Origin of the sequence: Legionella israelensis (assembly GCF_004571175.1) — a bacterium.
Lineage (GTDB): Bacteria > Pseudomonadota > Gammaproteobacteria > Legionellales > Legionellaceae > Legionella_D > Legionella_D israelensis.
The window spans coordinates 692,057-807,399 of the sequence record NZ_CP038273.1 but is presented as its reverse complement, the minus strand read 5'-3'; the positions used below and the strand labels follow the sequence as shown (position 1 = coordinate 807,399).

The window sequence follows — 115,343 nt, the reverse complement described above, 5'->3', positions numbered from 1 at the left end:
GTGAATGCAGAAGGGGAAAAATTCTGGGTGAAATATCATTTTAAAACTGATCAGGGTATTGAGTTTTTGACCCAGGAAGAAGCCGATAAGCTTGCAGGCACCGATGGTGACTATCACAACCGGGACTTATTCGAAGCCATTGATCGAGGTGATTACCCAGCTTGGACGCTGTACATGCAGATTATGCCATTCAAAGAGGCCGAGACATACCGTTTCAACCCATTTGACCTTACCAAAGTATGGCCACATAAAGACTACCCCCTCATTAAAGTGGGTCAATTGACCCTAAACCGCAATCCAAGGGATTTTCACACCGAAATTGAGCAGGCGGCATTTGAACCTAACAACATGGTGCCGGGGACAGGGATCAGCCCGGATAAAATGCTGCTTGCCAGGGTGTTCTCCTACGCGGATGCACATCGGGCAAGGTTGGGTGTGAATTACAAGCAGATACCCGTTAACAAAGCCAAATGCTCTGTTCACAGCTATAGCAAAGATGGCTTAATGCGTGTTGAAAATATCTCTGATCCGGTTTATGCGCCTAACTCCAAAGGGGGCCCGCAGGCAGACAGCTCGCGAAATCCGGAGGTCGCAACCTGGGAGGCGCATGGCGATTTCGTGCGCGAAGCCTATACATTGCGTAAAGATGATGATGATTTTGGGCAGGCAAACACCCTGGTACGTCAAGTGCTGGACGATGCGGCCCGTGACAGGCTGGTTAGCAACGTGGTAGCCCACCTCAAAAACGCTGTCAGTCAACCCGTACTAAAGAGAGCTTTCGAATACTGGAAAAACATCGATCAGGAGATTGGACAAAGAATCGAAAAAGGTGTTAAAGAAAGCTGATATTTTACTTTCTTCTCCCTAACCTAAAAAAGGGTTAAGTATCATTGCCACATGATACCTAACCCTCGATTGCCTTCTTCACTTTCTACTCAAAATCCATTTATTTGCGGAACATTCAGTCGCTGGAATACAGTGTTCCAAAAATTTAATCGCCTCAACCATGCCAATATTTTTTAAAGAACACCATCGCTCGGGTTTAGAAATTGTATTCAAGGCATTGCTTATCCAGTAGCGCCTGACTTCCACACGACCATGCCCTTTATGGTTTTCTTCAAAATAGTCATGACTGACAGCATAAAAATCGTATTTTCGTGCCGTTACAAAAAAATCTTGTATTTCTTCATGCAGTTGTTTTTTGGTTATCTTTAACCGCAAGAACATAGTCTGTGCCTTGCTGGATGATTTTCTCAGCTATTTTTTCTTGGCAGCCCATTGCATCAATCGTGACAATACAACCTTTAAATATGGAGAAGCTCCAGTAAAGCCGGTATAGCAGTAATTTCATTCGATTTATCGTCTACTCTTATTTGACCTAAGACAACACCATTTTCAGCTGCAAATGCGCTAACCATATGTATGGCCGCTTTACGTTTTTTCTTGTCATACGAGCGGCGCAATGTTTTTCCATCTAATGCGACAACCTGACCATTCGTCGCTTCTTCCACTGCTTTCATCCAATTAATAAAGCAATTCTGAAGCTCCTCTGGCTTAATGACTGAGATAATCCTTGCGATTGTGTCATCGACTGGTATGCCTTTCTTAAAAAAGCCACGTTCTTGTAACCAGCCTAACCGAGCATGACCAACTTCCTCGATATCTTGCCAACCTTCAGCGCCACATATAACGCCCAATACGCATAATACAAGTACATCAATTAATTCATGGTCAATTTTACTTTCTTGTCTTGGATCTCTAAGTACAGGAAAGCATTCAACTAACGACTGTCCTGACATCTCATATCCTCTTTATTTTCAAAGTAGATATGAGATCACATAATTAGATTAATTTAAAGACACTCATGATCTTGCCCTGAGCCATGTACCTTCCTTCTTACGGCCAACAATGGAAAGATTTAAGTGCTTATATCCGTGTGCAATCCACACGGCATTTACCCACAGGCGAGATTGAAACGGCTACTCGTTATTATATTACATCCCTGCCTTATAAAAAACACAGCTTAATGTGCCAGGCAATTCGCAACCATTGGAAAATAGAAAATGGCTTGCACTATAAATTGGATGTCGGTATGAACGAAGATCAATGCCCCATATATCGCGGCTATGCAAATAGAAATTTAAGCATTATGCGTAATAGTCCTTAAGCTATTAACCCAGGATACTTCAAACCAAGTGGGCATTGCTTTAAAAAGAATGAAAGCCGCTCTTTCTACACAATATTTAAAAAAAGTGATCGGACTTTGAGCTTTGATGAAATCGCCCGTGCGCCAAGAAAGGCGCACTTATCTGATGAGTGAAAGTCTCTTCTTGGAAGGAGGAGTCAGCTCCACCATGTAGCGAGTCTTGCGTCCCTGAAGGTAACGAAAGGTACGAAGCGTAGACAGCGAAATCGACGAGCCGAAATGGAGTGAACGGTAGTAAGCCCCGAAATGCATCATGTTGTGAGAGGGCCGATGTCTTGGGCGAGGCAGCAGGCAATAGATAATTATTGGTTCAACCTGACGAAACTCCAATAATTATCCCCCACCGGGGTCACCGACGTTGGCGAGGCGATAGAGATAAGTGACGCAACTTGGGAAGTCCTTATGGTTCTTCTAGGATGGAAGTATCGAAAGCACAAATGAGGCACTACCTCATGAGGCAAAAGAGATGGCTGTAAGGATGGCTGAGTCGGCCGTAGTAGTGATGAAGCGAGTAATGATCGTGGAGCAAAGGGCAGACGGAGATAAATCGAGCGTAAGAGAGAAACCATGACCATACACAGATACGATGGAGAATCAGGGCAAACGAAACTTGAACGCATAAGCGCGCTATCAGCAAAAGACAAAGGTATTGTATTCAATAATATTGGACACATTATTAATATTGCGATGCTGAAAGAAATATACTATGACCTGAATGGAAAGAAGGCCATAGGTGTGGATGGGGTGACGAAAGAACGATATGGGGAGGATCTTGATAAAAATCTAGAAGCACTCCTCGTTAAGATTCGTCGCGGACAATACAGACCAAAACCAGCGAGGCTTGTCGAAATCCCAAAAGAGGATGGAAGTACAAGACCATTGGCTATCAGTTGCCTGGAGGATAAATTGGTACAAAGTGCCGTAAACAAAATCCTAGTAAGCATCTATGAACCGATGTTCTACTCCACATCTTATGGATTTCGACCTGGAAAGAACTGTCATCAGGCACTCAAATCGCTGATGAGTCATACGTACCGGTTCTACGATGGTGCGGTGGTTGAAATCGATCTTCAGAAATGCTTCAACACATTGCCACATGGCAAGGTATTGGAATGCTTGCAGAAGAAAATCAGCGATAAGCGATTTCTCAAACTGGTATCACAGCCGATGAAGACTCCCATGATAACTGAGTTCAATCAGGTGGCACCGAATGAAATCGGGTGCCCACAAGGGTCTATTATTTCACCGACAATTTCGAATATATACCTCCACGATGTCATTGATGATTGGTTTGAGAAAATCAAACAAGGACATCTGACGGGCAAAGCCGAAATGGTGAGATATTGTGACGATATGGTATTTCTCTTCCAGAAGCAAACAGATGCAGAACGATTCTATCGTGTGTTACCGAAACGATTAAACAAATTTGGATTACTGCTCCACATGGAGAAATCCCAATTATTGCGATCGGGCCAGATAGCAGCGAAAGAGGCTGCGGCAAACAAATCACGTTTGCCTACTTACAAATTTCTAGGATTTACGTGCTACTGGGGAACAACTAGAAACGGCTTTTGGCGGTTGAAATATACCAGTCGACGAGATCGTTTTTCAGCGAAGCTCAAGAGCTTACGGAAATATCTCCGAGAAAACCTTAATACATCGGATACGTGGGGTTTGCTCGAGAAAATTGTAAGAGTGGTAAAGGGATGGCTGCACTATCACGGGATCTCCGATAACAAGAGACGCGTGAGTGCATTCCTAAACTATGTAAAACACATCATGTTTGCATGGGTAAATCGACGTGGGAGAAAGAATCCAATCAACTGGACAACTTTTGAAAAGATTATTTAAATGGAGAGAAGAGATAGTAAGGATGTGGCGATTTACAAAGAACAATGGAATTACAGAAGGCTTTCATCGAAAGATGAAACTGATTCAAAGAAGAGCTTATGGGTTTAGAAATTTTGAAAATTACAGGTTAAGGGTTAGAGTATTGTGCGGATGATTGGAGTGCCCCCTAAAATGGGGAAGAGCCGGAAGAGCCCTAAATGGCGCGCTCGGAGGAACTCGAACCCCCGACACCTTGGTTCGAAGCCTTATGCTCTAATTTTAAATTCGTTATAAATCAATGCCTTGTGAAGCGTCACATTCACAAAAAACAGTCTAAAACTGCCTGGAACAGCGGAGAACCGCCACAGTTGGGACACGTTTTGGTCACAGTAAAACTTTGCTCACTTTGATTTATTCACTAACATTCGAGAGTGCATAGCACTTGTCATGAATTATCTGTATTATAATGTGGCGTCACTTTTTGACCCTCGGCCGGGACCCTGGTAAAAAAGGGTCATGTTCAAATTGGGCACACAATTTAGTTTAATCTGTGATCAATCATAGATCTAATGCTTTAAACATTTTCAAAACAAGTTGATTATAGTTTTGTGTGTACAGCATTAGCACCGATCAAAATAATCTAAACAAAAAAGCTCATGAAATTTATCTATCACTAACTTGAAGTGGGTTGATGCCTGATAGGAATGAATTGAATTAGTTTCGACTTAATCTGACATAACCACTTGAAAAGGTGAGAGTTTCCGGTTTTGATAGAAGTGCAAACTTTAACAAAACCAAAAGGAAAACTCTCATGATAGATAATAACGTTAAAATTATTAAACACAAAGTTGGCTTACTAAATTTAGCTGAAGAATTAGGCAATGTATCGAAAGCCTGTAAGGTAATGGGTTTATCACGAGACACCTTCTATCGTTATAAATCAGCGGTAGAATCTGGTGGGGTAGATGCCTTATTTGATAAGTCACGAAGGCAACCTAATCACAAGAACCGTGTTGACGATTCTATAGAGCAAGCGGTAAAAGAGTACGCCATAGAATATCCAGCTCATGGTCAACTACGCACCAGTAATGAGTTGCGTAAGAAAGGGATTTTTGTATCCCCTAGTGGCGTTCGCAGCGTCTGGCTTAGGCATAATTTAGCTAACTTTAAAGACCGTTTGAAGGCACTTGAAGCCAAAGTAGCATCAGAGGGCATTATTCTCACAGAAGCACAAATTGCAGCTTTGGAGAAGAAGAAGTTTGATGATGAGGCTTGCGGCGAAATTGAAACAGCACATCCTGGCTATCTTGGTTCCCAAGATACATTCTATGTGGGAACTATCAAAGGAGTTGGCCGCATTTATCAGCAGACTTTTGTTGATACTTATAGCAAAGTGGCATTTGCCAAGCTCTATACAACAAAAACGCCTATTACATCAGCAGATCTCCTTAACGACAAGGTCTTGCCGTTCTTTGAGCAGCAGCAGTTACCTATGCTGCGTGTTTTAACTGACCGGGGTACAGAGTATTGTGGGAAAGTAGAACAGCATGACTATCAGCTTTATTTAGCTATTAACAACATTGATCACACGAAAACTAAAGCACAATCACCGCAAACAAACGGTATTTGTGAGCGTTTCCACAAAACGATTTTGCAGGAGTTTTATCAAATCACATTCCGTAAGAAAGTTTACGATGACATGGATGAACTGCAAAAAGATCTGGACGTATGGCTTCATTATTATAATAATGAGCGCACCCATCAAGGCAAAATGTGCTGTGGACGTACTCCAATGCAAACATTGATTGATGGCAAACAAATCTGGAAGGAAAAATTGATAGGCTGAATTTGACCTGACAGACACTTCTGAAAAACCGGTAACTGTCAGATCAAGTTTGAACTACTACAAATGAATAACTCTTCTTCCGAATCAGGGTGCTCTCCTATATATTTATCGCCCATTATCGCAAAGTGTGGTCTTTCATCAAGTTCAAAACCAGACTCTTTTAGCCATTGATAATATATATAATAAAAGGTTTTTTCAGCTTCACTAGGTTTACCGATATAAGTGAATATTGCATAAAGGCCAGCAGGTATAGTTAACACTTCAAGTTTTTCTGGAAGATTTTCGCTGATATCAGCTTCTATGGCGGCATATTTCTGAAATGTAGTTGTTGGATCAAAGTCTTTAAAAAAATTTGTATCAGGGAAAATCTGAACTGAATATTTAAAGTTATTTTTTTTATTTGGAATATTTTTTATAGTTGGGCTAAAACTCCGCCACAGTTTATCCGTTTTATTCTCTGAAAATGACATATCGCACTTAGATGCAATAAGTTTAATTTCAGCCATTGTGCTTATCTTTGGTTCTAATCTTTTTAAGTTTATATTTTTCACGTTTCATTATCCTATAATCTGGATCTCGAATCCATCAAGCAAATGAATCGCATCAGGCAAACTGAACTTTGCTTTTTTAATATCATTTTGAGTTGGATCAATGGAATAGCTGTGAGCTTCTGTAAAATCAGCCCCATACAAGTTTGTGTGGACAAATTGGCTTTTCTCAAAATCAGTTTGCTTAAAGTTAGCACGCCTTAGATCTGCTTCTCTAAAATCAACATCATGTGCAATACAAGCTTCAATTATCAGTTCTTGTAGTTCCAAACCATAAAAACTCGAATGCGATATAATGGAATTGTAAAACTGAAAGGGACTGGATAACCGAATGTGTGGCCAGTTCAGCGTAGTCCAATTAATACCTGTGGCTTTTGACGTGGTCAAGCAAATTGCGACACACCAGTTAAGCAACCATTTTTAACGACCTCATTTCCTTTTCGAATTGATTTGGGCTTATATAACCAATTGTTGAGTGAAGCCGAAAATCATTATAAAAAACGGTGATGTAATTTAATACATCCCGGTGTGCCTCAGAACGCGTCTGATAATGTTTCCATTGCACTCGTTCTTGCTTCAAGCTACCAAAAAAGCTCTCTGCAACCGCATTATCCCAACAATCACCTTTTCTGCTCATGCTACCAGTACACTTCCAGTCGTTGAGTAATTTACGGTACTCATTGCTGGCATATTGAGAGCCTCTATCTGAATGCACAATTAAGCCAGGTTTTGGTTTACGTTGCCATAAAGCCATTTTCAGGGCATCACAAACTAAATCTGCCTTCATCCTTGAACTCATACTCCAGCCAACAACTTTCCTGGAGAACAAATCAATAACCACTGTCAGATATAACCAACCCTCTTGTGTTGACAGGTAAGTAATATCCGATACATAAGCTCGGTCTGGCGCACTGGGCGAAAAATCACGGCTCAGAACATTTTCAAAAACCGGTTTTTTATGTCTGCTATTGGTCGTTATCTTATATTTTTTTCTGTACCGAACCATAACGCCCGCTTCTTTCATCAGGCTCTGAGTTTTACGCCGACCAACCGGATATCCTAGAGCATTTAGCGCTTTTCTCATGCGTCTACTGCCAAATGTATAAGTACTTTTCTCCGCGATGTCTTTCACAAAATCAATCATCTCCTGATGTAATGGATCGCTCGGTTTACCGTGTCGATTTCGACGGTATCGATAATATCCTGAACGCAAAACGCCCAGTAATAGACACATCTTGTCTATTGGCCAGACCTTCTCATGTTGGGCGATAAACGAATATTTCACTTCGTTTCCTGAGCAAAGAAGGCCGCCGCCTTTTTTAAAATCTCCTTTTCCATCTTCAGCCGACGGTTTTCTTCTCGTAGCTGGCGAATCTCAAGCTGTTCAGCCGTTAATTTCCCATTACCCCTGAATGCATTCCCTTGATCTGATTCATGTTCTTTTATCCAGCGACTAAGCATATTGGGATGAATTGATAAACTGCGAGAGGCCTCAGCTCGACTGTAACCTTGATCTTTTACAAGGCTTATCGCATCAAGTTTAAATTCTTGTGAAAATTTTCTTCTAATTGTCATCTTTTTTACTCCAGTTAAGCTTATTATCTCTTAACTGGTGTGTCCGAATCCATTAAACCACGCCACATGTCCACTTCTAGGACATATACGTAACCCCCATTTGATGTTTGTTTGGTGAAATTGTTGGTTTCGATGGCTCTATAGGTGTTATGCAAACTAAATTGAGGAGAAGATTTGCCATCAAAGCCTCCAATAATTTGCAGATTAAATCTTCCATCTTTAGGAAGAATATTATTTTCATGAAAATTTGAATCAGTTGTTGGTATTTCTACCCAAGCTTGAATTAATGGCATGTTTACTTCCTCAACTTATATCTGCAAATGGATACTTAATGTAATACTCAAGATGTGATGTGGTTAATGATAAACTATTAAACTTAAGATTTTATTAAATCTTTGTTTGATTTTTAATCATCCACACGGCCTACGCACTTCAATTTTTGACCAAACTGAGTAAACATTCTAAAAAAGAGTTGTCCCATCCAGCGATTTTTCGTTTACCTTTAATACTATCTTTTCTGGAATTATCCTTTTTTAGCAAATTTAAGGCAATCTGACGAAGTACGGCAAAATTTTCTGCGCTATGGCCTATTCTGGCTCTTGCATAGTCATCATTAAAACTCATGTCCAAACACCAATGTAAGCTATTTTCTACAGCCCAATGTTGTCGAATCGCATGAGCACAAATAGCAGCATCTGGTGGAAGTGAACTAATATAGTAGCGCGTTTGAATGGTCGTTTGCCCTTGTTTAAACACTTCACTTTTAATCTTTATTAAACTGTTTAGTCCCACCCACTTTTCTTTAAATCGGGTGCATACATTACATGGAATACTGTGCAATCTCTTTGTTCAACCCGACCATGTCCTTTATCTACTTGGGTATCATGGGTATAAGTCATTGCGTTAAATTGCATTTGTTCGGTTTTTTCAAAAATCATCTTAATTTTGTCATGGAGCATTCCTTGATTCCCCTTAGCTGCTAACATGTAATGGCCACCTTTTTGAATAATTTGAGCAGCTAATTTTTTTTGGCAACCCATTGCATCCATTGTTACTGTAACGTTTTTTAAATCGAGTACGTTCAATAAAGTCTCCATTGCCGCAATTTCACCGCCTTTATCACGACACTTTACTTGACCTAAAACAAGTCCATTCTCACTGGCCCAGGCACTGACTAAATGCAGCGCTTTTAATCCTCGATTCCCATCGACACTCCTTCGCGATGTTTTTCCATCAATTGCAATAATCTCACCCTGATGTTTCTCAACTAATGTTGCTATCCATGACATAAAACATAATTCAAATTCTTTAGCATCCAGTATTGAATAAAAGCGTCTAAACGTATCATGCGAGGGAATGCCATTTGGAAGATTTAAAAATGTTTCTAACCAGTCTTTTTTGCATTTTCCAAATAGCTCAATATCAACCCAACTATCTGCTCTGCATATCACCGCCAATAAGGAAATAATTAAAATATCCTTCATTTCATGGCGTGTATTATGGTTTACAACTCGTGGGTCAATTAATGTAGAAAAATGAGAAAACAATGCATCTGATGACAATTTAAAATACCCCATGCTCTTCATGTGAGCATGAAGTATCGTTTATTTCATTTTAATGGGTATACCAACATCTTCTCCTGGAACCTTGATCTTTTTCTTACAGTGACATGATCTTTTTCTTACGTTATTTTAAAAATCAGACGCGTTAGCCCTGCAATCATCCAGGGCGATTTCATCAAAGTTCAAAGTCCGATCACTTTTTTTAAATATTGAGTAGAAAGGGCAGCTTTCATTCGTTTTAAAGCGATGCCATCTTGGTTTGATGTATCTTGGGTTAATAATTTAAGGACTATTTTACGCATAATACTTAAATTTCTATCAGCGTATCCACGATATATCGGACAAGTTTTAAGCTGGAATACCAAGCGTCCATAACAACAGCTTCAGGTACTATGCCTCGTTGCTTTGCTATTGAGAGCATCTCACAAAAATGGGTGTTTTTTGTTTTACCATCCGTATCTTTATCGTATATTCGATAATCAATAGGCACAACCTGCCCTGATTCAAGCTCGTACCAAAGCATATTTACTAAGCCAATCCCGGCAATAACATTATGCGTGTTACCTGAATACTGATAATTAACCAGCTCTATTTTACTGCTGTGCTGTTTCGACAGAACGGTGTAATCCGCAATTAACAAGCAAGGTGTTGTCTTATCAACGTAATGTTGAGCTGTCTGTGCATTTATGACGAGACATCCTGATAAAAAATAATGCTGTGAAATTACGCGAGATTATAAATCAATTCTGGATAAGTGCGAAACTCCTGTTGGTATATCATATAAGCCCCTATCAACTCGTCTTAAAAGCTCTAATTGAGAATGGTGCTATTTTAAGAGAGAGTCACAATAATGTTGAGAAAATACAATCACTTATTTAAAAAGTTAGACCGTTTCGAACTTCTATTTATTTGATCATTAAATATCATTATATTAATATTATTTGCATTCCTCGTGTAACCCTCCCTTAAAATAGCACCATTTTCAATTAGAGTTTCTCCGGCATAATAAGCAAAAAAGAGGAGGAACGATGAAACGCAGTCGCTTTACAGAAAATCAAATTTTAAACATATTAAAATCAGTTGAAGTAGGACGATTGGTAAAGGATGTATGCCGGGAACATGGGATATCCGATGCCACCTATTACAACTGGAAAGCAAAATACGGTGGGATGGAAGCCTCAGATATTAAACGCATGAAGCAACTTGAGGAAGAAAATGCAAAGCTGAAACGGATGTTTGCTGATTTGTCTCTGGAAAACCGTGCACTGAAGGATGTTATAGAAAAAAAGCTTTGAAGCCGGCTGAAAAGAGGGAAATGGCTGATTATCTGGTGCAGGAACATGGTCTGAGTCTCAGGCGAAGCTGCTCGGTATTACGCTTAAGTCGTACAGCTTACTACTATCAGCCGGCGATGGATAAGGATGAAGCGGTGATAAAAGAATTGGTGACCATAACCGAACACTATCCGCGTTATGGTTTCAGGAAGTTGTTTATCAAATTGCGGCAGGCAGGTTTCTCCTGGAATCATAAAAGAGTATACCGTGTTTATTGTGAGTTGAAGTTAAATATAAGGCGAAAAGGAAAACGCAGATTAGCTTCCCGTCACCCGGAACCTCTTGCTGTGCCTGATTCCCTTAACCATACATGGTCAGCTGATTTTATGAGTGATGCCCTCAATTGCGGCAGAAGATTCAGGACTTTTAATGTGGTAGATGATTTTAATCGGGAAGCTTTGGCAATTGAAATTGATTTGAGCTTGCCTGCTCTAAGGGTTATTCGGGTACTTGACCATATTGCCGCCAATCGAGGATATCCTGCAAGGTTGCGACTTGATAATGGACCTGAGTTTATTTCCCTTGCGTTAGCGGATTGGGCAGAAAAGCATGGTGTTATTCTTGAGTTTATTCAGCCGGGAAAGCCAACTCAAAATTCATTTGTGGAGCGGTTCAATAGAACTTATCGGAATGAAATATTGGATTTTTATCTATTTAGAAGTCTCAATGAGGTACGTGATATTACCACAAATTGGATGAAAGAATATAACGAAGAAAGACCACATGAATCACTCGGTGATATGTCACCTTTGGATTACAGATTGATTAAAAACAGGTCGGAAAACTCTAATTATAACTGGCACTAAAAAAGGGAGGTTTACACGTCGATACAATGAAACTTCTAATTGCTGTTGAAAACAAAACAACTCTTGTACAGAAATGGTTTGCTTGGGAAAACAAAATGTAAATCAATTATATTTTGCAATATATTCTAATTATATTGGAAAAGGACTCACGAACCCAGCACGAACAATCTTCAGGGAGGACTAATTGACTAGCAAAAAGGTAATTATATGTCCTATAACTCATCTTGTGAAATATCAAAAGCAATAAAAACGCTCTTAGAAAAAAATAAACTTATTTCGGATAGCTTCAAATTACAAGTAGCTGGAATAGCAAAACACCATGTCGATAAAAAGGCATTTAATATTAATGCTGCAGAAATGCTCTGGAATTTAGTTCATAAATATACTCCTGACTCCAGTAATTTTAGCATTCCAAACAAAAGAAAGCACACAAAGAAATTGCCTTCTCTTAAAAAAGTAGAAAATGCTGATGATGCCATTAACTTTGATGAAAAAAGCTTGTCTTTTTTTCGAAATAAAATAAAGCTGTTATCTACGGATAATGCGAGCAGGCGTAATTTACTATCGGAACTCTGGGATTTTAGAAAATTATTATTAAAATCACTTATTATTGATGGGCACAACGTGAAATTAACATTGAGTTTATTAGATAGGGTTCTTGCCAAAGAATTAGATATTGATGATAAGAATATTTCTATCTGGCACCATCATATGAATCAAGTTTTTTTTAAAAACTGTCTAAATGATAACAATATTTCATTAAGAAAAATACAAATAAAAGCATTGAATCGGAAAGACCCTTTTACTGTATTAATGGAATTTCGTTTAGATGAGCTGGGTCGAGCTTATAAACCAGCCGAAAACGACTCAGAAAATATCGATGAAGAAGATCCTTTTTCAGGTATAGAGGATTTATCTTTTGAGCCAGAAGAAAGAATTTTAATCGAACGAGCAAATGAAACCCAAAATGATAAACTGAATTTAAAGTGAAAAGTTGAAAATTATTAAGTATGATCGTCTTTAAATGGGAAGGAAGAAAAAGAAGATAAGTTCATAAAAACCGATCACATATCAATAAATTAAACTTCTCTAATAGATGATGTAATGACAAAAATCATAGACCTGCCAACTGACACAATTTTAGATATATTCCAATGGCTGGAGCCAAAAGAAATTCTCCAGTTGCATCGGTAGTTTATGAGGCGATAAAAGATGGCCTTATTTTATTGATATATGCTAGTATGCCGTACCTTATGTTTAAAACCATAATTAGTGGTAACAATGAGCTTTATGATACTAGCATTCAATCAGTTCGAAAAAATTAATGCGTTACCCCCTGAACTAAAGGAGGAAATAGCTGGAATTTTGTCATCACGGGATTTGGCTGCATTATCCCGGTCCTCAACAAATCACTATCGCCTGTTTCAACCGATAGTGAATGCCCGTAAATTCGTACATCTTGTGGCCCGTGGAGAAGAAAACGCTGCCAAAGCCATGCTAAAAACAGACATTGATTTACTCTTAAAAAAAGAACGCATCACGGATTACTCCGGACGCACCTTTGACAAGGTAAGTGCCTTTCAATATGCCCTATGGGCCATGGATTCCCATATGTGGCAGATGATGCTTGAGTGTCTTCAGGAAGCCGCTAATGAAGGAAATGATGACCGGGCGGAAGAAATAAGAGCCAAATTACTTGCCCAGTACAAAGAAGTGCAGGAAAAAGGATTAAATTACACCCTGAATGATGAGGCTCACACCCATGTTGAAGGAGAGCATCATTTTAATTTTCAGCCCCTCCTTGATGCCTTAGATACCTATGTTAAAAATTATCACCAATGGGGAAGGGAGCAACGAGAAGATTACTGGTGTCGTAAAGTTGGCGACGCGCAACGTCAGGTCCCTGCCCACGTCGCACAGGAATATTGCCGCAGTGATCTTCTATTAGATCAATCCCGCTCATTTAAGGAAGTGAACTTCCCTCGTGGCCTGAAGTTCTATCATTGGGGGGCTGATCAAGAGAAATCCTGGTTTCCGTTGTCTGGGGACGATGGGTTGGGCTTTAATTTTGCAATTTATAATGGCACGGCGGGATTACCTGGTTGTGTCGGGGCCGGGTCACGAGTCACGTTAGGCAGGTCTGTCCATTGGTCAGACATTAATTCAAAAGCTCTATCCACCTTGCATGCAGTGAGAACCCAAGAGGTTGCCGAGCTTGGAGAATCACTCTTAGCTTCGTTGCAAAAGCAGGACAAGAACGAAGGTTTGTGTCTAAATGTCTTACGCGCTTGATAATATAAACAATGCCGAGCTAAGGCATAAGGCATAAGGCATAAGTAACTTTATTACAAAAAATATGATTTCAGGCCTTTAGAAATGATTAGCCATAGCGGTTTTTTACTCAGTCTGAAAAATCGTACAGATTAGTATCAAATACTATTCCTCTTCCTATAAATAATCAAATGAGTAAATTTTCAAACTATGATTAGTGATAATAAAGAGGTTATGATGCCAATAAGCAATCAGTTCGTAAAAAAATTAAAGTTACCCCCTGAGCTAACAGTGGAAATAGCTGGAAATTTGTCATCACGAGATTTGGCAGCGCTTTCCAAGACCGTAAAATATCATTGGCATCTCTTTCAACCGATACTGAATGCCCGTAAATTGGTGCGTCTTGTGGCCCGTGGAGAAGAAAACGCTGCCAAAGCCATGCTAAAAACAGACATTGATTTGCTCTTAAAAAGAGAACACGTCACGGATTACTCCGGACGCACTTTTGAAAAGGTAAGCGCATTTCAATATGCCCTATGGGCCATGGATTCTCACATGTGGCAGATGATGCTTGAGTGTCTTCAGGAAGCCGCCAATGAAGGAAAAGATGACCGGGTGGAAGAAATAAGGGCCAAATTACTTGCCCAGTACAAAGAGGTGCAGGACAAAGGATTAAATTACACCCTGAATGATGAGGCTCACACTCGCGTTGAAGGAGAACGTCATTTTAATTTTCAGCCTCTCCTCGATGCCTTAGATACCTATGCTCAAGATTTTGATCAGTGGACATGGCCGCAACGGGAAGATCATTGGAACCATAAAGTCGGCGGCGCACAACGCCTGGTCCCTGCCCATATCGCACAGGAATATTGTCATCCTGACTTTCCATTCAATTCGTTTCGCTCATTTAAGGAAGCGGATTTTCCTCGTGAACTGACGTTCTATAATCAGATATCGGATAAGATGGAATCCTGGTTTCCTCTGTCTGAGGACAATGGGTTAGGCTTTGATTTTGCAATTTATAATGGTCACTCGGAGTCTAGTGCGGAAGCTCGGGTGTGGAAAAATACGGGCTGGTCAAGTCAGGTGATGGCACGCTTTAATTGCACAGCTTTATCCGACCTGTACGAAGTGAGAACTCAAGAGGTTGTCGAGCTTGAAAAGTCACTTTCAGCTCCGTCGAAAAAAGAGGATAAGAGCGAGTTACCCCCTGAACTAAAGGTGGAAATAGCTGGAAATTTGTCATCACGGGATTTGGCTGCATTTTCCCAGTCCTCAACAAATCACTATCGCCTGTTTCAACCGATAGTGAATGCCCGTAAATCTGTACATTTCGTACATCTTGTGGTCCGTGGAGAAGAAAACGCTGCCAAAGCCATGCTAAAAACAGACATTGATTTGCTCTTAAAAAAAGAACGTATCACGGATTACTCCGGACGCACCTTTGACAAGGTAAGTGCCTTTCAATATGCCCTATGGGCCATGGATTCTCATATGTGGCAGATGATGCTTGAGTGTCTTCAGGAAGCCGCCAATGAAGGAAATGATGACCGGGCGGAAGAAATAAGAGCCAAATTACTTGCCCAGTACAAAGAAGTGCAGGAAAAAGGATTAAATTACACCCTGAATGATGAGGCTCACACCCATGTTGAAGGAGAGCATCATTTTAATTTTCAGCCCCTCCTCGATGCCTTAGCCACCTATGTTCAACATTTTAGCCAGTGGAAACGGCCGCAGCGGGAAGAACACTGGTGTCGTAAAATCGGCAGCGCACAACGTCTGGTCCCTGCCCATGTCGCACAGGAATATTGCCGCAGTGATCGTCAATTGGATAAATCCCGTTCATTTAAGGAAGATGATTTTCCTCGTGAGCTGGAGTTTTTTAATAAAATATCCAAGAAAATAGAACCTTGGTTTCCACTGTCCAGGGGGCATGGCTTAGGTATTAATTTTGCAATCTATAATGTCGTCTCGACTCGAAAAGGAGCGACTCCCAAGGGAGCCATGACCACCCCTGAGGCAGGAAAAAGTGGAGTGATATACTGTGTGGCACGTTGTAATTTAACGGCCTTATTCACCCTGTGCGAAGTGAGAACCCAAGAGATTGCCGAGCTTGGAGAATCACTTTTAACCCCGTTGCAAAAAAAGGACAAGAACGAGAGCTTGTGTCTTTAAACCAAGTGGAATGTGGTTCGTGGTTTATGCATCCTTAATCCTTACAAGCTTCTTGACCCTACCCACAGCCCAATAATAATCATTATTTACTCATGTTACGCACAATCGACTTTAACGAGCCATATTTTTTAACTCCTGCATAGCAATTTGGTTAGCCCTGAGTATTAATTTGTACTTGATGGCAAAGTGATTCAATTTTGTCTTTATTTTCATCATTTCCAGTTTGCAGTATGCAATGATTGCGGCAAAGATATGGTTGGATTGTGTTTTAACCGTACGGGTTGGAGACTTGTTCAGGCTTGCATTTTGTTTAATTGACTTGTGATACTCTTCAATCCGCCACCGTTTCTGGTACACTTCATAAAGACGTTCGGCACTGCTGGTCATGTCATTAGAAACGAGATAGAGAACCCCTGTAGAACCATTTTCGTTTTTGAAAATTTTCTTCAAAAGCCTCACTGGGAAGTCTAATCCCTTGAGATAGACTGTGTGGGCTATGTCCTCTTCAAGCTCTAATTCTCTGACTTTTGTGTACCGTCCGTTGTTGGCGTCGTTTTTGGATAAAGCTAAGGTTCGATTAGATTTAATCCCAATAATAAACGATTTTTGAAGGTCATTATGGATGTAAGCCATATTGGCCTTCGAGCCAAACCAATTGTCCGCAAGTACAAAGTCAAACAACACATGATTACTAACCGCTTGTGCGATAAGCTTGCGAAAAAGTTCATTTTTAGTCGTGGATGACTTTCTGCGAGCTTGCCTTGTTTCAATGTCACAAAAAGCAACGTCTTTTTTGATAACTTCATAACCAACAGGAACACTGAAGTCACCATACCGAACCATGCAGGTCAGGATATTAATCCCTTTGACCACATCACCTTTAGCATGGGAATAATGCCAACAATTAATTTCATTCTCATCCGTGTAAGGCTTCTCCTCAATCGAGTCATCCAATAAAAGAACACCGTCTGATGCTTCACTCTCCCTGACTGACTTCTTGACATAATTCCAGAGCGCTTTGGAACCAAAATCTTGTAGTCGTAAAAATCGTGTCACCTTGTCGTGAGCAAATTCACCATCCAACATCTCCGATAAACCTGTAGCTGTTGCATATTTATTCTGGCAAATCAAATAGTCACTATAAATATCAAGCATATCCATTAAATCTTCCTCCCTAAAAATCAGGGATGAAATTTTAATTAAATTTCAGGGAGCAGCAAGGTTTAGTGCGTAACATGAGTTATTTAAACAAAAAAGAGTTTTTATAACTCGCCGGGAGCATAACCATTCGATATAGTAACTGTTTACGCCAGTTTTATGATCGAATTAAAGCTAGTACCTCATCCTGTAAATAATCTGATCGTTAGGCTAGGTGATATTGGTGTCTGACAAGGCGCGAGGAAGGCGAATATTGAGCATATTCAACTAATAGTATGGACCCTGCCACCCTTTAATCAGGCTTCATTGTGAGCCAGAATGAGATTGTGAAATTCATTCAAAAAGCGGAGGATCCATGAATAAGAATATTAAAGTAGTAGGGATAGATTTGGCAAAAAATGTTTTTCAATTACATGGAACAGATTCAAAAGGAAAATGTATTTTAAAGAAAAGGCTTAGTTGAGAAAAATTGATTGAGTTCATGGCACAGCTACCACCTTGTCTTGTTGGTATTGAGGCTTGTGGAGGTTCTAATTATTGGGGAAGAACTTTTCAAGGATTAGGACATAACGTAAAAATGATGTCTCCTCAGTTTGTTAAGCCCTATATCAAATCAAATAAAAATGATTGTAACGATGCAGAGGGTATCAATGAAGCAGTTACAAGACCCACGATGAAATTTGTGCCAATAAAAACGATTGAACAACAAGACATGCTGCTATTACACCGGTGTAGAGAATTAGCGATTAAACAGAGAACCGCTTTATCAAATCATATTAGAGGCTTATTATCCGAATACGGCGTGGACAAAAGGACTGTGCCATATGAGAAATTTACCGGTAATGCTGGAGTTAAACAAAAACAAGCTGACTCCGCATGCTGAGGCTGTTTTTATAAGACTATATGAGCAGTTTAAAATGTACGATACACAAGTTGATGTACATGAAAAAGAAATCAAACAGGTGGGCCCATCGCTGCTTCAGCAATGATAGCCACTCTCGGTAATGCGAAATATTTTAAAAATAGGCGAGAGGTTTCTGCCTGGCTCGGACTGGTTCCAAAACAGCATTCCAGTTGGAATAAAATACGTTTAGGTAGTATTAGTAAACGAAGCGACCGGTACATAAGAACTTTATTAATACATGGTGCTCGCACAGTTATTAATAGATGCAATAATAAAACTGATAAAAAAGTATATGGGCTGCAGATAAAAAAGAGCGCTGTGGCTATAACAAAGCAACCGTCGCTCTGGCCAATAAAAATGCGCGTGTAATTTGGGCTTTATTAGCCACTAGCGAATGCTACCGTCAGTCTTTGGCTGTTGCATAGTGAAAAAATGAGTTCATTATATTTTGTTTAATGTAAAAAACACATTAAACAAAATATAATGATGTAAAAAAGTTTTCCTAAAGATTGCTTAAGGTAAATCAGAATTGATAGCAAAATAGGTAAGACCGGCTCTTGCAAAACCTAGGCTCGTCGATGGCCATTAACAGGCCGTTCAACTGATAAGGAGCAAGAGCGCAGATACTATCAGAGCTCGAGTGAACGTATATCACTCAATATAGAAGCCGTATATATGACTGCATCTTTATCTTTATTTTGCTGGATAAATTGAATTGCCTCTTGCAAGCCGGCAGGGTCCATATATGACGAGCAACGCAGTTCAGACACCAATAGCATCAATTGGGGATGGTTTAGTGTTCTTTGGTATGACGAAATGAAATCCATCTAGCTGCGTCGATAAAATGGGCATTCACTTTTCGTTGAATGCGATAATGGCATTGCTTGCAGAACTTCTTTGCCATAAGGCGCTAAAACATCTTTAAACATAGCCCTTTCATCGCTTAAAAGTGAATCAGCAACCTTCTTGTTCGCTTCATGTGGAGCAAGGAAGTCATGAATTACTTCATCCGTGGTTACCTTTGAAATTTGGCGAGGCAGCATTTCAATATAAACAAGTAAATCATCCGCTTTTGATGTTAATTGATTATCGGACAATAATTTTTTGAAAAATTGCATTTCAATCAGATTTTTTCGAGGCCCGTGTGTACCTACAATCAAGATTCGGCTTGTATTCAAATGAAACGATTCCATGTTAAGCCACTTTTGCATGATGTCGCGAAGTGAATTTAATTGCAAGGCCGCTGCTTCTTTCGCATGTTGCTCATTAAGACCTTTAATTTTCCCGAGGTAATTTTTTAGTGAGCACAAAAGAGCTTCATCTGTTGGAAAATCCGCTTGGCAATTGAGCACTTTAGATAAAAATTCACGAGTAAGTTGAAGAGATTTTTGGTCTATTGTTTTGTTTTTTTTATCTAAAAAAGAATGAATATTGGATGCATCTTTGGATAACGAGCGCAAGAGATCCATTAATTTATCTCGTCCTATCTTCTTTTCGAGATACATGTTAACCATTTCAACGATAGAAACAGACAAGTGTGATATCGCTTTAACCAGTTTATAGCGTTCTTGTAATGCAGCCGTTGCGAAAGACTGCTCTTCTTTATAATTATTGTCTTTATTACGCGTTAATAAAGTTAAATAACCATTTTTATAAAGGATGATATGTTCAATGTGTTCCAGACGATATTGAGCTAGCTTGGCATGGTTATCCATAAAATGTGCTGATAATGCATCGCATACTTTAGACATGGTAAGTTGCGACTCTTGAGGAAAGAAATGGTTGGGGTTTGATGAAGTAGTAAAGTGTGCTTGTTTCATGAATACCTCAATTAAGGAGTTTCATACAAGCTTATGCTTGTAACGCGGGGCATTGTATGAATAAAAACAGCAGATTGTCAAAATAATTCCACTAAATGAGTGCCTTGCCGTTATTCGTTAGGAGTACATTTTTTGTGGAAAGGATAGTCATTTTTAAAATGACTCTCTAAGTCTCGCTGGCTCTGATGTTTTTGAAATGGTCTCGGCAAATCAGTGAAAATCAGGGTGATTAATAAATAAACTTATCCACAAGAGTTAAAGATTTTAGTTCTGCAGGAAGCAGAAATACTATATCAGAAATATTGGAGAAAAACAGACTTGATTTCATTTTTTATTCCCATTGGGGTAGCCAAGCAACAGGATTTAATATACTCACCCTTCTTACCCGGCCAATCTTCCCAAATCGCGGCTACTGCCAATAATTCATCACTTTGTCGTTTAATGTAAAACGAACACAGGAACGATACAGCGATGATTTTTGAGTAAAAGCACTCCCTAATATCTCTGCAGGGGTTTATATAAAAAAATCGTTCTTTTGGCTAGCTTCTTTGCCTTCTTTCAGAAGTTCGATAAGTTCGGCTTCAAGTTTGGCTTCTGATTTTTCTAATTCACCTTCTCTTGCCCTCAACTGCTCAAGTGCCATGAAGCATCCAGCCCTGTCAGCACTATCACCCGAGTTGCTTTCTTGTGAGTAAAGCATTCTTTCTTCTTTTGTGCATTTCATTTGCTTTCTAACGGCTTCAAGCTCTTTCTCTACCCTTTTTCTAACGACTTCATATCCTTCTTCAGTGGGCCTGTGAGAAAAGAATGTTTTTGGCATGATACCTCCTGAACACTAGATTATAAAAGATTCTTCCCTGCCAAGTAGTGCAAAACAAATCATTTGTCTAAGTTACATTGCAAAAAAACTTACTAAAAATATTGCCTTCATCGTTAAAATAATTTTTTAGTATAGAATTTTGAGCTAATAAAACTGTCCTTTTCTTTGCTTTACTTTTTCCTTTGGAAGCAAGCTTGTTGAAAGACGGGGGACAGGGTAAACCAATTCTTGATAATTATCAAATATTTGTTTTTGATTTTAACGGTGGAATCGATATAACGGCTCAAACAACAGCCATGATTGTTCTGTCAATATTCGATGATAGTTTCTTGGGTTTTAACTTAAGGCGAGACGCTTGCGATATAATGAGTGGCTTCTTCTTGTTTCACAGCAGGCGATTTACCCATCCACGCCAGCAAACCTTTGGATTGATTGAGATTTTCTTTTGATACGGTGAGCAGGTTTTCCCCGAGCAGTGTATTGAGTCCATCAGCAGAAAGACCTGGTTTTGCCTGATAAGCAAATACTAGGGCATGCATCAGAGCATCAGTGATGTGGGCGTCAAGCGTCAAGCTGTACTCACCGTTTGTAAAATAGCGTTTAATTACAATGCTCGCAAACAGTTTGTTCAAGCCGAAATCCGATATCGGGACTTTAAGAGCTTGCGCTCGATGCCATAGAGTGATTAGAGACTCAAGGATATCTTGTGTATTATCTTCATAATAAAAGTCACATAACAGATGCATCAATGGTTTAATTTGACCTGCGTCAGCATCAGCAAAGCTGGTGATTTGAAGCAAGTCTGTCATTAGTACAGCTATGTTTTCATTGCGTTCGATAAGGCCTTTCTCAATGTTCTTGCTCAGAGCAAGAAGGGCATTGATAAGGAGCAAATTAGGATTTTTGTTGAGCGGCCTGACTGTTTCCTGCAAGGCGATGAGTGTAGAGCTCATTGCTTTTTGATCTTCCTCCCGACTCACAATACCCACAAAATCTTTTTCAAAAAGTTGGAAATGAAGTTCATCGTGTTTCAGGGCTAAATGTATGATTTCAGTGCTATTTTTCTCAACCAGAGCGCTGGTATATAAAGCCAGAGGGGTTCCTATTCTTTTAAGGTTATCAAGCGCGGTAGCATTTCCTTGTTCTGCCGCCATTCTATACCAGCGCACTGCTTCTTTCTCGTCTTTGTCAATACCTTCACCATATTCATAGGCAAACCCCAGATTGTTTTGTGCGGTAGCATTTCCTTGTTCTGCCGCCATTCTGTACCAGCGTACGGCTTCTTCTGCATCTTGCTTGACTCCTATGCCATGGTCATAGAAGTGCCCCAGATTGTTTTGGGCAGAGACATCTCCTTGTTTTGCCGCCCTCCTGTACCAGCGCACGGCTTCTTCTGCATCTTGCTTGACACCCATGCCATAACTATAGGCAAACCCCAGATTGTTTTGTGCATTGGCATTTCCTTGTGCCGCCGCCATTCTGTACCAACGTACCGCTTCTTTCTCGTCTTTGTCGACACCTATGCCATGTTCATAGGAATACCCAAGATTGTTTTGTGCATCGGCATTTCCTTGCGCCGCCGCCATTCTATACCAGCGTACCGCTTCTTTCTCGTTTTTGTCGACACCTATGCCATGTTCATAGGAATACCCCAGATCATTTTGAGCAGCAGCATTTCCTTGCTTTGCCGCCATTTTGTACCAGCGTACCGCTTCTTTTGTATCTTGCTTGACGCCAATGCCATGGTCATAGACTAACCCCAGATGGTTTTGCGCGAAAGCATTTCCTTGTTCTGCAGCTATCCTGTACCAGCGCACGGCTTCTTCATGATTTTTAGGCAGACCCAAGCCCAGCTGATAGCGCAGCCCCGTATAAAAATTCTCGGCGGAATAAGGGGAAGGAATTAATTTTTCTTCCAATGGTGTGTGTGTGCTGTTTTTTTTCTTATATAAGTCAAAGGCTTTCTCAAAGCCCATTGCAAAAGCCAGCGCAAAATTTTCAGCTGCAGTCTTATAGTCTCCACCCTCTCTTGCGCATTCAAAGCAGTCCCAATAGCTTCCCATGAGCGCTTTATTCAACCGGCAGAATTGGAATTGTTCATCAGGCTTCAGTCCTGAAAAAATCCTACCTTGCATCAGTGTGTCTCTTTCCTGTCGGATTTGTTCGGACTTGTGTTGCTTTACTGTGTAAGTTTCACTTAAATGGTTTGCGACTTCTTCTTTTCCGTAGCTTGGCATCTCGAGGGACTCCTGATGGTTGTATGAAAAGAGTGGTTTTTAGACGGCTCTGATAATAAAAAGCAAACTATAACATGAACAGGTTTGTTTTTTTAACAATATGCATTACTGAATCCGTTTATACCGCGATTCAATCAATGCCGATGAGGACGCAAAAGCTGAAATCGCTTTAAAATGAATGATCCGTGCCAGCAAAAAACAACCAGTCGGAAACCGAGTGGCAAAAAAGTAGGTTGACATTTAACGTTTCTATTAACGCTATAAGGGGTTTTATCCAGATAGCACTGGTTTGTCCTGATTTACCCCTTTAGCCCTTATAAAATAAGGGTTTTAGGCATCGGAGCCGTCTTTAAAATTCGTTAGCAACTTCTTAGTAATTTTCGGTGATATCAATGGGCGAATAATTTGGGTTTTCAGCCAAAAGTTTGACCTGGCCTTCTTTTTTAAAGAGCCGTTTAACGGTCAGCTCTCCATCAATGGCGGCAATGACGATTTTACCGTGTATGGCCTCTAAGCTTCGGTCAACCACGAGCATGTCACCGGATTGAATGCCCGCATGGTTCATGGAATCACCAGAGGCTCTCACAAAAAAGGTGGCGGCCGGATGTTTGATTAAATGCTGGTTTAAATCGAGCCTGCATTCAATGTAATCGTCCGCAGGAGAGGGGAAGCCGGCACGAACGGTGCTTGAATAAAGCGGTAACTCCATACCTTGCCCCGATGCGAGAAAAGCCTTAACGTCGTCAAGACGGGATACAGGAATACGAAGGGGCTTGGTGGGCTCACCATAGACGTTACTTCCTCTGGGCCTGCCCGCACCCTCTCGTTTACCGCCATGAGCTTTGCTTTGATGGGTCATGTGATGCCTCATTTGATAATCGTACATTTATCAAATCATAGTCAGCGTTGCTTTTTTTGTAAACAGGGATTTTGCGCAAAAAAGGGCAGGGCATCATTAAGTGCATGTAAAATCAAACTATCTTGAATAAAAAAATTTTTTTTAAGACACCATGCATTGGAGTAGCGCTTGTCGTTTGGTTTAACGGTTGATTGTTTTTTGAAAAATATGTGATACCGTTAGCACCCCTTAATGAAAATGAATAAAAAATGAGCTTTACTTCAAGACTTCTCATTATCCTTTGCATGGTCACAGTGGCTTACGCTAAGGCTCCTGCTAATTTCCCGCAAGCCAAAAAAATAGCCGCTCAAATCTTCAATGATAAACGCGAAACCTTATATTGCGGCTGTAAGTACAATGCTAAAAAGCAGGTGGATTTGGCGGGCTGTCATATGCAAAAAGCATCCATTATCAAAAGGGCACACCGTATGGAATGGGAACACATGATGCCCGCTGAACATTTTGGACGGCATTTTAAATGCTGGCGTGAGCCGATATGCAGCAAACACGGCAAACCATATAAAGGGCGTCCATGCTGTGAGAAGGTGGATGCTGACTTTCGAAAAGCCGAAGCTGAACTTTATAACCTTTGGCCAGCTGTAGGAGTGATTAATCAGCTGCGCTCTAATTATCGCTATTCACCTTTAAGCCATAAACACTTAACCTATGGTTGTGATTTCACTGCCGATCGAAGTTTAAGGAAAGCAGAGCCGCCTGCGCGCGTGAAGGGGCTTGTAGCCAGAGCCAATTTGTTTATGGCAGAAAAATACCACGTACGATTAAGCAAGGCGCAAAGAAAGCTTTTTGAGGTATGGAACAAAGAGCACCCGCCAGGCGATTGGGAAAAAGAATGGGCGCGGAGAGTCGCTAAAATTGAAGGCTATCCGAACCCTTATATTCTTTCACATGCTCGATAATGTCTGTAACTTTATAAAAAAGGGAGGGTTGATGTCCTCGCCCATAGATGGTCAATGCTTATGTAAAAAAGTTCAGTACAAGTTGCATGCTGAACCAAAAGCTGTTGGATGTTGTTACTGTAAGTCCTGTCAAATTAAATCAGGGTCGGATCACATTGTGTATCTCGCCTTTGAACATGATGCGGTTACACTGGAAGGTGAGATAAAATGGTATACATCCATAGGGGATAGCGGACTTCTTAAACAACATGGTTTTTGCCCGGAATGCGGCGCCAATTTATTTGCAAAACCTGAACACTGGTCGCATTTGCTCATTGTGTATGCAGGCTCGTTAATTGATTCATCCAATTATGCGCCTAAAACTAACTTATGTGTAAAAGATGCACCCAAATGGTCGTGTATGAATGAATCATTGATCTCTTTCGAAGGTAATCCTGGGTAGGTATATAGTGGCAGTTCTTTTGATGCTTTTCTTGAAGAAGGAAATATTTTTACCGAATCCAGTGCTGAAGTATTAAAACGAGTTCTCGCATGGCAGATCAAAAACTACCTTGACGAAAAAGGCATTAAGAAAGTTGATTTTGCCAAAAAATGCAACCAGTCGCTCTCAGCTTGTCAAGGACGCACGAAGTGCGCCGAATGTTTATCCTTGATAAATTTGGAGTGTCCTGACTTGGATAACGGGTGCGAATCGCATAGCGCTTCGTACCCCTGCCTTGCGGCGAGCAATTATCCTTGTGGTAAGTGGGAGAGCAAAGAGAATCAGTCTATTGAAAAAGAGGATATGGTTAATCCTATAATACTGACCATTAACACGATTTGAAAAAACAAAACTGGAATGGTGAAACAACATTTGGTTTTTTCCTATGTGCGAAAATGCTGTAATTGAAATAACAAGGACAGTCATTGGAAGAAGCAGGCTTCTGCTCGCTGATTTTTGAATTCCAATTGCAGCCTGGCAAATACGCATAAATTAACATTACAGTACCGCTCCTGAAGAAGGATGGATGATTATTGAACGTGCTATACCTGGTATCCCCCCCTACTTAATCTCAAAGACGAACAGCAAAGTATTCCAATAACCGTTTCTCTCATGCTTATTTTTTAGAGAATCCTTGGGGATGTGGATGGCTAATTGTATGTTGGGGCTCAAATTGATGGACTGAATAGTCTATTAAGATTTCATTTGCGCGGTTCCGGGTGACGATTAATCTCGTGCTTTCTCCAGGATTTTTACTTAGATCACATATTGCATTTTCAAGTGTTCCATCTTCTACCAATTCATTAATTTCTTTTGTTACATCTGGACTTTTTGTATGCCCACCGATTGCGAAGCATTTAAAGCTAGAATTTTGAGCACCTCTTGCAATTAATCCCGTTTTTAATTTTGAGACTTGGTCTGCAGCTCGCACCTCATCTCCAATCCAATGGTTAATGCCTGCAATCTTCGTTCCATCTTCTCGTTCACCTATAACTATAATTCCGTAACAAGAAGCTAGATAATAAGTGTGCAGTATATCATCATCATTTTGGAGGTAAACAGAAGCCCCCATATTTGCGGTCAAAACGTTTTTTTTCTCTACTCCATCAGTTGAGATATTTTCTTTTTTTGTAATTTTTACTTGATAATCTTGTCTTTGACCTTGACTTTGATGGTAAGAAGACGATGAATTAAGACTCTCAAGTATTACAGAAGTAGATGAGTTTCTTCCTACCAATTTTTGAAAAAATTTCTTTAATTTATTTGAACTTGTTTCTCTATCTGATGAGTGCATACTTTCGATAACTGTAGCCAGGTCGTTCTTATTCTAAGTATAGTAAAGTGAATCAGAGAGCATGAGATAAATTTTGGCGAATTGTACACATTACCAGAAAAATTCAGTGCAGAGCCTTAGGCTTGTTAATTAATCTGGCAAGTTGAGGCACATTATTAGAAAGCCAATAAATACCATAAATATATATATCATAATACAGCAGCATATCTTATCTCTTTAGACACCTTTGAGAAAATGATGAAGTTAATTAATTACTGCCCCAAATGTAATGAATAAAATTATTGAAATTTTGGTTACAGTGCATTATATTCGTATGGTCTTTGGATGTAGTAAATGGAAGTAAAGTAATGGATGTTGTAAAGTTTTATCAGCTTATTAAAGAAGCTTTTCAGGATTTTAATGATCGTACTGTCGTTGAATCAAAAACCAACCAAACTTTTCTTAATATATTAGATGAAATTGTCTTAAAGGAAGAAATAGACCCATCGCTTCGTATGACAAGCGCATCTATTTTATTTGAAGGGTATTATCAGCATTTAGATCATTCTTCTTCCTTCAAACAAGTATTAAGTGAAATCAAAGCGCAAAGATGGCAACAACATTTTGGGTCTCCCACACTTACTTTTCTTCTTTCTTATAAGAAAAAAATTGATCAAACAAAGCAATATTTTGAGCAACTCCAAGAAGAAAAATCAGAATTTATTGCACCCTGGTTTATTGGGAAAGAGCAGGAAACTGTATTGGATAGGGAAAATAATGTATTCGTTGATCCCAAAAGTATTTCAAGGGTAGAAACACCAAAAAATAGAGAAACCACGGGTTTTTTTACTAAAACGTATAATCCTTTTGGCGGGTTTACCACTACTGCATGTGACCCTTTTTCTCAAGAATTTATTCACCATGCAGAACGCTCAGCAAAAAACGGAGGTCAAGTACTTGAAATTGGTGCAGCCTTTGGTAGTGCGACTTTAGAAGCCATTGCAAAAGAAGCTACGGTTTATTGTAATGATATTCGTCCAGAAAATCTTGCAGTAGTTCGAAATCGTTTCCTAGAAGAAAGTAATGAGAAACAAACTGAATCTATCACAGGTGATACTAACCAGCTTGTCTTGATTCCAGGCGAGCTCCCTCATGAATTGATTGGGCTTCCTGAAAGCTTTTTCGATGCTATTTTGATTTGTCGAGTACTTCATTTTTTTACAGGAACGAAAATTAATGAATCATTGGCATTGTTGGGAAAATTATTATCTCCTGGTGGAAAAATATACATTGTGTGCGAGACGCCTTATTTAAAAAACTGGCAGAAATTTATTCCTGAATTTCATAAAAGAATTGAAAAAGGGATGGAATGGCCTGGTGAAATTACTAATCCTAGTGAGTATGAAAGTAGTGGAAGGTCATCTTCATTACCTAAATTTGTTCATTGGATAACCAAGGAAGTGCTTGAGCGCAGTTTAGAAAAAGCAGGGTTTAAAATTGAACGTGCTGAATACATCAATCGATTAGGGCAATTCCCTGAAGATTTATTATTACCTGAATACGGTAAAGAAAGCGTTGGTGCAATTGGACTAAAGTGAGACAAGGATGATAAGCGAAAAATTGAATTGGTTTAATTGGATTTTTTTAATGTTTAAGGAATTCATGGTTGAGATGTCAACAAAACCTCACTATGAAGTGGTCGATATTTATGAATGCAAAAAAACAGGATTTACGAAAGCAGTCGTTAAGCTAGCTGAAAGGCATATCATAGAAAAAAACATTAGTGAAATTGTAGTAGATAATACATTTATTGAAGCGTTGGACAAGAAAACAGTCCGAACTTTAACTTATATTGCGACAGTCGAACGTTTAAAACCAGATTACTCAATCGTTGTCCAAAAGATGACCAATCAGGTTGATGAGTACCTTCTTGAAATTAAATCAAGAAAAAACAGGGATACTTTTAAAAAATCTCCCACTGAACTTTCAATGAATAAAGATTTAATTGCAAAATTTGACCCAGTAGAAGCCAATAGAATTGGATATATGGCCGGAATTCGAGAAACAACCAGGGAATATCAGATGATCCACCACAGGGATTAAGAGGAATCTTGTTTTGGGTACTCCTGTTTTAGAGACTATATCGCGCCAGAAACAATATAAATATCCTTATTTTTTCTTAGGCTTATATTTAACTTTTTTGTTGTCCACAGTATGTCTGGCAAATAGGATCATGCAGATTGGGCCTATGCTAGAACCTGGAGGAATATTTGTTTTTCCAATCACTTTTTGTATTTGTGATATTGTCGGCGAAGTATATGGCTATGCCTATCCTAGATTATTTATATGGATAGGGGTATTGGCAGAGTTTATTTTTTCACTTATTGTGATTGCTGTATCACATTTACCAGCCCCACAATTTTTTAATCATGTTGAAGCTTATCAGATAGTGTTTGATCCCACTATTCGATATGTTGGAGCAGGGCTTGCTGGTTTGCTGGTCGGAGAACTGGCGAATGTATATCTGCTTGCCAAATGGAAAATATTTTTGAAAGGAAAGTTTTTTATTTTGAGAAGCCTGTTTTCAACAGCTTTCGGCCAGGCTTTACTGACTATTATCGTGGACATATTAAATTACTCTGGAAAAATGACCGGGCATCATCTTGGATGGATGATGTTTTGTGGTTATTTTTGGAAAATGTGTTCTGCCCTCATCATGGTTTTTCCTGCCTGGCTACTGGTGAAATATTTAAAGAAAGTTGAAAATGTCGATCATTACGATATACATACTAATTTTAATCCATTTATGCTCAGCTTAAATGAGAATAAAACCGACAAGAAATTTTCAATCAATACTGAATTCTCGCCTCGATAAGCGTGCCAATGATTCTGTCAGTATTCTCATCAAGCTTAGTCAGCTTAACATCACCATTCTCTAAATTTTGCTTAAGATAAAGCACATTATTTTCAGTAAATAGTCGATTAAATAAGACACTATCACTTTTATTGATATAGACAATTACAAAATCCCTATCCTGTGGTTTTTTTTCTATATCAAAAATTAAAAGTGCATTGGAAGGAAATAACGGCTCCATAGATGCGTCTTGTATAACTAACGCAAAAGAATCAGGGGCTAATATTTTATCTAGGAATATTTCTCTGGTAGGGTGATATGAGGTTTTTATCTGAGGCCAATGTCTTAATATCTCCCATTCTATAATAGGGATTGTTCGTAGTTGTAAATCTTCTTTGATATTTTCGGGAATTACCTTAGGTAATTGAACCTCTCCAATTAATTGTTCAATTGAGACAGAGAAAAAATTCGATAAAGCCTCCAACGCTTTTTTTCTAGGATTTTTGGTCGCTCCTGACAGCAAATGATGGACGGTAGGCTGGGGTATGTTAGTTAACCTCGCTAACTCACTAACAGATAAATTGCCGTGAATTCGCATGAGTTGTTGTAAGTTATGGCTTAATGTTGATTGAGTCATTGGCAATCCGTATTTAGAATAAATTTATTCAATAAAACTTGACATTCATCCTATGTTCGAGGATATTTTACATTTAATCGAATAATTTTATTCTTTATATTAGATAATCACTTTATAAAACGAATAATTTTGCTCAATATATCATGAGGTAATTGTTATTACAAAATAAAAAATTCTTATTCAGAGTAATAGAGAATGTTGATTAATCAGGAAAAAATAATGGATCAAGGAGCTTACAAATGACCAGTCGTTCTAAACTACAAATTTACCAAGGAATTATTCAATATATTGTTGACTCTACAGGCTACGACTTAAAAAACATAGCGGTCTTATCAAATGCAACTATCAAGAATATTCGCACCATTTATCTCGGTGATGAAATACCACCAAATTTTTCCTCATCCGAAAAGCATCTTGTGCAGTTATATCAAATGATTCTTGAATTGAATGCCAAACAAGGAACTGATTTGAGACATTTTGCAAAAGGAATTAAGCATGAAAACACTCAACATTCAACAAGCTGCTGAATTTCTTGGTGCACATAAAGAAACTGTTCGCCGAATGGCAGCAAGTAAACAAATCCCTGGAGTTAAGATTGGTCGTAGTTGGGTTTTTCTTGAGCAAGATCTTGTGATGCACATCAGAAGCAAGTACTCTAGCCACGACGCTTCGCAGGGTGACCATGGGAGAATAAAATGGCACTCTACAAAAGAGATGGAGTATGGTGGATTGATATCCGTCACCAAGGAAAAAGAGTACGCAAAAGTACTGGGACTGAAATAAAGGAGGATGCACACCGGTTGCATGATCAACTGAAACATGAATTATGGCAAGCGGATAAAATGAAATCTTTGCCTAGCAAAACTTGGATGGATGCCGTGTTGCGGTGGATAGATGAATCAACCCACAAGCGCAGTCTTGTAACAGATAAATATCACTTAGCATGGCTAGATTCATATTTGCGGTCAAAAAAACTTTCTGACATCGACAGAGATTTAATTGAGTTCATTGCCAAAAAAAAGGAAGCAGAGAATGTTTCTCTGACGACTGTTAACCGAATTTTGGAACTTATCCGAGCTATTTTAAACCGTGCTCATAAGGAGTGGGGCTGGCTGGATAAAACGCCCATTATTCGAATGCGAAAAATTGAGAACAAACGGATCCGTTGGTTGTCCAAACAAGAAGCAAACCGGCTTTTGAAAGAATTGCCGCCCCATTTAAAGGACATGGCTTCTTTCACTTTAGCCACCGGTCTTCGCGAGTCCAATGTAACAAAATTAAAATGGAGCGAAATAGACTTAGATAAAAAGCATGCGCTCATTCATGCTGACGAATCCAAATCTAAACGCCCCATCCCTGTTCCATTGAACAAACAAGCGATCTCAATTTTAAAAGCCCAGATCGGGAAAAATCCGACCTATGTATTTACATATAATGGTAATCCCGTAACTCGCTGTAATAATCATGCATGGCAAAAGCATTGAAACGCGCAGGAATCGATAATTTTCGCTGGCATGACTTACGCCATACCTGGGCAAGCTGGCATGTGCAAAATGGTACACCCTTACATGAGTTACAGCAACTCGGCGGGTGGTCTAATTATGAAATGGTGTTGCGTTATGCACATCTTTCAAGTGCACACCTGCGAGCTGCGGCTGAACGTGTTTAGACACGTTTTGGTCACAGTAACTTGGTTTTTTGGTCACAAACTAGAGCTAAGTGCTTGATTTAAATGGCGCGCTCGGAGGGACTCGAACCCCCGACACCTTGGTTCGAAGCCAAGTACTCTATCCAGCTGAGCTACGAGCGCGTTTGTTGATCATATCATTTAAAGAGTTTTTTGGAGCGTCTAATGGTGGGCCGTATAGGATTCGAACCTATGACACAGAGGTTAAAAGCCTCCTGCTCTACCACCTGAGCTAACGGCCCAAGAAATTAATATTCAAAATTTTATTTTAGAGAGGATCATCTCTAAATGGTGGGCCGTATAGGATTCGAACCTATGACACAGAGGTTAAAAGCCTCCTGCTCTACCACCTGAGCTAACGGCCCCAAAGAGGCTGAAATCATACCTTATTAAGCTAATTTTTCAAGTGTTTTTTGTGATTATTTTTCATAAATATTCAATTTGTTTTAAATTAAAACGTCTCAAAAATGCCACTTTGTTGATATAAATCAAGATGACAAGCAAAGGGGGTTAATCCCAAAGTCGTGACGTATTCTGAAATGGATTGTAAATCAAAGATATGACTTATGATCAAAAGAACATCGGCTCCCATAGCGCCACAGCCTTTTACAGCTAATACACGTTTTTCCTGTTTGATGGTGTTGATCAACGTAAGGCTGTGGGGAGTGATAAAATCAAATACAGACAGTTGTTGATGATAACTGTTAACTGCATGGATTAATAGTTGACTGTCTTCATGGTCAAACGCTGTTTTGCCTTCTTCTACAATCTCAGACAAAATGGAGAGATTTTCTGGAAGGGTATTTTTTTTCTGTAAATGATGGTGAGTGGCTAATTTATATCCTGTATGAACCAGCAAAAAGCCAATATCTCTAAAAGGCCAGGGCATGATCTCCATGTGCTTTTTGTTTTGGTGAATGTAAACACATTTTTGCTGACTTTGTGCTATCACATCATAACCGCTTGGCCGTAAGCCTTGGCCATTCCAGGCCATTTGATGATATGACTTTAGCAGATTATCAATATGAGGTTTGTATTGTTGTAGGAAGCAAGTGGCCAGATAGCCAGCCACAAATTGGGCACTGGAGGCGCCTAAACCACCTTTTAAGGAGTATGGATCATTCCAGTGTAAATGGTTTTTTTTATCTGAAAGTGTTTTTTGCAGCCAAAGTCCTGCGGGAGACTGTGGGTGAATGTTATCGGATGGATAGGGATCTTGCTTGAGGATGAGTTCAAAACAGGGCGAGGTGGTCAGAAGAATGGCAGACTCACCGGCAATGGCTGCGTATTCCCCCAATAAAAAAGTCTTGGCCGGAATCTGCCATTTCATAAGGTGGATTGAACTCGGCGAATTTCAGCCAGCAAGTCTTGAGCATGATTGACACTGACTCTTTTATTGATGGTCAGACAGTCCTGTAGATGTTGTTTTAATAAAGGCATTTCCTGCTCATTCGCTCCTGCAACCAATAGCAAATTGTCAATATGAAGTTTCATATGGCCTTGAATAATTCCTTCTGTACATAGAGCCCTTAGTGCTCCAAGATTCTGAACAAGTCCTACAGCGGCAACCACACGGGAAAGCTGATTGGCGGATTCAACACCCATCATTCTCAAAGCCATTTTTGCGGTAGGGTGTAAAGAAGTTACTCCTCCAACTGTACCCACAATAAGTGGGGCTGTTAATTCACCTGTCAGAACATGATTCTCATAGCGCCAGCGTGTGATGGCTTTATAGTGACCTTCGTGAGCAGCGTAGGCATGTACCCCGGCTTCGACTGCCCGCCAGTCATTTCCTGTGGCAATCAAGACCGGATCAATACCATTCATGACCCCTTTGTTGTGAGTTGCTGCACGATAAGGATCTGTCTCGGCAAAAATTGAGGCATCTTCGATGCGCTTACCTAACTCTGGTTCTACATGGTGAAGAGTAACTTTTGCTGTTGTTAATTTTTGATCATTCAGGTTTGAAAGAATACACATGGTGACTTTTTCACCACTTAAATGTTCAATGGGATTTTTTAAGTATTCCAGCACTTGATTGATGATATTTGCCCCCATGGCATCACAACTGTTCATGATAAGATGGATAACTGCCATGTTTGAGCCATCCGGTTTTTTAACCTGACGAAGCTGCAAATCCATGACACCACCTCCGCGTTTAACCATATTAAATGCAACGTCTTCATTGGCTTTTTCAATAAGGAAGGTTTTATTTTGGGCAAAGATAGCGGAGAATGTTTCAAAGTCCTTAACTTCGGAAAGCTGTATTTGGCCAAGAATTCCTTCTCCTGTGATCCAGGTGCAAATTTCACCTTTTTGACGAATCCATTTGGCACTTTTGGATAGGGCGGCAATGATGGAGGTTTCTTCCACCGCAAGTGGAATCACATAATCCTCGCCGTCAATGCGAAAATTGGTGGCAACGCCTAAAGGGAGTTGAAAATATCCAATGACATTTTCAATGAGTTTTTCAGCAAGATTCATGTCTTTTATGCCATTGGATGATAGGTAATTCACATCATCTAGGCTTAGAGCTCCCATGTTGATTAAACGCTCAAAACGTTCTTCTCTGGATAATCGGGAAAAACCATGAAAAAGCTCAGAGGCATTATGAATCATAAACAGACTTTCTCCTTTAAATGATTTAAGGTCAGACTACCGGTGCAAAACATGGCGACTTTTAGTTCATATTCAATGGAAGTCATTAATTTGATGACATCTTCTGAGCTTTTTAAAGCCGCTTCCAGCATGGGTTTCGCAAATCCGATTGTGGAAGCTCCTAAACCTATTAACTTTGCAGCATCCAGTCCATTTCTCACACCGCCGGAGCCCCAAATTTCAAAGGTTGGAGTAATTTCGGAAGCGTATATGACACTTGAGACGGTATCAATGCCCCAGTTCGCAAAGGAAATAGCTGCTTTTCGTCTTTTATCATCTTCACCTGCGCGATGACCTTCAATACGTCCCCAATGTGTCCCACCAAGCCCGCTGATATCTACCGCAGATACACCGATATCATTAAGTCGCTGAAGTGTTTTTTGCGAAAACCCACATCCTGTTTCCTTGATGATCACCGGCAGGTGAAGCTTGCTGACCAGTTGTTCCAGAGCTTTCCAGGAACCGCGGAATTGAGGTGTGCCTTCCGGCTGAATACATTCCTGTAAAGCATTGCAATGAATAATTAAACCTTGTGCGTGCAGAGCATCCGTTAAACGATGAATATCTGCCAAAGGAGTAGTGATCAACTGGGCGATACCTAAGTTACTGAATAAACAGACATCAGGGTAGTCGAGACGAAGATTCATCCATTCTGAGGCAGCTTGCTTATCGGTAATTTCCCGCCGCTGCGAGCCCACACCCATCACCCAACCAGATTGTGCACAAGCATTTATCAGATTACGGTTAATATTAACGGCATGTTGATGGCCCGCTGTCATAGAGCTTACAAGAAAAGGAGTCAATACAACTTGACCAAAACGTTTCGTTGAGATATCAATGTCATCAAAATTCAAATCGGGCAGAGCCTCATGCTGTAAGGAAACTTGATCGAGGAAATTGAATTCACTGGATTGATTCGCCTGCATTAAAGCAAGAGTGATATGATCCTGTTTGCGTTGTTCAAATTGATGGTAATTTTTTTGCATGCCAGGCGTTTTCATGTGTAAAATTTGATATTTTAACACCAATGTTTTTTAGCCGCCAGGCTATTTTTCTATCCTTGATGCTGTCTCTATCTGCCGTATTGATATTCGATATTATTTTGAATGCGCCCATTTTTTTTGTTTTTTATTTGATCTATCTGGTTTGATATTGTGCTTTTTGCCATATAGTATCTTTAAGTATATGTTATTTCCACTTTTGCAAAGCTTATTTGGATGTTAAAGCCATATAGGTTTGATATAAATCCTCATTCAATTGAATGATAAAATACATTAAATTAAAAAATCCTAATGCTGTACTGTCTAGAGAGGCAAATTTTTCCGGATGCTCAAGAATCGTTCGATGAACCACTTCCCGTAGACTATCAGGCGGCGATATCTTTTCATGCCCTTCGTTTTTCAAATATTTAATAAGAGCATCTAGGTTGTGATGAGTCGTATTGATGGCCGTGAGAATCCGCTTTTTTTCTTGCTCCGACAAATAAAAGGATAACCATTGGTAGGATTCGATAAGAGCAATTGTGCATTGGGTGCAGCTTGCTGTCTGCTTCAATAAGGTTAAAAATTTTTTTTGATTTCCTCCTCTTAACATGAGCTCATAATATATGGCACGCGCATTTTTTTTAATGCTGTGAAAATCCAGTATCAAACGCTGACTGCCTGCTATTTGTCTATTTTTTTCTTCTGTGTATTTAAAGACGATGATTAAAGTGTTTTTTATTTTTTCATAAAACCGGAGAAATAAATTCGGCACATCGGTTTTTACTGGCAGAATGCAGGCACTTACAAATAAAGCAATAAGCACGCCTAATAAGGTATCAAAAATGCGGGCAATCAATAACTGAAACGTCCAGTTTCCAATAAATGCAAAAAGAAACACGACAAAACAGGTCAAAGAAAATATTCCCAAAAGATGATAAATCTGAATTAAATAGACGGTGAAGAAAACAAAGACCAAGAGCATACTGATGATCAATGTTTCATTAGGAGGAAGAATTAAATATAGAGCTGTACCGACCACTCCACCAAATATAGTCATAATAACACGTTCATAAGAACGCTTGACGTTTTCAGCCCATGTCTGGGTGGTCACCGCCATGGCGGTCAGTGTTGTCCAGTATCCACGTTCCATATGAAAAGAGAGGCTGATGATTTCACTGATAAGGATGGCCAGTGCTGCCTGCAACGCCATTTTGGTGGTGCTTCTAAGTTTCATGTTTTTGCAATAATAATTTAGTTAATTGCTTGTTCAATAAATGAAACCCCAGTTTCAGATGTAATAGTAACATAATGAGATTCGGATCTTTTAATGGCGATATATTGACTTTGTCTGTCCATTTTTCAAGAGAGAACAAAGGATGTTTGATATGAATGCAATAATCCTTCTTCATCCTGGTCGATTGACATACTTTGGCAAAATTTTTATTAATGATCGAGAAAGCAATAAGTAGATAGCGCGGCAATGCTTTTTTTTCAGACCAAATGCTTTGATATGCATCAAGAATAATTTCGTAAGCACTTATTAAAGTGTATTGATGCAGGAATGATTGATTCATTGGAGATTTATCGTCAACGTTCAAATTATCAATGATGGCCTGATTGGATTCCAAAAGATGTGTAAGTAGTTCTTTCTGTTGAAATGCCAGCGTGTTTTCAAAATTCCTTGGGGCTGTTTTCCGTATTAACTGCTCCCTCAAATCAGATAAACCGATGGCCAGACTTTCAAAAATACGATTGGCATTGAGAATAAAAAGACGACAATAGTTTTCAGGAAAAACCAGTAAAAAAACCAGTGCTGATACAGCCAATCCAATGATTAGACCCTGTAGAACTTCCCAATGCTGCATCGAATGGGAAAAGGGTAGAATGGTGGCAAAAAAACACAGTAACCAGAACATCATAGGGGCAATGCTTTTTTGAAGGTTGAACTTTCGAATGTAATTGACGGTGAATCCTAAAAACACTAACGTCAAGGCTGTTAAATGCGGTGAGTTTTTAACTAAAAGACCTAAAATAAATGCAAAAAAATAACAGACATCAAAGAGTATTAGCTGTCCAATTCTTTGCCAGAAGGCTTTGGCTATAATACCCTGCATAGAAATGCCGCTGCCAATAGCGGCAACAAGCATCGCATTTCTGGAATGATCAGAGGTAATCCATAAACTGATTATAATGGCAACGACAGTTTTTGTGGCTCGCTTTAATTGAATATATCCGGGATCCATATTCCATAATAGAGCGAGAAAACGATGAAGTTTGTTCAAATCCAGCCTCAGTTAGATAAGTTGCTCAAGGCAGCAGAATAGATTAAACAACGTGAGTTCGACCTAAAAAATATTCATATTTTTTAGGTCGCTGAACGCTCGATTTTGTGGAAAATTTACGAATCCTCATGTTTGACCACGGGATTGTAAGTTACAAAAAATTATATAATGGCCATTAAGAGAGTAGCCCCTTATTGTAAAAATAAAGGGCACGGGCGTGAGCGACCGTCGCGGAATAGGTTTTAACAACCGTCTGGATCAAGGTACTCTAGCCCTGCTCTCGAAACGTTTGAATAGTTGAAAGGACTCTGATTAAAGAACGTCCGCTTACAATCCTAAACAATAAAATTTCGAGGCGCGCATGTCATTATACAGTAATTATATTGGTATCGATATTGGAAAAATTTCTTTTGTTGTAGCGATGTATGGCTCAAAAAAGATATACGAATATGAAAATAATCCGACAGGTATTAAAGCGTTTATAAACGATTTCAAGAGTAAATTAAAATATGCTTTAACTGTATTAGAAACGACAGGCGGTTATGAGATGCAATTATTGCTCACTTTGTGTGAGTCAGGGTTTGCAGTACATCGAGCTAATACACGTAAGGTCAAACGATTTATTCAATCTTATGGCAATGAGGCAAAGACGGATAAACTGGATGCCCTCTCATTGGCTTTATATGGGTATGAGCGAGCACAACGACTAGAACTATTTACTCCTCAATCAACAAAAGCCCTTGCCTTATTTGAGTTGGTGCAGCGTCGTAATGATTTAAAACAAATGCTTGTTGCAGAAAAGAATAGATTAAAAGCTCCTCGCGCGGACATCATCAAAGCGAGCTGTAATGCAATGCTCGAGGTGCTTAATAATCAAATCAAGACCATTACAGATGAAATAAATACCTTGATAGAGGCTGACTCTGTGTTAAGAGAAAAAAAAGCTATTCTAAAAACTATTCCCGGCATAGGGGATATCATTGCTAATGAGCTTCTTGTCTTATTACCAGAATTAGGTTCCTTAACGCGACGTAAAATTGCTTCGCTTGCTGGCCTTGCACCAAAGGCAAATGATAGCGGGCAGTTTAGCGGTTATCGGTGTATTGGTTATGGCAGATGTGGAATTAAGCCCATATTATTCTTAGCTGCCATGGCTGCAAGAAATTCAAATTCTAGCTTAAAATCTTTCTACAATCAGTTAATTTCTTCCGGAAAGAAAAAGATGGTAGCTTTAACTGCTTTAATGCGAAAAATCATTGTTATTGCAAATGCCAGAATAAGAGATTTTAATTCGGGATTATTTTGTGCATGATGATAGATTAATTAAATTTAAAAAACGGTTAAGACATAGTTGATCCATAAAAAAGCCAATCCTATTTATCAAAGTCTTGGATAACATTGGATTTTGATAAATATACTGGTGGTGGACATCGCGGTCAAGCCGCGGTGATTCGTACTCGGGAAAAATTCACACTGTCAAGTAAACGAATATTATCCCACAAAAGCAAACTTTTATACAAGATCTCGTAAAATACACAGGTCAAAATCATACCACTTAAAGCATAAACAATAAGACGTCATTGCGAACGAAGTGAAGCAATGACGGCAATTTGGTTTTATTTGGGCAAAGTATGATTTTACCCTGCGTAAAATACATCAGTACGACATAATAAAGCAATTATTCAAAATGCTCTGTTTTAGCCAGGAAACGTGATGAATTGAATCAATTCACTCGAATATTAATAAATTGCCACGGGTCCGTTGAGTCTAATCTTTCCTTAAATAATCGTTCTCTCTCCTTAAGCGGCGTCCAGTCAGTGTAGTAGCCTCCGACTTCCCCAAGATAAGGAAGAGCAATGTCTAAAATAAATTGGTAATCCATCTCCTCTGGTTCAACAATACCTTGATTCGGATTTTTTATGGCCCAAATCAGTCCTGCCAGAATACCAGCAGCCACCTGTAGACTTGTGGCATTATTGTAAGGAACTAATTCGCGAGCTTCATGAACAGATAAGGTTGAACCATACCAATAGGCACCTTTTGCATGCCCCATTAGCAAAACACCAAGTTCATCAACTCCTTCTGTAATCTCGTCAAAAAGAAGGCGTTTATTTTTTTGTTCATACCACTCGCTACCTTGGAACTCGTCTAATGATAAAATGGCATCGGGGCAGGGAGAATAAGCATAATGTACTGTGGGTCGATAGTATTCTTTATCGTTCAGGGTTAAATAACTTCCGATAGAAATCGCTTCTGCATGGGTTATCAAAAATCCATGATAAGGACCATATGTAGGAGTCCAGGATCGTACTTTTACACTCGCACCAGGACGTTCTAAATAAATTGCGCTCTGAGAACCTGTGGTATGGTGGGAAGCATCTTCAGGCCAGTGACGTTCATGACTTCCCCAACTCAACTCAGCCGGTTGTCCAGCTTCGGAGATAAATCCTTCTACGGACCATGTATTTACAAATTCGCCAAAAGATTTGTTTTTATGGCTTATCTGAGTGTCACGCTCGGCAATATGAATAGCTTTAATATCGAGTGATTTGGCAAGTTTTGCCCATTCTGAAGAAGTTTCAGGATGTTCTATATTCAGTTGATTATCTTTTGCTATGTTCCATAGAGCTTGTTTGACGAAATGAGAAACCAGACCAGGATTCGCCCCATGCGTTAAAACGGCTGTAGGAGAATGATGTGGTTTGAGCTTAAGAACTTCTTCTCGCAATGCATAATTTGAGCGTGATGCGCTGGGTAAGGTTCTATCCACATATCCACCTTCCCATGGCTCAGTACTCGCATCTAAATACAAAGCGCCTTTTCTTTGGCAAAATTTAATTAAATCTACACTTGAAATATCAACGGATAAATTTAATAAAAAATCTTCCTTGTCCAATTTATTTTCAAGAACATCCATGTAATTTTCTTTCGTGATATAGACTTCTTCTATATTTATTCCGTATTGAGAAACATCGGGTTCTTCAGTGAACTCTTTAGTCATGATCAGGATTTGTGAAGCCGATAACTCCAAATGTCTCAACAATAAAGGCAAGACAGCCTGTCCAATGCTACCAAACCCTAACAGGATAATTTTGTTAGGAAAATGGATGTATTTTTTATGGTTATTTTTCATCTTTTTAAACGTCCTTTTAGGATTAGGGTACCAATAAACTAAAAATATCCCCCACTGTGGAAGGTGGGTTAAAAGGAAGTTAAACAAGATAACAATATATAAAAAATTTTGCTACCTGATTCTTCAATGATTCTCCGTGTCGATTTTAGCCATTTTTTAGGGGGCGAATCCCCCGCTACTTGATAGCGGGATCCATATGGAGTTTCGCGTGGATAACGAGGTCGATGCCGCGGTAATTCGCACCATTCTATTTTTCTCAAGTCATCGATTTACAGCGACTTTGATAAATATAACGGTGCGCTTCTATGGTCTTTGATCTATTGTATTTCTTTACTTGAAAAATGACTAAAGTCCAGTCCGTATATGACAAATTTTTTGTCATGTCAGCGTCAATGATTAATAAAATGATAATGATGGCTACTCATTTTGTTCAAATTTAGGATTTTGATGGATTTGGTTAAATCGTTCTCTATCCAGTTCCTTTTCACTGTTACTGACAACACAGGCCACTGTTGCATCACCGCAAATATTTACGACGGTTCTTAGCATATCCAAAAGACGGTCAATTCCAATAATCATGGCAATGCCCTCCACCGGCAGGCCGACTTGTGTTAATACCATTGTCAAAGTTATCAGGCCAACACCCGGTATGCCGGCTGTACCGATAGAAGCCAAAGTTGCTAATAAAATAATAGTTAAATAGCTGGATACACTTAGCGGGATGTGATAACTATTGGCGATGAAAATAGTGGCCACTCCTTGCATGATGGTGGTGCCATCCATGTTAATAGTAGCTCCCAGCGGAATCACGAAAGCCGCAATGGATTCTTTGACCCCCAGCTTCTGTTCAGCAGTTTCCATCACGACAGGGATAGAGGCATTGCTGCTTGACGTTGAAAAGGCGAACAACATGGCCGTCCACATCTTGCGAAAAAATAAAATGGGCGATAAACCGGCGAGTACTTTTAACAATAATGAATAAATCACAGCCGCATGGATCAACAAAACAATAATGACAGTTATGAAATATCCAGCCAAATGGGCAAGCAAATCAAATCCCAGGCGAGCAAACAGTACAGAAATCAGACAAAAAACTCCATAAGGGGCAATCCAAAAAACAAGATGGACAAGGTTCATGATAACGACATCGGCTTCACGAAACAGTTGGCGAATTTTCTCTCCTTTTTCTGCAGAAAGAGCAATGGCGATGCCTAAAAGCAGAGCGAAAAAAATGATTTGCAACATATTGCCCTCGGCCATTGCTCTGACCGGGTTGCTGGGAAAAATATTCAGTAAAGTTTGCTTGATGCTGGGCATTTCAGGTACGTTTTGTATATTATTTGCTAAGTTAATATCCGTGACCCCTATATTAGCTATGCCGGCTATAAAAAGAGCCAACATAATGGCCATTACAGTGGTGAATAGATATAAAGCGATCGTTTTCAGTGCAATTAAACCGAATCGGCCAGTATGATCCATGCTGAATGTTCCGCAGACCAGCGAGACGAATACCACGGGAACGACAAGCATTTTTAAAGCGTTGATAAAAGCTTTACCTCCCCAGTCAAGGATACCTTCTATAAGATATTCCTGAATAAAATTTTTATCTGAAAGTTGATTTAAAATGAGTCCGGCGACAGCTCCTGCAATAATGGCGATTAAAATGTGCAGACTTAAACGATTAAAAAAAATTTTATTCATTTTCTGCTTTGCCGTGAGGGGGTATTTCATATTATCCTAGGCTATTTAGTGTAATTTTAGCAATGGCGTCCATGACAGAAAGTAAAAAAGTAAAAGCAGAATTGACATTCGACGATACAGAACATAGCTTTCAATGCAAAGGTGACTGGACGATATTGGAATTGGATGGTTTCATTGCAAAATTTCGTCGGTCCCGTCTTCCAGAAGCTCAGAAATTGAAAATCAGCGGTAAAGATTTAAGCGCTTTTGACAGTGCCGGAGCGGTGGCTCTGTGGCTTTGTGTCTCAGATTTGGAAAAACGTCGTAACGAGATTGAATTCGTTCATTTTTCGCAAACCCAGAAAGAATTATTGGAGTTAGTGAAATCCAAGGAAGATGCACTGGGTTATCAAATACCTCCTGAAAAAAAAGAAAGCTTATTATATTCTCTCGGTAAGGAAACCATTCATAAAATCAATCAATTTGATGGACTGATCATTTTAATCGGTGATCTCAGCACCCGTCTTTTTGAGGCTTTTGGTAACTGGCGCCGTTTCCAATTGCCCAGCATCATTTCCGTTGTTCATTCAGCAGGAATACAGGCACTCCCTATTGTGGGACTCTTATCCTTTCTTATCGGAATCGTTCTGGCGTATCAAATGGGTTTACAGCTTGAGACATACGGCGCCAATATCTTTATAGCCTATTTATCAGGCATGGCGATTTTTCGCGAATTTGCTCCCCTTATTACTGCCATCATTGTTGCTGGGCGAACAAGCTCGGCTTTTACAGCGCAACTGGGAAGTATGAAAATTAATGAGGAAATCGATGCCTTATTGACCATGGGTCTTTCACCCACGGAATTGTTGGTCATGCCAAAGGTTTTAGGATTATTGCTGGCCTTTCCACTGCTGATTTTCTGGTCTGATGTGTTTAGTATTTTAGGGGCAATGATCATGTCCAAATACATGCTTGGCATAAGTTATATTGATTTTTTAACTCGGTTAAGAGATTCCGTGGGTTTAAAACAAATGATGCTGGGTTTATACAAGGCGCCGACTTTTGCCATTCTCATCGCATTAGTTGGGTGTTTCCAGGGCTTTAGAGTAAAATCAAGTGCTGACAGTGTGGGTACTCATACCACAAAAAGTGTGGTACAGGCTTTATTTTTAATCATTGTGGCGGATGCTGTTTATTCCATTATTTACAGTTGGATGAACTTGTAATGACCGATACGATCATCGAAATTGAAGGATTAAAAAATTATCTCGGTGGACAATGGGTTCATAAGGACATCAATCTTAAGGTTAGAAAAGGGGAGATATTGGCCATTATTGGCGGAAGTGGCAGCGGCAAAACCACTGTACTACGCAGCCTGTTAATGCTGCTCAAGCCCACGGCAGGCAAAATTCATATTTTTGGAGAAGATATTTTAAGTTTGAGCGGAGCTGAAGCTGACGCCTTAAGAAGACGGTGGGGAATGTTGTTTCAACACAGCGCTTTATTTTCAGCTTTAAATGTTTTGGAAAATATTATGTTTCCCATGCAGGAATTTACTTCACTCAGTGATGATTTTATGCGCGAGCTTGCGATGTTGAAAATTGCTTTGGTGGGGTTGTCGAAGGAAACGGCTGGAAAACTGCCTTCCGAACTCAGTGGTGGAATGCAGAAAAGGGCGGCTGCCGCTCGTGCTATCGCGATGGATCCCGAGCTGTTATTTCTCGATGAACCGACCACAGGACTCGATCCGCGAAGCGCCAGGCAGTTCGATGATCTCATCGTGTTTCTTAGAGATGCCTTGAATTTGACCATAGTTATGGTCAGTCACGACGTGGAGTCTTTGAAGAGGGCATCAGATCGTGTAGCCTTTATAGGTGATGGTCGAATTTTAAGTGTCGAGCCCATTCATGAATTAATGAAAAATGAACAACCACTCATTGCTGAATACTTCAGTAAAATTTAAACTGTAAAAGATTTAATAATAAACAGGAGCAGATTCTGTTGGAATCGAAAGCCAATTATACCCTCGTAGGTTTAATCGTACTCATTCTTACCGCAGCCTTATTGGCGACGGCGCTTTGGCTTTCTGTTGGCTTTGACAAAAAGAAATACAACACCTATGTGGTCTGCTTACAGGAAGCGGCTTCAGGTCTTAGTGAAGATTCTGAGGTCAGTTACAACGGGGTCAAAGTCGGTTATGTGAAAAAAATTGATCTTGATCGCACGGACCCGCAACAAGTTGTTCTTTTATTAGCGATAGAAGAAGGTACGCCAATTACTACAAGTACCTATGCAACGCTGATTTCTAAAGGCATCACTGGTGTCACTTATGTGGGATTATCAGCCGATGACTCGGATTTGACGCCCTTGAAAAGACAACCAGGACAGCCTTATCCAATTATACCTTCCAAACCTTCTTTATTTACTCAACTGGATAAAGTATTAAAAAACGTTTCTGAAAACATCAATAAAGTGAGCATTGAAATTCAACGGGTTTTTGATCGGGAAAATGCTGAAAGTATGAAAAAAACATTGACTCACGTGGAGAAATTCTCAAACATACTTGCTCAAAACAGTGAAAATATTGATCAAATAATTTCAAGAACCGACGTGGTCATGAAAAACATGGCGAATATAAGCAATGATTTGCCGGAATTAGTCAAAAATTTAAAAGTTGCAATACATCAGATTAACGGTATGGCCTCGGATGTGAGTGAGGCTGGAAAGAGTGTCAGCTCCACCATGAAAGCAGGTAAACTGACCATTGATCAGATTTCTCAATCCACCGTTCCATCGGCTGTCAGCCTTTTACGCCGTCTTGATAATATTGCTGCAAATCTCGAGATCGTAAGCGTACAAATGCGTCAGAATCCCGCAATTATCCTGAGAGGCACCACCACTCCTAAACCTGGACCGGGAGAAAAATAATGAGACTACCATTAAAGGCTGTAAGTTGCTTCTTATTCAGCTTATTGGTTGCCTGCTCACCGGTTAAAGTGCCAGTGGTCAATCAATATCAACTGACTAAATACAGTACCCGACATTTTATGAAAGCAAGGAAAAAAATTTCCATACTTGTTGCCTTGCCCGAGGCTGTAGCCGGTTATAAGACAGAACAAATGCTTTATATGATAAAACCCTTTAAATTATCTGCTTTTGCACATAATGCGTGGGTCAGCCCTCCGGCAGACATGATTTATCCTTTGATTTTACAAAGCCTGCAGCACAGCAATTATTTTTATGCCGTGGCATCCAGCCCATATGCTGAACAGGCTGATTATAGACTCGACACCCAGTTATTAAAACTGCATCAAAACTTTTTGCAAAGACCCAGTGTGATTGAACTGAGTGTGAAAGTTGTGTTAACCGATATTACAAACGGTCAGGTGATTGCCTCAAGAATCATCAACCAACGGGTATGTAGTCCTATGGAATCGCCATATGGGGGGGTACTGGCGGCAAACAAAGCAACAGAGGCAATGACAGCGGCCATCGCTGAGTTTGTGATTAAGTATACAGGAGGAAGTCATTTCAAATCAGGCAGACCAACTTATAAATAAAACATGTTACAAAATTCATAGCATAAGCCTGTAAAAAATTGTACAATAAGCGGCAAAACTGTAAGGCCAGTACATTGGTTCTGCGCACTTCTCTTTTACCTGTTGTAATCGGCAATGCAATGAAAATAACAAACAATAATATAAGGAGTTTAGCAATGAAAGCCGGGTTGTTTTTTAAATGGGGAATGGCTGCTGCAAGTGTACTATTACTCGTGTCATGTTCTAAGGCGCCGAGCAGTACTGATGCAGCAGAATTGTCTGATGCTGAAATCACGGCGCAGGGTTTAGGGAAATTGAACCGGTTTGGAGGACAGGTGCAAGGAGAATCTTATACAACACAGGCTCCTCACAATCAGGTCTATTTGTTTGCTTACGATGACAGCACCCTTGATAGAAAGTACATGCCTTCTTTAAATGCTCAGTCTGAATATCTGAAATCACATCCAGGCGCACGAGTGTTACTTGCTGGCCATACGGATGAACGTGGAAGCCGAGAGTATAATGTGGCACTGGGCGAGCGAAGAGCAAATGCCGTGGCGCAGCTTATGCGTATGTCAGGGGTAAACAGGAATCAGATTCGCATCGTAAGTTATGGTAAGGAACGTCCGGTTAGTTTTGGTCATGATCAAGCGTCTCATCGGCAGAATCGAAGAGTTGAATTTATTTATGAGGCGACACGATGAATGGTGGAAAAAAGATAATTGCTGTACTGTTTTTCGTGCTACTTCCAATGTCTGTCTGGGCAGAAGTACCAGTGATTGATGAAAGCGATAATTTTGCCGTTATGGAAGAACAGTCAGATATGGATGCTCCTCTTGCCAAGGCACAGCTTGATGAAGTTGAGGATAATGAGGAAAACGCCCTTGCTATGGATGATGCGTTGCCGTCAACAAGTACTTTGCCGACGGCAAGCGATAATGCCAAGCTTTTAGAAAAGATTCAGCAATTGCAGCAGGAAATTCAGGAGTTACGCGGTCAACTGGAAGTTCAGGCCCACGATTTAAAATTATTACAGCAACAGCAGGTTGCTTTTTATAAAGATCTGGATGCACGTTTATCCGTAAATGGACATTCAAGCGTTAATGAGAAGTCTCCCTCCGATGAAATGACGATAGAATCATCAAGGAAAGTCCATGAAACAAAGCCAGAATTAACAAAGAAAACCGCTAGGCCAGTGAACCATAATGGCTCAAGAGTGAATCCTGCCGATGAGCAAATCAGTTATCTCGCAGCTTATGATTTAGTCAAGCAGAAACGCTTTGATGAAGCGATAAAGGCCATGGAGAATTTTGTACGTCAATATCCCCAGGGGGGCTATGCAGCAAATGCCCAATATTGGTTAGGCGAGCTTTATCTGGTTAAAAATGATTATTCTCAGGCCATTGCTCATTTTGACACAGTCATAAACCAGTATCCGTCTTCCAGCAAATCGGCGGCAAGTTTGTTAAAAATGGGTTACGCCCTTGCAGCGTCGGGCAAGACAGATGAAGCAAAACAACGTTTGCATGAAGTTGTAAAAAACTATCCAGATACTTCAACGGCGCGATTAGCAAGGTCGAAACTGGAGATGCTTGACGGTTTATGAAGCGACTTCACCATCAATTAAGAATTACGGAAATTTTTTATTCTTTACAGGGAGAGTCGACGACAACGGGATTACCTACGGTTTTTATCCGTTTGACCGGTTGTCCATTACGTTGTCAATATTGCGATACCGCTTATGCTTTTTCCGGCGGTATTCTGCAGGATATAGAAGATGTCTTAAATCATGTTGCTTCATTTGATTGTCTTTACGTTTGCGTGACAGGTGGAGAGCCTCTGGCTCAACCCGGTTGTCTTGAGCTGCTGAAGCAATTATGTGACAGTGGTTATAGAGTTTCTCTGGAGACCAGCGGTGCACGCGATATCTCCAAGGTGGACAAACGGGTGATGATCGTAATGGATTTAAAAACACCTGACTCAAAGGAACATGAAAAAAATCAAATGAGTAATCTTGATTACTTAAAACCGGATGATCAAATTAAATTTGTTTTATGCAGTCGGGCAGATTATGAATGGGCATGCACACTCATCAAGACATTCAAGTTAAATGAGCGTGCACACCTGCTTTTTTCACCCAGCTGGAATCAGCTCAATGCAACATCACTTGCTGAATGGATCATCGAAGATCACTTACCGGTTCGTTTTCAAATACAGATCCATAAAATTCTTTGGAATGATGCCCCTGGCCATTAATGATAGGAGATGAAATTCATGCAATGGTTTGCGCAAGCACCGGCAAATATCGCCCTGATTAAATATATGGGAAAAATAGATGAGGAAAAAAATATTCCTGAAAATCCCTCATTGTCTTATACGCTGAATAATTTGATCACCAGCGTGAAGATGGAATTGTTGCCGACGAAAAAAGATTTTTGGGAACCCTTAGTGATTCCTGGTGTAAATCCGGTTAAGTTATCCAGCTCCGCTCAACAACGTTTTCTTGCTCATCTGCAACGATTAAAGGAACATTTTAATTACAAAGGTGGTTTTATTGTACGATCTTCCAATAATTTTCCCATGAGCAGCGGGCTTGCCAGTTCTGCTTCCAGCTTTGCCGCCTTGACCAAATGTGCCGTACTGGCCTTGTGTGAACTCACCAATACTGCCATTCCCTCCGTTGAAGAGCAGGCTAAATTAAGTCGTTTAGGTTCTGGTTCATCCTGCCGATCTTTCTTTTCTCCTTGGGCATTATGGGATGGGGAAGAGGTTAAAGCCATGGATTTTCCATATCAAAAATTATTACATCAAGTCATTGTGATAAGCCATGATGAAAAGTCCGTTCCATCCAGCGAAGCTCATCAAAGAATTCGTACCAGTCCACAATATGCCACTCGCAGGGCACGCGCAGAAGAGAACCTTAAGTCCTTAATGAATGCCCTGAACATTCAGGATTGGCCGGCGGCTTATCATATCTGCTGGCGTGAATTTCAGGATATGCATCATTTATTTTCCAGTTGCGAACGTCCTTTCAGTTATATAACGGATAATGTGAAAACAGCCCTGCGTGATATACGAGGTTTATGGGAGCGCGAGGGAGACGGCCCCCTTGTAACAATGGATGCCGGACCGAATATTCATTTGTTATATAGACCTGAACAAAATGAAATGGCTCTTCGTTTTAAACAGGATTATTTAATTGGCAATTATGATGTCTTGTAACTTTGAGACCGTGACTCACGGTAAATGGATTCTTGCAGGGGAGCATGCCGTTATTCGAGGACATGGAGCACTAGTTTTTCCTGTCAAAGACAAGCGGTTAATTTTAAGATATTCTCCTTCACCATCAACCCTTAGTGCAGATTATGAGGGTGAAACAGGTGCAGATATGCATTTGTTATTTTGGAGTGTGCTGGAGCAGGGAATCCAGCAGTTGGGACGCTCTCTGAATAGCCTCAAAGGAAAGTTTCATTTAATCAGCGATATCCCTCTGGGAGTGGGTATGGGTGCCTCGGCTGCACTTTGTGTGGCAATGAGTCGCTGGTTTATTTCTCAGGATTTATTGCCCAAAGACCAGCTTTATTTCTTTGCCAAATCGCTTGAGAATTTATTTCATGGTCAGAGCAGTGGATTGGATATTGCCGGAGTAGTGGCTGAAGAAGGGGTGTATTTTCAACAAGGTACTTTTGTACCCATTAAACTCGCCTGGAAACCCAAATGGTACTTATCATCCTGTTCTCAAATTGGGATAACGTCCCATTGTATCCAACAAGTTGAATCGGTATGGAAAAGCCATTACGAACTTGCTGTAAATATTGATGCTAAGATGATAAACAGTGTTAAAGAAGCAAAAGAAGCCTTGGAAAAAGGCAGTGAAGAATCCATAAAAAAGCTGTCCAATGCCATCAATGAATCCAGTTTATGTTTTAAACAATGGGGACTTGTGAGTGAAAGTCTCAATCAGCACATGCAAACGTTAAGGCGGCAAGGCGCGTTAGCTGTAAAGCCTACTGGCTCAGGAAGTGGGGGATATGTAGTGAGTTTATGGGACAGGGTCCCCTCTGATTCCATACGCGCTCATTTAATTGCCGTATAATCCACATTGTAATAGATCACCCTATATTGAAGATTTATCTAACGGTAGGATTTTAGTTCAGGTTGAACGAAAATAAGGCTAAAAAGGCGCAGTATAGATAGCCTCGACTTTAGCTTTTTTTAGGGATCGAATCCCCGCTACTTGATAGCGGGGCCCAAATAGAGCTCCGTGTAGATACCGCCATTGATGCCGCGGTAATTCGCACCATTCTATTTTCTCAATTCATCGATTTACAGCGATTTTGATAAATATGACGATGTGCTTCTATGGTCTTTAATCTATTGCTTTCCTTTACTTGAAAAATGGCCAAAGTCCAGAGAAAGCTATGAGCATTTTGAAGGTTTATTTTCGTTCAAGATGGTTCAACGGCTGTTTAAAGCAGGAAGTTGATTTCTTAATTTTGAATGTGGAGGTAATCGCCTTAACATAAGGCTTGAGTTGCTACATGTGAGTGAATCAATCAACAAACTGATAATAATTCTCATTGTTTTTAATCATTCCAAGCTCATAGCGGGCCTTTTCTTCAAGAGCCTGTTCGCCATGTTTTAATTCGTAAATTTCAGCTTCCATGGTCCTGTTTCTTGCTGCCAGTTTTTCATTCTCACGCTCGTGATCAGATAGTTTTTTTTCCAGGCTGAACCATTGCAAAACATTTCCATCGCCAAGCCACAATTTATATTGCAGCATCACAAGAGCAAGAATGAGAACGGCCAGCAAAGGACGCATATGGTTTACCAATGGATGAGTTTAATTATATTTTAAGCTGCAATAGGAATTTGAGCAAATTAAATCCTTTACTGAGCACTTACATAAATTCCCGCCTTTCGCGGGAATGACAACGTCAAAACGAAGTGGAGAAACAGAATCAGATTAACGCACTATGGCACGTATTCCTTTATAAGGCAGCGCAGCTATTTCATTAATACGCAAAAGCTGGTTGTATTTTGCAATACGTTCACTTCGACACAGGGATCCGGTTTTTATTTGTCCGCAACCCGTAGCTACAGCGAGATCGGCAATAAAACTGTCTTCTGTTTCTCCGGAACGATGTGACATGATGCAGCGGTAATGATGCTGATGAGCCAGGCGAATGGTTTCGCGAGTCTCACTCAGTGTACCAATCTGATTTACTTTAATGAGTACGGCATTTGCAGTGTGTTGCTCAATTCCTTCTTTAAGTATGCGGGAGTTGGTTACAAACAAATCATCACCGACCAGTTGTATTTTTTGTCCTAACTGTTGAGTGAGTTCCTGCCATCCTTGCCAATCATTTTCATCGAGGCCATCTTCAATACTCATAATAGGGTAAGACCGCTGTAATTCGCTATAGTAATCAATCAGTTGTTGAGAGGAAAATTGCTTTTTTTCAGAGGCTAAATGGTATTCTCCTTCATGAAATAATTCGGAAGCCGCCACATCCAGAGCAAAAACGATATCTACACCTAAATGAAAACCTGCTTGATGTACTGTCTCAGAAAGAATATCAAGAGCCTGACGATTGGACTGCAAATCAGGCGCAAATCCGCCTTCATCGCCGACCGCGGTGTTAAGTCCTTGTTTTTTTAGCACTGATTTCAAGACGTGGAAAATCTCCGTTCCCATTTGCAGCGCCATACTGAAATCACGGGCGCCAACAGGCATGATCATAAATTCCTGGATATCCACATTGTTATCCGCATGCGCCCCGCCATTTAATATGTTCATCATCGGTACAGGCATGCACATTTCTTCATTGAGGTTTAAAGAAACAAATAAAGGTTTTTGCTGAGCAAAGGCGGTGGCTCTGGCATAGGCTAAAGAAACAGCAAGAATGGCATTTGCTCCAAGACGTGATTTGTTTTCCGTACCATCCAGCTCACAAAGACGTGAATCAAGTTTTTCTTGTTCATTGACAGGAAAATCTTTTAAAGCCTGATCAATCTCATGATTTATATGATAAACAGCTTTTTTGACGCCTTTGCCAAAATAGCGCCCATTTTCCTTATCGCGTAACTCACAGGCTTCACGACTGCCGGTGGATGCGCCGGAAGGTACACTTGCACGTCCAATTTTTCCATTAGATAGTATTACATCGGCTTCAACCGTAGGTTGCCCACGTGAATCAAGTATCTCTCGACCAAGAATTTTGCTAATTCGCATAAAAGATCCTGAAGAGTTAAATATTAAAGAAGGTATTTTCCCTGTTTCCATGGTTGAGTGCAAGAAATCCATTAAAATAGAGGACGGCTGAAGAAGGGAAAGGAGGGGTTAGTGTGCAAACCAGACAATGTTCAAAGACAGTAAGGCTTTCATCAGAAGCATTAAGGGCATACCCAATATCGTATCCTCTTTGCCTGAGATGTCATTGAAAAGCCATTTACCCAAGGTCTCGTACTGGTAGGCGCCACAACTATGATATGGTTTTTCTTTCTTCAAATATAATTCAATGGCACGATCATTTAGTGTACGCATCCTAAGTGTGGATATGTCATGGCTTTGCCAAAGCACTTTGCCTTTTTGAACAATACAAAGACAGGCAATTTGCTGGTGGGTTTTTCCCTGTAATTGCTTAAGATGATTTACAGCTGTGAAATGATCAAGCGGTTTGTCGAATAAAAGATTATCCATGACGCACAACTGATCGGCGGCGATAATATAATGCTCTGGAAATCTTTGACTGACTTCAAAAGCTTTATGGCTGGCCAACAGGTAGCCAAGGTCTGTCCAGTTTCTTGAGGTAAAGTCTTGCTTGATAAGCGCTTCGTTGCAATTCGAAGGTATAATTTCAAATTTCAAACCGGTGCTTTGTAAAAGTTTACTACGAATCTTTGAACCTGAGGCTAGTATTAAAGGTTTTTGTTGCAGAAAATCAGACATAGACTGCCACCGAAGCCATGAGCAAAAATCCAATGATAACATAACTGAAATCTTTTAAATTACAACAGCGCTCTACCATTACACAACGCTCAAGACCATGTAAGGTTCCCAAATAAAGAAATGTTCCTGCAGAAGCTGCGATAAGAATAGGGTCAAATAAAGAATCAGTTTGCAAATCCCGACCGGAATACCAGCCAAGAAAGATACCGGCGGGCGTCATCAAAGTAAAAATCAGGAAAAGAAAGAATCGCTTGTTTTGATTTAGTGAACTTTTGTTCAGTTGCACGGCAATGGCAAAACTTTCTGCCCACTTGTGAGCAATGATGGCAAGGAAAATCATGATGACCAGTGAGTGATGTTGTGATAAACCAAGAGCAGCGCCGACCATCACGGAATGAACCGATAACATGATCCAGGCCAGTATGGCAAAGGAGGGATGTTGATGGTTTTGCTGGTGATAAAGCTCTTCTCCCAAGTGTTCAAACCAGAGAAAAAAGAGAAAAACAGAACCTGTAATAATATAAGCCAAAGGATAATCGTAACCCATGGTCTGGAAAATATGGTTTGATTCAGGAAGCATGTGTAGTAGAGCTGCCCCCAAAAAAACACCAGTAGCCAATGTTTCACCTATGGGGAAATCGACATGCTCTTTATATTTCAGGCGTTTTTTAAATGGATACCAGCCAGCGATAGCACTAATCAAGAAAATGGTTAAGGCAAATATAAATTTCAAGGTGGCGGCGGTAACCATAGATTAATTCCCATTGTCAAAGCAATATACTGAGAAGAAAAAGCCAAGGAAGGAATAGTATTTATAGCTGGTTCTTTTGGCAAGTTTTTTATGCATTACCTGGCCTTTTTTCGTAGTTCGTTTGTGTTAGCCTCATAAAGATATGGTGAAATCATTGGAGCTTAAAATCTGTTGCTGGCTCAGTAAGCGAAAATGATCAATGTATGGATAAGATTTAAGTGTTTTTTGTAGATGCTTATCGAGATCTTGCCATTGAGTAAATTTGTTGGGAAACACCAAGTCAATAATTATTTTCCCATCCTGATAATGCAGTGTCCAGAAAATAAGCTCAGGATATACATCCGATAACTCTGTCAGGAATTGTTTTTTTAATTCTGAGCGGTTAGGAAGATGCATGGAAGGACAGACAATCTCATCGTCTTCTGGATCAACATGTACTGTAACATCTTTAACACGCGGAATATAATTCATCAGATTTTGATGCACATGTTGTGCAATATAATGACCCTCAGAGACAGAAATGCGTGGAGCCACAAGGATATGCACATCAATAAAAATATCGCCGCCCATTAACCGGCTGCGCAGCTGATGAATTTTATCCACACCATTAACCTCATTGATGATGTGCTTAATCTGAACCAGTGTATCTGGGTCAACAGCCGTATCAACCAATTCTTTAATACTGCTCCAACCGTAACTCCAACCCATCTTTATGATAAACAAACCAACGATGATGGCTGCAATGCCATCAAAATAGAAAAAACCGGCCAAACTGCCAATAACGCCTGCAAGCACTATCAGAGAAGAAGCGGCATCTGAGCGGTGATGCCAGGCATTGGCAATGAGTAAATCGGATTGTATGCGTCTGCCAATAAAATGGGTGTAATGGAATAACAGTTCATTGGCAAGGATTGAACCGATAATCACAGGTAAAGAAAGCCAGTCAGGTTGGTCAAAATTAGCGTTCAGAATGGAATCCATGGCATCCCAGGCAATGCCTGCACCAGCCAGGATAAGGAGGATAGCAAGAAAGACTGTGGCGGCGGTTTCTATGCGCTGATGACCATAAGGATGATTTTTATCTGCATCCAGGCTACCGTATTTAGATGCAAACAAAACCATGCCATCGGTTAAAAGATCAGAAAAAGAATGAATTCCGTCTGCAACCAGTGCATGTGAATTGAATAGAAAACCACCCACTAATTTTGACAGGCCAAGTAAAAAATTCACAATGACACTGATTAAGGTGATTTTTTTGACTTGCTGGTAACGGTTGATTTGCGGCATTATCCATCCTTGACAATTTCAATGGTGATATGAATTTCATCGCCTGTGTTTTCGCAGTTAATTATTTTATGCCCATTGATTCTACACCAGCTGGGTAAATCGTACATAGCTCCTGGATCTGTGGCAATGATGGTTAGCTGATCCCCATGCTGTAATTCACGAGTTTTATTTTGTGCCTTAATAATGGGCATGGGACAAAGCAGGCGACGTGCATCCAATTCAAAATATGTCATTTTTGTGCCCTCACAAATACCAGTTTTGTGAAATGTCTTCCGGTTTCATCGGATGGATAAGGAGTTGTTCGGTTTCACCGTTTTTTCGGTGAAGATTAAAGCGCACGGATTCTTCATTTCGACCTGAACTGAAACGTGCTGTAATACTCGCACTTTTTATCAAGTCTTCCCGTGTCGGTTCTCCTTCAATCAAGGTGATGGGGCCACGATGTTCAAGAATTTCCAGATGATCAAACTGCTTTCTGTATCCTGATAAAAAATGATGCTCAGACTCATCGCGGGCAATGATAATTTTATAATGGGGGTCAATACGCAAATGGCGTCCCGCTTTAAGAAGAATGATGTCTTCCATGTTGTAATCTCGTGTGTTTGTATGGTCCCACATATCTCGTAGGCGGCGACTGTAGTTTTCATCCGTGAGCACGCAACAGCCGCCGGCAGGTTGTGCGTATTCCTTAATACCCAGAGAGGAGGCAAGAGATAATTGAGGCTTGCGATTACGTCCATGAAAGTCCAATAGAAGTTCCCTGTCTACCCATCCCTCTCGCTCGGGAAGTGTAGGAGGGAGATGTTTGGCGCACAATGGTCTTAAGAGCCTGTCTTCTGCACCTGATTCTTTAGCGACAAGAGGCATAGCTTGCTTGCGTTGTGAATTGGGTCTTTGGCCAATGACCTCCCCGGTAATGATAAAATCAAAGCCATGTTTTTGCATCCATCGATAAGCTTCTCCAACCATGAAAATTTTGCAGTCAAGACAAGGATTAACATGTTTGCCGTAACCGTGTTTTGGATTGAGCAAAACCTCTTTATAAGGTTCAACAATATCTTCGATGTGGAGTTGAATACCTAATTGTTCAGCTACCCATAGAGCATCATTACGGACGGGCTTGTTTTTTTTACGGTTACGAATCGCTGAAGTATGGCCTGAATGGCAGAATCCTGTATAAAAATTCAGACCTTCTATATGAATTCCTTGTTGTTGTATAACTTTAACGGCAAGCATGGAGTCCAGGCCACCCGAAATAAGGGCGACGGCTTTTCGTTTTTGAGACATTACACAAACCTGTTAATAAAATGCTCATATTGTAACCTTTTACCTTGAATGGTCAAGCTGAAATATAAAAGCAGGACTGACAAGCAAATACCCTCTCAACAAAAGCGTTTATTATCAAACAGGTTTATAGGATGCACACAGAGTTATCCACAGTTTTTGTGGATAAAAAATAAAAGGGCTCAGTAGCAAATGCCTTTTTGGCAAGAAAAATAAGAGGAAAAAATTGAATGCAATTATCCACAATTTATAGTGGGAAAAAGATAAAAAATACTGTACTGCTGGTCTGAGGCCACAATAGCTAAAATGTCATTGAGAAAGATTCTTGTTTTTCATTGAAATTGGTTAATTGCTGCGTTAAGAGTGCATGACCTTCCATGCATTTTTCAAGGATAGATTTTCCAGAATAACTTTTGCTTAAATGCTCTAAATATTCTGCAAAAGTAATTTGATCTTTTTTCGGTAAAACTTCATTGACAAAAATAGTCGATAAAGATTTCCTCTTATTATTTGCAATACTCTTGGCCAATTTTAGTAGTTCATCAAAGGTGGCTGAAGTGTTATCACCAATAAAGGTAGACCATTTGGCCGGATGTCCTTTAATGTACTTAATCAAGACAGGCTCACTCTTTCTGACTCTGTCAATGACATCTTTTCGCTGTGTTAAATAAGTCCCTTGTAACATTAGGGGATGGCCATCATGGTCAGAAAGTGTGTTACTTGGGGCACGCGTGTCTCGAGAAGGCTCGATATCAATCATTTTTAATGTAGAGCAAATAATTTTATGAGAACAGTTCAGATAATCAAAGGCCGTATGACCATGATTATCATAAATATTTAAAGATGCACCCAGTTCAATAAGACGATTAACCACCTTGACTCGACCAAGTATAATTGCATAATGGATCGCTGTTCTGCCGTTTGAATCCTGATAATCAAAATTGAGCTTCTCATGAAAGAGATCAATAAAATGAAGCATTAAATCATCCGTGTTAGGTAATAAGGAGAACAAAATTAATAATGATTTTTTGCCAAAGTAATCACCATCACATAGATTAGGATTAATGCGTTCATGAATTAAATTAAACAGACGGCGTATGTCAGAATACATCTCGTTAACCAGAAAAAAATGTAAGGCCGGATTACCCGGTGCCCACTCAGCATTGGGGCTAAAAGAGTTTGAGCGTATGAAAGTCAGTAGCTCATCATCTGGAAGGGTAAGAAATTCTAAAGTATTAAATCGCTCATCTAAATAATAAGATGACATGACAAGTTCTACAAATCAAATTTGTGTTTATTTTAAACACTTTTTATTAAGAAAAAATTAACTCGACTTTGTGAAAAATTTACGAATCCCCGTTGACCATGGAGTCATAAAAAGACCAATCCTATTTATCTCGACTTTAGCCATTTTTAAGGATCGAATCCCTGCTACTTGATAGCGGGGTCCATATGGAGCTTCGCATGGGTACTGCGGTCGATGCCACGGTAATTCGTAAGCGGAAAAAATTCACAAAATCGAGAATTAAGAGATACCATAAAATTTATATGGTTAAATTTTTTTAAGCTTGCAAAAATTGTTCAAACTGACCCAACCAGCGTTTTGTAATGCTTCTTGCTAAAACTGGATTCTGACTCAGCAAGGGTTTTGCAAAAACTGGCAATAAAGCCAGTAAATCCTTATCACGTTGCAAATCAGCAATTTTAAATTGCCGATATCCGGTCTGCCGGATTCCCAGTATTTCTCCCGCACCGCGTAATTTGAGATCTTTTTCTGAGATCAAAAAACCATCGTTTGTTGCTCTCATTATTTTCAGACGCTCACTGCCTTGTAGTGACAAAGGGGATTGATAAAGGAGCAAGCAATGGGATTGAGCATGGCCGCGTCCAACACGACCTCTTAACTGATGTAACTGCGATAAGCCCAGGCGTTCTGCATTTTCAATGATCATCAGACTGGCATTGGGAACATCAACTCCAACTTCAATCACGGTCGTGGCAACCAATAAATCGATATCACCGTTTTTAAATGCGGCCATCGTGGTTTCCTTTTCATTAGCTTTCATTCGGCCATGGATAAGTCCTACTCGTACACCGTTTAACTCTTGTGAAAGCTCTTTTGCTGTCTTTGTTGCAGCCATGCATTGCAGTTTTTCAGACTCTTCAATTAATGTACAAACCCAGTAAGCTTGGCGGCCTTGAGAGATGGCGGCCTGTAGGCGCTCAATGACCGGCTGTCGTTTTTCCTGCGGGAGAACGGCGGTTATGACAGGTGTTCGGCCCGGTGGTAGTTCATCAATAACGGATAAGTCGAGATGAGCGAAATGAGTCATGGAAAGTGTTCTGGGAATGGGAGTCGCTGTCATCAGCAATTGATGAGGGATTTGATGTTCTTTCTGCCCTTTTTGCTGCAGCTGAAGTCGTTGCTCGACGCCAAAACGATGCTGCTCGTCAATGATGATAAGTCCCAGATTGGCAAAATTGACCTTCTCCTGAAACAGGGCGTGGGTTCCAATAAATAGTTGGCAGTCATTGGAGGCAATCGCCGACAAAACATGTTTGCGTTCAGCAGTTTTCATTTTTCCACTTAGACGATTCATCTGAATACCAAGCGGCTTTAGCCATTGATAAAGATTATTGGCATGTTGCTCACTGAGAAGATCCGTTGGGGCCATGAAGGCAACCTGATACCCGTTAGCAATGGCTTTCAGAGCGGCAAGAGCTGCCAGAATGGTTTTACCGGAGCCTACATCGCCCTGAACTAAGCGTAGCATAGGTTTGTGCTGTTGAAGATCTTCTTCAATTTCCGACCATACCCGTTGTTGAGCGCGGGTAAGATGAAACGGAAGTGAAGTAAGAAATCGATTGAGTAAATCATCCGTTTTCGATAATGCCGGAGCTTTTAGGGCATGGCGCGTCTGTCGTGCAAATTGCAGGCTTAAATGTTGCGCCAGCAATTCATCGAAGGCCAGGCGTTTCAACGCAGGATGCTGACCGTCTTCGATGGCTTTTAAGGAAATATCTGGAGGAGGATTATGTAAAAAATGAATGGCTTCTGGTATAGCCATGAAAAATTGTGCCTGCAATTGTTCTTCTGTCATCCACTCAAGCTCATGCAATTGAGCTTCACAAAGTTTTAAGGCTTGTTGAACCAGCTGTCTCAGGCGAGTTTGAGTCAATCCTTGCGTGGTTGAATAAATCGGAGTTAATGTTTCCTCTACCGGACATTCTTTTTCATGATTTAAGATTTGATATTCTGGATGGATCATTTCAAACATGCCGGAAAAGCCTCTTACCTCACCGAAAGCGCGGATCATTTTGCTGTTTGAGAGTGCTTTGATTTGCGGTTGATTAAAATGAAAAAAGCGAAGCTTTATGATTCCTGTTTTATCTTCAAGATAGCAATTAAGCATTCGCCGTTTGCCATATTTGATTTCTGTTTTGCAGACAGAACCTGCTACAACGCACCAACTGTGAGATTGAAGATCCTGAATGGGGGTTATCCGCGTTCTGTCTTGATAGCGGAATGGCAAATGCCATAACAAATCCTGCAAACTATAAATGCCACATTTGGCTAATTTTTTAACAATCGCCGCTCCGACACCGGATAATGTTTCACAAGAGTTGGACAACACAGTTTAAATTCGTTGAAAAAAAATGAATAATAACAGGAAAATAACTTGATGCGTAGGTTTAAAAATGAATCGCACGGTTACCTTTGCTGCAAGCCTCATTTTGGTATGGATTATCGGTTATTTACTGATTGCCGGGCGAGGATTATTGATTCCCATTATCATCGCTATTTTTATCTGGCATTTGTTAAATACCATGAACAATGCTATGCAAAAGCTGCCTTATCTTGGCGAACGCTTCCCCTATTGGTTGAGTATGCTGTTGGCATTATTGGTCACAGGGTTATTCGTGAAGCTTTTGATTGACATCATCGCTAATAATGTTAATGAGGTCATTGTTGCCTCATCACGTTATCAGGATAACTTATTGCGTATTCTTAATGCACTGGATCAGCATTTTAATATCAAAGTCATGTCCTATTTTGACGCCATAGTGAAAAATTTAAGTGTGCAACGAATGCTGGTGAATATTTACGGTGTTTTCACTACCATCACCAGCTCAGCGGTATTGATTGCGCTTTATGTGGTTTTTCTCTTTGTAGAGCAGCATTTTTTCTGGCAAAAAATAGATGCTTTATTCCCTCAGCAAAATCATCGGCAATTAGTTAATAACATCATCACCCATATTGTAAAAGATACGCAGACTTATCTGGGATTGAAAACATTAATGAGTCTATTGACCTCAACATTCAGCTGGTTGATTATGAAATGGGTGGGACTTGATTTCGCTGAATTCTGGGCATTGCTGATATTCTTCTTAAATTATATTCCGAACATTGGCGCCATCCTTGCGACCATGTTTCCAGCCATGTTGGCATTGGTTCAGTTTGATAAATGGCTACCTTTTTTTATTGTTACTTTTGGTATCACCCTTGTGCAATTTATCGTAGGGAATATTATTGAACCAAGATTTTTAGGGAAATCTCTCAATTTGAGTCCACTGGTTATTTTAATTGCTTTAGGTGTTTGGGGCGGAATATGGGGTATATTAGGGATGTTTCTTTCTGTGCCTATTACGGTAATGATGATGATTATTTTTGCCCATTTTGAAGCAACGAGACCTATTGCTGTTTTATTATCGCAAGATGGATACATCAAACCGGCTTATGAGATTCTGGAAAGAAATTTTTAGGTTCTGTGAATCTAAAGCATCGAAAAGATACACAGCTAAATTAGACAAACAAAAATCATGACCGAACTCCTGTGGCTTGACGGGCGGCTCCTGACAGGCAGCGGGAATTCGAGGTAAGGAAGATTTGCAAATTATTAAGGACAATATGTATAAGTACAAATTTCTGCTCTCATCCGTATTAATAGCTTTCCTCATACTGCTGGCGGGATATTTTTATTTTGCCAATGGGCTTTCGGATAAAGATGGAAAAGCACCCTCTCCTATAGTGGTTCATGCCGTTCCTGTAAAAACCCGTACGGTTGAAAATTTTATTGAGGCTATTGGCACGACCAGGGCATTTGAGTCAGTGACAATCACTGTCAATGTAACCGAATATATTAAACAATTGTTTTTTGAAGACGGTGATATAGTAAAGAAGGGTGATGTATTGGTTGAGCTTGAAACCAGTGAAGAGAAAGCGCAAATGATGGAAGCTCAAGCACGACTTGAGGAGGCTCGGGTACAATTTGAGCGCTTTGGAAAATTATCAAAGCGAGATTTTCTCTCAAAATCTGAACATGACGCTCAGAAAGCGACGTTGGATAGTGCAGCGGCGCGAGTAGAACAGATAAAAAGCATGATGGCAGACAGGACATTGAAAGCTCCTTTTGATGGTTTGCTTGGCTTTAGAAGGGTCAGTAAGGGAACGCTTGTGGAACCTGGAGATGAAATTGTAACGCTTGATAAGATTCAACCACTGAAAATTGATTTCAGCCTGCCTGAGCGTTATTTGGCGAACCTGCACAAGGGACAAGGTTTTACTGCTCGCTCCATTGCATACAAGGGTAAACTGTTTACAGGCACAATCAGTACCATCAACCCAAGAATTGATGAGCAGGCAAGAGCAGTGCTTTTACGCGGCTTGCTTAATAATGAGCAATTGCTGTTGAAACCAGGAATGTTGCTGCATATTAAATTGCCTTTGGGCCATGAAAAGGTATTAACGGTTCCTGAAGAAGCATTACTGGCACAAGGCATGGAGCGTTATATTTTCATTGTGGATAAAAATGACAATAAGGCTCGGAAAATCAATGTCAAATTGTTAAAACGTCATGAGCGATGGTTGGATATAGAAGCGCAGGTGCCGACCGACAGCTGGATCATTACCGACGGTGCTTTCAAATTACGTGAGGGCCAATTAGTGGATGTTAAATATGTGGATCACTGATCAGGCGGTGAAAAAACCGGTGCTGGCTGTAGTGCTTAATCTATTATTGATAGCCTTTGGCTTGATTGCTCTTGACCGTCTGGCTTTAAGAGAATTACCCGATGTTGATCCGCCCGTAATATCCATAGAAACCCAGTACACAGGGGCGGCAGCACAAACTGTCGAAAATCGCATTACCAAAGTCCTGGAAAGGCGAATCAGCGGTATTGAGGGAATTCGCTTTATTGACGCTAAAAGCATCGATGGTTTATCTACCATTAATATTGAATTTAATATTAATCGGGATATTGATAATGCGGCCAATGATGTCCGTGAGAGAGTATTTAGCGCCCTGAGCGATTTACCTGACGGTGCAGATACACCAGAAGTGTTTAAAGTGGATTCCAATAACAATGTTATCATGTGGCTGAATTTGGATAGTGTACACATGAATGCCATGGAGCTGACCGATTATGCCGAGCGATATATTGTCGATCGATTGTCAGTGGTCAATGGTGTGGCTCGTGTTCGCATTGGCGGTGAAAAGCGGTTTGCCATGCGGATCTGGCTTGACAGACAGGCGATGATCGGTAAGAAGGTCAGTGTTCAGGACATCGAAAATGCATTACGACAAAATAATCTGGAACTGCCTGCCGGTCGTATTGAGTCTGTTGAACGTGAATTTCCAGTCTGGGTGGAAAGGCAATTTAAAACACCGGAGGACTTTTCCAGATTAGTCATTCGTAAAGAAGCAAATGGACACTTACTTCGTCTGTATGAAGTGGCCGAAGTGGAACTGGGACCGGAAGACAGGCGTTCTGAATTGCGTGGGAATGGTCGCAATATGATAGGTCTTGGCATTATTAAGCAATCAAAAGCAAATACTCTGGATGTTGCGCGCGAAATAAAAAAGACCATCAAAGAGATAAAGCTTCCTGAAGGAATGCAGCTTCATGAAAGTTATGATACCTCGGTTTTTATTGAACAGGCGATCATTGAAGTTCTCAAAGCCTTTATTGTGGCTTTGCTGTTAGTTACGTTGGTCATTTTTGCTTTTCTGGGCAATTTCCGCTCCATGCTTATACCTTTTTTTACTATTCCGGTTTCCATTATTTCAACCTTCATTGTGCTGTACATCTCTGGGTTTTCTATCAATCTGCTTACCTTATTAGGCTTGGTGTTGGCGATTGGGCTTGTTGTTGATGATGCCATTGTTGTTCTTGAAAACATTATTCGTCGAATCAATCTGAATGAGCCGCCTTTATTGGCCAGTTACCGTGGGTCAAGACAGGTCGGATTTGCCGTTATCGCCACAACAACCGTATTATTGGCTGTTTTTTTGCCCATTTCCTTATTACAAGGTAATGTCGGACGCTTATTCAGCGAATTTGCCTTTACCCTTGCCGCAGCTGTTTCCTTTTCAACCTTAGTCGCTTTAACTTTAACACCGGTGATGTGTGCTTACATTCTTCATCGAAAAGAAAAGCAATCGTTATGGGCTGAAAAAATCAATCGTTTTCTTGCTATGACTACAAAGCATTATCAACGGAGCCTTAAGTTTTGTCTTCGCCACAGTTATGGGATATTAGCCTTGTTTATTCTGCTCATCATAAGCGGCATCGTTTTTTATCAAAAAATACCAGATGAGTTGGTGCCGCAGGAGGATAGAGGGGCATTTTTTGTCTTGGTTAAGGCTCCAGAAGGAGCAAGCTTTTCCTATACGCAAAAATATATGCATAAGATAGAAAAAATATTGATGAAGTACGTTAAGAGCGGCAGCGGTGCCCGTGTGATTACTCTGTTTCCTCAGGGATTAGGCAGTGGGGATCCGGTAAATTCAGGTTTTGCCATTTTGGTGATGGAAGATTGGTCTGAAAGAAAACAATCCACTTTTGATGTGATGGCGGATGTTCAACGAGCATTGTCGCAATTGCCTGGTGTTATTGCTGTACCGGTGATGCGCAGCGGTATAGGTGCACAGAACCTGACTCAGCCTGTTCAATTCGTCCTTGGTGGCGCAGATTACGATGAGCTTCTCAAATGGCGGGATATTCTGTTAAATGAAGCCGCTAAAAATCCAGGCTTAACCAATCTCGATAGCGATTATGATCCCAGCAAAATCCAGATTAATCTGGTTGTGAATTACAATAGGGCTGCAGAAATGGGAGTACCTGTGGAAGCGATTGGGCGAGCACTTGAAACTTTTCTTGGCTCAAGAGAAGTCACGACCTTTATAGACAAGGATGAAGAATATGAAGTGATTCTTGAAGCCTCACTTGACAAAAAAGCAAAGCTTAATGATTTAAAAAACATTTATGTTCGCTCTGATAGAACCAGACAACTTATACCGATAGCGAATCTTGCGCATTATAAAGAAGCCACGGTTCCAAATGCCTTGTATCGCTTTAATCGTATGAAAACGATTACCGTAACCGCCAGTCTGGCTGAAGGTTATTCTTTAGGGGAAGCGTTGAATTTTTTAGATGAGACGGCTAAGAAGCATTTACCAGCAACAGCCCGTATCGATTATAAGGATCAATCGCGTGATTTTAAGGAATCACAGTCAGGGATTTATTTTACGTTTTCTCTGGCGCTTTTGGTCATGTTTCTGGTTATGGCAGCACAGTTTGGCAGCTTTATTCATCCTTTGGTTATTTTTATAACGGCACCCATTGCCGTGGTGGGGGCTTTGTTTGGACTGTATATCACCGGCAATTCATTTAATATTTATAGCCAGATAGGCTTGATTATGCTCATTGGTCTGGCAGCCAAAAATGGCATATTAATGATAGAATTCATTAATCAGCTACGTGAACAGAAGGTTAAATTTTTACAGGCCGTGATTGAAGGCAGTGTAGTTCGTCTTCGACCTGTACTAATGACAGCCATTTCCACCATTTTCGGCAGTTTGCCTCTGGTTTTCGCGGTAGGGGCCGGGGCTGAAAGTCGCGTAAGCATAGGCGTTGTGATCTTTTTTGGTGTGAGCATTGCTACCTTTCTCAGTTTATTTGCGGTTCCGGTTGTATATGCCAAACTTGCCAGACGCACCAAACCAAGAAACTATACCGAACAACAGCTTAGTGAGATGGATAAAGATATTGCGATAAAATATTAGAGTCTGTTGATAATTGGACTCAATACTTTTGATTATCTGCTACACGTCTTCAATCATCAAATTTTGATCTTACTGTATAATAATTATACAGTTATTCTTAACTGTACGCCTATATTTAGTGGTGATGTACCATGGGAATTATTAATGCTTATGATGCTTATGGATTACTTGAAAAATCTAAATTATATCAAAATCAACTTCATGATGTACTTAAAGATGAACTTGGCGCAAAAAAAGTTTTATGTATCTCAGACACTACCGATGTGCATTTAACATCAGATGAGGATACAAGTTCAATTGCCTATACTATAGAAAAAGCAGGATTCGGCTCAGAACTTGAAGTAATACAAACGGATTTTATTGAATTTTCATATACTGATCCTGATCATAAGTTTGGTGCTCATTTACCTCAAAACCATGATGAAACACGCCGTGAATATCTAAAAGTTGATTCAACGAGATTAGACGATGACTTATCCCAGGTTGAAAATTCTGATGTTATTTTAGGAAGAAATTGTATCTGTGCATGCGACGGCAATGGAAAACCATGTGGAGGCATTGATATTTCAGTAGAAGCCCAACAAAATTACTTGGAAACATTAATAAAACAGCAACCTAGTTTAATCGTTTTAAGTGCAACTGAAGCTGTGTTTCAAACTTATCCGGACAGCTTGGAATATAATGAACAAAGAAGGAGGGCTCAGAATTTATATAAAGAAGCTAAAAACAATTTAATTCAAGTTTGTGAAAACTTAAATGCAACACAAAATAACTATGTATTTCAAGTGATTGAAATGGACGAAAATCTTAATGAGTATATAGAAAATAATTCCGAAATTGAAAATGGATACATGCTCGTTGCTTATAATACTGACAAAATTAATTTTCAGCCATCAACAGTCAGTCTCGAAAATGAACGAGAAAAAGCGAAGAAGGAAGTAATAAAGATGGATGTGAGTAGGCAAGCTTTAATTCAAGAACATAAGAAAATTTTAGAAGGACAAGATAAAACATCTCAGGATTCTGAGATAGAGCATGACCATAATTTATTATCTTCAAATAATAAATGAAGTCAGAGTGACTTTTTGTTTATATTTCAATGCTATTTATCATCTGTAATGGTTAAATGATCTTTACCAGAATGTTGTAATGCATTCATAGATCATCCAACGTACTAGAACGCCGCGCTAAATGAGTTTGATATGAGCCGGCATTTTGTCCCACGCGCTTTTTTGCTAAAAATACTATAGTGTATGAAATACATGTTGGATGAAATCATACCTCATGTTGATTCTTCCCATGCGCTTTTAATCTGGAAGAAAAAAGCGCATAATATTTGTATTTTTTGACGGTAGATTTAGCGAAATGAAACACATATTAGAGCAGATGTTGCAACATGCCTTAACTATCCTGAAACAGTCCGGTGAGATACCGGAAGATGTGTACCCGGACATTAAAATTGAGCGGACCAAAGAGGCAAAACACGGTGACTATGCTTCTAATCTGGCATTGGTGTTGGCAAAGCCCTGCCGCCAACCGCCAAGAAAACTGGCAGAAATTTTACTAAAAGCATTGCCCGAAGAGTCAGCGGTTGCCAAAGTAGAAATAGCAGGTGCCGGTTTTATTAATTTTTTTCTTAAAGAGGATGCTTCTCTTCAGATCATAGAGCGAATATTGAGAGAAGCACATCAATATGGGCGCAGTCATGTGGGCCAGGGACAAAAAGTGTTGCTGGAATTCGTTTCAGCAAACCCAACAGGTCCTTTACATGTAGGGCATGGCAGGGGAGCTGCCTTTGGTGCAACATTGGCTAATTTGTTGGCAGAAGCCGGCTATACTGTCAGTCGTGAGTATTATGTGAATGATGCTGGCAGGCAGATGAACATTCTGGCAGTCAGTGTCTGGTTGCGTTATTTGGGCCTTGCCGGTCAGTCGGTTATTTTTCCCGCCAATGGATATCGTGGTGATTATGTTTTTGACATTGCACAGGCAATGTTCTCTGCATACGGCAATCAATATGTATTTGACTGGTTTGCTATCAGTGAAGGATTACCTCTTGATGCTCCGGAAGGTGGCGATAAAGAACAGTATATCGATGCCATGATCCATCGTGCGCAGGCTTTATTAGGCGAGGATGGATTTGACTTATTTCACCAGCACGCACTGACATCCGTTTTAGAAGACATTAAAGAGGATTTGGCCGAGTTTGGTGTTGAATATGATTGCTGGTTTTCTGAGCGAAATCTGTTTCATGATGGCTCTATTCAAAAAGGCATAAAAGCACTGATTGATTTGGGTCATACCTATGAAAAAGAAGGTGCGCTTTGGTTTAAATCCACCGATTTTGGTGATGAAAAAGATCGTGTTCTGATACGTGCCAATGGCCAAATGACTTATTTCGCCTCCGATGTAGCTTACCATTGGAATAAATATGATCGTGGATTTGATCGTGTTATTGATATTTTAGGCGCTGATCACCATGGTTATATCAGTCGCGTTAAAGCTGCAGTTAAAGCTTTAGGGCACAATGAGGAGGCTCTCGATGTTTTACTGGTTCAGTTTGCCATTTTATATCGAGGTGGTGAAAGAGTGCAGATGTCAACACGGAGTGGATCTTTCGTAACCTTGCGTGATCTTCGTGTAGAAGTCGGTAAAGATGCGGCACGCTTTTTTTATGTCATGCGAAAACCTGAGCAGCATATGGATTTTGATCTGGATATTGCCAAATCTCAATCCAGCGATAATCCTGTCTATTATATTCAATATGCTCATGCCAGAATTTGCAGTATTCTTAGACAGCTTAAAGAAAGAGGCTTAAGTTGGGATGTGGAAAAAGGGCTGGAAAATCTGCAACTGCTTTCAGAACCCTATGAACTGTCGCTGATTTCTACGCTTGAACAATATCCGGAGGTGATTGAGTCATCGGCACTCAACTGCCAGCCTCATCAATTGGCCTATTATTTACGTGAATTGGCCAATGGATTACACAGCTATTACAATGCCGTGATATTATTATGCGAACAGGAAGATGTACGCTGTGCTCGACTATGTTTATTAAAGGCAGTACGCCAGGTTATTTATAATGGCCTAAACATTTTAGGTGTATCAGCTCCTGAGAGTATGTAATGGCGAGAGATTATAATAGAAAAAATATATCCCGCAATAAACCCTCATCTTCCCGGCCTTTTTTGCTGATGATATTGTTTTTTATTGCCGGATATCTGACAGCCCTGTTGTTTGATCCTGAAAGTCTTGGACAATGGGTCTCCAGACAAACAGCTTCTCTGGAAAACAAAAAAGTAGCAAAAAAGAAAAATTTGCCCCAACCACAGGAAGAACGGCCAAAGCCTAAGTTTGAGTTTTATACTTTGCTAACGAATGAACATCATGCATCAAAGGCATTGCCAACGCCGCCTGTAGTCAACCCTGCACCAGCAAAACCTGCTTCCATACCACAAACTGTGGAACATAAAGAAAGTAAAACGGTGGTTTCTACAAAATCCGAGTCTAAAGAGCACTATGTGATTCAAGTGGCTTCATTCAAGTCCCGTCAGGATGCTGAGCGATTGAAAGCAACCTTAATCCTTCAGGGATTTGATGTGCATCTGAAAGAAGTTATACAAGCGAATAGCCATTGGTATCGCGTACTGATTGGTCCATATCCGGATCGTAAAAAAGCGGAAAACGCTAAAGCTGTGATCGCTCGCACAGAGCATGTCATGGGAATTATCCGTAAGCAAGATACTTGATAAGCTCATGAGTTGATAATGTATTTGAGCTCTGCTTAAGGGACATCTCACCTGCGTTTTTTTGTTAAAAAACAGAGTAACAGCCCAACCCCTATTTTTATTTAAAATTAGCTAAGTTATAAAGCAGTCGATTCTTTTAATGCACTTCCTCGTTTGTATTCTATAATATCAATATGAGCTATTAATTGCCATATTGTGGGTGCCAAATGTCAGAAGAGAAAAAAGAAAATACGCTTGAGCATTTTCAAAAAAGCATTCAACAAAGCACCCTCAGACGCACTTTCAGCTTTACTCAACTTACATCTGAAGAATTAAAAGATTATACTGCCTTTTTAATCGGTAATGACAGGCCTCTCACTGAAGAAGAAGTTGAACTTTTTCAAATGGAAACCAATTTTGTATTGGTGGGAACTTCGGTATTTCGTTCTATCGACTTTGCCTGCAAGTTATCAGCAAAATATAACGTCACCCCAAAAGTTTTTATTATTGATAACAGCAGGCAAGTCCATGAAACTTGGGAAAAACTGAAAAACTTTTTTGCTGAATCCACAGAAACGGATATTAAATCATTTTTACATGGGAAAACGGGTTTATTTGAATTTATCCTGAATGAATTATTGGATGTAACCCACGGAATGAATCCTGTGCGTTATTTTAGCGAATTCTTTAGATCATTTAATATTGAATACGTTAAGAATATCGTATTAGCAACAGAGGTATTGCGACAAGACTGGGCAAATTCCAATACATTCAGAGATATCCGCAACCTTTATTCAGATAGACCCATCGTAGCCTATCCCTCTAATATCATAAGTTGTTGCGAAGAAACAGATCAATGCAGGGTTCTGCAATCCATAGAATCTTTAAAACCATCGGTATGCATTTTCTCAAATTTAGATCCGATACAAAGAATACCGACTAAGACGCATATACTTCCTGAACCTACGGCATTAGGGATAATAGAAAAATTGGGATTAGAAATAAGGCTCATCGAAGACAGCAAGGAAGAAGATGAAAATATATTCGGTAGAGGTTATTAAAACTGACATTTTATAGACAGAAGAGGATTCGATAACTATGAAATCATCCTATAAGGTATTTGACACGATCCCTAAAAGCCCTAAGGGAACCTATGAATGTTGTTGGAGGAATTTGCCAGATGATCCCCAGCAACGTGAGGAATGTATCAATATTTTGGCAAATATTAGCGATAGAACCATTGATTCACTGGATATCAGCGGAAACAAACTTGGTGAATGTTCATTGGATTTTATTTATCAAGTACTCGATTTGATTGGAAAAACGTCTATTAAACTTTCTTCTATAAATCTTAGCTTTAACAAATTTGGCCATATGAAGGCTAAAGAATTGTGTAATTTGATTAAAAAAATACCAATCTCAGTTCATAGTGTAAATTTTACTCATAATGAACTTCATCGTTTTACACATGATGAGTTGATGGCGCTGGCTAAAGCCTTTCCGAAAACCATAAAAGTTGACTTTTCCTATAATTCCCTTCCAGAAAATACCAACATGCTGTGATATGCGGACAAACAGGCTAGTACCGAATGTCGGTTAGAAACGACTTTATTAGGGGACTAAAAAACTTTATTTACTCCCTATTCTGTGTTAATATTAACCAATTTAATTAAATTAAATGCAATAAGGTGATATTATGCAAGAAAAAATTGAAACAATCCGGCCACATGCTTTGCAAAACCTGAAAATTAATGAAATGGAAATCGTAGCAAAGATACGAGAAATTGTCGGTACCCCAGCAGATCCTAAGGTAAGAGTCTCAAGAAAAGACTTAAATCTAGATAATGATTACTTCATTCATCTTGATATCGGAGGTGAAGGATATAACGAGCACATGGGATATTTCTCAGGATTTACTACATCTATTAATGTCAATGCAACCGAATATCAAAGTAATGCTTATGGGATGCGCATCCCAAATTTAGTAAGGCTTAAGAGCTGGTTTACCAATCCCTCTTATCCTTTTTCAGATGGATTTGCTGATTATATTACCATGCAGAATGCCCCGCTGACCTCTAAAAATATCGATGAGATTGCTCGTTGTATACGGCCGGGCGGGGTAGTGGAATTATGGATTTCGGAAGATTGGAAAAAGGAGATTGAACGCTTGGCAAGGAAACTTCATTCTGAACCTGAGTTTGGAATTGAAGATGAATTCAAAGGCAGTACTGGGTCAATAAAAGTGAGAATCAGATCGCAAATCTCATTAGATTTGGAAATGTCCGCTGAAGACGTTATAAGTTCATCTAAAGCCAATAATGAACCGAATTCACACCAGCAACAATTAAAATTGCAATATTCAGCATTAACAGTCACATTTTTTAATTCAATATATCGAAATTTACATCAGAAAAAAATTACATATCCAACATCTGAAACTGAAACCCCAGGATTAAGTGAGAGGACATTGTAGGGAAGCGTGACCGTCAATATAGAATGTTGAGCTACTACAATTGCACGATGTCAGAATTTTAGATTAATCTGACATCGACCTGTAGCATATAAAACATCATCAGTCAATTTTCCCTGTACGTTAAAAGCTTCAGCTATCTTTCGAATATGATGGTTAAAATCAAGATATTCAATAAGCGCACCTGCTGTTTTTTCATCTTGAGGAAAGTGGACTGACTGCTGATAAGTTCTGTCTAACGACTGCTGTAGTATAGCAATCTCTGATTCAATATCTTCAACTTCCTCTAGTGATTGCGCATCTTCTAATCGATTTTTGAAATCCTCTACTTTGTCTGCTATCAGATCTGCGACGGGTTTGAGTGCGACAATGTTACGTATACAGCTTACCAGAACTCTAAATTCTTCAGGCGAAAGTTGTTCTTCTAATTCTTCTTTGCTGAGACGTTCTTTATTTCCAACCGTATCCGCATAAAACGTTTCAACGTAGTTGATAGAATCTAAAATCGAGTGTAAATCTTTATCCTTCTCAACTTCCTTGTAAACGGCATGCATGATGTGAGGACCCGGACGTATAAAAATGAGGAAGTGGAAGAATATATGTATTCCAATGAAGAAAGATACATGTCGCGTCCGGAAAATAAATTAAATAAAGTTGATGTGATAGAATTTTATCTTTTTGGGGAGCAACAAGAACCCTGCCGAATTAGCGTAGATGAGCTTACACATGACTATGAGGAGGCCAGAAAACTTATCGAAGAGCAACTACTTGTTGTGGAATCGAAAGAAGAAAAATCGAGTGATGATGAAGAATTGATGCGGGAACTTAAAAAACTTGAAAAAGAATATAATGCCGTTTTAGAGTTTCGTAAGATAGGCGGAAGCCGAGGATTGTCTTCCGAGCTTGCAATGACCCGCCAGGTTCCTCATTCTCAATTACCTATTGTGGAACAGGTGGCCGATAAGGACGATAGTCTAGGTGGAGTGCCTCCGATTCCAAAATGGGCTAAAAATGCAAGAGAAAATATGAGGCGAACTCTGGAAATCATAGAGAAATCAGCCGATATGAAACATCTGGATGAGGAAGAGCTGGAAAGCTTTAGACGAGTTGCAAAAAATGTTGGAAAAGATGAAAAGCTCAGCAAAGTAGAATACAAACTGGAGTCAAGAAGAGGCACGCTGTTTGACGCACCTTCTTCAAGTGGGAGAGATTCTGCTTCTGCCAGGGAAGAGCTTGTTAAAGAGAAAGGGGAGAAGAAGGTGAAAAAGAAAGAAACTGAAACTGGTGAAAAAAAACCTTTCTCAAACTTTTAGGTTATTTGCGTTGCTGTTGTGCTTGAAAATTGATGATTTTGTGAGCAATAACAATACGATTTTTGAATATTTTAGGCAAATTTGGGAAGAATTTTTTGATGTTGAACGGTTTGCATTTGTTTAACGCGCCACGGTAACTTTAACGTTCATCGCAAATTTCACCGCATGAGGTTTACTGACACTTACAGTGACTTCATTCACCTTGAAATTTTCTTTAATTAAACGAGCGACTTCATTGGCTACGGTTTCAATCAACTGAAAAGTTCTGGATTGCACAAACTCCATGACTTGCTTACATATTTCACTGTAATCAAGCATGTCGGTAATGGCATCTTTACAGTTTTTATAATTTGCCGGAATTTTGATGTCAATCAACAAGCGTTGGGAAATGCGTTGTTCCCATGTATAGACACCAATGCAGGTGGTAACGCTTAATCCTGTGATTTCAAGATGATCCATGGTGATTTATTTTTATCAATAGCACTCTTTTCTTATTTTATCGACCTTTATAACACTAAACCAGCAAAAGATTTATTTTTTACATATTTTTAAATCATTCAGTGCTCTGGTAAATGAATATCTACGTTTTTTAATCAAAACCCGAGCCAAGTTTTACAGTGTCAGCCTCTAAGGTATCAGCCATTTCAAATAACATTTTCATGTCCAAAACCTTGTTTCCATAAACCCTTTCCATGATACCCCGACGGTAAAAGAATCTTATATCTTCTGAGGCTGTAGAATAACTTCCTGATGGTTTAATAAGATTTGACAAAAGTACTTCCAGGTTATTGTCTTTAAAATTTTCTTTTATCTGCTCGTATTCATCAGCAAGTGCAAAAACCAATTGTTCAATTTTATATTTAGTGTCGGCCTTGATAAGCAGTGAGCGATATTTCCCAATGAGGGCGTTGATTTGATAATGGTCAGTTTTGCCGACGATATCGCTTAGAAGTAATTCCAGCGCTTCATGATAAGCCTTAACGGAGTAGGATTTTCGATCCGATATTGCTGAGAAAAACATGAGCGTGGGAAGGCTTCCTTGTGGAAAATAACGCATTTTGCTTTTTTCCGCTTTTAAATAACCTCTCCAGTCATCTCTGGTTTTGGGATCTAACCAGGGTGCTTCTGCTTTTACCAATTTTCCAGAGGCTTTATCGGTACGCCAAAATTGTACTGTGTCTTTTAAATTATCATAAAAACGTGCGATGAATTTTATCTCGGCCTCTGTGACGGAAACATCGGCTCGATTACGGTTGCCTGCAGAAAATAATTCCATCCGCAGATCATCGAGTATATAGTGAATTTTTTTATTGTTGTTTTTTGCCCATAAAATTCCAAGCTTACAAATGATTTTATGTTCTGACCATCCTTTAATAAAAGGTTCGTCCTCCTTTGGATAAAGTGATGGAGTCAAGCGGTGGGCAAAGTCGTCAAATAATATCAGTTCCTTTTTATAAGCCCGTTCAAAATTATTTCTATTGATTACCCAATCTGAAAAAGGATTGATAATTAATAATTGATGACGAAGTTGGGGTTTAATGGCTTTTTTTACTGCCTCGTGAACTGGGTTTCTACCTTTGTCTTCCGCAACGCCTGCATGTAAACCATAGAGCAGGTCGCCAGTTTGGAACTCATCGGCTAATTCACCAAGATATTTATGAGCTTTTTGCTGTTCTTCCTCATTAAGGTTTTTTTGGGAAAGAAAAACTTCATCAGGATTATGATTGTCAGCAAGATTTATACTTACTGTGCTAAATGAAGCGATTTGTTTGGAAATGAAATCACACACAGGATAGCCAATATCATTATCGCTTAAATCAACCGTCTCGATTTCCTCTAAGTGCTGCAAAATATAATCTAGTAATAACAAGGCACCTTCATTGGAAATATAATTATTGCTCAAGTTGATTTTTTTTAAATGACTACATTCTCGAAAAATAACTAAAATAGGCGGAACATCGGCATCACGTAGCTCACAATGACTGAAATCAATTTCTTCAATTGTGGGATACTTCTGAGCAATAATGCCAATAAATAATGCTTGATAATGAATATCCCAGATATCTGATTTGACACTTACAATGCTATCTTCACCTTTTTCGGCAATAAAATCTTTGCATTCTGCAAACATTTTAGGCTTATAAAACATGAAATCTTCACTGTATTGTTCTTCCAGACTCAAGTGAGTTGCTAATGTACGTCTAGGCCGAGCATCACTGACGATGGTTAATTTACCTTTTTCGAGGACAAATTTAGGCATAATACGATCATTCAGTATTAATAATATACATTATAGATTAAAATTGATCTAAATGAGGTATGTGCTCTAAATACCGTTAAAATTAAAATTTATAAAATGATGAAAAAAAATTGCGCTGAATTTTTTGTGTACCTAAATAAAATGCACTCACATCAGTGGTCAGCGTTTTGTGATGTATAGAGCTAAAAAAATGAAAAATAAAATCAGGAACAGAAAAAATAAAAATTTGACAACGCTTACGATGGCGTCAGGAACAATGGCAAAACCGAGTATGCCTGCAATGAGAGCGGCGATGAGAAATATAATAATCCAGGGCAACATGCCAACCTCCCTGTCAAAAATACATGGTATTCACTTTTTATTATAGTATATTGTGCCTACTTCTTAGTGATAAACAGGACTCATTAAAATGACAGATGTGAATCAATCCATATTTATTCGTGCTTTAAGACGTCAGCCTGTTGAGAGGACACCCCTTTGGATTATGCGTCAGGCTGGTCGTTATTTACCAGAGTATCGCCAATTAAGACAAAAAGCAGGCGATTTTTTAAATTTATGTAAAAATCCTGAACTGGCTTGTGAGGCTACCTTGCAGCCACTTCGCCGTTATTCACTGGATGCTGCAATCTTATTTTCTGATATTTTAACCATTCCTGATGCTATGGGCCTTGGCCTTTTTTTTGTTGAGGGAGAAGGACCTGTTTTCTCTCAGCCGGTACGTGATTTGAATGCGATAAAAAAACTGGCTAAGCCGGATGTAAGAAATGAGCTAAGCTATGTCATGGATGCAGTACGTCTTATCAGAAAAGAAATGCCTGAAGAATTACCATTGATTGGTTTTTCCGGCAGTCCCTGGACTTTAGCCTGCTATATGGTGGAAGGACAGAGCTCTCGTGATTTCAAGAATATTCTGACCCTGCTGTACAGCGAACCGCAAACAGTGCATGAGTTGCTCCTTAAACTGGCTGACTCTGTGTATGATTATTTGGTTGCACAGATTGAAGCCGGAGTAAATGCTGTCATGTTATTCGACACCTGGGGAGGCATCCTGACACCGGAAAATTATCGCAAATTTTCCTTAAGTTATATGGCGAAAATCGTTGAGCAATTGAAGGTAAAATATTCAGAATGGCCTATAATAATATTCACAAAGGGTGGCGGACAATGGTTGTCAGATATGGCATTCACCGGCTGCGATGCTTTGGGAGTTGATTGGACTTGTGATTTAGCAGCAGCAAGGAAGTTGGTGGGTTCAAAAGTGGCCTTGCAGGGAAATCTGGATCCGGCTGTCCTGTTGACCCATCCGCACTGCATTCGAAAAGAGGTTCAGAACGTTCTGGCCGCCTTTGGTTACGGCTCAGGCCATATCTTTAACTTAGGCCATGGTATTACGCCGGATGTTCCGCCGGAAAATGTGACTGCTCTTGTTGAAGCCGTGCAAGAATTCAGTCCTCATTTTCATAAGGAGCGTGATGATCATTGAAAGTTCTTTCAGGGCTCCATGGTGGTTATCTAATCCCCATAGCCAGACCTTATATCCGTTTTTAATGCGTTCCATTAAAGCTCCGGTTGATAAAACGGAGCGTCTTGAGTTAGCAGATGGAGATTTCATCGATTTGTTCTGGGCTATCAATGGATTGAGAGCCGATACGCCCCTGGTGCTACTGTTGCATGGATTGGGAGGCTCTATTCATTCTAAATACGTGGCAGGATTCATGCAGGCCTTTAATGAGCATGGCTGGCGTGTTGTTCTTATGCATTTCAGAGGTGCCAGTGAAGAGCCAAATCGCCTATTACGTGCTTATCATTCCGGAGAAACCAGCGATTTATCGGAGGTTTTATCTCTCCTTTCGCAAAGAGAGCCAAAGACAGCAAAGGCTGTTGTAGGTGTTTCATTGGGCGGAAACGTGTTGCTTAAATGGCTGGGTGAACATAGTAAACAGAAATTTATCCATGCAGCAGTTGCGGTATCTGTTCCTTTTCAATTGGTTAAAGTGGCTAATCGAATGGGTTATGGATTTGCAAGAATTTACCAGGCCTATTTGTTAAAGAGCATACGTTCCGTTTTTGAACGAAAACGACTTTTGTACAAAGATCATGTGCCTGAACCTTTGCAAAATCTCAATAAATGGCATTGCTTCTGGACCTTTGATGATAAGGTTACTGCTCCATTGCATGGCTTTAAACATGCTCATCAATATTATCGGGAAGCCAGTTCATTACCCTATTTATGCCAGATATCTACACCTACACTTATCATCCATTCGCTGGATGATCCTTTTATGACACCAGATGTTGTTCCAAAGGAAGATGAAATATCCAAAGATGTTCTTTTTGAATTGAGTCAAAAAGGAGGACATGTCGGTTTTATTGGCAGTAATCATTCCGGTACACCGTTTTATTGGCTGGATCAAAGGATACCGGAATTTTTAGCTGATTTTTTCTAGCTCGACTTTAGCATTTTTCAGGGATCGAATCCCCGCTACTTGATAACGGGATCCATACGGAGCTTCTCATAGACCGCGGTCGGTGCCACGGTAATTCGTACCATTCTATTTTCTCAAGTCATCGATTTACAGCGACTTTGATAAATGTAACGGTGCGTTTCTATAGTCTTTAATCTTTACAAAGTGCTATAAAGAAAATGATCAAAAATTAGATACGTTTATTCTGTAAGGTTTGCGATGCAATTGCAATATTTTGATTCTGCGTTATGATGAAAATTCCTTGCCAAGTTGAATCGCCATTTCCAGTGATTGCTCATAATTTAAGCGTGGGTCAACGAGGCTATGATAGGCATTTTTCAGGTCACTTGCTGACAATCCGCGCGCCCCTCCAATGCATTCCGTTACGTTATCGCCAGTTAGCTCAAAATGAACACCACCGAGATGGCTGTTCATGGTCTTGTGTGTAGCTACAACCTGCTGTAACTCGGAGAGAATATTATCAAAATGACGGGTTTTAATGCCATCTGCCGTTGTTTCGGTATTGCCGTGCATGGGATCGCAAGACCAGGTGACCGGGATTTTCGTGGCTTGCACGGTTTCGATGAGCGGCGGTAATAGTTCAGAAGCTTTTTGAGCGCCAAGTCGGGTAATCAATAATAATCGCCCTTCCTCACGTTGAGGATTGGCTATCTTCAAAATATCTGATAACCACTCCTTTGTCGCACCAGGTCCTACTTTAATGCCTATGGGATTGGTAACGCCGCGTAGAAACTCCAAATGTGCGCTGTCTGTTTGAGCTGTTCTCATGCCAATCCAGGGCAAATGAGTGGACAGATCATACCATTGGTCATTTTTTAAACGTCTTGTTAGTGCTTGCTCATAATGCAAATGAAGCGCTTCATGAGAAGTGAAAAAATCCACTTTGTTCAAACTGCTGTTTTGCAGACCATCAATGGATTCAAGGAAATCCAGAGAGTCGGCAATGGCTCGTACAATCTTGTGATATTCTTCGGCCTGCTTTGAATGCTCGACAAAACGAAGATCCCATTGTTGGGGATGATGCAGGCTGGCAAATCCGCTGTTTAACAAGGCGCGTATAAAATTTAATGTGATTGCTGCGTAACTGTATCCTTGAAGCAATAGTTTTGGGTCAGGCTCACGCGCTTCTTTAGTGAATTCCGGTGAATTCACCAAGTCACCTCGATAACTTGGTAAAGTTAAACCGTTTATGGTTTCGTGATCAGAGGAACGCGGTTTTGCATACTGCCCGGCAATGCGTCCTATACGAATAATAGGTTTGCGCATGCTATGCAATAGAATCAGGCTCATTTGCAACATGATTTTTAATTTATTGCTGATCCTGTCTGAGCGACAGTCATTAAAGGATTCAGCACAGTCACCGCCTTGCAGGATAAAAGCCTCCCCTCGGCCAGCCTTGGCAATGGCTGCTTTCAGAGTTTGTATTTCACCACTGGTGACAAGGGGGGGCATTTGACTTAATTGCTTAACAACCTGCGCAAGTTGTTTCTCATCATTGTATTTTGCGGCTTGTAAATAGGAAAAACGCTGCCAGGATGTCGGCGACCAACTTTGCATCTTTAAAAATTCCACCCTCATGTATTTATGTCCAAGTATGAAACAATAATGTGTTTTGAGCAAGCCGCATTCATTCTACTTAATGTCATACTGCTCGACTTAGAGATCGAATCCCCGCTACTTGATAGCGGGGTCCATACGGAGTTTCGTATAGATACCGCGATCAATGCCGCGGTAATTCCTGCCATTCTATTTTCTCAAGTCGAATGCAGATAATCATTTTTAATTTTTATGAAAAGACTTGAATTTTTTTAGCTTAACCCCATTTATACCCGTCAATTCACCTGGAGTTTCAACATGAGTAAAAAAGACTGGGAAAAAATAAAAAAAGAAAGTGAAACAAAAGACACTGAAAGCACGTCTTCCTCAAAGGATATTCATGATTCTGAAGAGGTAAAAGCTTCTTTGGAGCATCCAGACTATGAAGCCTTGGAGGAACAGTTAACCCTTGCAGAACAGAAAGCGCATGAAAACTGGGAAAAAGCTGTTCGAGCCCAGGCAGAATTAGACAATGTTAGAAAACGTGCTGAACGTGATATTGAGAATGCCCACCGATACGGCATGGAAAAGCTGATAACTTCTTTATTGCCTGTGCTGGACAGCCTGGAACAGGCTTTACAGATGGCAGAACAAGATACATCGATGAGGGAAGGGCTTGAATTGACCATGAAACTGTTTCTTGATGTCCTGGAAAAAACAGAAGTCAAACAACTAAACCCTGAAGGTGATGTCTTCGATCCTCAATTGCATGAAGCCATGTCGATCCAGGAGTCAGCCGAGGTTCCTGCCAATACTGTTCTGGCAGTGTTTCAGAAAGGTTACAAATTAAGCGATCGTGTGATTCGACCTGCACGGGTTATTGTTTCGAAGAACAAAGCTGAAAAAGACTAATCATTTGTTAATGATGAACATCCAGATAATATGATTTAAATATTAACAAAATCGATAAAATTAGCTAATATTTTCAGCTAATTAAATCAATAGCCGGTATGAAACAAAGAAATATTACCTCTTGCTGAAATACCGACTGACTCAGACCTTGAAATTACAATCATTTACCCCATATGTGAGGTAATGCTTAAGAACATTCATTTGGAGCAAAAAAAATGGCTAAAATTATTGGAATAGATTTAGGAACAACCAACTCTTGTGTTGCCATAATGGAAGGCGATAAAACAAGAGTAATTGAAAACAGTGAGGGGCACCGTACCACCCCCTCCATTGTGGCTTTTACTGACGACAATGAAATTCTGGTGGGCCAGTCTGCCAAACGTCAGGCTGTGACTAATCCTGACAACACGCTTTTTGCCATCAAGCGCTTGATTGGACGCCGTTTTGATGATCCGGTGGTACAGAAAGACATTAAAATGGTTCCTTACAAAATCATCAAGGCAGACAATGGTGACGCTTGGGTCAGAGTTAAGGGGCAAGATAAAGCACCGCCACAAATTTCAGCGGAAGTTTTAAGAAAAATGAAAAAAACCGCAGAAGATTATTTGGGTGAAGAAGTGAAAGAGGCGGTCATTACGGTTCCCGCCTATTTCAACGATTCACAACGCCAGGCTACCAAAGATGCTGGCAAGATTGCCGGACTGGATGTCAAACGGATCATTAATGAGCCCACTGCCGCAGCACTTGCTTATGGTATGGATAAAAAGCGCGGTGATTCTATCATTGCCGTTTATGACCTCGGAGGCGGGACTTTTGATATTTCCATTATTGAGATAGCTGAAGTGGATGGTGAGCATCAGTTTGAAGTATTGGCAACAAACGGCGACACTTTCCTTGGCGGTGAGGATTTTGATTTGGCGCTTATCGAATATCTTGCCGCTGAATTTAAAAAAGACAGCGGTATTGATTTACATAGTGACCCTCTGGCTTTACAACGTTTAAAAGAGGCTGCCGAGAAAGCTAAGATTGAATTATCTTCTGCTCAGCAAACCGATGTGAATCTGCCCTATATTACGGCTGATTCCTCTGGTCCCAAACACTTAAATATCCGCTTAACGCGCGCTAAACTGGAATCATTAGTGGAAAAACTGGTACAACGTTCCATTGAGCCTTGTAAGATTGCATTGAAAGATGCAGGCCTGGAAATATCCAAAATCGATGATGTGATTTTAGTCGGTGGACAAACCCGTATGCCCTTGGTACAAAAAACCGTACAAGATTTTTTTGGCAAGGAGCCTCGTAAAGATGTTAACCCAGATGAGGCGGTGGCGATTGGCGCTGCAATCCAGGCTGCTGTGCTGTCTGGAGAAGTGAAAGATATTCTTTTGCTGGATGTGACTCCTCTTTCTCTTGGAATTGAAACCATGGGTGGAGTTATGACTAAATTGATCGAAAAAAACACCACCATTCCAACCAAAGCCACACAGGTGTTTTCAACGGCAGATGATAATCAAACTGCAGTAACTGTACATGTTTTGCAAGGTGAGCGTGAGCAGGCTTCCGCCAATAAATCTCTGGGCCGCTTTGACTTACAGGATATTCCTCCTGCTCCCCGAGGTGTGCCGCAAATCGAGGTCACCTTCGATATCGATGCCAATGGTATTTTGAATGTTTCTGCAAAAGATAAAGCCACCGGCAAGGCGCAATCTATTGTGATTAAGGCATCAAGCGGCTTAAGTGATGAAGAAGTTGAAGCGATGATCAAAGATGCTAAATCACATGCCGAGGAAGACAAAAAATTCAAAGAGCTGGTAGAGGTTCGTAATCAGGCCGACAGTTTAATCCATAGCTCTGAGAAATCCTTAAAAGAGCTGGAAGGGGAATTGTCTGCAGAAGAAAAGAGCAGCATCGAAACAGCCATATCTCAGTTGAAAGAGGCTTTGAAAGGTAAGGACAAGGTAGAGATTGAGGATAAACTTAAAGCACTTACCGAAGCCTCATCTAAAATGGCTGAGCGTATCTATGCTAAAAAATCAGAGGAAAGTCAGGCATCTCAGGCAGAAGCTGAGTCAAAATCAAAAGAAAAAGCTTCTTCCAGCGCAGAAGAAGGTGTTGTTGATGCCGAATTTGAAGAAGTAAATGATGAGGAAAAGAAAAAATAAGTTAATGAGATGCTCAATTTTTCGAGTCCCTGGTACTCGAACTTCCGGGAGCCAGGCAGAGCAGTAAGAGGTCAGCCCTGCTCGGAAAAGAATCCAACTTGCGAGAAAATTTTATTAAAAAGTGCTCAGGTAGGTTGCTCTTTGACTTTGACCATTTTTACAAAAATGGTCAATAATCTGTCTTCTCGAACGCTAGCGAAGCAATCCGGATCAGAATATCCATTGAAAATCAGTCTGGATTGGTTCACCCCGTTCGCAAAGAGGTATTTTTTAGCGAACTTTTAGAAATGGTAAAAGCCCAGAGGTCACTATGGCGCATTTTTTTTAGAAAAATTTTCTCGCAAACTGAATTTAATATTAGGTGTTTTGTTCTGCCGTCAATATGAGAAATATGAGGTTGGGTCATTAGCAGAACCTAAATGCAGTGATATGAAGTATAATTATAAGTAGGGTGTTTTGCTGCCCTTTTTTTGTGTAGTCTTTATTGTTTTTGCGCTTTATTGGGCGTTTATGTCATACTATACAGATTTAGGGTACGCAATACAGAAAACAACGGTACTATAGAAAACTTAATCTTATTTTATAAATAACCATCCGAATGGCGTTATAAATAGAAGTTTTTGTAGAGGTAACATTTACCGCAGAGTGTGAGCAGTCATGGAACATCAGGATTATTATGAACTTTTGGGCGTCAGCCGTAGCGCTGACGATAGTGAAATAAAAAAAGCCTATCGTAAGTTGGCTATGAAGTACCATCCGGATCGCAATCCAAATGACAAGACTGCTGAAGATCGGTTCAAAGAAATTCAAAGAGCATATGATGTATTATCCGATCCGCAAAAACGCGCTGCTTATGACCAATTTGGGCATGCAGGCGTTGACTCCTCTATGGGCGGAGGCTTCGGAGGAGGACATGGCGGTTTTGGTGGTTTCGGTGACGTCTTTGAAGATATTTTTGAAAATATTTTTTCCGGAGGCCGCAGTGGCACACGACAATCAAGAGGTCAGCGAGGGGCTGATCTACAATATAATGTGCAATTGACCCTTGAAGAAGCTGCAACCGGTAAAGAAATTGAAATTAACATTCCTCGGCATGGAACTTGTAAAACTTGTAATGGAAGTGGCGCTAAGAAAGGAACCAAACCTGTGGAGTGCGATACCTGTAATGGGATAGGTCAGGTGCGCATTCAACAAGGCTTTTTTTCTATACAGCAAACTTGTCCAAGTTGTCATGGAGAAGGAAAAATCATTGTTGATCGATGTCCCGATTGCCATGGTCAGGGAAGGGTGCGTGAGTCAAAAAATCTTACCGTCAAGATTCCGGCAGGAGTTGATAATGGTGATCGTGTTCGCCTGAGCGGTGAAGGTGAGGCGGGTGTTCATGGTGGTGGAGCTGGAGATTTGTATATACAGGTCACAGTTAAGCCTCATCCCATTTTTGAGAGACAAGATAACCATTTACATTGTGAGGTTCCTATCAGTTTTGCTACAGCTACCTTGGGAGGCACGATCGAAGTTCCGACCCTTCAAGGCAGAGTTTCATTAAAAATACCTCCAGAGACGCAAACAGGAAAAACATTTCGTTTACGTGGTAAAGGTATGGCTTCTGTACGCGGTTATACTTCCGGTGATTTGTTGTGTAAGGTGGTTGTTGAAACGCCAGTTAATTTATCCAAAGAGCAAAAGGAACTGTTAAATAAATTTCAGGAAACCCTTGAAAAAGGTAAAAAAAAGCATTCACCTCGTAGTAGTTCATGGTTTGATGGAGTGAAAAAATTTTTTGAGGACATGAAATTTTAATTCTTCTGCGATATAATCGCACGCAATGAAATTTATTGCCAATTTCCAGGCTGATGCAGTTCACTCTGGAAATTAGTTTTCCTGTTATATAGTGATGAGCATTTCCATGATGAATAAGCCTGCCTTGCTGGTTCTTGCCGACGGTTCAATCTATAAAGGTATTTCTGTTGGCGCTGAAGGTGAACGCGTTGGGGAGCTGGTGTTTAATACAGCTATGACTGGATATCAGGAAATTCTTACCGATCCTTCTTATGCCCAACAAATTGTGACTTTAACAACAACTCATGTTGGAAATACCGGTTGCAATTCTGAAGACATGGAGTCCACCAAAGCCTGGGCATCAGGTCTTGTGGTTCGTCATTGCTCTGCCACTTACAGTAATTTTCGTGCGGAACAATCATTATCTGAATGGTTAAAACAACATAATGTAGTAGCCATAAGCGAGATTGATACTCGTGATCTGACCATTAAATTACGCGATCAAGGTGCTATGTCTGCCTGTCTGACCACGAAGGTGGAAAATCCACAGTTGGCGCTTGAAAAAGCACAATCTTTTAACGGTTTACAAGGTATGGATTTGGCTGCTGAGGTTTCAAGGCAGGCCACTGAGCGCTGGTATTCAGGGCGAGGAGCGTGGACAAAAAATACCCTTCCCCAGAGGTTTCACATCATTGCCTATGATTTTGGAGTTAAACACAATATTTTGAGAATACTTCATGATAAAGGTTGTCATATTACCTTGGTGCCTGCCAAAACATCGGCAAAAGAAACCTTAGCCATGAAGCCGGATGGCATATTATTGTCTAATGGGCCTGGGGATCCGCAGGCATGTGGTTATGCCATTGAAGCCACCAAACGTTTTCTGGAAGAAAACATTCCTCTGTTTGGAATTTGTTTAGGATTTCAAATATTGGCATTGGCTTGTGGAGCAAATACAATAAAAATGAAATTTGGGCATCATGGTGCCAATCATCCAGTGGTAGAAACCAGCAGTCGAAGACGAGTATTCATTACCAGCCAGAATCATGGTTTTGCTGTGGATGAAACAAGCTTACCCAATCATCTGCAAGTCACACATCGTTCTTTGTTTGATAACAGTTTACAGGGGATCCGATGTACCCACAAACCGGCATTTGGTTTCCAGGGGCATCCAGAAGCAGGCCCTGGTCCGCATGACATTGAACTGATTTTTGATGAGTTTATTGAAGCCATGAAACAGGGACTTTAACTAAGTGAGGGTTTTTAGTGAGTGAATCGTATGTATTTACTTCAGAATCGGTATCTGAAGGACATCCTGATAAAATTGCCGACCAAATATCTGATGCTATTTTGGATGCTATCCTGGAGCAGGATCACGAAGCACGTGTGGCCTGTGAAACCTTTGTTAAAACCGGCATGGTTCTTGTAGGCGGTGAAATTACCACATCAGCCTGGGTCGATGTAGAGGATATTACGCGTCAGGTAATTAAAGATATTGGTTATAACAGCTCAGATATGGGCTTTGACTGGGCTTCCTGTGCAGTATTATCAGCCATTGGCAAACAATCACCTGATATTGCCCAAGGGGTAGATAATCAGGTCACAAAGATTTTAGGTGCCGGAGATCAGGGGTTAATGTTTGGTTATGCCAGTAAAGAAACAGATGTTTATATGCCTGCGCCTGTTGCTTATGCACATCGTCTGATGCAAAAGCAGGCCCAATGTCGTAAGGAAAAGATACTTCCTTGGTTAAGGCCGGATGCCAAATGTCAATTAACCTTAAAATATGAGCAGGATAAGCCTGTTGCAGTGGATACCATTGTTTTTTCCACTCAACATACTCCGGATATTTCTCAACAGGATTTGATTGAAGCGGTTCTTGAGGACATCATTAAAAAAGTGTTGCCTGGCGAATGGTTAACGTCTCAGACCAAATACCATATTAACCCCACGGGTCGTTTTGTGATTGGAGGCCCCTTAGGAGATTGCGGATTAACTGGACGAAAAATTATCGTGGATACCTATGGTGGAATGGCAAGGCATGGAGGAGGGTGTTTCTCAGGTAAGGATCCCTCAAAAGTGGATCGCTCTGCAGCTTATGCCGCACGTTATGTGGCTAAAAATCTCGTAGCTGCTGGCCTTACTGATAAATGTGAACTGCAGATTTCATATGCGATTGGTTTGTCGGAACCGACATCTATCACGGTGGAAACCTTCGGGACTGGTCGATTAACGCAAGCAGAAATGATTGATTTAATTCATACGCACTTTGATTTAACCCCTCAAGGGATCATTGAAAAACATGATTTGCTAAGACCGATTTATCGAAAAACGGCAACGTATGGACATTACGGCCGTGATGAGTTCCCCTGGGAACGTCTTGATAAGGTAGAGGCCTTAAAGAAAGCATTGTAGGTGATTTTATGTCACAGGGATGATTTTAAATTTAAACCATCCCGGAATCATCTTTTGATTGAATACTGGACTTTAGCCATTTTTCAAGTAAAGGAAGTAATAGGTTAAAGACCATAGAAGCGCACCGTTATATTGATCAAAGTCGCTGTAAATCGATGACTTGAGAAAAATAGAATGGTGCGAATTACCGCGGCATCGGCCGCGCTAATTCCTGCGAAGCTCCGTATGGACCCCGCTATCAAGTAGCGGGAATTCGATCCTGAAAAATGGCTAAAATCGAATGATCAATCATTCATTAAAGCTGAAGATATTTCAATGATTCCATGCTTGATGAAGCTTTGAAGAAAACCGCCCCAATATATTTTCCTAGGCATGAACTATGAGGAGAAAACTGAGCATGACAACTGAAGATTTTAAAGTAGCCGACTTATCCCTGGCGTCATGGGGGCGTAAAGAAATTGCTATCGCTGAAACAGAGATGCCGGGATTAATGGCATTGAGAAAAGAATTTGGCGGAAAGAAGCCTTTGAAAGGCGCAAAAATTGCTGGCTGTCTGCACATGACCATTCAAACGGCGGTGTTAATTGAAACCTTGGTGGCTCTAGGGGCCGAGGTACGTTGGTCATCCTGTAATATTTTTTCGACGCAGGATCACGCTGCTGCTGCCATGGCTGAAACTGGTATACCCGTATTTGCCTGGAAGGGAGAAACAGAAGAAGAGTATTGGTGGTGTGTAGAGCAAACCTTGAAAGGCCCAAATGGATGGGCACCAAATCTTTTACTTGACGATGGCGGTGATTTGACGAAAGTGGTTCATGAGAAATATCCGCAGCTTTTTTCTGACATTAAAGGCATTTCTGAGGAAACCACAACAGGTGTAGCCAGATTATATGAAATGGCTAAAAAAGGACAGCTTAAATCTCCTGCTATCAATGTGAACGATTCTGTGACTAAATCCAAATTCGATAACTTATATGGCTGTCGGGAATCATTGCTCGATGGCATCAAGCGAGCTACCGATGTCATGATAGCTGGAAAAATTGCTCTTATTTTAGGATATGGTGACGTTGGTAAGGGTTGTGCTCAGGCATTACGTGGCCAGGGTGCTACCGTGTGGATTGCAGAAATTGACCCTATTTGCGCCCTGCAAGCGGCTATGGAAGGGTATCGTGTCGTGACATTGGATGAAGTGGCCGAACAGGTAGATATACTGGTAACGGCTACAGGCAATTACCATGTGGTGACTCATGACCATATGTTGCGAATGAAACATCAAGCCATTTTGTGCAATATTGGCCATTTCGATTCAGAAATTGATATCAGCAGTTTACGCCAATATGAATGGGAAAATATCAAGCCGCAAGTTGATCATGTGATTTTTCCTGACGGCAAACGAATTATTGTACTTGCAGAAGGTCGCCTGGTTAATTTGGGTTGTGCCACAGGACATCCGAGTTTTGTTATGTCCGCATCCTTTACCAATCAGGTTTTAGCTCAGATTGAGCTATTTAATCATCATTCCAATTATAAAAATGAAGTCTATGTGTTGCCTAAGCATCTGGATGAAAAAGTTGCTCGCCTTCATCTGGATCGTATCGGAGCAAAGTTGACTCAATTAACCATTGAGCAGGCCCAATATATTGGAGTGGAGATCGAAGGACCTTATAAACCGGATTATTATCGATATTAGACAAAATTAGACGTAATAGCTCATCCCCACATTGAAATGTATCTAACGGTCGGATTTGAGTTCAAATTGGAAGAAAATAAGACTGAAAAAACGCAGTATAGATAGCTATGTGAGCATTTTAAAGGCTTGTTTTCGCTCAAGATGCACCAAATATGGCCGTTCATGGCAGGAGGTTGCTCTCTTACCATTAGACAGCTTAGTGATGCCAACCTTTGCTACTGCAAATATATTCGTAAGCCTTGCGAATTTTTTGCGTCTTTTCATTGGCCATTTTAATCATGGACTCAGGTAAGCCCTGGGCAATCAATTTGTCCGGGTGATTTCGACTGATTAGCCGTCGGTAAGCCCGTTTTACTTCTTGTTTACTGGCATTGGAAGGAACTTCCAGTAAGGCGTAGGCTTGATCAATCATGCTGCTCGTTGATTGATAAGATCGCTGGGAATAATCTGAATAAGACTCCTGCTGTTGGGAACGTTGTTGATGAGATGTCTCGAAATCCTGATAACCGAAATCCTGATAAAAACGATATTGTTGATGCAAAGGTGCTAGTCCAAGCCTTCTGAAAACAGTATCCAATACGTTTATTTTATTTTTAGATAAACCATCGATCTTGGCAGCACGATATTGGATATCCACAAAGAGTTTCAACAAATCGGGATTAAGTCGGCAAGTATTATGCAATAAGCTGAGCATGCTGGTTAAATCAAAATTCTTTGATTTGCCCTCTCTGAAAAAACGCCTTGCCTGAGCCTTCTGTTCTGAGCTTAACCTCATTTCCTTCATAAGTAAGGTGGCCATTTCTATTTCTTTTTCAGATACACGCCCATCAGCTTTTGCAATATGCCCCATGATGGTAAAAGTGGCTTCAAAGAATACTTTTTGTACGGCTTCGCGTTTTTCTGAATAAAATTGCCAATGAGGACGAGAAAAGTGTGCTACCAATCCCCGGTCAAACAAGTTGCCAACTAATAAGCCAAACAACGCTCCAGCAGGCCCACCAGTTATTAAGTAACCGAAGAAGGCGCCAAGTAGTTTTCCCCACCAGCTATGTGTAATGAAAAATTCACGTAGATTTTTCACAAGTTTTCCATCAAAGTAAAATATAATTTTAACTATTTACCACAATTTCAAAATCTCATGGGAAAGCCAGATTTGAGTACGGATTGAATAAAAATTATACTCAAAAAAAGCAGTATACACCAGCGTATGTAAGCATTTTTCAGCATGATTTTCGTTCAAAATGCACCAGCATGACTTTTCGGTGAATTGTGCTGAATAGTTATTATATTTTAACATTTTTTATTCAATTTTCAGTGTGCTCTCAATAAGTATAGAGTAAAGATTCTTATAATATGAGTTTTATAGTCGGCTTCAGAGATTTAAAATTAAATCAGTGCTACTTGATAGCGGGGTCTAAACATAGTTTCGTGTAGATACTTGGTAGATAATGTGATAATTTGTAGTTTACTGTTAACTCACTGATTTGCAGTGGATTCTGATAGTATACCTATCTATTTCCAAGTTCTTTTAATTTTTGCTTTTCTTTATTTAAAGAATGGCTAAAATGCCGTTTTATTGGATAAGAATGGATAGAGGACGCAACTTCAGTATATAATGAGTACTTTTAGTTAAATAATATTCATGCGTTTTATCTATTCTTATCTTTTGTATCTGTTGACCCCTTTTCTCTTCGTTCGTTTGCTGTGGAAAAGCAGGCAATTGCCAGCTTACAGAAAGCGCATTGGTGAACGATTCATGTGGTCAACACCCTCCACTGGTGAGGTGGACGTATGGGTGCATGCGGTTTCCTTAGGTGAGGTGATTGCCGTGACTCCATTGGTGGACGCCATGTTAAGAAAAAGATGGAAGGTTTTATTGACTACAATGACACCAACTGGCTCACAAAGAGTGCTGAACCAGTTTGAAAAAAAAGTGTATCATCAGTACCTGCCCTATGATTTACCTGCAATACAGCGGCATTTTTTTAAACGGTATAAACCTCGGCTGGGTATCATTATGGAAACAGAGTTGTGGCCTAACATGATTTACGAGGCACACAAAATGAAGATACCTTTAATGTTAATGAATGCCAGATTATCCAGGCGTTCCATGCAAAACTATCAAAAAGCGGCTTTCTTTTTTAAAAAAGTGCTTAATCGGTTTACCGCCATCTTGACGCAGAGTGAAGACGATGCTCTGCGCTTCATTCATTTGGGAGCGAGAAAAAATATCGTTCATGCTGTTGGTAATATGAAGTTTGATTTACAACTTTCTGCCATTATTGCTGATAAATACAAAGCCTTGCAACACCGTTGGGGAAGTGAACGAACCGTAGTTATCGCAGCAAGTACTCATGATAATGAAGAGGCTTTATTGCTTGAGCAGCTTCCGGTTTTGCAGCAATCCATTGAAAATGTCCTTTTATTGATAGCGCCTCGTCATCCGGAACGCTTCCGGCCGGTCTATCAATACAGTGTGCAACAAGGATTTAATACCGGCTTGCGCAGTGAGTCCAATAGTCTTTCTCCTCAGAATGAGGTGATCATTCTTGATTGTCTCGGCGAATTGATGGTTTGGTATCAACTGAGTCATTATGCTTTTGTCGGAGGAAGTTTTGTTGAGGTTGGCGGGCATAACGTATTGGAACCTATAGCTGTAAATGTTCCCGTTTTCACTGGTCCGCATGTTCATAATTTTAAGACCATCTGCAAGGATCTAATGCAGGCAGAAGCGATGATCATGATTGATCATCCTGAAGCTTTGGTAAATCAAATCATCTACTTGCATGAGAATGAAGTAATCAGAATCCGCCAGATAAGAAATGCCAATCATTTTCTGGAAAAAAACAAAGGCTCGATCGAACGTTATTTGGCGCGAATAGAGCAGGTATTATCTAGATAGTCGAGTGGCGAAGCATTTTATTTCACTTATAGAGGAAGTGCTCAGCCTTGTTCAGGAATGGCCATATTGGAATCCCCACTACTTGATAAAGGGGTCTATACAAGGCTTCGTATAGATACCGCGGTCGATGCCGCGGTAATTCGTGGGGTTGTATTTTCCAAAGCCATTTTTCCATCGAATCCCCGCTACTTGATAGCGGGGTCTAAACAGAGCTTCGTATAGATACCGTGGTCGATGCCGCGGTAATTCGTGGGGTTGTATTTTCCAAAGCCATTTTTCCATCGAATCGCCGCTACTTGATAGCGGGGTCTAAACAGAGCTTCGTATAGATACCGTGGTCGATGCCGCAATAATTCGTGGGGTTGTATTTTCCAAAGCCATTTTTTCCATCGAATCCCCGCTACTTGATAGCGGGGTCTAAACAGAACTTCGTATAGATACCGTGGTCGATGCCGCGGTAATTCGTGGGGTTGTATTTTCCAAAGCCATTTTTTCCATCGAATCCCCGCTACTTGATAGCGGGGTCTAAACAGAACTTCGTATAGATACCGCGGTCGATGCCGTGGGGATTCGTGGTGTTAATTTTTCCAACTCACCAATTTTTACAGGATTCTGATTAATATAACTGTATTTCAAGGTCCTTAACTTTTGCTTTTTCTTTACCTAAGAAAACACCATGCTATGCTTTTTAGTAGAGTTTCTCGTAATCTGAACTAAATTCTGTCCGTGTATGTTATTGTCAATACTGTGGATTGAGCTACCATGGAAAAATGTCCAGTATAAAAAGCAAGATATGTTGAATGAACAGCGAGAATAATAGCCGCTAAGCCCCCTGATTTTGACGCTCCTTAATTTCTGAAAGTGTCTTGCAATCAATACACAACGTCGCAGTTGGGCGGGCTTCCAAGCGACGAAGACCAATTTCAATACCGCAGGCTTCACAATAGCCAAAATCCTCTTCATGCAGCCTTTCCAGAGCGTCTTCAATTTTTTTAATCAGTTTCCTTTCTCGATCCCTTGTTCTTAACTCGATACTGAATTCCTCCTCCTGACTGGCTCGGTCCGATGGATCGGGAAAATTAGCAGCTTCATCTTTCATATGACTCATGGTTCTATCGACTTCTTCCATCAAGGATTGGCGCCATGCAAGTAAGATTTTTTCGATATGAGCAAGTTGTCGTTCATTCATGTACTCTTCACCCTCAGTTTCCTGATAAGGGGTGATGCCCATATTGGTTACAGTATCATTTTTCACGTTGGCTAATCTCTCTTTTTTTGAATCGGTTATTTGTTCTGCCATTTAAACCTCCTTTATTCATTTAACGCGATCCTTGCGGAAGATGGCAAGGTATACCAAAAAAAGACGGTAACAGCAACAAAAAAGTTTGTTAATTTTCTCGCTGCCCTCCACAAATCCGATCATTTCCTTCATCATCTTGCCAACATTGAATCTTCTTATAACCTGATTGTTTTAGTATAGACGTTATAGCTGATTTTTGATCATATCCGTGTTCCAGAAGAAGAAATCCTTTGGGCAATAGAAAGGGATAGGCTTGTTGGCTGATGGTTTTTAGGGCATTCAATCCGTCTTTGCCACTAACTAAAGCTTCAGCAGGTTCAAATTGGACGTCTCCCTGTTTAAGATGCGGATCATTCTCAGCAATATAGGGCGGATTGGAAACAATAGCATGATAGTGATCCGGAGGCAGATGAGTAAACCAGTTGGACAGATAAAAACGAATGTGGTTTGCGGCAAGTGATTGAGCATTTTCCTGGGCTACCTCCAGGGCTTGTTCACTTTTATCGCAGGCTGTGATCTGCCAGTCGGGCCTTTCTTTGGCCAGTGCAATGGCAATGGCTCCACTGCCGGTACCAAGATCCAGGATTTTGGCCTGAGGCTGATGTTGCAGAAGTTGAAGAGTGATTTCCACCAGTTTTTCGGTTGAAGGGCGGGGAATCAGAGTATATCGATTTACTTTTAAGGTAAATGACCAGAATTCTCGGTTTCCTGTGAGATAAGCCACAGGAATTCCCTCAAAACGTTTGTCAATCAGGGCTTGGTATTGCTCAAGTTGCCTCTCAGTTAAAATCTGTTCTTTATGAGCGTATAAATAGCTGCGAGAGGCTTTTAATAGATGGGCAAGCAAAACTTCGGCATCCAGTCTTGGGCTTGAGCTTTTAGCTTGCAGTTTTTCGGTGGCCTTAAGAAGTATGGTGTTGATATCAATCATTACGACCTAATTCAGCAAGTAGTTCAGTATGATGTTCACTTTGCAATGCTTGAATCACGGGAGAAAGATCTCCGGCAATGATGTCATTGAGTTGATAAAGGGTGAGGTTTATGCGATGGTCCGTCAGGCGACCTTGTGGGAAATTGTAAGTACGAATCCGCTCTGAGCGATCGCCGCTTCCGACCAAGGACTTTCGCGTTTGCGCTTGTTGTTGTCTTTGTTTGCTTTGCTCGGCGTCCAGCAACTTGGTTTTCAGCAAGGCCATGGCTTTTGCCCGGTTTTTATGTTGTGAACGCTCATCCTGACACTCAACCACCACGCCGGTAGGTAAATGAGTAATGCGTATAGCGGAATCGGTTTTATTGACATGCTGTCCGCCAGCTCCTGATGAACGGTAGGTATCGATGCGTAAATCATCGGGGTTGACTTGAATCTCATCGATTTCTTCGACTTCGGGCATGATGGCTACAGTACAGGCAGAAGTGTGCACCCGCCCTTGAGATTCAGTTTCCGGAATGCGTTGTACTCGATGGGCTCCCGATTCAAATTTTAATTGGGAATACACATTATGACCGCTCACCCGAGCAATGATTTCCTTAAATCCGCCATGCTCCCCATGACTGGCAGAGACGACCTCAACCTGCCAGCCTTGTGTTTCTGCGTAACGACTGTACATGCGAAACAAATCACCGGCAAAAATAGCCGCTTCATCACCTCCTGTACCGGCTCGTATTTCCAGGTAAACATTCCTTTCGTCGTCAGGATCCTTGGGAATGAGATGCCATTGCAGACGTTCGTTTAATTCTTCCACCTGCGCTTTAACGGTTTCGATTTCTTCTGCCGCCATCTCTGCAAGCTCTTTATCCTCTCCTGCCAATAACTCTTCCAGAGATTGTAGATTTTCCATGGCTTTGAGATAACTCTCATAACTATGGGCAATGGGTTCCAGCTGAGCATATTCTTTAGATAAGGTAGTGTATTTTGGCTGATCAGCAATGATCTCAGCTTCCGATAACAACCGTCCCACCTCCTGATATCGTTCCAGCATATGTTCCAGTTTTAACTTAAGAGATGTCTTCATAAGAGGTGCGAAGGGTTGAAGGATTAAAAAGATAATCAGCCAGAGTAAGAAGCTCTTCTCGTCCGTCACGGGCTGCTTTCCGTAAACCCACTGTTGGACTATGGGTTAATTTGTTCAGGAGACGTTCGCCAAACTCATTCAGCACAGACTGCTGGTCATGCCCATGGGATAACTTTTGTAAAGCACGCTGCAATTCCTGCTGAGCTAAATCCTCCATTTGCGCTCGATAATGACAGATCATGGATTTGGCCTTAAGCGAGCGATGCCAGCGAATATAGTTATCCAGTTCAACGCTAATGAGTTGTTCTGCTTCCACTGCAGCGGCTTGCCGTTCATTCATGCCTTTTTTGATGAGGGTTTGTAAATCATCGATATTGTAGAGTTGAATCTGCTCCAATTCTCTCACATCATCTTCAATGTCTCGAGGAACGGCTAAGTCGAGAAAAAACATCGGTTTATATTGACGTTTTTCCAAAGCATGGCGAACCAGACCTTGGTTTATAAAGGGTAAGGGACAAGCTGTGGCTGAGATAATGATGTCGGCTTCGGATAAATACTGAGGAATATCACCGATATTTAAGGCATGACCTTCAAACGATGCAGCCAGTTTCTCTGCGTTTTCCAGACTGCGGCTGGCGATAAAAAATTGATGAACACCTTGCTTTTTCAAATATTTAGCGACGAGAGAGGAGGTTTCACCTGAACCGATAAGAAAAACGCGCAGGCTATAAAAATCCGCAAACATTTGTCCGACCAGCTGAACCGCTGCATAGGCAACAGATACTGGGTTATTGCTGATGCCGCTACGATTGCGAATCCGTTTGCTGGCACGAAAAATATATTCAAAAGTGGTGCGTAAATTATTTTTTATCGTACCCAGTTGGCAGGCATGCTGATATGCCTGTTTCATTTGGCCAAGGATCTGTGGCTCGCCCAGCATCATCGAATCCAGCCCGCTAGCGACGCGAAGTGTATGGCGAATACCATGATGCTCGGGATGAAGGTATAAAAAAGGCTTAAGCTCATCTGAGCAGATTTGATATTTATCGGCAAGCCAGGGAATCAGCTGATTCGGCGTATCCGTCTCACAATAAAATTCCGTACGGTTGCATGTGGACAACATGGCAGCTTCATTCGCAGCAGAGGTAATGAGCAGATGATTGAGTAAATTTTCCTGAGCTTCTAAAGGACGTGCGAATTTTTCCCGCATAGGCAGAGGGGCCGTCTTATGATTAAGTCCGCAGGCAACAAACACCATAGAAATTTTACAAAAGAGATTTTGCTCAATTGTAAACGAAAGGGGGCGGAATGTGTAGTGTGTAGGATAAGGAAGTACTCTGTTTAAATTTTTTGTTAATACTATTTTAATAAAAAAGAGCTAAAATGCTAATTAATTAAGCAATTTTTCATTGTTAATTGGTATTAATATTATGTTTAATGAATTATATGATTATTTTCTGACTCAAAGAACAGAATTGGCAAAAATGGTTGAGGCAAAATCAGAAAATGGATTAAAACAAGCAATTTTTAATGCATTAGACGATTTTAAACAAGAGGCCAGTGAGCACCTCTACCATGAGTCGGTATTAATAGAAAAGCAAATTAACTATCTTATACTACAAGAATTATATTGTCGGCAAATAGAGAAAAAAAACGAAGAAGGTACCGTGCGGGCTTGGCTAAAACTAGAGGATAGCTATAAAAAATTAGAACACATGCTTATACAAGCTAGAATGCAAGATTTTAAAAATTTATCTGCTGAGGAAAAATCAGATAAAATCAAAGAAGAAATAAATTTTGCGGATCAACACATTAGAGAAAACTCATCGGCTAACGAGGATTTTTTAAAGATGATGGTTTTTGTTAGAAAGGAACATAATACCGTTGCAAAAAATGAAGCTGATGTTGCCGTTTCATACTTTAGCAGTAAACATGAGGAACTAAGTAAAAAATCTGAGGCTCTTCAAACGAGTTTAGAGACGCTAAAGGGTGAAAAAAGTAAACTGAAAGACGAGCAAGAGAAACAAGTTCCTTTATCAATGCTTGAGCAATGGGCTGTTAAAGTAAAATATGATCAAGCTAATCTTTTTCAAAGATTTATTGTATGGGCGGTAAATAAGTTTTCTAATTTAGGAGAGAAAGCACCAAAGCGATTTGATGAATTGAGGAAGACACAATTAGCGTTAAATATGAAGACAGGCCAAGTATCAAACACTGAAACCCTTTTAATGGAAAATAATAGAGAGAAACGTCACGTTGCTGCAGAATTGACAAGCGCGAAAAAGCGAAAAGAATCTGCTGAATTGTTTTACGAAAAAGAATCATCACACGATAAATCTAGTGAACATACATCCGAGCCCTCCGAACAACCAATTAATAAGGGCTTCTGATTCTTTCTCACTTAAATTTTTTAAAACTTCCAAGAACCTCAAGTCCCACAAATCACAGCCGCTAATAAAGACAAATCATTACAGCAAATGTTAATCTGATAAGGAGCTGCAGATGGACATTATTTTTCAGGGTAAGCATAATGGGGAAGAAGCGGTTGAAAGCTTGGCCAGTGTTTTGCGCCTGTTTAAAGAACGTTACCATATCGAACAATTCCGTGAGATGCATTTGAGCATTACTTTGGTGGATGAACATGGCGATGATGTCGAGTTGGTGGACAGCGAAACGGATCAGGCTTACCGTACATTTGAAGTGTACAGAAATGAACATCAACTCTCTGTCCGTCAAGGGCACTCCTTATTGAAGCTTGTGGTCGATAATACGAAAAAAAGCCGTTAAGATGAAGGAATAGTCGATGATCGAAGGGTTTTTGGCCATTATACTGACTTTGCTTTTAGTGGTGGGTCTTCATGAAGCGGGGCATGCCATAGCAGCCCGCTTTTTTAACGTAAAAATCAAGCGGATCTCCATTGGCTTTGGTAAACCTCTTATTCGTTGGCAAAGCAAGAGCGGTATTGAGTGGATATGGGCTCTTTTACCGCTTGGGGGTTATGTCCAACTGCTGAATTCACGTATTGAGCCTGTAGAAAAAAAAGATTATATCCATTGCTTTGATAAACAGCCAGCCTATGTTCGCATCATCATTTTACTGGCAGGGGTCATTGTTAATCTGTTAACGGCGTGGATAGCCTTGCTGCTAGTGTTTTCTATTGGCGTTTTTCATTATCCACCGCAGGTAAAATCTGTACAGGCCGAGAGCCTTGCGGCTGAATCAGGATTGCAGAAAGGAGATAAAATCCTGGTGATTGAAGGGCAGGAAACGCCTTCCTGGCGTCAGGTAGGCATGCGCTTGATGATTGCCATGGGTGAAAAAAAAGTGGCGGTTAAGGTTCAGAATGAAGCGGGGGATACCCGCTTACTGCATTTTGATCTCAGTCACTGGTTTCTTAAACCAAGAGATAACTCGCTGTTTGACAGCCTCGGGTTTCAACCGGATGTATCCGTAAAAAAACGGCGATTAGCGGCAGATTCCTTCCTGGACGCAGTTTCAAGAGCTACAGCCCAGATGACGGAGACATTATACTTTTTTATCATTATGTTTAAATTACTTTTTACTGGAAAAATCCCTTTTACAAGCCTGTTAGGTCCCATTGGTATGTTTTCTGTCAGTATCTCGTCTTTTATGGAAGGAGTAGCTGTATTTATGTCTTTTATAGCCACTTTCAGTCTGGCAGTGGCTTTGGCCAATATATTCCCCATTCCAGGTCTTGATGGGGGCTCTATACTTTATACGATAATTGAGAAAATTCGTGGCAAGCCCATGTCTGTTGCCCTGGAAATCTTGCTGTTCCGTTTGGCGATGATCGTGTTTTTTGTGATTCTGCTTAATCTTTTGGCCAATGATTTGCACCGGTATGCACAAGGATGATTTTTTATTCATAGAATTTGAGTCCTCTATTGCATGAGTGGAACCACGGTCAAATGCCGCGGGTATTCGATAAAAATTTAAATCTTTTTGTGCTATAGCGGAGAAAATCATCCCAATGCATGGCATCTTACATTGAATTCCCGTGGGATCCATTGAAGCGGGGAACTATACTCTCAGGCTGTTCCCGGTCATTTCAGAATAATCCGAACCTAAGCCAATACGGCTCGAGCACAGCACCAGACGTCCACCCGCAGAACGCCTTTTTTCTTGAAAGCTCGTGCTAATTCATTAGCCGTATTTCCTGTGGTTAAAAGATCATCGACAAGCGCGATGTGTTGATAAGGCAAGGTATTGACTGTAAATGCCTGCCTGAGATTTTTTGCCCGCTGCTTTTTATCAAGACTGGCCTGGGGTTTAGTATTGATGATTTTTTGACATCCTTGCAGTTGATAGGGGATGTGCATTTTTTTCGCCAAGGCTTTGGTAAGTACGGCAGCCTGATTAAAACCTCTTTGTTTCAGCCGCTGAGGGTGCATAGGGACCGGTATAAGGCATTGAGGGATTTCATCGCATTCTTTTAGAAAAGGAAGCATTAACTGGCTTAGAAAAGAGACCAGATAGAGTTTTTCCTGATATTTGAATTGATGAATAAGGGTTCGTAAAGGTTCTTCATAAGGATAAGCGATAATGGCACGGTCAAAATCAGGTTGCTTTGTGCTGCAGGCTCCGCACACTGGAAAATGGGCATCTGGAAGGGGGCAGGCGCAGTATTTACAGCCATATTTTATCGATTTAAAAAGACAGAGACACTCTTTGCAGATGAATTGGGCATCACGTTGATATTGTTTGCATAATAGACAGACTGTAGGAAAACGCAGTCTCTGTGTTATACTGGCGAAAATCTGAAGCACGAGCGTTGGATGTCCCTTTTAATTTTTCCTCAAGTCATATCATGAATGCCAAGATTGAAATTTGCAAGTCCTTTAACCAACACGCTCATGAATATGAGCAAGTTGCCAAGGTACAACATGAAATCGGCAGGCGAATGTTTGAGCGTTTAGACTATTTGAAAATCAATCCGGCACGTATATTGGATCTGGGTTGTGGGACTGGGCAATTCACCAGTCAGTTGAAACGTCGTTATCCCAAAGCCGAAATTGTCGGTTTTGATATTGCCTATCATATGTTGTTACAAGCCAGGGAAAAGCAAGGCTGGCGCCGAAAATGGCCGCTAATTAATGGTGATATGACTTATATGCCTTTTGCTTCAGGCGTTTTCGACTTGGTTTTTTCCAATCAGGTTATTCATTGGTCAAATTCAGTAAAAGATGTTTTTCGTGAGTTAAATCGTGTCATGAAAGTTAATGGATGCTTGATGTTTACGACCTTAGGACCTGATACCTTTAAAGAATTAAGGCAGGCTTGGTCTATGGACCATCATGCTCATGCTAATGAATTTGCAGACATGCATGATATTGGGGACTGGTTGCTCAATGAACATTTCTTAGAACCGGTGATTGATATGGAGTTATTGAAGGTTCAATATGATAGTTTAGCGAAGTTGTTGCAAGCCTTGAAAATGCAGGGCGTTCGAAACATAAACCAAAAGAGAAAACAGGGTTTAACCGGCAAAAAGCTTTGGCAACAGTTTGTGAAAAATTATGCTGAGCAAACCACATCCGAAGGCAAATATCCTTTGTCATATGAAGTGGTCTATGGCCATGCCTGGAAAGGAGAGTCGCGAAGAACTCAACACAACGGTGAGACTCTGATCCCGGTTTCGGCTATCAAAAGACGTACTTTTCAGAGCGTTGAATGATGGGGCTGAGTATCAGGTTCTGTACGTTTTTTTAGCTGTTCAAGAAGCATATGTAAAGCGCTCGCCTCCTCTGCAAAAGGTGATAGCGCTTCTTGAGCTTGTCGGTAATATTCATTAATCTGACTGAACAGTTGAGCCTGTGAGTACAGGCTGGCAAAAGTGATTTTGCGGTTAGCCATGTCCGAAGCACGTCCTTTTCCTAATGCGTCACGAGCAGCAAATTGATCCAGATAGTCATCCTGCATTTGGAAAACCAGACCCAGCAAACGGGCAAAATGTTTAAGGCCATCGCTTTTTTCTTTTATAAGTTTGTTTTGCGTCAAAAGAACCATATTAATGCAGGATGCAATGAGATAACCTGTTTTAAGGGTATGAATCTGACATAATTGCTTTTCAGAAACATCAGAGTGCATCAGTTCGGTTAAATCAAGGGATTGGCCACTTACCATACCGGAGACGCCGCTTGAGCTAACCAGTTCGCGAGTAATGGCGATGACCGTATTTGATGACAAATGTTCGGGCAAGCGAGTAAGTAATAACTCAACTGCCAGGGCCTGCATGCCGTCTCCTGCAAGAATGGCGGTTGCTTCATCGAAAGCGCGATGGCAGCTTGGCTTGCCCCGCCGCAGATCATCATTATCCATGGAGGGTAGGTCATCATGAATTAAAGAATAACAATGAGTCAATTCAACGGCGGCAGCAATAATATGAAGGCACTCTACATTGACTTTAAGCAATTCTCCGCAGAGATAGACGAGAGTCGGGCGGATACGTTTTCCGCCAGGAAAAAGTGCGTAATGAATGGCTTCCCGTATGCGTGGAGCAGGAATAATGCTTTCCTCAATGATCTGTTCAAGGAAAGACTCATGTTTTTCCAGGTAAGTGTTAATCATGGATATATTCATTGATATCATCAACGCATTGGCTCTCTTTCTGAGTTAATATTTCAATCTTTTGCTCGGCTTTATTTAATACATCTTGACACTCACGGGCAAGACGGATGCCTTTTTCAAATTGTTTAAGAGACTCATCGAGAGAAAGTTCACCTTTTTCCAATTGATTGACAATGGATTCAAGTTCGTTGATGGATTTTTCAAAATTGATTTTTTTGGACATTAAACTTAATCCTTGATGTTTGGAATAAAGGGATTATGCTTGCGTACATTCATTTGATTACTAAGCCATGAACTACTAAAACGAGAGAGAAAAACATATTTAAGTCATAAATTCAAGTAAAATACACCTCAAATTTACTACATTTTGGTTTTCTGTATCCTTACATGGCCTTCCTGATTTTTAAACATAAAGAAAAAATAAAAGCAGTTTGATTTATTTATGCAAAAACAGTATAACATAGAATGTGTTCTCATTTTATTCTTTGGCTACAAATGCGGCTAATTGGCGCCAAAATGGCTTTGACTCATTGAACAGGGCTCCTATTCACCTCATTCAAAACCATTTTTAGCCTTCAATTGTCTGCTTTTTCGCTTCAATGAATGAAATGAGGACACACTCTGGAAAGCGGATTGCATTGAATAGATGGTCAAGGGGGTGATCGCATGAGCTCCATTATTAATGAATATATAGGCTGGCTGAGAGAATATAAATCCCGAGGGGGATATTATTCAAAATTGGCGAAAAAGCTTATCAATGATTTAAAAGAAATCCATGTAATAGCTGATCTTGAAGCAACGCTTTCTGGCATTCCTCGCCCTTCTTTTCCGATGACACTGTTCGGAAAGAATGAATTCTTCCTGAAACTGGATGATTGGCAAGAGGAAATAATAAATCGCCAGGAGGCTTACATTAAGGCATTAGGTACGATAAATGAGGTTGAATCATCATCAGATATTCATAAGCTGATCATTTTTATCAGGAATACCCTTAATGGCGATGACTGTCTGCTTCATATCAGAGGGTTGAGCTTTTTCAAAATATTGGAGGATGCTGAACAACTGAAGGAAACTCTTGAATACCTTGCTTCCTTACCTGAGGTAGACCCTCCTGGTGATCCACGACAAAACACGTTTGATGCTATTGTTCCTGATGATGAGGAACATGCGGCTTGTCTTCGTTTGTTAAGGAATAATTCAGCCGACTTTCACTCGAATTATCCTGCGAATCGTCATGCAAATTCATTGTTACAAACGGTTTTATTGATTTATCAAGATACGGCATCATCTTCCCAATTAAAATCGGTGAAGCAAGTTAGGACTTTCTAAAAAATACGGTGCTGCATAACATGAGTCATTTATGTAAAATCAAGATTTAGTTGACATAAAACAGGCTCTAATGAAAACAAAAATTCGCTTTATCTGCGTCGATTGTGCTGCTGTTTATTCACAATGGGCTGGGCAATGTACACAATGTGGTGCTTGGAATTCTTTATCGGAAGAGGCAGTATCTTCTGTAAAAAGCCATGCTCGCTCAAACCACTGGGCAAATGAGCATTCCGCTGTGACGTCTATAGAAGATGTGGTGCTGGATGCTGAGGTGCGGATGGACTGTGGTTTATCCGAACTCAATCGGGTGTTGGGAGGTGGTTTGGTGGACGGTTCCGTGGTGTTAATCGGTGGCGATCCTGGGATTGGAAAATCAACCCTGCTTCTGCAAACACTCGCTAATCTATCCTCAAAGCATAAAGTATTGTATGTGACAGGCGAAGAGTCTTTGCAGCAGGTTGCCTTACGTGCTAAACGTTTGCAGCTCCCTGCTTCAGGACTCAGATTATTGGCAGAAACTCAGGTGGAGAGCATTCTCGAACAGGCCAAAAAGGAAAAGCCGGGAGTCATTGTTGTTGACTCTGTACAAACCATTTTTACAGAGAGTTTAAGCTCAGCTCCGGGTGGGGTTGGCCAGGTTCGCGAATCAGCTTCTCAGCTGGTGCGTTTTGCCAAAATGACTCAAACGGCTGTCTTTCTGGTAGGGCATGTGACCAAGGAAGGTGCATTGGCAGGACCTCGTGTTTTGGAGCATATGGTGGATAGTGTCCTTTATTTTGAGGGACAAAATGACAGCCGCTTCCGGATCATTCGCGCTATAAAAAATCGTTTTGGTGCAGTCAATGAATTAGGTGTATTTGCAATGACTGATAAAGGATTAAAAGAAGTGGCCAATCCTTCAGCCATTTTTTTATCCCGACAACCTGAACCTGCTCCTGGAAGTGCAGTGATGGTTACCTGGGAAGGCTCCAGGCCACTATTGGTTGAAATTCAGGCTTTGGTGGACGAAGCGCACGGTCAGCAATCCCGACGTGTAACTGTCGGACTTGAGCAGAATAACCGATTGGCTATTTTACTGGCAGTCTTACATCGGCATGGCGGTGTAGCCACTTTTGATCAGGATGTTTTTATCAATGTCGTGGGCGGAGTGAAGGTTACAGAAACAGCTATTGATTTGGCACTTCTGGCAGCCGTGGTCTCCAGTTTACGCAATCGCATCCTGGATAGAGAAACGGTTATTTTTGGTGAGGTGGGCTTGGCAGGAGAAATAAGGCCGGTGCAAAGTGGGCAGGAACGTTTGAAAGAAGCTGTAAAACATGGATTTAAACGGGCCATTGTTCCATATGCCAATGCGCCTAAGCAGCAAAAAATGGATATGCTCATTGAACCTGTGAAGCATTTGCAGGATGTTTTGGAAAAGCTGTAACCTAGTACAACGTTTCACTGATTCTGTCCCATAGCTCATCCCATATTATGCTCGTCTTGAAATTTTCTTCAATCGAAAAATCTCGATGGACAATCAAGTACACCTGCGATTTTTCTCAATCAGAAAATTCCAATCCAAGCACAATTTGGACGATCTACAGGACAGAATCAATGAAACTAGTAAGGCAGAAGCGAGATCTTTCCTTTATTTTTGACTACAATTACAATAAAAAAGGTAACATATGGATATTACACCCTTTCTTAAATTGATGGTTGATAAAGGTGCTTCCGATTTGTTTTTTAGTGTTGGAGCGCCACCTTGTATTAAAATCGAAGGTAAACTTGCCGCCGTTGGTCAAACTTCATTAAAACCTGAGCAATTATCCGAGATAGCGGCTTCCTTGATGAATGACCAGCAGCGTAAGGAATTTGAAGCCACCATGGAGCTTAATATGGCGCTTTCAGTGGAAGGTACAGGGCGTTTCAGGGTGAATATGTTCAGACAGAGGGGCCATATTGCCATCGTCGTGCGTTATTTAAAAGGCGTTATTCCTTCCATTGAGGAACTTCATCTTCCATTGATTTTACAAACCCTCATTATGGAGCTGCGGGGACTGATTCTTGTCGTAGGTTCCACGGGCTCAGGTAAATCAACCACCTTGGCATCGATGATTGATTATCGAAACGAACATTATCGTGGCCATATTTTAACCATTGAAGATCCTATCGAGTTCATTTATGAGCATAAAAAATCCATTGTTGATCAACGTGAGGTCGGCATTGACACCTTGAATTTCGATAATGCCTTGAAAAATGCCATGAGGGAAGCTCCGGATGTAATTCTTATCGGTGAAATTCGCGATCGTAATACGATGAAACACGCCATCGCCTATGCAGAAACAGGGCATCTTTGTTTGTCCACCCTGCATGCAAATAATGCTAACCAAACCATGGACAGAATCATTAATTTTTTTCCTGAAGATGCCAAACTGCAAATTCTGCAGGATTTGGCGTTAAATCTGCGGGCCATTATTTCGCTTCGTTTGATCCCGGGAATTAACAGTGTCAGGGTGCCAGCAGTGGAAATCCTCATTAACAGTCCCTATATTTCCGATTTAATTGAAAAGGGCAAAATTGATGAGATCAAAGAAGCAATGGAAAGAGGACGGGAACAAGGCATGCAGACATTTGATCAAGCTTTGTTTGACTTGTATAAACAGGGAAAAATATCCAAAGAAAATGCCATTAAATATGCAGATTCAAAAAACAATGTGGGTTTAAAAATCCGTCTCAGTGAAGACAAGCCTCATAGCGGTGGTGAGGATTTGACGATTCAACCTGATGATGTTTAAAAGCCGCAGTTTATAGAGGATATTCTGTACCTGCGTCCTTATTTATGCAACAACGCCGTTTGCACGGAAATGACCTGTTTAATCCCTATGTGAAAACATTTATTAAAAAAGGGTATTATCCTGGCCTTTTGCTTTTCTTTTTTTTGTACTTGCGATACTTTATATCTGGACTTTAGACATTTTTCAAATATATTTATCAAAGTCGCTTTAAATCGATGACTTGAGAAAATAGAATGGCACGAATTACCGCGGCATCTATGCGAAGCTCCGTATGGCCCTGCTATCAAGCAGTGGGATGCGATCCTTAAAAAATGACTAAAGTTGAGTATATAAACCAAAGATAAAAAGGAGTTTTCATGAAACGATGGTTATCGGCCGGGTTTATTTTTTTATTTATCAATTCGGTTTATGCTTTGCCAGCAGAAGGCAAAATTCAGTTTACCCTTGCTAAAATCCTTAAAGGTGATAGCTGCCCGCAAATTTTAAAGAATATCCCGGTCATTGTGGATTATCATTATAATTTTGAGCGTAATATGGGGCAGGCTCATTTGCGACGAATAAAATCTCTGGACTGGTCAGAAACATTATATCCTTTGGGGTTGAGTAATTATTATGCATTCATGTCTGATATGAAACCTAAGCTGATACAGCTGGATGACAATGAGGTGACTGTTTATCGGATTATTTTCCATCTTTATAAAAATAATCAAGCCAAGCTGTTTATGATGATCGGAGAACAGGGAAATTGTATCATGGAATCCGCCCCTGAATCTGTAGATGGTTTCGCCTAGAGTTTAGAACCTCGGCACATAAGCTGCTTTGGTTTAAAAAATCCTTAAAAATCACAACAGGGCTGTTGCTTTATTTCTTTTCATCAAAGCTTTTGATTTTCTTTCCCTCTGCCATGTCATGAAGAGCAATTCCCAGGGCTTCAGGAACCGGTTTGTTCCAGGGGGATTTTTTAATGCTGGCGATGCCATCTTCATATCCCTTTTGCATGCGGGCCTTGATAGAGATCGCCGAAAATTCGTAATCTTTAGATGATAAGTCACCTTCATCACCCTGATAAAGAAATCGAACCAGATTGACGGTTTTGTTCCAGCCATGTTGTACACATTTCTGTACAATATCTTTGGAGCATTTATCTTTTGGAATATGTTTAGACAGTTGATGAATGGCAAATTTTAATGCATGAATTTCCTGATGCATTTGCACAAGTTTTGCAAAGCGGCTTGAAAATTCAATGTCTTTTTTCCGTTTTAAGACTTCATCAAGAGAGGTCGGTTGAAGTCCGTAGGAATCAAACAGATGCACCATAAAACAAAGTAATTTATAACAATTTTTATCCTGTAATACATAACTGACAGGGGAGTTACTTGAAATTCCACCATCCCAATAAAATTCTCCCTCCACTTCTATAGCAGGAAATCCGGGTGGAAGTGCGCCACTGGCCATTATGTGTTCCGGAAAAATCTTTTGTTTTTTGGAGTCAAAATAAGTGATTTTTCCAGTGCAAACTTCAACTGCACCGACGCTTAAACGAGTGGCATCTGAATTAATCCTGTCAAAATCAATCAATCTCTCCAAGGTGCTTTTTAATTCAGAAGTATCATAAAAACTTATGTTTGCGGGTGAATCATTCCAGTTGAAATAAGGAGGAATGAGCCTTGGTGAAAAAAAATTAGGTTGGCCGAACATCAATGAGCGTTGGGAGGAAAAAAAATTGCGCAGGCGCAGGCTATGTATATCCTCTCCATAGAGAGATTCATCCAGTGCAGCAGGATTTGAGATACTGTTCCAGAAGGTCTCCATTTTGTCGATACGATCTTTTGGCGAATTCCCGGCTGCAAGTGCCGAATTAATGGCGCCAATGGACGTGCCGACAAACCAGTCCGGCTCATAACCGGCTTCCTGGAGTGCATGGATAATACCTACCTGATAAGCACCAAGCGAACCTCCCCCTTGAAGACAAAAGGCAAGATAATCATGATGGTCGGAATTGTTTTTTTTCTTGTTTGATCTTTTCATGTCCTATTCCATAAACCAGCCATGACTCACTACCAATGATTGTCCAGTTAAGGCATTTGATTCAAAGGACGCAAAAAAGAGCGCTGTTTCTGCTACATCGTCTGTGGTGGTAAATTCACCATCAACCGTTTCCTTTAACATGACATTTTTAACAACGTCTTCTTCGCTGATACCTAGCTCTTTGGCTTGTTCGGGTATTTGTTTATCCACCAGAGGCGTGCGTACAAAACCCGGACAAATCACATTTGCCCTGACTCCATGGTCAGCACCTTCTTTGGCAACGACTTTACATAATCCCAGAAGGCCATGTTTGGCGGTAACGTATGGAGCTTTAAGTTTGGACGCTTCTTTGGAGTGGACCGAGCCTATGTAAATGATACTGCCGCCTTTATTTTTATACATGTATTTTAAAGAGGCTTTCGTGGTTAAAAACGCTCCATCAAGATGAATGGCAAGCATTTTTTTCCAATCAGAAAATGAGAACTTATCGACGGATTCGATAATTTGAATGCCGGCATTACTGACCAATACATCAACACCACCAAATTTATTGGCGACGGCATCAACAGCTTCATTGACTTGACTCTCGTCCGTGACGTTCATTTCAACGGCCATAGCTTCACCGCCGGTATTTTTGATCTCATCGACGACCGCATTGGCCTGTGTCAGATTAATATCGGCGATAGCGACTTTGGCTCCCTCTTTCGCATAGACAAGAGCGATTTCCCGACCTATTCCACTGGCAGCTCCCGTGACAATGGCGACTTTGTTTTTTAAGCGCATAACCACACTCCTTGTCATTATTATTATTCGTTAATATTCAGTATATACTGATTCGTCCTTAGGTAAAGTATCGGATAAATTGAAGATATTTCAAGATCCCGGTTCGAAGTTTTAATACTTTATAAACGAGTGATAGCCTGCCTGCAAGCTGCAGGCAGAAACGTACAAGCTAAGTTTAGTAATAGTAATAATATCGGCGCCGTTCTTGTTCTCTTCCGATTTGATGACCTATTAATGCACCGGCACCGGCACCCACAGCCGTTCCCAAAGCATCACCGCCACTCACTGCATAGCCAACACCAGCTCCAGCGGCTGCACCGGTTGCAGTTCCGACCTGGGTAGGGGAGCATCCCATGAGAAGAGTGAGTGAGGTCGCTAAAAAAAACGTAGCTATGATTTTTTTCATAATTCCCTTCCTTATGTTTGTCATCCTTGCATTGACATATAATAGTACAAAATCATTAAAATTAGAAATAAAAATAAACTAATTGTATAATATATAGTCTTTGTTGCTTTTTATGTCTTATCTGTCTCAATCAGGGAAAAACCCATTTGAATAATGAGCATTACGGAAGATTAGGGTGGGCTCATACACTTTTGATGGGTATATATTTCAGAAAGGGATTAAATGGTCATTTCCACTGGTGGTCAAGCCTCGGGGTTCGTAAATTTTTCACAAAGGCGAGAGAACACCTTGTGAAAAATACATTTGACCAGTACTATTAAAGGTATTCTTGTAAGGCAAAGAGGACGGCATGTTTCGAGGCAGCATGGTAGCATTGGTTACCCCTATGAAAGATTCCAGGGTTGATGTGGAGCGTCTGCGTGAATTGGTGGAATATCATATAGATGCTGGAACGCATGCGATTGTAGCAGCGGGAACCACTGGAGAAGCTGGAACGCTTTCTCATGATGAGAAACTCTTGGTTATCAGAGAAGTCATTCATCAGGCGAAAGAGCGCATCCCCATTATTGCAGGAACGGCTATGAATGCAACCAAAGCCTGTATTGAGCTGACCTATCAGGCCATGGAAGCGGGTGCTCATGCCGCACTGATCATGACACCGGCTTATATTAAACCGACCCAGGAAGGTTTATACGAGCATTATAGTCAGATTGCTAAGGCGGTGGCCATGCCCATCATCTTGTATAATGTTCCAGGCCGTACGGCTTGTGATATGTTGCCGGAAACCGTAGCAAAACTGGCTAAAATCTCTAATATCATTGGCATTAAGGAAGCTAACAATCAAATCACACGTTTGCAGCAGATTTTACGTTTGAGTGAAGGAACGATTGACGTATACAGCGGTGACGATCCAACCGCTGCCCAGTGGATGCTGGCCGGTGCACGTGGTGCAGTGTCGGTAACAGCAAATGTTGCTCCTCGAGAGATGGCTAAATTGTGCGACTTGGCTCTTGATTCCGATCATGCGGCATGTTTACAGGTGGATGAAAAATTACAGCCCCTGCATAAATTGTTATTTGTTGAATCCAATCCAATTCCGGTGAAATGGGCAGTGCATAAGATGGGTTTAATCGAAGATGAAATACGTCTTCCCATGACACTTTTATCGCCTGAGCATCGCCAGAACCTGGAGCAGACCCTGAAATCGTTGAATTTAGTATAAACGAGGAAATGTTGTGAAAAAATTGTTTTTTGTTTCGTTGGCTTCACTGTTTCTCACTGCATGTGCTTCAAAGTACGCGACCAATGGAGAGCATTTATATTTACAAAGCCGCAATGGTGTAAAACTGGATGTTCCTCCGCCTTTAACCAGCGCCAATTTAAGTTATTTTTATGTTTTGCCACAACAAAGCGAAGATCCCAGAGTATCTATTGCTTCACCTGCACTGAATACGATTTAGCTACAGTATGTGAAGTTTTTTACGCAATAACTCACCTCCTATAAGAGGTCATGATGACACCATCAGAAACAAGTGAATTACAGATTATTGAAGATATTTCCAGACGTATCGTCGATGCTCAACGCAGTATTCGTATTCTGGATAGCGTTAAATGGGATGATTCGGTCCGCCAGGAGTTTTTTAAAAACAAGGCCGGAACATTACCCACTGTAGATAAGGCTTATTATGAAAAAAGGCCACTTCCTTTTAATGCCAGGGAAAAACAGGAAGAATTTCGTCTGATTTTAAGGGATGCACAAAATCAGTTAGGACAGTATTCCAGTCTGACGCGGCTGGTTAAAAGACAATGCGAGGAATATACTCGAGCTGTGCAAATGCTGGCAGCGCGAGGTACGCCGGAATTCAGTGAAATTGCCATGGAACTTTATGGCAGTCCGGATGATGCCTTTTATGCAGGTGGACCACGTTTAAGTCAATTGGGTAATTTGCTCTTTGATGTACTGACCTCATTAGACGTTGAGCTGCAATCTGAGGCTGATGTGAAACGACACACGCCTCAGCAAGCACAAGCGATCCTGCAGGCGCGCTTAAGTCGTTTTTTTGATCAGCATCCTGACAGGGTAACTGTGATGGTGAGCGATGATATGGTAGCTGATGCGGCAGCCGGTGCGGATAACATTAAGCTCAGTCAGCAGGCTATGTTCAGTGATCGTGATCTACAGTATCTGGAGGTTCACGAAGGCTGGGTTCATGTGGGCACTACCTTAAATGGCGCTATGCAGCCCCATTGTTTTTTTCTGTCCAAGGGCTCACCTTCAAGCAGTGTGATTCAGGAAGGATTGGCTGTGCTTACGGAAGTTGTGACTTTTTCCTCCAATCCTAAACGTGTGCGCAAGATCACCAATCGCGTGATAGCGCTTGACAAAGTTCGTCAGGGAGCAAACTTCCTTGATATTTACCGTTATTTTATCGAATGCGGACTGAGTGCCGAAGACAGCTATAACCACACGGTAAGGATTTTTCGTGGCAGCACCCCAACCGGAGGTCCTTTTACCAAAGACTTATCCTATGCCAAAGGTTTTGTGCTTATTTATAATTACATCCGTTTCATCATCAGCCAGCATCGTGTCAATTCCATTCCTTTATTGTTTACAGGTAAGCTGGTACTGGATGATTTGCCATTACTGGCGGAGTTGCTGGAGCGAGGCTTGCTGATTTCACCTATGTACTTGCCTCCTCCTTTTAAGGATCTGTCAGCCCTGAGCGCCTGGATGAGTTTTTCCTTGTATTTAAATCAGTTTGATTTAAATGAAATTCAGAAAAGCTTTCGCTTTTTGTTGGTGTAAGGCTCATTTTCAAATTATGAGGTTGGGAGGAGATAGGCCCCGCGGTCAAAGCCGCGGGGGTTCGTATCGATATGAACCCTTGTGTCATAGGCGGTGGAGTTTATTGCTTGACTTTAATCGCCTCAATAACGAATCCCCCCGGCATTGACCACGGGGTCTATTGTTGGGACTCAACTCTCTCAGTTACGAATCCCCGTGGCATCGACCGCGGGGTCCAACATGGGGTGGAAATACATTAGAATAAAAGGGATTACAAACAACCTATAAATGGATTTAGGCAGGTCCAAATGAAAGAAAGTTATGTGTATATTCTCGCGAGTAAACGTCATGGAACATTATACATAGGATTAACATCTAATTTGATAAAACGAGTGTGGGAGCATAAAAATAAATGTGTTCCTGGCTTTACATCAAGATACAATGTGGCGGTACTTGTATATTATGAAATATTTAATGACATCACTCTGGCTGCGGCCAGAGAAAAAAGACTAAAAGAGTGGAAACGCCAATGGAAAATAGAGCTTATTGAGAAAATGAATCCTGATTGGCGAGATCTGTATCATGAAATCATTAAGTGATGGACCCCGCGGTCAAAGCCGCGGGGATTCGTATCAATTTGGATCTTGTGTCATCGACCGTTGAGTTTATTGTTTGAACCTCAATCGTTTCAACAACGAATCCTTATGCCAAGACTGCAGTTCTGTTGCCGGGTCTCAACTCTCTAAGCTACGAATCCCCCCGGCATCGACCGCGGGGTCTATTGTTGGACCTCAACTCTCAGTTACGAATCCCCGCGGCATCGATCTCGGGGTTTATTGTTTGAACCTCAACCCTCTCAATTACGGATCCTTGTGTCATCGACCGCGGGTCTATTGTTGGGCCTCGACTCTCTAAGCTACGAATCCCCACGGCATCGACCGCGGTATTGTTTGAACCTCAACCTTCTCAATTACGAATCCTTGTGTCATCGACTGCGGGTCTATTGTTGGGCCTCGACTCTCTAAGCTACGAATCCCCGCGGTATCGACCGCGGGGTCTATAAATCCTTAAATTCAACACCTAATTCTTAAAATCTTATTTGACATCCATTCTAATAAACAAATACGGTTTTCTTATGTCGGGTGTTTTGCTTTAATATCATACTAATGTGCTACAAAAGAGAATCGTCTCATACAAAGTCGCGATGATGAAATCAAATGAAAAAAGGAGTGTAATAGCTGGTCTTTACGGCAATGCCTTGGAATGGTATGACTTTCTGCTGTATGCCAGTTTTGCTCCCTTGTTTGCCCGCCTTTTTTTTCCTGCCAATGAAGCTTTTGTCTCTTTAATCGCCACGTTCAGTGTGTTTGCCATTGGTTTTTTAATGCGTCCCATTGGCGGTATGTTGTTAGGTCATCTGGCTGATCATGCCGGCAGACGCAAGGCCTTAATTGTTTCAGTGACCACGATGACCGCAGCCACCGCTTTAATTGCTGTATTGCCGGGCTATCCTCAGTTAGGTATTTGGGCGCCGGTTTTGTTCAGTCTGTTAAGAATGATTCAGGGGCTTGCTGTTGGGGGAGAATTACCTGGTTCGGCTACTTTTCTTATTGAGCACATGTTTGCTAACCGGCGTGGTTTTGCTGGAAGTCTGGTGCTCAGTACCGCTTTTTTAGGAATATTTACCGGTTCACTAACGGCTTCATTGTTAAGTGCCATTTTTTCTTATGAAATGTTATATCATTGGGGCTGGCGTCTGGCTTATCTGCTGGGTGCAGTGCTGGGTATGTTCGGTATTTATCTTCGCTTAAAAAGCGTGGAATCACCTTCTTTTTTAAAACAGGCCAAGCCTTCGTCCGACTGGCCTGTAAAACTCATTTTTACTCAATATCGAAAACCCCTGCTGTTGGCGGTTATCTTTACCAGCATTATGGCGCTCGGCAATTACATTCTGATTGCTTATGTCACGACATTTTTAGTGCGCATGGAACATTTTGTCTTTCATGAAGCAGTGGTCATTAATTTTATTGCCTTATTTTTTCTTACCCTTTTGATTCCTCTGATGGGATGGCTATCGGATGTTATTGGTCGCAAACCTGTGTTTCTTGCTGGATTGGCTGGACTTTTATTGTTCATTTTTCCTATTTTTTCACTCTTATTAAGCGGTCATTGGGGGAAAGCCCTGCTGGCCGAACTCCTGTTAAGTGCAGTATTGGCTCCGCTTAACGCCACCGTTCCTACCATACTTGCTGAAATGTTCCCGACAAGCGTTCGTGCCAGCGGCACTTCCATTGGTTACAACATTGGCCAGGCCGTTTTCGGCGGAACTTTACCTTTGGTGGCTTTGACCCTAACCGAAATCACCGGCAATCACTACGCACCGGCCTGGTATGTGCTCATCTGGGTATTACTGGTGCTCATCAGCTCAAGATATCTGCAGGAGACCTACAGAAAGGATCTGGAATAAGAATAATGCTGAGTCTTCAATGAAAAAAGACCGTCTTTCAACTTTCAGCCCTTAAGCTTGCTATACTGTTAGAAATGGTATATTTTTTGAGCATTATAAACAAGCTAATGTATATCCTACATTGATTAATAAATGGCAGAAAAAATAAAATTTAAGGAATACTTAAGCTTTAATGGTATACAATGAGAGGAAATGTAAAGATCATCGCCTTGATGATAAAAATCAGAATGACTGGCGGAGTGTATTATGGCAAAGAATGAAGCGATATTGCGGGCATTAAAAAGTGATTTCGATGATAAAGATCTTGAAGTTGTTAATAAAGCTTTAGATGCCTTAATTAAGGCAACCCCAAATGATGTAAGTGCCTTTCGAAACGCTTTTAAAATTACCTCTGAGCTAGAGGGTTTCTGGCAAAGTTACTCTTTTGCGCCAAAGGATGATGATAATTTTTTGTTAGGACCTGGTGAGGGTGCCCATAGTTCACAAAATAATATTACAGCTTTACGCCAACTTGCAGGCCAACAACGGGTAATATTAAACCTAGATAAGGTTAATAATGATGTCTTAAACAATATAGCTAAAAATGACACTGATGCCCCCTCAATGAGGCGGATAATAAAGGATAATAAACCAACTTTGTGGCCAGACCCTTGGGATGATTTGACAAATGATCAACTGACCGACGGGAATCTCAAAGTCATTAAAGAAGAAGCTAAAAAGAAATTAATGGCGACTTTAATAAGTAAAATAAATCTTGATGATGATCTGGATAATTTAAATAAAGGATTTTTAGCTCTTGATAATTATGACAGTGACGATGTGCCAAAAGACTGGATTGGTGAATCGGATAAAGAACAAATAAAGGCCGCTATAAAAGCCAGAGCTTTGGTGCTTGCACAAGTTGAGCTGGCAGGGCATGATGCTCGCGTTCAATTAGTTGATTTACTGGAAGCAGATGACTTACCATCGATAAAAGATAAAGCAGGAGCTATATTTACTCACAAAGATTGGATAACGGAAGAAAATATAGATACCTTGAAAAAAGCTGCCCGCAAAGGTCTTACCAATAAAATAAAAACTGAAATTGAAGCTCTTTCTTATGATGTTGGTCATGATGATTATCGCATAAGATTAATAAAAGCTGCCGATCCTAAAAACATCAGTACTTACCAACGTGAATTAGCAGCTGTTGGTATAGTTAAAGCCGATTCTTTATTAAAAGAAGAAAATTATACCGCCTTGCTAGATACTATTCGCAATAAAGCTTTTGAAATGCAGGTGCATAAATCATCGCCTTATTCACCTTATGGAAAAGAGATACACAAAGCCTTAATCGATGCTTTTAAGGCTGCCACGCCTGAGAAGAAAGAAATCATTTTTAGTAATCTAGAAAAAAACATTCAGCGCTTAATGCATGCCACAAATGTAAATGACGTAAAACACATGTTGGGTGTAGAGGATAATGTTGCTAACTTAGTGACAGAAGAGAATGGGCGCCTGGAGAAATTCAAAAAAATTCACAGCCTGGAAGCTGAGAAGATTTTAGCAAATCTATATGCAACTTATTGTCCCTCTGAAGAATTGTCAGATGATGTAATAAACGCTTTTAACGCAAAATTTTTTGAAAATGATGGCAATAATGCTTACACGGAAAATAATTATCCGAATTTGATCCAAAATGTGCTTATACAAGTGGGTGGTCACCTTCCTAGAGCTATTGATGCTCAAAAATTTTATAATGCTTTTGGACTGTCAAATGAT

Annotated in this window: 102 protein-coding genes, 3 tRNA genes and 7 pseudogenes (2 of these 112 running past the window's edge); 61 read left to right on the top strand and 51 right to left on the bottom strand. The window is 40.5% G+C overall.

The window, feature by feature from the left end:
• Nucleotides 1-846 carry the 3' portion of a catalase gene (locus tag E4T55_RS03555; protein ID WP_058502142.1) on the top strand. Its footprint begins 615 nt before the window's first position, so the window shows 846 of its 1,461 coding nt (coding positions 616-1,461); its start codon lies off the left edge, out of view; the stop codon is at nt 844-846.
• 78 nt (nt 847-924) lie between these two features.
• On the opposite strand, the gene E4T55_RS03550 is transcribed toward E4T55_RS03555, so the two are convergent.
• Nucleotides 925-1,227 carry a hypothetical protein gene (locus tag E4T55_RS03550; protein ID WP_058502141.1) on the bottom strand — a complete coding sequence of 101 codons (303 nt, stop codon included), beginning with the start codon at nt 1,225-1,227 and terminating at the stop codon, nt 925-927.
• A 77-nt stretch (nt 1,228-1,304) separates the two neighbouring features.
• Entirely contained in the window at nt 1,305-1,799 is a 495-nt protein-coding gene (locus E4T55_RS03545) for an ISAs1 family transposase (protein WP_058502140.1), read from the bottom strand.
• 83 nt (nt 1,800-1,882) lie between these two features.
• On the opposite strand from E4T55_RS03545, the gene E4T55_RS03540 reads away from it, so the two are divergent.
• The 4 genes and pseudogenes from E4T55_RS03540 (at nt 1,883) to E4T55_RS03525 (ending at nt 5,949) form a co-directional block, all read left to right on the top strand.
• The gene (locus E4T55_RS03540; protein WP_058502139.1) at nt 1,883-2,167 is read left to right on the top strand and encodes an ISAs1 family transposase; all 285 of its coding nucleotides are present in this window, start codon (nt 1,883-1,885) and stop codon (nt 2,165-2,167) included.
• Nucleotides 2,168-2,773: 606 nt separating this feature from the next.
• A complete protein-coding gene (ltrA, locus tag E4T55_RS03535) occupies nt 2,774-4,057 on the top strand; it encodes a group II intron reverse transcriptase/maturase (protein WP_058502138.1) in 1,284 nt (427 codons plus the stop codon).
• Nucleotides 4,044-4,211 (top strand): annotated as a pseudogene (locus E4T55_RS03530) (transposase); the annotation flags it as partial. The gene ltrA and the pseudogene E4T55_RS03530, both read left to right, overlap by 14 nt.
• 636 nt (nt 4,212-4,847) lie before the next feature.
• Nucleotides 4,848-5,949 (top strand): annotated as a pseudogene (locus tag E4T55_RS03525) (IS481 family transposase).
• On the opposite strand, the gene E4T55_RS03520 reads toward E4T55_RS03525, so the two are convergent.
• The 7 genes and pseudogenes from E4T55_RS03520 to E4T55_RS03490 all read right to left on the bottom strand — a co-directional run.
• A complete protein-coding gene (locus tag E4T55_RS03520) occupies nt 5,921-6,388 on the bottom strand; it encodes a GyrI-like domain-containing protein (RefSeq protein WP_058501059.1) in 468 nt (155 codons plus the stop codon). The pseudogene E4T55_RS03525 and the gene E4T55_RS03520 overlap by 29 nt on opposite strands.
• 51 nt (nt 6,389-6,439) lie before the next feature.
• The gene (locus E4T55_RS03515; RefSeq protein ID WP_238583412.1) at nt 6,440-6,700 is read right to left on the bottom strand and encodes a pentapeptide repeat-containing protein; all 261 of its coding nucleotides are present in this window, start codon (nt 6,698-6,700) and stop codon (nt 6,440-6,442) included.
• Between the two features lie 136 nt (nt 6,701-6,836).
• A protein-coding gene (locus E4T55_RS03510; RefSeq protein WP_135121911.1) for an IS3 family transposase occupies nt 6,837-8,005 on the bottom strand; the annotation gives its coding sequence in 2 pieces (ribosomal slippage) (nt 6,837-7,756 and nt 7,756-8,005; 1,170 coding nt in all).
• Nucleotides 8,006-8,028: 23 nt separating this feature from the next.
• Nucleotides 8,029-8,298, bottom strand: coding sequence for a hypothetical protein (locus tag E4T55_RS03505; RefSeq protein ID WP_058502454.1), 270 nt, complete (start codon nt 8,296-8,298; stop codon nt 8,029-8,031).
• A 139-nt stretch (nt 8,299-8,437) separates the two neighbouring features.
• Nucleotides 8,438-9,582: pseudogene (locus E4T55_RS15420) on the bottom strand (ISAs1 family transposase).
• Between the two features lie 167 nt (nt 9,583-9,749).
• A pseudogene (locus tag E4T55_RS15415) lies at nt 9,750-9,905 on the bottom strand (ISAs1-like element ISCbu1 family transposase); the annotation flags it as partial.
• A pseudogene (locus E4T55_RS03490) lies at nt 9,899-10,240 on the bottom strand (IS701 family transposase); the annotation flags it as partial. The pseudogenes E4T55_RS03490 and E4T55_RS15415, both read right to left, overlap by 7 nt.
• A 355-nt stretch (nt 10,241-10,595) precedes the next feature.
• Between E4T55_RS03490 and E4T55_RS03485 the strand changes: the two are divergent.
• The 4 genes from E4T55_RS03485 (at nt 10,596) to E4T55_RS03470 (ending at nt 16,153) form a co-directional block, all read left to right on the top strand.
• Nucleotides 10,596-11,707, top strand: a protein-coding gene (locus E4T55_RS03485) for an IS3 family transposase (RefSeq protein WP_242604080.1) whose coding sequence is annotated in 2 segments (ribosomal slippage) — nt 10,596-10,848 and nt 10,848-11,707 — 1,113 coding nt in all. Because the reading frame shifts where the segments join, the coding sequence is not laid out codon by codon here.
• 207 nt (nt 11,708-11,914) lie between these two features.
• Nucleotides 11,915-12,697: a hypothetical protein gene (locus E4T55_RS03480; protein ID WP_058502510.1), complete on the top strand. Its 783-nt coding sequence runs from the start codon at nt 11,915-11,917 to the stop codon at nt 12,695-12,697.
• A 300-nt stretch (nt 12,698-12,997) separates the two neighbouring features.
• Nucleotides 12,998-13,999 (top strand): hypothetical protein, encoded by a 1,002-nt coding sequence (locus tag E4T55_RS03475; protein ID WP_115325269.1) that lies wholly within the window; start codon nt 12,998-13,000, stop codon nt 13,997-13,999.
• Nucleotides 14,000-14,212: 213 nt separating this feature from the next.
• Complete coding sequence (locus E4T55_RS03470; RefSeq protein ID WP_135121910.1) at nt 14,213-16,153, top strand: hypothetical protein; 1,941 nt, start codon at nt 14,213-14,215, stop codon at nt 16,151-16,153.
• Nucleotides 16,154-16,264: 111 nt separating this feature from the next.
• Here the strand turns inward: E4T55_RS03470 and E4T55_RS03465 are convergent, their stop codons facing one another.
• Nucleotides 16,265-17,314 carry an IS701 family transposase gene (locus tag E4T55_RS03465; protein WP_115325247.1) on the bottom strand — a complete coding sequence of 350 codons (1,050 nt, stop codon included), beginning with the start codon at nt 17,312-17,314 and terminating at the stop codon, nt 16,265-16,267.
• Nucleotides 17,315-17,666: 352 nt separating this feature from the next.
• Here E4T55_RS03465 and E4T55_RS03460 point away from each other — a divergent pair.
• Nucleotides 17,667-18,640, top strand: a pseudogene (locus E4T55_RS03460) (IS110 family RNA-guided transposase).
• Between the two features lie 402 nt (nt 18,641-19,042).
• On the opposite strand, the gene E4T55_RS03455 reads toward E4T55_RS03460, so the two are convergent.
• From E4T55_RS03455 to E4T55_RS03440, 4 genes are all read right to left on the bottom strand, one after another.
• Nucleotides 19,043-20,035 carry a hypothetical protein gene (locus E4T55_RS03455; protein WP_115325267.1) on the bottom strand — a complete coding sequence of 331 codons (993 nt, stop codon included), beginning with the start codon at nt 20,033-20,035 and terminating at the stop codon, nt 19,043-19,045.
• A 514-nt stretch (nt 20,036-20,549) separates the two neighbouring features.
• Nucleotides 20,550-20,855 (bottom strand): hypothetical protein, encoded by a 306-nt coding sequence (locus E4T55_RS03450; RefSeq protein ID WP_058502433.1) that lies wholly within the window; start codon nt 20,853-20,855, stop codon nt 20,550-20,552.
• 341 nt (nt 20,856-21,196) lie between these two features.
• Entirely contained in the window at nt 21,197-23,092 is a 1,896-nt protein-coding gene (locus E4T55_RS15525) for an SEL1-like repeat protein (protein ID WP_058502434.1), read from the bottom strand.
• 370 nt (nt 23,093-23,462) lie between these two features.
• Nucleotides 23,463-23,951, bottom strand: a complete 489-nt coding sequence (locus E4T55_RS03440; RefSeq protein ID WP_115325266.1) for a LexA family protein — start codon at nt 23,949-23,951, stop codon at nt 23,463-23,465.
• A 248-nt stretch (nt 23,952-24,199) separates the two neighbouring features.
• On the opposite strand from E4T55_RS03440, the gene E4T55_RS03435 reads away from it, so the two are divergent.
• Together E4T55_RS03435 and E4T55_RS03430 are read left to right on the top strand one after the other, a co-directional pair.
• Nucleotides 24,200-24,907 carry an endonuclease gene (locus E4T55_RS03435; protein ID WP_058500771.1) on the top strand — a complete coding sequence of 236 codons (708 nt, stop codon included), beginning with the start codon at nt 24,200-24,202 and terminating at the stop codon, nt 24,905-24,907.
• Nucleotides 24,908-24,938: 31 nt separating this feature from the next.
• Entirely contained in the window at nt 24,939-25,349 is a 411-nt protein-coding gene (locus E4T55_RS03430; RefSeq protein WP_058500770.1) for a GFA family protein, read from the top strand.
• A 655-nt stretch (nt 25,350-26,004) separates the two neighbouring features.
• On the opposite strand, the gene E4T55_RS03425 is transcribed toward E4T55_RS03430, so the two are convergent.
• Nucleotides 26,005-26,682: a hypothetical protein gene (locus tag E4T55_RS03425; RefSeq protein WP_058500768.1), complete on the bottom strand. Its 678-nt coding sequence runs from the start codon at nt 26,680-26,682 to the stop codon at nt 26,005-26,007.
• A 347-nt stretch (nt 26,683-27,029) separates the two neighbouring features.
• On the opposite strand from E4T55_RS03425, the gene E4T55_RS03420 reads away from it, so the two are divergent.
• The 3 genes from E4T55_RS03420 (at nt 27,030) to E4T55_RS03410 (ending at nt 29,536) form a co-directional block, all read left to right on the top strand.
• Complete coding sequence (locus tag E4T55_RS03420) at nt 27,030-28,259, top strand: class I SAM-dependent methyltransferase (RefSeq protein ID WP_058500767.1); 1,230 nt, start codon at nt 27,030-27,032, stop codon at nt 28,257-28,259.
• A 7-nt stretch (nt 28,260-28,266) separates the two neighbouring features.
• Complete coding sequence (locus E4T55_RS03415) at nt 28,267-28,764, top strand: hypothetical protein (protein ID WP_223168312.1); 498 nt, start codon at nt 28,267-28,269, stop codon at nt 28,762-28,764.
• 145 nt (nt 28,765-28,909) lie between these two features.
• The gene (locus E4T55_RS03410; RefSeq protein ID WP_238583406.1) at nt 28,910-29,536 is read left to right on the top strand and encodes a queuosine precursor transporter; all 627 of its coding nucleotides are present in this window, start codon (nt 28,910-28,912) and stop codon (nt 29,534-29,536) included.
• Here the strand turns inward: E4T55_RS03410 and E4T55_RS03405 are convergent.
• Nucleotides 29,511-30,152, bottom strand: coding sequence for a LexA family protein (locus tag E4T55_RS03405; RefSeq protein WP_058500765.1), 642 nt, complete (start codon nt 30,150-30,152; stop codon nt 29,511-29,513). The two genes, E4T55_RS03410 and E4T55_RS03405, sit on opposite strands and share 26 nt — an antisense overlap.
• Before the next feature lie 239 nt (nt 30,153-30,391).
• Between E4T55_RS03405 and E4T55_RS03400 the strand changes: the two genes are divergently transcribed.
• From E4T55_RS03400 to E4T55_RS15520, 3 genes and pseudogenes are all read left to right on the top strand, one after another.
• On the top strand, nt 30,392-30,679 hold the full coding sequence (locus tag E4T55_RS03400; protein ID WP_058500764.1) for a hypothetical protein: 288 nt from the start codon (nt 30,392-30,394) through the stop codon (nt 30,677-30,679).
• On the top strand, nt 30,648-30,935 hold the full coding sequence (locus tag E4T55_RS03395) for a helix-turn-helix domain-containing protein (protein WP_058500763.1): 288 nt from the start codon (nt 30,648-30,650) through the stop codon (nt 30,933-30,935). Before E4T55_RS03400 ends, E4T55_RS03395 begins: the two co-directional genes overlap by 32 nt.
• A pseudogene (locus tag E4T55_RS15520) lies at nt 30,848-31,821 on the top strand (tyrosine-type recombinase/integrase). Before E4T55_RS03395 ends, E4T55_RS15520 begins: the two are co-directional and overlap by 88 nt.
• 64 nt (nt 31,822-31,885) lie before the next feature.
• Here E4T55_RS15520 and E4T55_RS03385 read toward each other — a convergent pair.
• From E4T55_RS03385 to E4T55_RS03350, 8 genes are all read right to left on the bottom strand, one after another.
• Nucleotides 31,886-31,962, bottom strand: a tRNA-Arg gene (locus E4T55_RS03385).
• A gap of 43 nt (nt 31,963-32,005) precedes the next feature.
• Nucleotides 32,006-32,081 (bottom strand) — tRNA-Lys (locus tag E4T55_RS03380).
• A 47-nt stretch (nt 32,082-32,128) separates the two neighbouring features.
• Nucleotides 32,129-32,204, bottom strand: a tRNA-Lys gene (locus tag E4T55_RS03375).
• A gap of 86 nt (nt 32,205-32,290) precedes the next feature.
• Nucleotides 32,291-33,169, bottom strand: a complete 879-nt coding sequence (locus E4T55_RS03370; protein ID WP_058500762.1) for a mevalonate kinase family protein — start codon at nt 33,167-33,169, stop codon at nt 32,291-32,293.
• Nucleotides 33,166-34,458, bottom strand: a complete 1,293-nt coding sequence (locus E4T55_RS03365; protein WP_058500761.1) for a hydroxymethylglutaryl-CoA reductase, degradative — start codon at nt 34,456-34,458, stop codon at nt 33,166-33,168. Before E4T55_RS03365 ends, E4T55_RS03370 begins: the two co-directional genes overlap by 4 nt.
• Nucleotides 34,455-35,483, bottom strand: a complete 1,029-nt coding sequence (gene fni, locus E4T55_RS03360; RefSeq protein WP_058500772.1) for a type 2 isopentenyl-diphosphate Delta-isomerase — start codon at nt 35,481-35,483, stop codon at nt 34,455-34,457. Before fni ends, E4T55_RS03365 begins: the two co-directional genes overlap by 4 nt.
• Nucleotides 35,484-35,706: 223 nt before the next feature.
• The gene (locus E4T55_RS03355) at nt 35,707-36,714 is read right to left on the bottom strand and encodes an FUSC family protein (protein ID WP_058500760.1); all 1,008 of its coding nucleotides are present in this window, start codon (nt 36,712-36,714) and stop codon (nt 35,707-35,709) included.
• Entirely contained in the window at nt 36,704-37,762 is a 1,059-nt protein-coding gene (locus E4T55_RS03350) for an aromatic acid exporter family protein (protein ID WP_131780753.1), read from the bottom strand. The genes E4T55_RS03355 and E4T55_RS03350 overlap by 11 nt, the downstream gene beginning before the upstream one ends.
• 361 nt (nt 37,763-38,123) lie before the next feature.
• On the opposite strand from E4T55_RS03350, the gene E4T55_RS03345 reads away from it, so the two are divergent.
• A complete protein-coding gene (locus tag E4T55_RS03345) occupies nt 38,124-39,074 on the top strand; it encodes an IS110 family RNA-guided transposase (protein ID WP_115325220.1) in 951 nt (316 codons plus the stop codon).
• A 411-nt stretch (nt 39,075-39,485) separates the two neighbouring features.
• Here the strand turns inward: E4T55_RS03345 and E4T55_RS03340 are convergent, their stop codons facing one another.
• Nucleotides 39,486-40,895, bottom strand: a complete 1,410-nt coding sequence (locus E4T55_RS03340; RefSeq protein ID WP_058500614.1) for a homospermidine synthase — start codon at nt 40,893-40,895, stop codon at nt 39,486-39,488.
• 417 nt (nt 40,896-41,312) lie between these two features.
• Complete coding sequence (locus tag E4T55_RS03335; RefSeq protein WP_058500680.1) at nt 41,313-42,596, bottom strand: dicarboxylate/amino acid:cation symporter; 1,284 nt, start codon at nt 42,594-42,596, stop codon at nt 41,313-41,315.
• A 71-nt stretch (nt 42,597-42,667) separates the two neighbouring features.
• On the opposite strand from E4T55_RS03335, the gene E4T55_RS03330 reads away from it, so the two are divergent.
• The 9 genes from E4T55_RS03330 to E4T55_RS03290 all read left to right on the top strand — a co-directional run bounded on the left by E4T55_RS03330 (nt 42,668) and on the right by E4T55_RS03290 (nt 50,210).
• Nucleotides 42,668-43,801, top strand: coding sequence for an MlaE family ABC transporter permease (locus E4T55_RS03330; protein WP_058500615.1), 1,134 nt, complete (start codon nt 42,668-42,670; stop codon nt 43,799-43,801).
• Entirely contained in the window at nt 43,801-44,538 is a 738-nt protein-coding gene (locus E4T55_RS03325; RefSeq protein ID WP_058500616.1) for an ABC transporter ATP-binding protein, read from the top strand. Before E4T55_RS03330 ends, E4T55_RS03325 begins: the two co-directional genes overlap by 1 nt.
• A 38-nt stretch (nt 44,539-44,576) precedes the next feature.
• A complete protein-coding gene (locus E4T55_RS03320; RefSeq protein WP_082636459.1) occupies nt 44,577-45,503 on the top strand; it encodes an MlaD family protein in 927 nt (308 codons plus the stop codon).
• Nucleotides 45,503-46,135 carry an ABC-type transport auxiliary lipoprotein family protein gene (locus tag E4T55_RS03315; RefSeq protein WP_058500617.1) on the top strand — a complete coding sequence of 211 codons (633 nt, stop codon included), beginning with the start codon at nt 45,503-45,505 and terminating at the stop codon, nt 46,133-46,135. Before E4T55_RS03320 ends, E4T55_RS03315 begins: the two co-directional genes overlap by 1 nt.
• A gap of 155 nt (nt 46,136-46,290) precedes the next feature.
• Nucleotides 46,291-46,818, top strand: a complete 528-nt coding sequence (pal, locus tag E4T55_RS03310; protein ID WP_058500618.1) for a peptidoglycan-associated lipoprotein Pal — start codon at nt 46,291-46,293, stop codon at nt 46,816-46,818.
• Nucleotides 46,815-47,720 carry a tol-pal system protein YbgF gene (ybgF, locus tag E4T55_RS03305; protein WP_058500619.1) on the top strand — a complete coding sequence of 302 codons (906 nt, stop codon included), beginning with the start codon at nt 46,815-46,817 and terminating at the stop codon, nt 47,718-47,720. Before pal ends, ybgF begins: the two co-directional genes overlap by 4 nt.
• Nucleotides 47,717-48,370, top strand: a complete 654-nt coding sequence (gene queE / locus E4T55_RS03300) for a 7-carboxy-7-deazaguanine synthase QueE (protein ID WP_058500620.1) — start codon at nt 47,717-47,719, stop codon at nt 48,368-48,370. The genes ybgF and queE overlap by 4 nt, the downstream gene beginning before the upstream one ends.
• An 18-nt stretch (nt 48,371-48,388) precedes the next feature.
• On the top strand, nt 48,389-49,336 hold the full coding sequence (locus E4T55_RS03295; protein WP_058500621.1) for a diphosphomevalonate decarboxylase: 948 nt from the start codon (nt 48,389-48,391) through the stop codon (nt 49,334-49,336).
• The gene (locus tag E4T55_RS03290; protein WP_058500622.1) at nt 49,326-50,210 is read left to right on the top strand and encodes a mevalonate kinase family protein; all 885 of its coding nucleotides are present in this window, start codon (nt 49,326-49,328) and stop codon (nt 50,208-50,210) included. The genes E4T55_RS03295 and E4T55_RS03290 overlap by 11 nt, the downstream gene beginning before the upstream one ends.
• A gap of 456 nt (nt 50,211-50,666) precedes the next feature.
• On the opposite strand, the gene ftsB is transcribed toward E4T55_RS03290, so the two are convergent.
• From ftsB to recG, 9 genes are all read right to left on the bottom strand, one after another.
• The gene (ftsB, locus tag E4T55_RS03285) at nt 50,667-50,936 is read right to left on the bottom strand and encodes a cell division protein FtsB (RefSeq protein WP_058500623.1); all 270 of its coding nucleotides are present in this window, start codon (nt 50,934-50,936) and stop codon (nt 50,667-50,669) included.
• A gap of 144 nt (nt 50,937-51,080) precedes the next feature.
• Nucleotides 51,081-52,349, bottom strand: coding sequence for a phosphopyruvate hydratase (gene eno, locus E4T55_RS03280; protein WP_058500624.1), 1,269 nt, complete (start codon nt 52,347-52,349; stop codon nt 51,081-51,083).
• Nucleotides 52,350-52,457: 108 nt separating this feature from the next.
• Nucleotides 52,458-53,066, bottom strand: coding sequence for a Maf family protein (locus tag E4T55_RS03275; RefSeq protein ID WP_058500625.1), 609 nt, complete (start codon nt 53,064-53,066; stop codon nt 52,458-52,460).
• On the bottom strand, nt 53,059-53,817 hold the full coding sequence (locus E4T55_RS03270; protein WP_058500626.1) for a ZIP family metal transporter: 759 nt from the start codon (nt 53,815-53,817) through the stop codon (nt 53,059-53,061). Before E4T55_RS03270 ends, E4T55_RS03275 begins: the two co-directional genes overlap by 8 nt.
• 132 nt (nt 53,818-53,949) lie before the next feature.
• Nucleotides 53,950-55,104: a cation diffusion facilitator family transporter gene (locus tag E4T55_RS03265; RefSeq protein WP_058500627.1), complete on the bottom strand. Its 1,155-nt coding sequence runs from the start codon at nt 55,102-55,104 to the stop codon at nt 53,950-53,952.
• On the bottom strand, nt 55,104-55,337 hold the full coding sequence (locus tag E4T55_RS03260) for a sulfurtransferase TusA family protein (RefSeq protein ID WP_058500628.1): 234 nt from the start codon (nt 55,335-55,337) through the stop codon (nt 55,104-55,106). The genes E4T55_RS03265 and E4T55_RS03260 overlap by 1 nt, the downstream gene beginning before the upstream one ends.
• Nucleotides 55,338-55,347: 10 nt before the next feature.
• Nucleotides 55,348-56,391: a tRNA (5-methylaminomethyl-2-thiouridylate)-methyltransferase gene (locus E4T55_RS03255; RefSeq protein WP_058500629.1), complete on the bottom strand. Its 1,044-nt coding sequence runs from the start codon at nt 56,389-56,391 to the stop codon at nt 55,348-55,350.
• A gap of 298 nt (nt 56,392-56,689) precedes the next feature.
• Nucleotides 56,690-57,655: an ankyrin repeat domain-containing protein gene (locus E4T55_RS03250; protein ID WP_058500630.1), complete on the bottom strand. Its 966-nt coding sequence runs from the start codon at nt 57,653-57,655 to the stop codon at nt 56,690-56,692.
• A gap of 295 nt (nt 57,656-57,950) precedes the next feature.
• Complete coding sequence (gene recG / locus E4T55_RS03245) at nt 57,951-60,023, bottom strand: ATP-dependent DNA helicase RecG (protein ID WP_058500631.1); 2,073 nt, start codon at nt 60,021-60,023, stop codon at nt 57,951-57,953.
• 64 nt (nt 60,024-60,087) lie between these two features.
• On the opposite strand from recG, the gene E4T55_RS03240 reads away from it, so the two are divergent.
• The 9 genes from E4T55_RS03240 (at nt 60,088) to E4T55_RS03200 (ending at nt 71,654) form a co-directional block, all read left to right on the top strand.
• Nucleotides 60,088-61,152 carry an AI-2E family transporter gene (locus E4T55_RS03240; protein WP_058500632.1) on the top strand — a complete coding sequence of 355 codons (1,065 nt, stop codon included), beginning with the start codon at nt 60,088-60,090 and terminating at the stop codon, nt 61,150-61,152.
• A gap of 145 nt (nt 61,153-61,297) precedes the next feature.
• Entirely contained in the window at nt 61,298-62,359 is a 1,062-nt protein-coding gene (locus E4T55_RS03235) for an efflux RND transporter periplasmic adaptor subunit (RefSeq protein ID WP_058500633.1), read from the top strand.
• The gene (locus tag E4T55_RS03230) at nt 62,346-65,453 is read left to right on the top strand and encodes an efflux RND transporter permease subunit (protein ID WP_058500634.1); all 3,108 of its coding nucleotides are present in this window, start codon (nt 62,346-62,348) and stop codon (nt 65,451-65,453) included. The genes E4T55_RS03235 and E4T55_RS03230 overlap by 14 nt, the downstream gene beginning before the upstream one ends.
• Before the next feature lie 131 nt (nt 65,454-65,584).
• Nucleotides 65,585-66,523, top strand: coding sequence for a hypothetical protein (locus tag E4T55_RS03225; RefSeq protein WP_058500635.1), 939 nt, complete (start codon nt 65,585-65,587; stop codon nt 66,521-66,523).
• Nucleotides 66,524-66,818: 295 nt separating this feature from the next.
• On the top strand, nt 66,819-68,579 hold the full coding sequence (gene argS, locus E4T55_RS03220) for an arginine--tRNA ligase (RefSeq protein WP_058500636.1): 1,761 nt from the start codon (nt 66,819-66,821) through the stop codon (nt 68,577-68,579).
• Nucleotides 68,579-69,202, top strand: a complete 624-nt coding sequence (locus tag E4T55_RS03215; protein ID WP_058500637.1) for an SPOR domain-containing protein — start codon at nt 68,579-68,581, stop codon at nt 69,200-69,202. The genes argS and E4T55_RS03215 overlap by 1 nt, the downstream gene beginning before the upstream one ends.
• Nucleotides 69,203-69,408: 206 nt before the next feature.
• Nucleotides 69,409-70,242 (top strand): hypothetical protein, encoded by an 834-nt coding sequence (locus E4T55_RS03210; RefSeq protein ID WP_058500638.1) that lies wholly within the window; start codon nt 69,409-69,411, stop codon nt 70,240-70,242.
• Between the two features lie 37 nt (nt 70,243-70,279).
• Entirely contained in the window at nt 70,280-70,744 is a 465-nt protein-coding gene (locus E4T55_RS03205; RefSeq protein ID WP_058500639.1) for a leucine-rich repeat domain-containing protein, read from the top strand.
• Nucleotides 70,745-70,877: 133 nt separating this feature from the next.
• Nucleotides 70,878-71,654: a hypothetical protein gene (locus E4T55_RS03200; RefSeq protein WP_058500640.1), complete on the top strand. Its 777-nt coding sequence runs from the start codon at nt 70,878-70,880 to the stop codon at nt 71,652-71,654.
• A gap of 50 nt (nt 71,655-71,704) precedes the next feature.
• On the opposite strand, the gene E4T55_RS03195 is transcribed toward E4T55_RS03200, so the two are convergent.
• Nucleotides 71,705-72,205 carry a hypothetical protein gene (locus tag E4T55_RS03195; protein ID WP_058500641.1) on the bottom strand — a complete coding sequence of 167 codons (501 nt, stop codon included), beginning with the start codon at nt 72,203-72,205 and terminating at the stop codon, nt 71,705-71,707.
• Nucleotides 72,206-72,208: 3 nt separating this feature from the next.
• On the opposite strand from E4T55_RS03195, the gene E4T55_RS03190 reads away from it, so the two are divergent.
• The gene (locus E4T55_RS03190; protein WP_131780715.1) at nt 72,209-72,964 is read left to right on the top strand and encodes a hypothetical protein; all 756 of its coding nucleotides are present in this window, start codon (nt 72,209-72,211) and stop codon (nt 72,962-72,964) included.
• A 120-nt stretch (nt 72,965-73,084) separates the two neighbouring features.
• On the opposite strand, the gene folB is transcribed toward E4T55_RS03190, so the two are convergent.
• From folB to E4T55_RS03175, 3 genes are all read right to left on the bottom strand, one after another.
• Nucleotides 73,085-73,423 carry a dihydroneopterin aldolase gene (gene folB / locus E4T55_RS03185; RefSeq protein ID WP_058500643.1) on the bottom strand — a complete coding sequence of 113 codons (339 nt, stop codon included), beginning with the start codon at nt 73,421-73,423 and terminating at the stop codon, nt 73,085-73,087.
• A 130-nt stretch (nt 73,424-73,553) separates the two neighbouring features.
• A complete protein-coding gene (locus E4T55_RS03180; protein ID WP_058500644.1) occupies nt 73,554-75,224 on the bottom strand; it encodes a leucine-rich repeat domain-containing protein in 1,671 nt (556 codons plus the stop codon).
• Between the two features lie 159 nt (nt 75,225-75,383).
• Nucleotides 75,384-75,545 (bottom strand): DUF1328 family protein, encoded by a 162-nt coding sequence (locus E4T55_RS03175; protein ID WP_115325263.1) that lies wholly within the window; start codon nt 75,543-75,545, stop codon nt 75,384-75,386.
• Nucleotides 75,546-75,633: 88 nt separating this feature from the next.
• Here E4T55_RS03175 and hemE point away from each other — a divergent pair, with 88 nt between their 5' ends.
• Together hemE and E4T55_RS03165 are read left to right on the top strand one after the other, a co-directional pair.
• Nucleotides 75,634-76,707 carry a uroporphyrinogen decarboxylase gene (gene hemE / locus E4T55_RS03170; RefSeq protein ID WP_058500645.1) on the top strand — a complete coding sequence of 358 codons (1,074 nt, stop codon included), beginning with the start codon at nt 75,634-75,636 and terminating at the stop codon, nt 76,705-76,707.
• Complete coding sequence (locus tag E4T55_RS03165; RefSeq protein WP_058500646.1) at nt 76,697-77,671, top strand: hydrolase; 975 nt, start codon at nt 76,697-76,699, stop codon at nt 77,669-77,671. The genes hemE and E4T55_RS03165 overlap by 11 nt, the downstream gene beginning before the upstream one ends.
• A 264-nt stretch (nt 77,672-77,935) precedes the next feature.
• Here E4T55_RS03165 and E4T55_RS03160 read toward each other — a convergent pair whose 3' ends face one another.
• Nucleotides 77,936-79,267, bottom strand: a complete 1,332-nt coding sequence (locus E4T55_RS03160) for a 3-deoxy-7-phosphoheptulonate synthase class II (RefSeq protein ID WP_058500682.1) — start codon at nt 79,265-79,267, stop codon at nt 77,936-77,938.
• A 297-nt stretch (nt 79,268-79,564) separates the two neighbouring features.
• Between E4T55_RS03160 and grpE the strand changes: the two genes are divergently transcribed.
• The 6 genes from grpE (at nt 79,565) to ahcY (ending at nt 88,204) form a co-directional block, all read left to right on the top strand.
• Nucleotides 79,565-80,158, top strand: a complete 594-nt coding sequence (grpE, locus tag E4T55_RS03155) for a nucleotide exchange factor GrpE (protein WP_058500647.1) — start codon at nt 79,565-79,567, stop codon at nt 80,156-80,158.
• Nucleotides 80,159-80,373: 215 nt separating this feature from the next.
• A complete protein-coding gene (gene dnaK, locus E4T55_RS03150) occupies nt 80,374-82,320 on the top strand; it encodes a molecular chaperone DnaK (protein WP_058500648.1) in 1,947 nt (648 codons plus the stop codon).
• A 657-nt stretch (nt 82,321-82,977) separates the two neighbouring features.
• Nucleotides 82,978-84,120 (top strand): molecular chaperone DnaJ, encoded by a 1,143-nt coding sequence (dnaJ, locus tag E4T55_RS03145; RefSeq protein WP_058500649.1) that lies wholly within the window; start codon nt 82,978-82,980, stop codon nt 84,118-84,120.
• Between the two features lie 106 nt (nt 84,121-84,226).
• On the top strand, nt 84,227-85,348 hold the full coding sequence (gene carA, locus E4T55_RS03140) for a glutamine-hydrolyzing carbamoyl-phosphate synthase small subunit (RefSeq protein ID WP_082636460.1): 1,122 nt from the start codon (nt 84,227-84,229) through the stop codon (nt 85,346-85,348).
• Between the two features lie 17 nt (nt 85,349-85,365).
• Nucleotides 85,366-86,514 carry a methionine adenosyltransferase gene (metK, locus tag E4T55_RS03135; protein WP_058500650.1) on the top strand — a complete coding sequence of 383 codons (1,149 nt, stop codon included), beginning with the start codon at nt 85,366-85,368 and terminating at the stop codon, nt 86,512-86,514.
• A 379-nt stretch (nt 86,515-86,893) separates the two neighbouring features.
• Entirely contained in the window at nt 86,894-88,204 is a 1,311-nt protein-coding gene (ahcY, locus tag E4T55_RS03130) for an adenosylhomocysteinase (protein WP_058500651.1), read from the top strand.
• 196 nt (nt 88,205-88,400) lie between these two features.
• On the opposite strand, the gene djlA is transcribed toward ahcY, so the two are convergent.
• On the bottom strand, nt 88,401-89,285 hold the full coding sequence (gene djlA, locus E4T55_RS03125; RefSeq protein ID WP_058500652.1) for a co-chaperone DjlA: 885 nt from the start codon (nt 89,283-89,285) through the stop codon (nt 88,401-88,403).
• A gap of 561 nt (nt 89,286-89,846) precedes the next feature.
• Here djlA and waaA point away from each other — a divergent pair.
• The gene (gene waaA, locus E4T55_RS03120) at nt 89,847-91,106 is read left to right on the top strand and encodes a lipid IV(A) 3-deoxy-D-manno-octulosonic acid transferase (RefSeq protein ID WP_058500654.1); all 1,260 of its coding nucleotides are present in this window, start codon (nt 89,847-89,849) and stop codon (nt 91,104-91,106) included.
• Nucleotides 91,107-91,929: 823 nt separating this feature from the next.
• Here waaA and dksA read toward each other — a convergent pair.
• From dksA to hemA, 4 genes are all read right to left on the bottom strand, one after another.
• Entirely contained in the window at nt 91,930-92,406 is a 477-nt protein-coding gene (dksA, locus tag E4T55_RS03115) for an RNA polymerase-binding protein DksA (RefSeq protein WP_058500655.1), read from the bottom strand.
• 88 nt (nt 92,407-92,494) lie between these two features.
• Nucleotides 92,495-93,337, bottom strand: coding sequence for a peptide chain release factor N(5)-glutamine methyltransferase (prmC, locus tag E4T55_RS03110; protein ID WP_058500656.1), 843 nt, complete (start codon nt 93,335-93,337; stop codon nt 92,495-92,497).
• Nucleotides 93,330-94,418, bottom strand: a complete 1,089-nt coding sequence (gene prfA / locus E4T55_RS03105; protein WP_058500657.1) for a peptide chain release factor 1 — start codon at nt 94,416-94,418, stop codon at nt 93,330-93,332. The genes prmC and prfA overlap by 8 nt, the downstream gene beginning before the upstream one ends.
• On the bottom strand, nt 94,402-95,676 hold the full coding sequence (hemA, locus tag E4T55_RS03100; protein ID WP_058500658.1) for a glutamyl-tRNA reductase: 1,275 nt from the start codon (nt 95,674-95,676) through the stop codon (nt 94,402-94,404). The genes prfA and hemA overlap by 17 nt, the downstream gene beginning before the upstream one ends.
• A 151-nt stretch (nt 95,677-95,827) precedes the next feature.
• Here hemA and E4T55_RS03095 point away from each other — a divergent pair, with 151 nt between their 5' ends.
• From E4T55_RS03095 to E4T55_RS03085, 3 genes are all read left to right on the top strand, one after another.
• Nucleotides 95,828-96,808 carry a hypothetical protein gene (locus tag E4T55_RS03095; RefSeq protein WP_058500659.1) on the top strand — a complete coding sequence of 327 codons (981 nt, stop codon included), beginning with the start codon at nt 95,828-95,830 and terminating at the stop codon, nt 96,806-96,808.
• A 112-nt stretch (nt 96,809-96,920) separates the two neighbouring features.
• Nucleotides 96,921-97,205 (top strand): hypothetical protein, encoded by a 285-nt coding sequence (locus E4T55_RS03090; RefSeq protein ID WP_058500660.1) that lies wholly within the window; start codon nt 96,921-96,923, stop codon nt 97,203-97,205.
• 16 nt (nt 97,206-97,221) lie between these two features.
• Nucleotides 97,222-98,295 carry a M50 family metallopeptidase gene (locus E4T55_RS03085; RefSeq protein ID WP_058500661.1) on the top strand — a complete coding sequence of 358 codons (1,074 nt, stop codon included), beginning with the start codon at nt 97,222-97,224 and terminating at the stop codon, nt 98,293-98,295.
• Between the two features lie 209 nt (nt 98,296-98,504).
• Here the strand turns inward: E4T55_RS03085 and E4T55_RS03080 are convergent, their stop codons facing one another.
• Complete coding sequence (locus E4T55_RS03080) at nt 98,505-99,206, bottom strand: ComF family protein (protein ID WP_223168246.1); 702 nt, start codon at nt 99,204-99,206, stop codon at nt 98,505-98,507.
• Nucleotides 99,207-99,247: 41 nt separating this feature from the next.
• On the opposite strand from E4T55_RS03080, the gene bioC reads away from it, so the two are divergent.
• A complete protein-coding gene (bioC, locus tag E4T55_RS03075) occupies nt 99,248-100,114 on the top strand; it encodes a malonyl-ACP O-methyltransferase BioC (RefSeq protein WP_058500685.1) in 867 nt (288 codons plus the stop codon).
• Here bioC and E4T55_RS03070 read toward each other — a convergent pair.
• Complete coding sequence (locus tag E4T55_RS03070; protein ID WP_058500662.1) at nt 100,099-101,007, bottom strand: polyprenyl synthetase family protein; 909 nt, start codon at nt 101,005-101,007, stop codon at nt 100,099-100,101. The two genes, bioC and E4T55_RS03070, sit on opposite strands and share 16 nt — an antisense overlap.
• Complete coding sequence (locus E4T55_RS03065; RefSeq protein ID WP_058500663.1) at nt 101,000-101,230, bottom strand: exodeoxyribonuclease VII small subunit; 231 nt, start codon at nt 101,228-101,230, stop codon at nt 101,000-101,002. Before E4T55_RS03065 ends, E4T55_RS03070 begins: the two co-directional genes overlap by 8 nt.
• Before the next feature lie 443 nt (nt 101,231-101,673).
• Between E4T55_RS03065 and E4T55_RS03060 the strand changes: the two genes are divergently transcribed.
• The 4 genes from E4T55_RS03060 (at nt 101,674) to E4T55_RS03045 (ending at nt 105,904) form a co-directional block, all read left to right on the top strand.
• Nucleotides 101,674-102,336, top strand: coding sequence for a hypothetical protein (locus E4T55_RS03060; RefSeq protein ID WP_058500664.1), 663 nt, complete (start codon nt 101,674-101,676; stop codon nt 102,334-102,336).
• Between the two features lie 70 nt (nt 102,337-102,406).
• Complete coding sequence (radA, locus tag E4T55_RS03055) at nt 102,407-103,762, top strand: DNA repair protein RadA (protein WP_058500665.1); 1,356 nt, start codon at nt 102,407-102,409, stop codon at nt 103,760-103,762.
• A 241-nt stretch (nt 103,763-104,003) separates the two neighbouring features.
• On the top strand, nt 104,004-105,113 hold the full coding sequence (locus E4T55_RS03050) for a PilT/PilU family type 4a pilus ATPase (RefSeq protein WP_058500666.1): 1,110 nt from the start codon (nt 104,004-104,006) through the stop codon (nt 105,111-105,113).
• Nucleotides 105,114-105,469: 356 nt separating this feature from the next.
• A complete protein-coding gene (locus E4T55_RS03045; RefSeq protein WP_058500667.1) occupies nt 105,470-105,904 on the top strand; it encodes a hypothetical protein in 435 nt (144 codons plus the stop codon).
• 70 nt (nt 105,905-105,974) lie between these two features.
• Here the strand turns inward: E4T55_RS03045 and E4T55_RS03040 are convergent, their stop codons facing one another.
• The 3 genes from E4T55_RS03040 to E4T55_RS03030 all read right to left on the bottom strand — a co-directional run bounded on the left by E4T55_RS03040 (nt 105,975) and on the right by E4T55_RS03030 (nt 108,330).
• Entirely contained in the window at nt 105,975-107,141 is a 1,167-nt protein-coding gene (locus E4T55_RS03040) for a patatin-like phospholipase family protein (RefSeq protein WP_058500668.1), read from the bottom strand.
• A 3-nt stretch (nt 107,142-107,144) separates the two neighbouring features.
• The gene (locus E4T55_RS03035; RefSeq protein ID WP_058500669.1) at nt 107,145-107,924 is read right to left on the bottom strand and encodes a 3-hydroxybutyrate dehydrogenase; all 780 of its coding nucleotides are present in this window, start codon (nt 107,922-107,924) and stop codon (nt 107,145-107,147) included.
• Nucleotides 107,925-108,099: 175 nt separating this feature from the next.
• A complete protein-coding gene (locus tag E4T55_RS03030; RefSeq protein WP_058500670.1) occupies nt 108,100-108,330 on the bottom strand; it encodes a glycine zipper domain-containing protein in 231 nt (76 codons plus the stop codon).
• A gap of 349 nt (nt 108,331-108,679) precedes the next feature.
• On the opposite strand from E4T55_RS03030, the gene dapA reads away from it, so the two are divergent.
• From dapA to E4T55_RS03000, 6 genes are all read left to right on the top strand, one after another.
• Nucleotides 108,680-109,552 carry a 4-hydroxy-tetrahydrodipicolinate synthase gene (gene dapA, locus E4T55_RS03025; protein ID WP_058500671.1) on the top strand — a complete coding sequence of 291 codons (873 nt, stop codon included), beginning with the start codon at nt 108,680-108,682 and terminating at the stop codon, nt 109,550-109,552.
• Between the two features lie 13 nt (nt 109,553-109,565).
• Nucleotides 109,566-109,790, top strand: coding sequence for a hypothetical protein (locus E4T55_RS03020; RefSeq protein WP_058500672.1), 225 nt, complete (start codon nt 109,566-109,568; stop codon nt 109,788-109,790).
• 53 nt (nt 109,791-109,843) lie between these two features.
• Nucleotides 109,844-111,136 (top strand): flavohemoglobin expression-modulating QEGLA motif protein, encoded by a 1,293-nt coding sequence (locus E4T55_RS03015; protein WP_058500673.1) that lies wholly within the window; start codon nt 109,844-109,846, stop codon nt 111,134-111,136.
• 287 nt (nt 111,137-111,423) lie between these two features.
• On the top strand, nt 111,424-111,714 hold the full coding sequence (locus tag E4T55_RS03010) for a GIY-YIG nuclease family protein (RefSeq protein ID WP_058500674.1): 291 nt from the start codon (nt 111,424-111,426) through the stop codon (nt 111,712-111,714).
• 608 nt (nt 111,715-112,322) lie between these two features.
• Nucleotides 112,323-113,582 (top strand): MFS transporter, encoded by a 1,260-nt coding sequence (locus tag E4T55_RS03005; RefSeq protein WP_058500675.1) that lies wholly within the window; start codon nt 112,323-112,325, stop codon nt 113,580-113,582.
• Nucleotides 113,583-113,828: 246 nt separating this feature from the next.
• Nucleotides 113,829-115,343: the beginning of a hypothetical protein gene (locus E4T55_RS03000; protein ID WP_058500676.1), read on the top strand. 1,668 nt of this gene lie beyond the right edge of the window; 1,515 of the gene's 3,183 nt are visible here — the first part of the coding sequence; its start codon is at nt 113,829-113,831; its stop codon lies off the right edge, out of view.

Bases quoted from the DNA above. Each gene is read 5' to 3' on its own strand.
- E4T55_RS03550 (WP_058502141.1), bottom strand. From the start codon at position 1,227: ATGTTCTTGCGGTTAAAGATAACCAAAAAACAACTGCATGAAGAAATA.
- E4T55_RS03545 (WP_058502140.1), bottom strand. From the start codon at position 1,799: ATGTCAGGACAGTCGTTAGTTGAATGCTTTCCTGTACTTAGAGATCCA.
- E4T55_RS03540 (WP_058502139.1), top strand. From the start codon at position 1,883: ATGTACCTTCCTTCTTACGGCCAACAATGGAAAGATTTAAGTGCTTAT.
- ltrA (WP_058502138.1), top strand. From the start codon at position 2,774: ATGACCATACACAGATACGATGGAGAATCAGGGCAAACGAAACTTGAA.
- E4T55_RS03520 (WP_058501059.1), bottom strand. From the start codon at position 6,388: ATGGCTGAAATTAAACTTATTGCATCTAAGTGCGATATGTCATTTTCA.
- E4T55_RS03505 (WP_058502454.1), bottom strand. From the start codon at position 8,298: ATGCCATTAATTCAAGCTTGGGTAGAAATACCAACAACTGATTCAAAT.
- E4T55_RS03480 (WP_058502510.1), top strand. From the start codon at position 11,915: ATGTCCTATAACTCATCTTGTGAAATATCAAAAGCAATAAAAACGCTC.
- E4T55_RS03475 (WP_115325269.1), top strand. From the start codon at position 12,998: ATGATACTAGCATTCAATCAGTTCGAAAAAATTAATGCGTTACCCCCT.
- E4T55_RS03470 (WP_135121910.1), top strand. From the start codon at position 14,213: ATGATGCCAATAAGCAATCAGTTCGTAAAAAAATTAAAGTTACCCCCT.
- E4T55_RS03465 (WP_115325247.1), bottom strand. From the start codon at position 17,314: ATGGATATGCTTGATATTTATAGTGACTATTTGATTTGCCAGAATAAA.
- E4T55_RS03455 (WP_115325267.1), bottom strand. From the start codon at position 20,035: ATGAAACAAGCACACTTTACTACTTCATCAAACCCCAACCATTTCTTT.
- E4T55_RS03450 (WP_058502433.1), bottom strand. From the start codon at position 20,855: ATGCCAAAAACATTCTTTTCTCACAGGCCCACTGAAGAAGGATATGAA.
- E4T55_RS15525 (WP_058502434.1), bottom strand. From the start codon at position 23,092: ATGCCAAGCTACGGAAAAGAAGAAGTCGCAAACCATTTAAGTGAAACT.
- E4T55_RS03440 (WP_115325266.1), bottom strand. From the start codon at position 23,951: ATGACCCATCAAAGCAAAGCTCATGGCGGTAAACGAGAGGGTGCGGGC.
- E4T55_RS03435 (WP_058500771.1), top strand. From the start codon at position 24,200: ATGAGCTTTACTTCAAGACTTCTCATTATCCTTTGCATGGTCACAGTG.
- E4T55_RS03430 (WP_058500770.1), top strand. From the start codon at position 24,939: ATGTCCTCGCCCATAGATGGTCAATGCTTATGTAAAAAAGTTCAGTAC.
- E4T55_RS03425 (WP_058500768.1), bottom strand. From the start codon at position 26,682: ATGCACTCATCAGATAGAGAAACAAGTTCAAATAAATTAAAGAAATTT.
- E4T55_RS03420 (WP_058500767.1), top strand. From the start codon at position 27,030: ATGGATGTTGTAAAGTTTTATCAGCTTATTAAAGAAGCTTTTCAGGAT.
- E4T55_RS03415 (WP_223168312.1), top strand. From the start codon at position 28,267: ATGATAAGCGAAAAATTGAATTGGTTTAATTGGATTTTTTTAATGTTT.
- E4T55_RS03410 (WP_238583406.1), top strand. From the start codon at position 28,910: ATGCTAGAACCTGGAGGAATATTTGTTTTTCCAATCACTTTTTGTATT.
- E4T55_RS03405 (WP_058500765.1), bottom strand. From the start codon at position 30,152: ATGACTCAATCAACATTAAGCCATAACTTACAACAACTCATGCGAATT.
- E4T55_RS03400 (WP_058500764.1), top strand. From the start codon at position 30,392: ATGACCAGTCGTTCTAAACTACAAATTTACCAAGGAATTATTCAATAT.
- E4T55_RS03395 (WP_058500763.1), top strand. From the start codon at position 30,648: ATGAAAACACTCAACATTCAACAAGCTGCTGAATTTCTTGGTGCACAT.
- E4T55_RS03370 (WP_058500762.1), bottom strand. From the start codon at position 33,169: ATGAAATGGCAGATTCCGGCCAAGACTTTTTTATTGGGGGAATACGCA.
- E4T55_RS03365 (WP_058500761.1), bottom strand. From the start codon at position 34,458: ATGATTCATAATGCCTCTGAGCTTTTTCATGGTTTTTCCCGATTATCC.
- fni (WP_058500772.1), bottom strand. From the start codon at position 35,483: ATGCAAAAAAATTACCATCAATTTGAACAACGCAAACAGGATCATATC.
- E4T55_RS03355 (WP_058500760.1), bottom strand. From the start codon at position 36,714: ATGAAACTTAGAAGCACCACCAAAATGGCGTTGCAGGCAGCACTGGCC.
- E4T55_RS03345 (WP_115325220.1), top strand. From the start codon at position 38,124: ATGTCATTATACAGTAATTATATTGGTATCGATATTGGAAAAATTTCT.
- E4T55_RS03340 (WP_058500614.1), bottom strand. From the start codon at position 40,895: ATGAAAAATAACCATAAAAAATACATCCATTTTCCTAACAAAATTATC.
- E4T55_RS03335 (WP_058500680.1), bottom strand. From the start codon at position 42,596: ATGAATAAAATTTTTTTTAATCGTTTAAGTCTGCACATTTTAATCGCC.
- E4T55_RS03330 (WP_058500615.1), top strand. From the start codon at position 42,668: ATGACAGAAAGTAAAAAAGTAAAAGCAGAATTGACATTCGACGATACA.
- E4T55_RS03325 (WP_058500616.1), top strand. From the start codon at position 43,801: ATGACCGATACGATCATCGAAATTGAAGGATTAAAAAATTATCTCGGT.
- E4T55_RS03315 (WP_058500617.1), top strand. From the start codon at position 45,503: ATGAGACTACCATTAAAGGCTGTAAGTTGCTTCTTATTCAGCTTATTG.
- pal (WP_058500618.1), top strand. From the start codon at position 46,291: ATGAAAGCCGGGTTGTTTTTTAAATGGGGAATGGCTGCTGCAAGTGTA.
- ybgF (WP_058500619.1), top strand. From the start codon at position 46,815: ATGAATGGTGGAAAAAAGATAATTGCTGTACTGTTTTTCGTGCTACTT.
- queE (WP_058500620.1), top strand. From the start codon at position 47,717: ATGAAGCGACTTCACCATCAATTAAGAATTACGGAAATTTTTTATTCT.
- E4T55_RS03295 (WP_058500621.1), top strand. From the start codon at position 48,389: ATGCAATGGTTTGCGCAAGCACCGGCAAATATCGCCCTGATTAAATAT.
- E4T55_RS03290 (WP_058500622.1), top strand. From the start codon at position 49,326: ATGTCTTGTAACTTTGAGACCGTGACTCACGGTAAATGGATTCTTGCA.
- ftsB (WP_058500623.1), bottom strand. From the start codon at position 50,936: ATGCGTCCTTTGCTGGCCGTTCTCATTCTTGCTCTTGTGATGCTGCAA.
- eno (WP_058500624.1), bottom strand. From the start codon at position 52,349: ATGCGAATTAGCAAAATTCTTGGTCGAGAGATACTTGATTCACGTGGG.
- E4T55_RS03275 (WP_058500625.1), bottom strand. From the start codon at position 53,066: ATGTCTGATTTTCTGCAACAAAAACCTTTAATACTAGCCTCAGGTTCA.
- E4T55_RS03270 (WP_058500626.1), bottom strand. From the start codon at position 53,817: ATGGTTACCGCCGCCACCTTGAAATTTATATTTGCCTTAACCATTTTC.
- E4T55_RS03265 (WP_058500627.1), bottom strand. From the start codon at position 55,104: ATGCCGCAAATCAACCGTTACCAGCAAGTCAAAAAAATCACCTTAATC.
- E4T55_RS03260 (WP_058500628.1), bottom strand. From the start codon at position 55,337: ATGACATATTTTGAATTGGATGCACGTCGCCTGCTTTGTCCCATGCCC.
- E4T55_RS03255 (WP_058500629.1), bottom strand. From the start codon at position 56,391: ATGTCTCAAAAACGAAAAGCCGTCGCCCTTATTTCGGGTGGCCTGGAC.
- E4T55_RS03250 (WP_058500630.1), bottom strand. From the start codon at position 57,655: ATGTCATCTTATTATTTAGATGAGCGATTTAATACTTTAGAATTTCTT.
- E4T55_RS03240 (WP_058500632.1), top strand. From the start codon at position 60,088: ATGAATCGCACGGTTACCTTTGCTGCAAGCCTCATTTTGGTATGGATT.
- E4T55_RS03235 (WP_058500633.1), top strand. From the start codon at position 61,298: ATGTATAAGTACAAATTTCTGCTCTCATCCGTATTAATAGCTTTCCTC.
- E4T55_RS03230 (WP_058500634.1), top strand. From the start codon at position 62,346: ATGTGGATCACTGATCAGGCGGTGAAAAAACCGGTGCTGGCTGTAGTG.
- E4T55_RS03225 (WP_058500635.1), top strand. From the start codon at position 65,585: ATGGGAATTATTAATGCTTATGATGCTTATGGATTACTTGAAAAATCT.
- argS (WP_058500636.1), top strand. From the start codon at position 66,819: ATGAAACACATATTAGAGCAGATGTTGCAACATGCCTTAACTATCCTG.
- E4T55_RS03215 (WP_058500637.1), top strand. From the start codon at position 68,579: ATGGCGAGAGATTATAATAGAAAAAATATATCCCGCAATAAACCCTCA.
- E4T55_RS03210 (WP_058500638.1), top strand. From the start codon at position 69,409: ATGTCAGAAGAGAAAAAAGAAAATACGCTTGAGCATTTTCAAAAAAGC.
- E4T55_RS03205 (WP_058500639.1), top strand. From the start codon at position 70,280: ATGAAATCATCCTATAAGGTATTTGACACGATCCCTAAAAGCCCTAAG.
- E4T55_RS03200 (WP_058500640.1), top strand. From the start codon at position 70,878: ATGCAAGAAAAAATTGAAACAATCCGGCCACATGCTTTGCAAAACCTG.
- E4T55_RS03195 (WP_058500641.1), bottom strand. From the start codon at position 72,205: ATGCATGCCGTTTACAAGGAAGTTGAGAAGGATAAAGATTTACACTCG.
- folB (WP_058500643.1), bottom strand. From the start codon at position 73,423: ATGGATCATCTTGAAATCACAGGATTAAGCGTTACCACCTGCATTGGT.
- E4T55_RS03180 (WP_058500644.1), bottom strand. From the start codon at position 75,224: ATGCCTAAATTTGTCCTCGAAAAAGGTAAATTAACCATCGTCAGTGAT.
- E4T55_RS03175 (WP_115325263.1), bottom strand. From the start codon at position 75,545: ATGTTGCCCTGGATTATTATATTTCTCATCGCCGCTCTCATTGCAGGC.
- hemE (WP_058500645.1), top strand. From the start codon at position 75,634: ATGACAGATGTGAATCAATCCATATTTATTCGTGCTTTAAGACGTCAG.
- E4T55_RS03165 (WP_058500646.1), top strand. From the start codon at position 76,697: ATGATCATTGAAAGTTCTTTCAGGGCTCCATGGTGGTTATCTAATCCC.
- E4T55_RS03160 (WP_058500682.1), bottom strand. From the start codon at position 79,267: ATGCAAAGTTGGTCGCCGACATCCTGGCAGCGTTTTTCCTATTTACAA.
- grpE (WP_058500647.1), top strand. From the start codon at position 79,565: ATGAGTAAAAAAGACTGGGAAAAAATAAAAAAAGAAAGTGAAACAAAA.
- dnaK (WP_058500648.1), top strand. From the start codon at position 80,374: ATGGCTAAAATTATTGGAATAGATTTAGGAACAACCAACTCTTGTGTT.
- dnaJ (WP_058500649.1), top strand. From the start codon at position 82,978: ATGGAACATCAGGATTATTATGAACTTTTGGGCGTCAGCCGTAGCGCT.
- carA (WP_082636460.1), top strand. From the start codon at position 84,227: ATGATGAATAAGCCTGCCTTGCTGGTTCTTGCCGACGGTTCAATCTAT.
- ahcY (WP_058500651.1), top strand. From the start codon at position 86,894: ATGAGGAGAAAACTGAGCATGACAACTGAAGATTTTAAAGTAGCCGAC.
- waaA (WP_058500654.1), top strand. From the start codon at position 89,847: ATGCGTTTTATCTATTCTTATCTTTTGTATCTGTTGACCCCTTTTCTC.
- dksA (WP_058500655.1), bottom strand. From the start codon at position 92,406: ATGGCAGAACAAATAACCGATTCAAAAAAAGAGAGATTAGCCAACGTG.
- prmC (WP_058500656.1), bottom strand. From the start codon at position 93,337: ATGATTGATATCAACACCATACTTCTTAAGGCCACCGAAAAACTGCAA.
- prfA (WP_058500657.1), bottom strand. From the start codon at position 94,418: ATGAAGACATCTCTTAAGTTAAAACTGGAACATATGCTGGAACGATAT.
- hemA (WP_058500658.1), bottom strand. From the start codon at position 95,676: ATGGTGTTTGTTGCCTGCGGACTTAATCATAAGACGGCCCCTCTGCCT.
- E4T55_RS03090 (WP_058500660.1), top strand. From the start codon at position 96,921: ATGGACATTATTTTTCAGGGTAAGCATAATGGGGAAGAAGCGGTTGAA.
- E4T55_RS03085 (WP_058500661.1), top strand. From the start codon at position 97,222: ATGATCGAAGGGTTTTTGGCCATTATACTGACTTTGCTTTTAGTGGTG.
- bioC (WP_058500685.1), top strand. From the start codon at position 99,248: ATGAATGCCAAGATTGAAATTTGCAAGTCCTTTAACCAACACGCTCAT.
- E4T55_RS03070 (WP_058500662.1), bottom strand. From the start codon at position 101,007: ATGATTAACACTTACCTGGAAAAACATGAGTCTTTCCTTGAACAGATC.
- E4T55_RS03065 (WP_058500663.1), bottom strand. From the start codon at position 101,230: ATGTCCAAAAAAATCAATTTTGAAAAATCCATCAACGAACTTGAATCC.
- E4T55_RS03060 (WP_058500664.1), top strand. From the start codon at position 101,674: ATGAGCTCCATTATTAATGAATATATAGGCTGGCTGAGAGAATATAAA.
- radA (WP_058500665.1), top strand. From the start codon at position 102,407: ATGAAAACAAAAATTCGCTTTATCTGCGTCGATTGTGCTGCTGTTTAT.
- E4T55_RS03050 (WP_058500666.1), top strand. From the start codon at position 104,004: ATGGATATTACACCCTTTCTTAAATTGATGGTTGATAAAGGTGCTTCC.
- E4T55_RS03045 (WP_058500667.1), top strand. From the start codon at position 105,470: ATGAAACGATGGTTATCGGCCGGGTTTATTTTTTTATTTATCAATTCG.
- E4T55_RS03040 (WP_058500668.1), bottom strand. From the start codon at position 107,141: ATGAAAAGATCAAACAAGAAAAAAAACAATTCCGACCATCATGATTAT.
- E4T55_RS03035 (WP_058500669.1), bottom strand. From the start codon at position 107,924: ATGCGCTTAAAAAACAAAGTCGCCATTGTCACGGGAGCTGCCAGTGGA.
- E4T55_RS03030 (WP_058500670.1), bottom strand. From the start codon at position 108,330: ATGAAAAAAATCATAGCTACGTTTTTTTTAGCGACCTCACTCACTCTT.
- dapA (WP_058500671.1), top strand. From the start codon at position 108,680: ATGTTTCGAGGCAGCATGGTAGCATTGGTTACCCCTATGAAAGATTCC.
- E4T55_RS03015 (WP_058500673.1), top strand. From the start codon at position 109,844: ATGACACCATCAGAAACAAGTGAATTACAGATTATTGAAGATATTTCC.
- E4T55_RS03010 (WP_058500674.1), top strand. From the start codon at position 111,424: ATGAAAGAAAGTTATGTGTATATTCTCGCGAGTAAACGTCATGGAACA.
- E4T55_RS03005 (WP_058500675.1), top strand. From the start codon at position 112,323: ATGAAATCAAATGAAAAAAGGAGTGTAATAGCTGGTCTTTACGGCAAT.